The organism is Lentzea fradiae (genome assembly GCF_900100955.1).
Taxonomy (GTDB): domain Bacteria; phylum Actinomycetota; class Actinomycetes; order Mycobacteriales; family Pseudonocardiaceae; genus Lentzea; species Lentzea fradiae.
Genome location: NZ_FNCC01000005.1, coordinates 115,344 through 230,686 on the forward strand (window position 1 = coordinate 115,344; position 115,343 = coordinate 230,686).

At 71.2% G+C, this 115,343-nt stretch carries 103 protein-coding genes (2 of these 103 cut by a window edge); 38 read left to right on the forward strand and 65 right to left on the reverse strand.

What is annotated here, in order from left to right; genetic code table 11:
• A protein-coding gene (locus tag BLT23_RS40680; protein ID WP_176946715.1) for an SDR family NAD(P)-dependent oxidoreductase crosses the window boundary here: on the forward strand, positions 1-466 show its 3' portion. It extends 293 nt beyond the left edge of the window; 466 of the gene's 759 nt are visible here — the last part of the coding sequence; its start codon lies beyond the left edge, outside the window; the stop codon is at positions 464-466.
• Positions 467-684: 218 nt separating this feature from the next.
• Here BLT23_RS40680 and BLT23_RS12685 read toward each other — a convergent pair whose 3' ends face one another.
• The 15 genes from BLT23_RS12685 to BLT23_RS12755 form a co-directional block, all read right to left on the reverse strand.
• Positions 685-1,698, reverse strand: coding sequence for an HtaA domain-containing protein (locus tag BLT23_RS12685; RefSeq protein ID WP_090048787.1), 1,014 nt, complete (start codon positions 1,696-1,698; stop codon positions 685-687).
• A complete protein-coding gene (locus BLT23_RS12690) occupies positions 1,695-2,759 on the reverse strand; it encodes a hypothetical protein (protein WP_245743915.1) in 1,065 nt (354 codons plus the stop codon). Before BLT23_RS12690 ends, BLT23_RS12685 begins: the two co-directional genes overlap by 4 nt.
• Before the next feature lie 2 nt (positions 2,760-2,761).
• A complete protein-coding gene (locus BLT23_RS12695) occupies positions 2,762-3,535 on the reverse strand; it encodes a heme ABC transporter ATP-binding protein (protein ID WP_090049408.1) in 774 nt (257 codons plus the stop codon).
• Positions 3,532-4,602 carry a FecCD family ABC transporter permease gene (locus tag BLT23_RS12700; protein ID WP_090048789.1) on the reverse strand — a complete coding sequence of 357 codons (1,071 nt, stop codon included), beginning with the start codon at positions 4,600-4,602 and terminating at the stop codon, positions 3,532-3,534. Before BLT23_RS12700 ends, BLT23_RS12695 begins: the two co-directional genes overlap by 4 nt.
• Positions 4,599-5,660, reverse strand: a complete 1,062-nt coding sequence (locus BLT23_RS12705) for a heme/hemin ABC transporter substrate-binding protein (RefSeq protein ID WP_176946716.1) — start codon at positions 5,658-5,660, stop codon at positions 4,599-4,601. Before BLT23_RS12705 ends, BLT23_RS12700 begins: the two co-directional genes overlap by 4 nt.
• Positions 5,660-6,643 carry a WxL protein peptidoglycan domain-containing protein gene (locus BLT23_RS12710; RefSeq protein ID WP_090049411.1) on the reverse strand — a complete coding sequence of 328 codons (984 nt, stop codon included), beginning with the start codon at positions 6,641-6,643 and terminating at the stop codon, positions 5,660-5,662. Before BLT23_RS12710 ends, BLT23_RS12705 begins: the two co-directional genes overlap by 1 nt.
• 64 nt (positions 6,644-6,707) lie before the next feature.
• Positions 6,708-8,039 (reverse strand): hypothetical protein, encoded by a 1,332-nt coding sequence (locus BLT23_RS12715; RefSeq protein ID WP_090048793.1) that lies wholly within the window; start codon positions 8,037-8,039, stop codon positions 6,708-6,710.
• 163 nt (positions 8,040-8,202) lie between these two features.
• Positions 8,203-8,847, reverse strand: coding sequence for a biliverdin-producing heme oxygenase (locus BLT23_RS12720; protein ID WP_090048795.1), 645 nt, complete (start codon positions 8,845-8,847; stop codon positions 8,203-8,205).
• Between the two features lie 221 nt (positions 8,848-9,068).
• Entirely contained in the window at positions 9,069-9,359 is a 291-nt protein-coding gene (locus BLT23_RS12725; protein ID WP_090048797.1) for a DUF202 domain-containing protein, read from the reverse strand.
• Entirely contained in the window at positions 9,356-9,700 is a 345-nt protein-coding gene (locus BLT23_RS12730; RefSeq protein ID WP_090048799.1) for a YidH family protein, read from the reverse strand. The genes BLT23_RS12725 and BLT23_RS12730 overlap by 4 nt, the downstream gene beginning before the upstream one ends.
• Positions 9,701-9,771: 71 nt before the next feature.
• Positions 9,772-10,254 carry a MarR family winged helix-turn-helix transcriptional regulator gene (locus BLT23_RS12735; RefSeq protein WP_090048801.1) on the reverse strand — a complete coding sequence of 161 codons (483 nt, stop codon included), beginning with the start codon at positions 10,252-10,254 and terminating at the stop codon, positions 9,772-9,774.
• Between the two features lie 28 nt (positions 10,255-10,282).
• Positions 10,283-10,705, reverse strand: coding sequence for an SRPBCC family protein (locus tag BLT23_RS12740; protein WP_176946717.1), 423 nt, complete (start codon positions 10,703-10,705; stop codon positions 10,283-10,285).
• Positions 10,706-10,773: 68 nt separating this feature from the next.
• Positions 10,774-10,980 carry a hypothetical protein gene (locus BLT23_RS12745; protein WP_090048805.1) on the reverse strand — a complete coding sequence of 69 codons (207 nt, stop codon included), beginning with the start codon at positions 10,978-10,980 and terminating at the stop codon, positions 10,774-10,776.
• Positions 10,977-12,350 (reverse strand): sensor histidine kinase, encoded by a 1,374-nt coding sequence (locus BLT23_RS12750; protein ID WP_245743916.1) that lies wholly within the window; start codon positions 12,348-12,350, stop codon positions 10,977-10,979. The genes BLT23_RS12745 and BLT23_RS12750 overlap by 4 nt, the downstream gene beginning before the upstream one ends.
• The gene (locus BLT23_RS12755; protein ID WP_090048807.1) at positions 12,347-13,030 is read right to left on the reverse strand and encodes a response regulator transcription factor; all 684 of its coding nucleotides are present in this window, start codon (positions 13,028-13,030) and stop codon (positions 12,347-12,349) included. The genes BLT23_RS12750 and BLT23_RS12755 overlap by 4 nt, the downstream gene beginning before the upstream one ends.
• A gap of 269 nt (positions 13,031-13,299) precedes the next feature.
• Here BLT23_RS12755 and BLT23_RS39995 point away from each other — a divergent pair, with 269 nt between their 5' ends.
• The gene (locus BLT23_RS39995; protein WP_143035917.1) at positions 13,300-13,491 is read left to right on the forward strand and encodes a hypothetical protein; all 192 of its coding nucleotides are present in this window, start codon (positions 13,300-13,302) and stop codon (positions 13,489-13,491) included.
• 155 nt (positions 13,492-13,646) lie between these two features.
• On the opposite strand, the gene BLT23_RS12765 is transcribed toward BLT23_RS39995, so the two are convergent.
• The gene (locus BLT23_RS12765; protein ID WP_090048811.1) at positions 13,647-14,372 is read right to left on the reverse strand and encodes a TetR/AcrR family transcriptional regulator; all 726 of its coding nucleotides are present in this window, start codon (positions 14,370-14,372) and stop codon (positions 13,647-13,649) included.
• 87 nt (positions 14,373-14,459) lie between these two features.
• Between BLT23_RS12765 and BLT23_RS12770 the strand changes: the two genes are divergently transcribed.
• A complete protein-coding gene (locus tag BLT23_RS12770) occupies positions 14,460-15,323 on the forward strand; it encodes an SDR family oxidoreductase (protein ID WP_090048813.1) in 864 nt (287 codons plus the stop codon).
• 2 nt (positions 15,324-15,325) lie between these two features.
• Here the strand turns inward: BLT23_RS12770 and BLT23_RS12775 are convergent, their stop codons facing one another.
• On the reverse strand, positions 15,326-15,991 hold the full coding sequence (locus BLT23_RS12775; RefSeq protein ID WP_090048815.1) for a hypothetical protein: 666 nt from the start codon (positions 15,989-15,991) through the stop codon (positions 15,326-15,328).
• 160 nt (positions 15,992-16,151) lie between these two features.
• Between BLT23_RS12775 and BLT23_RS12780 the strand changes: the two genes are divergently transcribed.
• Positions 16,152-17,510: an alpha/beta hydrolase gene (locus BLT23_RS12780; protein ID WP_090049415.1), complete on the forward strand. Its 1,359-nt coding sequence runs from the start codon at positions 16,152-16,154 to the stop codon at positions 17,508-17,510.
• On the opposite strand, the gene BLT23_RS12785 is transcribed toward BLT23_RS12780, so the two are convergent.
• From BLT23_RS12785 to BLT23_RS12800, 4 genes are read right to left on the reverse strand one after another with little or no spacing between them, the layout of a single operon-like run.
• Positions 17,511-18,860, reverse strand: coding sequence for a GH1 family beta-glucosidase (locus tag BLT23_RS12785; protein WP_090048818.1), 1,350 nt, complete (start codon positions 18,858-18,860; stop codon positions 17,511-17,513). It lies immediately after the preceding gene.
• Between the two features lie 20 nt (positions 18,861-18,880).
• The gene (locus BLT23_RS12790; RefSeq protein ID WP_090048820.1) at positions 18,881-19,771 is read right to left on the reverse strand and encodes a carbohydrate ABC transporter permease; all 891 of its coding nucleotides are present in this window, start codon (positions 19,769-19,771) and stop codon (positions 18,881-18,883) included.
• Positions 19,772-19,778: 7 nt separating this feature from the next.
• Positions 19,779-20,690 (reverse strand): carbohydrate ABC transporter permease, encoded by a 912-nt coding sequence (locus tag BLT23_RS12795; RefSeq protein ID WP_245743917.1) that lies wholly within the window; start codon positions 20,688-20,690, stop codon positions 19,779-19,781.
• Positions 20,691-20,712: 22 nt separating this feature from the next.
• A complete protein-coding gene (locus tag BLT23_RS12800; protein ID WP_090048824.1) occupies positions 20,713-21,969 on the reverse strand; it encodes an ABC transporter substrate-binding protein in 1,257 nt (418 codons plus the stop codon).
• Between the two features lie 233 nt (positions 21,970-22,202).
• Between BLT23_RS12800 and BLT23_RS12805 the strand changes: the two genes are divergently transcribed.
• Positions 22,203-23,237: a LacI family DNA-binding transcriptional regulator gene (locus BLT23_RS12805; protein WP_090048826.1), complete on the forward strand. Its 1,035-nt coding sequence runs from the start codon at positions 22,203-22,205 to the stop codon at positions 23,235-23,237.
• A gap of 209 nt (positions 23,238-23,446) precedes the next feature.
• Here BLT23_RS12805 and BLT23_RS12810 read toward each other — a convergent pair whose 3' ends face one another.
• Positions 23,447-24,811 carry an alpha-amylase gene (locus BLT23_RS12810; protein WP_176946718.1) on the reverse strand — a complete coding sequence of 455 codons (1,365 nt, stop codon included), beginning with the start codon at positions 24,809-24,811 and terminating at the stop codon, positions 23,447-23,449.
• Between the two features lie 240 nt (positions 24,812-25,051).
• Here BLT23_RS12810 and BLT23_RS12815 point away from each other — a divergent pair, with 240 nt between their 5' ends.
• Complete coding sequence (locus tag BLT23_RS12815) at positions 25,052-26,254, forward strand: extracellular catalytic domain type 2 short-chain-length polyhydroxyalkanoate depolymerase (protein ID WP_090048828.1); 1,203 nt, start codon at positions 25,052-25,054, stop codon at positions 26,252-26,254.
• A 297-nt stretch (positions 26,255-26,551) separates the two neighbouring features.
• Here BLT23_RS12815 and BLT23_RS12820 read toward each other — a convergent pair whose 3' ends face one another.
• Complete coding sequence (locus tag BLT23_RS12820; RefSeq protein ID WP_176946719.1) at positions 26,552-27,277, reverse strand: hypothetical protein; 726 nt, start codon at positions 27,275-27,277, stop codon at positions 26,552-26,554.
• A 328-nt stretch (positions 27,278-27,605) separates the two neighbouring features.
• Here BLT23_RS12820 and BLT23_RS12825 point away from each other — a divergent pair, with 328 nt between their 5' ends.
• The 6 genes from BLT23_RS12825 (at position 27,606) to BLT23_RS12850 (ending at position 33,676) form a co-directional block, all read left to right on the forward strand.
• On the forward strand, positions 27,606-28,478 hold the full coding sequence (locus BLT23_RS12825; RefSeq protein ID WP_090048830.1) for a helix-turn-helix domain-containing protein: 873 nt from the start codon (positions 27,606-27,608) through the stop codon (positions 28,476-28,478).
• A gap of 37 nt (positions 28,479-28,515) precedes the next feature.
• Complete coding sequence (locus tag BLT23_RS12830) at positions 28,516-29,211, forward strand: 2OG-Fe dioxygenase family protein (protein ID WP_090048831.1); 696 nt, start codon at positions 28,516-28,518, stop codon at positions 29,209-29,211.
• A gap of 662 nt (positions 29,212-29,873) precedes the next feature.
• The gene (locus tag BLT23_RS12835; RefSeq protein WP_342713655.1) at positions 29,874-32,237 is read left to right on the forward strand and encodes a sensor histidine kinase; all 2,364 of its coding nucleotides are present in this window, start codon (positions 29,874-29,876) and stop codon (positions 32,235-32,237) included.
• A 41-nt stretch (positions 32,238-32,278) separates the two neighbouring features.
• Positions 32,279-32,716: a roadblock/LC7 domain-containing protein gene (locus BLT23_RS12840; protein WP_090048835.1), complete on the forward strand. Its 438-nt coding sequence runs from the start codon at positions 32,279-32,281 to the stop codon at positions 32,714-32,716.
• Positions 32,713-33,093, forward strand: coding sequence for a DUF742 domain-containing protein (locus BLT23_RS12845; RefSeq protein ID WP_090048836.1), 381 nt, complete (start codon positions 32,713-32,715; stop codon positions 33,091-33,093). Before BLT23_RS12840 ends, BLT23_RS12845 begins: the two co-directional genes overlap by 4 nt.
• Entirely contained in the window at positions 33,074-33,676 is a 603-nt protein-coding gene (locus BLT23_RS12850) for a GTP-binding protein (protein WP_090048838.1), read from the forward strand. The genes BLT23_RS12845 and BLT23_RS12850 overlap by 20 nt, the downstream gene beginning before the upstream one ends.
• 55 nt (positions 33,677-33,731) lie before the next feature.
• Here BLT23_RS12850 and BLT23_RS12855 read toward each other — a convergent pair whose 3' ends face one another.
• The 5 genes from BLT23_RS12855 to BLT23_RS12875 all read right to left on the reverse strand — a co-directional run bounded on the left by BLT23_RS12855 (position 33,732) and on the right by BLT23_RS12875 (position 39,696).
• On the reverse strand, positions 33,732-35,090 hold the full coding sequence (locus BLT23_RS12855) for a tryptophanase (protein WP_090048839.1): 1,359 nt from the start codon (positions 35,088-35,090) through the stop codon (positions 33,732-33,734).
• A 49-nt stretch (positions 35,091-35,139) separates the two neighbouring features.
• Entirely contained in the window at positions 35,140-36,162 is a 1,023-nt protein-coding gene (locus BLT23_RS12860; RefSeq protein ID WP_090048841.1) for a tryptophan dimethylallyltransferase family protein, read from the reverse strand.
• A gap of 446 nt (positions 36,163-36,608) precedes the next feature.
• Positions 36,609-37,562, reverse strand: a complete 954-nt coding sequence (locus tag BLT23_RS12865) for a lysyl oxidase family protein (RefSeq protein WP_090048843.1) — start codon at positions 37,560-37,562, stop codon at positions 36,609-36,611.
• Complete coding sequence (locus BLT23_RS12870; protein WP_090048844.1) at positions 37,538-38,872, reverse strand: FAD-dependent oxidoreductase; 1,335 nt, start codon at positions 38,870-38,872, stop codon at positions 37,538-37,540. The genes BLT23_RS12865 and BLT23_RS12870 overlap by 25 nt, the downstream gene beginning before the upstream one ends.
• Positions 38,872-39,696 carry a glycosyltransferase gene (locus BLT23_RS12875; protein ID WP_090048846.1) on the reverse strand — a complete coding sequence of 275 codons (825 nt, stop codon included), beginning with the start codon at positions 39,694-39,696 and terminating at the stop codon, positions 38,872-38,874. The genes BLT23_RS12870 and BLT23_RS12875 overlap by 1 nt, the downstream gene beginning before the upstream one ends.
• A 369-nt stretch (positions 39,697-40,065) precedes the next feature.
• On the opposite strand from BLT23_RS12875, the gene BLT23_RS12880 reads away from it, so the two are divergent.
• Both BLT23_RS12880 and BLT23_RS12885 read left to right on the forward strand, forming a co-directional pair.
• On the forward strand, positions 40,066-41,376 hold the full coding sequence (locus tag BLT23_RS12880; RefSeq protein WP_245743918.1) for a sugar transferase: 1,311 nt from the start codon (positions 40,066-40,068) through the stop codon (positions 41,374-41,376).
• 56 nt (positions 41,377-41,432) lie between these two features.
• Positions 41,433-42,590, forward strand: coding sequence for a putative glycoside hydrolase family 15 protein (locus tag BLT23_RS12885; protein WP_090049419.1), 1,158 nt, complete (start codon positions 41,433-41,435; stop codon positions 42,588-42,590).
• Here BLT23_RS12885 and BLT23_RS12890 read toward each other — a convergent pair.
• From BLT23_RS12890 to BLT23_RS12930, 9 genes are read right to left on the reverse strand one after another with little or no spacing between them, the layout of a single operon-like run.
• On the reverse strand, positions 42,571-43,668 hold the full coding sequence (locus BLT23_RS12890) for a glycosyltransferase family 4 protein (RefSeq protein ID WP_090048849.1): 1,098 nt from the start codon (positions 43,666-43,668) through the stop codon (positions 42,571-42,573). The two genes, BLT23_RS12885 and BLT23_RS12890, sit on opposite strands and share 20 nt — an antisense overlap.
• A complete protein-coding gene (locus BLT23_RS12895; protein ID WP_090048851.1) occupies positions 43,665-44,723 on the reverse strand; it encodes a glycosyltransferase in 1,059 nt (352 codons plus the stop codon). Before BLT23_RS12895 ends, BLT23_RS12890 begins: the two co-directional genes overlap by 4 nt.
• Positions 44,720-46,120: an oligosaccharide flippase family protein gene (locus BLT23_RS12900; protein WP_090048852.1), complete on the reverse strand. Its 1,401-nt coding sequence runs from the start codon at positions 46,118-46,120 to the stop codon at positions 44,720-44,722. Before BLT23_RS12900 ends, BLT23_RS12895 begins: the two co-directional genes overlap by 4 nt.
• Positions 46,117-47,367 carry a glycosyltransferase 87 family protein gene (locus BLT23_RS12905; RefSeq protein ID WP_245743919.1) on the reverse strand — a complete coding sequence of 417 codons (1,251 nt, stop codon included), beginning with the start codon at positions 47,365-47,367 and terminating at the stop codon, positions 46,117-46,119. The genes BLT23_RS12900 and BLT23_RS12905 overlap by 4 nt, the downstream gene beginning before the upstream one ends.
• Positions 47,364-48,203, reverse strand: coding sequence for a YveK family protein (locus tag BLT23_RS12910; RefSeq protein WP_090048854.1), 840 nt, complete (start codon positions 48,201-48,203; stop codon positions 47,364-47,366). Before BLT23_RS12910 ends, BLT23_RS12905 begins: the two co-directional genes overlap by 4 nt.
• 32 nt (positions 48,204-48,235) lie before the next feature.
• Entirely contained in the window at positions 48,236-49,279 is a 1,044-nt protein-coding gene (locus BLT23_RS12915) for a glycosyltransferase (protein WP_090048856.1), read from the reverse strand.
• Positions 49,261-50,427: an O-antigen ligase family protein gene (locus BLT23_RS12920; RefSeq protein WP_245743920.1), complete on the reverse strand. Its 1,167-nt coding sequence runs from the start codon at positions 50,425-50,427 to the stop codon at positions 49,261-49,263. Before BLT23_RS12920 ends, BLT23_RS12915 begins: the two co-directional genes overlap by 19 nt.
• Positions 50,418-51,362, reverse strand: coding sequence for a polysaccharide deacetylase family protein (locus BLT23_RS12925; RefSeq protein ID WP_090048857.1), 945 nt, complete (start codon positions 51,360-51,362; stop codon positions 50,418-50,420). Before BLT23_RS12925 ends, BLT23_RS12920 begins: the two co-directional genes overlap by 10 nt.
• Positions 51,359-52,186, reverse strand: coding sequence for a hypothetical protein (locus tag BLT23_RS12930; protein WP_090048859.1), 828 nt, complete (start codon positions 52,184-52,186; stop codon positions 51,359-51,361). Before BLT23_RS12930 ends, BLT23_RS12925 begins: the two co-directional genes overlap by 4 nt.
• A gap of 176 nt (positions 52,187-52,362) precedes the next feature.
• On the opposite strand from BLT23_RS12930, the gene wecB reads away from it, so the two are divergent.
• Positions 52,363-53,469, forward strand: a complete 1,107-nt coding sequence (wecB, locus tag BLT23_RS12935; RefSeq protein ID WP_090048860.1) for a non-hydrolyzing UDP-N-acetylglucosamine 2-epimerase — start codon at positions 52,363-52,365, stop codon at positions 53,467-53,469.
• A 73-nt stretch (positions 53,470-53,542) separates the two neighbouring features.
• Here the strand turns inward: wecB and BLT23_RS12940 are convergent, their stop codons facing one another.
• From BLT23_RS12940 to BLT23_RS12965, 6 genes are all read right to left on the reverse strand, one after another.
• A complete protein-coding gene (locus tag BLT23_RS12940) occupies positions 53,543-53,860 on the reverse strand; it encodes a hypothetical protein (protein WP_090048862.1) in 318 nt (105 codons plus the stop codon).
• Positions 53,861-53,976: 116 nt separating this feature from the next.
• On the reverse strand, positions 53,977-54,630 hold the full coding sequence (locus BLT23_RS12945) for a Crp/Fnr family transcriptional regulator (protein WP_090048863.1): 654 nt from the start codon (positions 54,628-54,630) through the stop codon (positions 53,977-53,979).
• 234 nt (positions 54,631-54,864) lie between these two features.
• Positions 54,865-55,155, reverse strand: a complete 291-nt coding sequence (locus tag BLT23_RS12950; RefSeq protein WP_090048865.1) for a helix-turn-helix domain-containing protein — start codon at positions 55,153-55,155, stop codon at positions 54,865-54,867.
• A gap of 101 nt (positions 55,156-55,256) precedes the next feature.
• The gene (locus BLT23_RS12955) at positions 55,257-55,622 is read right to left on the reverse strand and encodes a hypothetical protein (RefSeq protein ID WP_090048866.1); all 366 of its coding nucleotides are present in this window, start codon (positions 55,620-55,622) and stop codon (positions 55,257-55,259) included.
• A gap of 30 nt (positions 55,623-55,652) precedes the next feature.
• The gene (locus BLT23_RS12960; RefSeq protein ID WP_090048868.1) at positions 55,653-56,102 is read right to left on the reverse strand and encodes a hypothetical protein; all 450 of its coding nucleotides are present in this window, start codon (positions 56,100-56,102) and stop codon (positions 55,653-55,655) included.
• Complete coding sequence (locus BLT23_RS12965; RefSeq protein WP_143035918.1) at positions 56,087-56,623, reverse strand: hypothetical protein; 537 nt, start codon at positions 56,621-56,623, stop codon at positions 56,087-56,089. The genes BLT23_RS12960 and BLT23_RS12965 overlap by 16 nt, the downstream gene beginning before the upstream one ends.
• Before the next feature lie 449 nt (positions 56,624-57,072).
• Here BLT23_RS12965 and BLT23_RS12970 point away from each other — a divergent pair, with 449 nt between their 5' ends.
• From BLT23_RS12970 to BLT23_RS13040, 15 genes are all read left to right on the forward strand, one after another.
• Entirely contained in the window at positions 57,073-60,120 is a 3,048-nt protein-coding gene (locus BLT23_RS12970; RefSeq protein ID WP_090048872.1) for an AfsR/SARP family transcriptional regulator, read from the forward strand.
• Positions 60,121-60,221: 101 nt separating this feature from the next.
• A complete protein-coding gene (locus tag BLT23_RS12975; RefSeq protein ID WP_143035919.1) occupies positions 60,222-63,248 on the forward strand; it encodes an AfsR/SARP family transcriptional regulator in 3,027 nt (1,008 codons plus the stop codon).
• A gap of 136 nt (positions 63,249-63,384) precedes the next feature.
• Positions 63,385-64,119 (forward strand): thioesterase II family protein, encoded by a 735-nt coding sequence (locus tag BLT23_RS12980; RefSeq protein WP_176946720.1) that lies wholly within the window; start codon positions 63,385-63,387, stop codon positions 64,117-64,119.
• Positions 64,116-67,271 carry a non-ribosomal peptide synthetase gene (locus tag BLT23_RS12985; protein ID WP_090048876.1) on the forward strand — a complete coding sequence of 1,052 codons (3,156 nt, stop codon included), beginning with the start codon at positions 64,116-64,118 and terminating at the stop codon, positions 67,269-67,271. The genes BLT23_RS12980 and BLT23_RS12985 overlap by 4 nt, the downstream gene beginning before the upstream one ends.
• Before the next feature lie 14 nt (positions 67,272-67,285).
• On the forward strand, positions 67,286-70,495 hold the full coding sequence (locus tag BLT23_RS12990) for a non-ribosomal peptide synthetase (protein WP_176946721.1): 3,210 nt from the start codon (positions 67,286-67,288) through the stop codon (positions 70,493-70,495).
• Complete coding sequence (locus tag BLT23_RS12995) at positions 70,492-73,455, forward strand: type I polyketide synthase (RefSeq protein ID WP_090048879.1); 2,964 nt, start codon at positions 70,492-70,494, stop codon at positions 73,453-73,455. Before BLT23_RS12990 ends, BLT23_RS12995 begins: the two co-directional genes overlap by 4 nt.
• Positions 73,452-79,163 (forward strand): condensation domain-containing protein, encoded by a 5,712-nt coding sequence (locus tag BLT23_RS13000; RefSeq protein ID WP_090048881.1) that lies wholly within the window; start codon positions 73,452-73,454, stop codon positions 79,161-79,163. Before BLT23_RS12995 ends, BLT23_RS13000 begins: the two co-directional genes overlap by 4 nt.
• Positions 79,163-80,503, forward strand: a complete 1,341-nt coding sequence (locus BLT23_RS13005; protein WP_176946722.1) for an MFS transporter — start codon at positions 79,163-79,165, stop codon at positions 80,501-80,503. Before BLT23_RS13000 ends, BLT23_RS13005 begins: the two co-directional genes overlap by 1 nt.
• Positions 80,504-80,523: 20 nt before the next feature.
• A complete protein-coding gene (locus BLT23_RS13010; RefSeq protein ID WP_090049423.1) occupies positions 80,524-80,700 on the forward strand; it encodes an MbtH family protein in 177 nt (58 codons plus the stop codon).
• Positions 80,697-80,924 carry an acyl carrier protein gene (locus BLT23_RS13015; protein WP_090048885.1) on the forward strand — a complete coding sequence of 76 codons (228 nt, stop codon included), beginning with the start codon at positions 80,697-80,699 and terminating at the stop codon, positions 80,922-80,924. Before BLT23_RS13010 ends, BLT23_RS13015 begins: the two co-directional genes overlap by 4 nt.
• Positions 80,924-82,219, forward strand: coding sequence for a hypothetical protein (locus BLT23_RS13020; protein WP_090048887.1), 1,296 nt, complete (start codon positions 80,924-80,926; stop codon positions 82,217-82,219). Before BLT23_RS13015 ends, BLT23_RS13020 begins: the two co-directional genes overlap by 1 nt.
• A complete protein-coding gene (locus BLT23_RS13025) occupies positions 82,216-83,232 on the forward strand; it encodes a 3-oxoacyl-ACP synthase III family protein (RefSeq protein ID WP_090048889.1) in 1,017 nt (338 codons plus the stop codon). The genes BLT23_RS13020 and BLT23_RS13025 overlap by 4 nt, the downstream gene beginning before the upstream one ends.
• A gap of 8 nt (positions 83,233-83,240) precedes the next feature.
• Positions 83,241-85,097, forward strand: coding sequence for an HAD-IIIC family phosphatase (locus tag BLT23_RS13030; RefSeq protein WP_090048890.1), 1,857 nt, complete (start codon positions 83,241-83,243; stop codon positions 85,095-85,097).
• Positions 85,090-85,332, forward strand: a complete 243-nt coding sequence (locus BLT23_RS13035) for an acyl carrier protein (RefSeq protein ID WP_090048892.1) — start codon at positions 85,090-85,092, stop codon at positions 85,330-85,332. The genes BLT23_RS13030 and BLT23_RS13035 overlap by 8 nt, the downstream gene beginning before the upstream one ends.
• The gene (locus tag BLT23_RS13040; protein WP_090048894.1) at positions 85,329-85,739 is read left to right on the forward strand and encodes a VOC family protein; all 411 of its coding nucleotides are present in this window, start codon (positions 85,329-85,331) and stop codon (positions 85,737-85,739) included. Before BLT23_RS13035 ends, BLT23_RS13040 begins: the two co-directional genes overlap by 4 nt.
• A 3-nt stretch (positions 85,740-85,742) precedes the next feature.
• On the opposite strand, the gene BLT23_RS13045 is transcribed toward BLT23_RS13040, so the two are convergent.
• Positions 85,743-87,122 carry a 5'-methylthioadenosine/S-adenosylhomocysteine nucleosidase family protein gene (locus BLT23_RS13045; protein ID WP_176946723.1) on the reverse strand — a complete coding sequence of 460 codons (1,380 nt, stop codon included), beginning with the start codon at positions 87,120-87,122 and terminating at the stop codon, positions 85,743-85,745.
• Positions 87,123-87,196: 74 nt separating this feature from the next.
• Complete coding sequence (locus BLT23_RS13050; RefSeq protein ID WP_176946724.1) at positions 87,197-88,306, reverse strand: TIR domain-containing protein; 1,110 nt, start codon at positions 88,304-88,306, stop codon at positions 87,197-87,199.
• Between the two features lie 100 nt (positions 88,307-88,406).
• Here BLT23_RS13050 and BLT23_RS13055 point away from each other — a divergent pair, with 100 nt between their 5' ends.
• Entirely contained in the window at positions 88,407-88,892 is a 486-nt protein-coding gene (locus BLT23_RS13055) for a GNAT family N-acetyltransferase (protein ID WP_176946725.1), read from the forward strand.
• Between the two features lie 1,129 nt (positions 88,893-90,021).
• Here BLT23_RS13055 and BLT23_RS13060 read toward each other — a convergent pair.
• A complete protein-coding gene (locus tag BLT23_RS13060) occupies positions 90,022-91,092 on the reverse strand; it encodes a helix-turn-helix domain-containing protein (RefSeq protein WP_245743921.1) in 1,071 nt (356 codons plus the stop codon).
• A gap of 267 nt (positions 91,093-91,359) precedes the next feature.
• On the opposite strand from BLT23_RS13060, the gene BLT23_RS13065 reads away from it, so the two are divergent.
• Positions 91,360-91,935, forward strand: coding sequence for a hypothetical protein (locus tag BLT23_RS13065; RefSeq protein WP_090048898.1), 576 nt, complete (start codon positions 91,360-91,362; stop codon positions 91,933-91,935).
• A 12-nt stretch (positions 91,936-91,947) separates the two neighbouring features.
• On the opposite strand, the gene map is transcribed toward BLT23_RS13065, so the two are convergent.
• Positions 91,948-92,733: a type I methionyl aminopeptidase gene (map, locus tag BLT23_RS13070; RefSeq protein WP_090048900.1), complete on the reverse strand. Its 786-nt coding sequence runs from the start codon at positions 92,731-92,733 to the stop codon at positions 91,948-91,950.
• Between the two features lie 121 nt (positions 92,734-92,854).
• On the opposite strand from map, the gene BLT23_RS13075 reads away from it, so the two are divergent.
• Positions 92,855-93,412, forward strand: coding sequence for an EF-hand domain-containing protein (locus BLT23_RS13075; RefSeq protein WP_090048902.1), 558 nt, complete (start codon positions 92,855-92,857; stop codon positions 93,410-93,412).
• A gap of 53 nt (positions 93,413-93,465) precedes the next feature.
• On the forward strand, positions 93,466-95,208 hold the full coding sequence (locus BLT23_RS13080; protein ID WP_090048903.1) for a serine/threonine-protein kinase: 1,743 nt from the start codon (positions 93,466-93,468) through the stop codon (positions 95,206-95,208).
• Between the two features lie 16 nt (positions 95,209-95,224).
• On the opposite strand, the gene BLT23_RS13085 is transcribed toward BLT23_RS13080, so the two are convergent.
• Both BLT23_RS13085 and BLT23_RS13090 read right to left on the reverse strand, forming a co-directional pair.
• Positions 95,225-95,419, reverse strand: coding sequence for a ferredoxin (locus tag BLT23_RS13085; protein WP_090048904.1), 195 nt, complete (start codon positions 95,417-95,419; stop codon positions 95,225-95,227).
• Complete coding sequence (locus BLT23_RS13090) at positions 95,416-96,630, reverse strand: cytochrome P450 (protein ID WP_090048906.1); 1,215 nt, start codon at positions 96,628-96,630, stop codon at positions 95,416-95,418. Before BLT23_RS13090 ends, BLT23_RS13085 begins: the two co-directional genes overlap by 4 nt.
• Positions 96,631-96,704: 74 nt before the next feature.
• Between BLT23_RS13090 and BLT23_RS13095 the strand changes: the two genes are divergently transcribed.
• Complete coding sequence (locus BLT23_RS13095) at positions 96,705-97,361, forward strand: TetR family transcriptional regulator (protein WP_245743922.1); 657 nt, start codon at positions 96,705-96,707, stop codon at positions 97,359-97,361.
• Here BLT23_RS13095 and BLT23_RS13100 read toward each other — a convergent pair.
• From BLT23_RS13100 to cysD, 7 genes are read right to left on the reverse strand one after another with little or no spacing between them, the layout of a single operon-like run.
• On the reverse strand, positions 97,351-97,656 hold the full coding sequence (locus tag BLT23_RS13100; protein WP_090048909.1) for a hypothetical protein: 306 nt from the start codon (positions 97,654-97,656) through the stop codon (positions 97,351-97,353). The two genes, BLT23_RS13095 and BLT23_RS13100, sit on opposite strands and share 11 nt — an antisense overlap.
• A 47-nt stretch (positions 97,657-97,703) precedes the next feature.
• A complete protein-coding gene (locus BLT23_RS13105) occupies positions 97,704-98,162 on the reverse strand; it encodes an SRPBCC domain-containing protein (RefSeq protein ID WP_090048911.1) in 459 nt (152 codons plus the stop codon).
• Positions 98,159-98,938 carry an SDR family oxidoreductase gene (locus tag BLT23_RS13110; RefSeq protein WP_090049429.1) on the reverse strand — a complete coding sequence of 260 codons (780 nt, stop codon included), beginning with the start codon at positions 98,936-98,938 and terminating at the stop codon, positions 98,159-98,161. Before BLT23_RS13110 ends, BLT23_RS13105 begins: the two co-directional genes overlap by 4 nt.
• Positions 98,938-100,086, reverse strand: a complete 1,149-nt coding sequence (locus tag BLT23_RS13115; RefSeq protein WP_090048912.1) for a sulfotransferase family protein — start codon at positions 100,084-100,086, stop codon at positions 98,938-98,940. Before BLT23_RS13115 ends, BLT23_RS13110 begins: the two co-directional genes overlap by 1 nt.
• Positions 100,083-101,135, reverse strand: a complete 1,053-nt coding sequence (locus BLT23_RS13120; RefSeq protein ID WP_218133731.1) for a DUF1214 domain-containing protein — start codon at positions 101,133-101,135, stop codon at positions 100,083-100,085. Before BLT23_RS13120 ends, BLT23_RS13115 begins: the two co-directional genes overlap by 4 nt.
• Positions 101,136-101,193: 58 nt before the next feature.
• A complete protein-coding gene (cysC, locus tag BLT23_RS13125) occupies positions 101,194-102,969 on the reverse strand; it encodes an adenylyl-sulfate kinase (RefSeq protein WP_090048915.1) in 1,776 nt (591 codons plus the stop codon).
• Positions 102,969-103,856, reverse strand: coding sequence for a sulfate adenylyltransferase subunit CysD (cysD, locus tag BLT23_RS13130; RefSeq protein ID WP_218133732.1), 888 nt, complete (start codon positions 103,854-103,856; stop codon positions 102,969-102,971). The genes cysC and cysD overlap by 1 nt, the downstream gene beginning before the upstream one ends.
• A gap of 72 nt (positions 103,857-103,928) precedes the next feature.
• Between cysD and BLT23_RS13135 the strand changes: the two genes are divergently transcribed.
• Positions 103,929-104,543, forward strand: coding sequence for a TetR/AcrR family transcriptional regulator (locus tag BLT23_RS13135; protein WP_176946726.1), 615 nt, complete (start codon positions 103,929-103,931; stop codon positions 104,541-104,543).
• Here the strand turns inward: BLT23_RS13135 and BLT23_RS13140 are convergent.
• The 9 genes from BLT23_RS13140 to BLT23_RS13180 form a co-directional block, all read right to left on the reverse strand.
• Positions 104,530-105,063 (reverse strand): cysteine dioxygenase family protein, encoded by a 534-nt coding sequence (locus BLT23_RS13140; protein WP_090049433.1) that lies wholly within the window; start codon positions 105,061-105,063, stop codon positions 104,530-104,532. The genes BLT23_RS13135 and BLT23_RS13140 overlap by 14 nt on opposite strands.
• A 31-nt stretch (positions 105,064-105,094) precedes the next feature.
• Positions 105,095-106,090: a YeiH family protein gene (locus BLT23_RS13145; protein ID WP_090048919.1), complete on the reverse strand. Its 996-nt coding sequence runs from the start codon at positions 106,088-106,090 to the stop codon at positions 105,095-105,097.
• A 69-nt stretch (positions 106,091-106,159) separates the two neighbouring features.
• The gene (locus tag BLT23_RS13150) at positions 106,160-107,065 is read right to left on the reverse strand and encodes a LysR family transcriptional regulator (protein WP_090048921.1); all 906 of its coding nucleotides are present in this window, start codon (positions 107,063-107,065) and stop codon (positions 106,160-106,162) included.
• 16 nt (positions 107,066-107,081) lie between these two features.
• Positions 107,082-107,723, reverse strand: coding sequence for a hypothetical protein (locus tag BLT23_RS13155; protein WP_090048923.1), 642 nt, complete (start codon positions 107,721-107,723; stop codon positions 107,082-107,084).
• Positions 107,724-107,790: 67 nt separating this feature from the next.
• The gene (locus BLT23_RS13160; protein ID WP_090048924.1) at positions 107,791-109,509 is read right to left on the reverse strand and encodes a S8 family peptidase; all 1,719 of its coding nucleotides are present in this window, start codon (positions 109,507-109,509) and stop codon (positions 107,791-107,793) included.
• Positions 109,510-109,651: 142 nt separating this feature from the next.
• Complete coding sequence (locus BLT23_RS13165; RefSeq protein WP_090049435.1) at positions 109,652-110,725, reverse strand: alpha/beta hydrolase; 1,074 nt, start codon at positions 110,723-110,725, stop codon at positions 109,652-109,654.
• A gap of 98 nt (positions 110,726-110,823) precedes the next feature.
• Complete coding sequence (locus tag BLT23_RS13170; protein WP_245743923.1) at positions 110,824-112,140, reverse strand: cytochrome P450; 1,317 nt, start codon at positions 112,138-112,140, stop codon at positions 110,824-110,826.
• 338 nt (positions 112,141-112,478) lie between these two features.
• Positions 112,479-113,075, reverse strand: a complete 597-nt coding sequence (locus tag BLT23_RS13175; RefSeq protein ID WP_090048925.1) for a phosphoribosylanthranilate isomerase — start codon at positions 113,073-113,075, stop codon at positions 112,479-112,481.
• A 192-nt stretch (positions 113,076-113,267) separates the two neighbouring features.
• A complete protein-coding gene (locus BLT23_RS13180; RefSeq protein WP_090048926.1) occupies positions 113,268-114,092 on the reverse strand; it encodes a class II glutamine amidotransferase in 825 nt (274 codons plus the stop codon).
• Between the two features lie 100 nt (positions 114,093-114,192).
• Between BLT23_RS13180 and BLT23_RS13185 the strand changes: the two genes are divergently transcribed.
• A complete protein-coding gene (locus BLT23_RS13185; protein WP_143035923.1) occupies positions 114,193-114,690 on the forward strand; it encodes a hypothetical protein in 498 nt (165 codons plus the stop codon).
• A 120-nt stretch (positions 114,691-114,810) separates the two neighbouring features.
• Positions 114,811-115,343 carry the 5' portion of a phosphatase PAP2 family protein gene (locus BLT23_RS13190; protein WP_245743924.1) on the forward strand. The gene runs 298 nt beyond the window's last position, so only the first 533 of its 831 coding nucleotides appear in the window; the start codon lies at positions 114,811-114,813; its stop codon lies off the right edge, out of view.

Consider the following 115,343-nt stretch of genomic DNA (forward strand, 5'->3'; position numbering starts at 1 on the left):
CGTGCTCGACGCGGACGAGGACTACTGGGACCGCATGTTCGTCCTCAACGCCCGCAGCGTCTTCGACACCTGCCGCGCCTTCGTGCCGCTGATGCGGGACGGCGGCTCGGTCGTCACGATCGCCTCGGCGGGCGTGGTGGTGCACAAGACGGGGTTCGGCGTCTACGGCGCCGCCAAGGCCGCCGTCGCGCGCATGACCCAGGCCATCGCGGGCGACTACGCGAGCCGCGGTGTGCGCGCCAACGCGATCTGCCCCGGCACCATCGCCACGGCGGCCATCCAGCGGATGCTCGCCACCGCGCCGGACCGGGAGGAACGCGAGCGCGTCCAGCTCGCCGGCATCCCGCTCGGCCGCTTCGGCACACCCCGGGACGTGGGCAACCTCGCCCTGTTCCTCGCCTCCGACGAGTCGTCGTACCTGACGGGCACCGTCCAGGTGCTCGACGGAGGCGCCACACTCGGGTGACGTTCCTGTTCCCTTCCAGGAACGCCATCTGTGCCGGGGCGCGCGTTCCCCCCGGTCTTTGCCCCGACGCGCGCCCCGGCTCCCACACCGAATGTTCCTCCTGCGCCGCACGAGAAAGCCCGCCTCCCGGAGCGGAGGCGGGCTTTTCGTTCGCGTGTGGACAGGCGAAGAGCCCGCCTCCCGGAAACCGTTGGGAGGCGGGCTCTTCGCTCGTCCGGTTACGGTCGGGTGCGGGTGCGCGGGCGGTAGGCGGCCAGCACGAACGCCAGTCCCGCGAGGAGCGTGACGACACCGGCCCACAGCGTGTGCTCGACGTCGGCACCGGTCGAGGCCAGGGCGGGGGCCGACGTGCCGTCCGGGCGGAACTGGACGTCCGGGACGAGGTTCTCGGCCGGTTGCGCGGCCGGAGGCGTCACGACGGCCTCCTGCGGCGGTGCGGGAACGGCGGCGCAGTCGGCACCGAGGTGCATCGTCAGCGGGTCGAGATCCGTGCCCGCGTTGTAGAAGCCGCCGAACGCCTCGGAGCTCGCCAGCGTGGCGGGCACGTCCTTCCAGGTGAGCAGGCCGTCGGCCGGGGTGGCGGCCGGTGTCGTCAGCCGGCCGAACTCCACACCGGGCAGGTTCGCGGGAGCGGCGGGGGCGCCTTCCGACGCCTTCAGCTCGATGTCCGCGTGCACCACGCTCTTGCCGTCCGCTGTGGACACCTGAGGGTTCGACACGATCAGCGAGAACAGGTGGCCGGGGTAGGAGAACGTGACGGTGCCGCGGAACTTCGCCGTGAACCGCGTCGGCGAGGTGTAGTCGGCGGAGTCGAAGGTGAACCGGTAGGCGCCGGTGGCGACGCCCTTCGGGTTCGCGACGCCGTCGACGACGATCTCGTCCAGCGCCGTGATGGTGGCGCCGCCGGTCGCGGTGATGGAGTTGCCCACCGCCCCGCCGAGGCCGATCCCGACGTACTGACGGAAGCTCTTCTTCAAGCCCCACACCAGTTCTCCGGAACGCACGTTGTCCGGGGTCAGCTCGCAGGACTCGGCGGCGGTCCTCGCCGCCACCTCGGGCGTGGAGCTCGGAGCCGGACTGCTGGAGGTGGCCGGACTGCTCGTGCTGGAGGGAGCCGTGGTGGTGACGCTGCTCGACGGGCCAGGGGGAGGAGCACTGGTGGTGGTGGGCGTGGTGGTGACGGGGCCCTGGGCGGCCAGGAGGACCAGGCTCGCGAGCACGGGGACGCTCATGCTTCGACCTTCTTCCGCTTGCGCAGGAAAAGAACGGTGATGATCAGGAGGAGGAACGCGGCGCCGGCGGCCACCCACCACCACGGCACCGGGTCCGAGGTGGAGGACTCGGCGGCGACGGGCTGGGGTGCTGCCTGGGCCGCGGCGGCCGTCACGGTGAGGGGCACCGACCCGACCGCGCCGGAGGACGCTCCGGTGAGGTCGAGGGTGTAGGCCCCGGCGGGCACGTCGGCGGGAATGGTCGCGGTGTGCGAGACGGCTCCGGCGGCGTCGGACTTCGCCGGGGCCAGGAACATCTTCGACGGTCCCAGCGTCACGGTCAGCTGCTCGTCGGCGGCGAAGCCGGTACCGGTGACCGTGACCTCCCTGCCTGCCTCGACGACGCCGGTGGCGCTGCTGACCGTGGCGGCCCTGGCGGCGGGCTGACCGGCCTGCTGAGGGGTGCCCTGTTGCTGCTGCTGGGCGGGAGCGGGGGCCTGGGCCTGGGTGCCGGGCTGGTTCGCGGTGCCCGCGGGGGCGGCGAACCGGACCGGCGTGAAGGTCTCGTTGTTGGCGTTCACGACGCCGTGCGCGCCCATCGTGATGAAGCCGCAGCGCACCTTGGTGCAGTCGACCTCGCTGGTGTTGCCCGCGCGGTCGACGGCCCGGAACCTTGCGCCCGGGATGACCATGTTGGTGGACCACGAACCGTCCGCGCTCATGACGCCGCCGTTGGCGCTGGCCGCGGTGTCGCTGCCGGGAAACGCCACATATCGCTGGTAGCCCTTGTTGTTCTTGTCCTCGGTGTCCTGCACGTACCGGTAGGTGGCACCGGCCGAGCCGCCCCTGCTGGGCTGCCACGCGCCGTCGGCGACCCAGCCGAACGTGATGTACACGCCGCCGTGCGCCTTGGCGACGGCCTGGAAACCGGTGCCGCGCAACGTCACGTTGGTGGCGTAGTCGGGGTCCGCGGTGGTCACGGACAGGCTCACCTGGGCCGCGGCGTGCGCCGTTCCCGGCAGCAGCGCGCACAGGACCGCGCTCGCGGCCAGGACGCCGAGACCTCTTGCTGTGCGGGACATCGTCATTCCTCTCTGGTTCGCACGGGCAGCACGACGGGGACACCGGTGCTCGGGTGCGGGAAGACCTCGACCGGATGCCGGTAGACGTCGCTGAGCAGCTCGGAGGTGCACACCTGCTCCGGCGGGCCCGCCGCGACGAGCTTCCCGTCCGCGAGCACCGCCACGCGGTCGGCGTGGGCCGCCGCGAGGCTCAGGTCGTGCAGCACGATCAGGACCGCGCCGCCCTCGCGCGCGCGCCGCCGCGCCAGGGACAGCACGAGCTCCTGGTGCCGCAGGTCCAGCGCCGCGGTCGGTTCGTCGAGCAGCATCGCGGGGGTCTGCTGGGCGAGCACCCGCGCCAGCGCGACCCTCGCCTGCTCGCCGCCGGACAGCGTCGGGTAGGCGCGGTCGGCCAGGTGCGCGACCCCGGTGTGCCGCAACGCCGCCGCGATCACCTCGTCGTCGTGCTCCTCCTCTGGCGTGCCGTACCAGGGCACCCTGCCCATCTCGACGACGGAGCGGACGTCGAAGGGGAACGCCAGCGGGTTGTGCTGCGGCAGCACGGCCCGGCGGCGCGCGGCCTCGACGTCCTTCCAGCCGTTCAGCGGGATGCCGTCCAGCAGCACGGAACCCGACGCGGGCTTGACGTCGCCCGCCATCGCCGAGAGCAGCGTCGACTTGCCGGCACCGTTGGGCCCCACCAGGACGAGCACCTCGCCCGGCACCATCTCGACCGACACCCGGTCCACCAGCAGCGCCCCGCCGAGGCGGACGCTCACGTTCACCGCGCTGATCACGCCCACCCTCCCGCACTGGTCCTGGTCCTGCGCAGCAGCCAGAAGAAGAACGGCCCGCCGACCAGCGCCGTGACCATGCCGATCGGCAGGTCGGCGTAGGAGACGACGGTGCGGGCGAGCAGGTCCGCGCACGCGAGCAGGACGGCGCCGCCGACCAGGCTCGCGGGCACGAGGACCCGGTGGCCCGGCCCCATCACGATCCGCACCAGGTGCGGCACCACCAGCCCGACGAACGAGATGATCCCGGAGTACGACACGGCCGCGGACACGCCGACGGCCACGGCGCACGTGACGACCAGCCGCAGCCGTTCGACGTTCACCCCGAGGTGGCGGGCCTGCCGGTCGCCGAGCGAGAGCATGTCGAGCCGCCGGGCCGCGGCGAGCGCGACGACGGCGGTGACGGCCGCCAGCGGCAGCACGACCCAGACGTACGGCCAGCGCGCGCCCGCCACGGAACCCAGCTGCCAGAACACGATCTGCTCGCGGGCGGACTGGTCGCCGACGAACATCAGCAACGCGACGAGCGCGCCCGCGATGGCGTTGACGGCGACACCGGTGAGGATCATCGACACCGTGCCGGTCCTGCCGCCCGACCGCGACAGCGTGTAGACGGCGATGGTCGTGAGCAGCCCGGCGGCGAACGCGATGCCGGGGGTGGTGAAGGCGCCCAGGAACGTCCAGCCGAAGACGATCGAGAGGCAGGCTCCCACCGCCGCGCCGGAGGACACCCCGACGACGCCGGGCTCGGCCAGGGGGTTGCCGAACGTGCCCTGCATCAGGGCGCCGCACACGCCGAGCGTCGCACCGACGAGCAGCGACATCACCACGCGGGGGAAGCGCACGGCCCACAGCACGCCCTCGGCGTACGGGTCTTCGAGCGAGCCGCCGGTGAGGACGCGCAGCACGTCCCGCGCGGGGATGCCGTACTGCCCGGCGCCCGCGGACACGACCGACACGACGACCAGCGCCGCGGTCAGCCCGGCGAACAGCACGATCACCCTGGTGCGCTTGCGTTTGCGGGACAGGGCCAGGTCGTCCGTGATCTCACGGGTCAGTTTCCGGGTCATGGCGCGTAGAGGGCTCTCGCGAGGCCGTCGAGGACGGCGGCGGTCTTCGGTCCGAACCCGAGCACCACGGAGTCGTCCATGTCGACGAACCGCTTCTTCTGCGCCGCGGGGGTCTGTGCCACGCCGGGGACGGACATCATGTTGTCCACCCCGCCCACGGACCTCAGTCCGTCGGTCATCATCAGGATCACGTCCGGTTTCGCCTTGGCGAGCGCCTCGGGGTTGATGGGCCTCATGCCGTCCAGGCCGGACTCGGTGGCGACGTCGACCGCGCCGAGCGCCTGGATCAGCGAGTCGGCGCCGGAGCCCTTGCCGAACAGGTAGTAGACGCCCGCCTGGCCGCGCAGGTAGAGGAACACGACGCGGAGCTTGCGGGCGGGGTCGTCCGGGGCGAGCCTGCCGATCTGGCCGATGGTCTCGGCGATCTCGGACTCCATGCGCCGCACCAGCTTCTCGCCGGTGTCCGGCACACCGAGTGCCTTGGCGACCGCCCGCACGATGGGCGCGTTGGCCGACAGGTCGCGCTTGGGGTCGAGCACGACGACGGGGACGCCCGCGTCGCGCAGTTGCAACACGGCGTCCCAGGGGCCGAGGGTGGTGTCCGTCAGCACGACGGTCGGCTTCAGGCCCATCAACGCCTCGGCGTTGAGCTGGTGGCCGTTGACCGTCACGAGCGGAAGGTGCCGTGCGGACGGGAAGCCGGTCGACACGTCGCGCCCGACGACGCGGTCGCCGAGGCCGAGCCCGAAGACCGTGGCGGCCAGGGTGCCGGAGACGTCGAGGGCGAGGATCCGGTCCGCCGAGGTGACGGTGACCTCGGTGTCCTGGTTGTCGGTCACGGTCACCGGCAGCACCGGGACGGGACGTTCGACCGGCACGACGTCGGCGTCGGCGACCAGGGCGGTCGACGGCCCCTCGTGGGCACGGGGGTTCTCCAGCGGGGTCAGCTCCGACAGCGGCGGCCGTTCTCCCGCCTCCGCCGCGTCTGCGCGCTCACCGCCTGGCGGGCTGGAGCAGGCGGTGAGCAGGAGCAGCGCCACGAGCACGAGGACACGCATCACGACTTCCTCTTCAATGCGGCGGCGACGGCGTCGTCGATCCGGCGCTGTTGTTCGGCGGCCCTGGCCCGCGCCTGCGCGCGCAGCGCGAGCACCAGGCAGAGGACGAGGAGCAGGCACACGACGGTGGCCCAGGGCAGTGCGACATCGGACCCGATGCCGGTCACCGCGGCGAGCTCGGACCCGCCCGCCACGGTCGGCGTCGCGGTGACCGTGGCGGCGGCGCGGCCGGCGGGCAACAACGGTGCGGTGACGGTTCTGGTCACGCTCTCACCGGGCAGCAGCTCCGGCAGCGGTTCCACCGCCGCGTCGGTGCCGAACAGGCCGAACAGCCCTTCGATCCGCACCGAGTGCCGCGCGTTCAGCCGGACGTTGCCGGAGTTGACGACGGTGTAGGTGACGCGCGCGGTGCCCCGGCCGACCGGGTTGGGCGTGCCGTCGAACTCGACCTCGGTGCCGCGGATCTCCAGCGAGGGCGTGAGAGTGCCCGCGACGCGGAGGTGCATGCGCGCGCCCAGCCGCCGTTCGACGGTGATGCCGGACTCGGCCTCGACGCGCAACGACGTGACGACGCCACCGCTGTGGTCGCCGGGCGTCGCGTCGGCGGGCACCGTCACGGTGAACGGAACGGCCACCGTCTGTCCGGAAGGGACGGTGACGGTGGGGGAGTCGAAGCGGACCCACGAGCCAGCACCGGTCGGTGTCTCACCCGCGGGCCGGAGGTCGAGCTGCCCCGAGGAGGTGGTGAACGCGTCGGCCGCGTACACGCCGAAGGTCAGCGCGCGCTGCTCGTGGTTGGTCACCGTCAACGCGTCGCTGAGCACCGCGCCGGGCGCGACGGAGTAGGTGAAGTTCGGGCGGTCCGCGCCCAGGTCGTTGTCCGCGGGGCGCACGCCCCACGTGACGTTCTGGGCGGAGGCCGTGGGCGGGAGCGCGACCACGGCCAGCAGGACCGCGGTGAGCGCGGCGAGGAAGCGAGGCATGGCGGGGTCCAGTCGGGAGGAGCGGTGCGTGGGCGCGGTGGTGACCGCGCCCACGCGACCGGGATCAGCTCAGCGCGGTCAGGGTGAGGGTCGCGTCGTACGTCCCCGTTCCCACGCTCACCGGCACCTTGAGCTCCAGGCCGGCACCCAGCAGCACCGAACCGGACGCGTGGTCCAGGGGCGCGCTGCCGAGCGTCGCGGACTGCTTGAGGCCCTGGCCGCCGTCGAAGCCCGACGCCACGGCGGCACCGGCCACCGCGCCACCGGTGTTCTCCGAGGCGTTCGGGGTCCAGCCGAGGTACTTGCCGTCGAACGACCTGCCCTCCGCGGAGAAGTCGCTCACCTGCGCCGACACCGACCAGGCCGGTGCACCGGCGCGGGTGTCGGTGACGCGGACCGGGTTGATCGAACCCGTGGCCAGGTAGTGGTCACCGGCCTGCGTCGCGGTGCCGAGGCTGACCAGGCCGTTGCCGCCGTCGATCGTCCAGACGAACTCGCCCGGCTCGACGGTCTCCGGCACGGTCACCCGGATGTTCTGCTCGGCGTCCGAGGAGCCGCCGGGCTCACCCGGTGTGGTGCCGACGGTGTAGCCGAGGTCGATCGGCAGCGGCGCCTTGTAGTCCTGGTTGCCGCCGCAGCCCGTGGAGTAGAAGTGCGGGCGGATCGACGCCGGGACGGTGTTCACGAACTCCGGGGCCCACGAGCCCCACCAGCCGGTGCCGCCGGCGCACTCCCGGGTCTGGGCGGTGCCGCCGGCGACGTCGACCTCGACGCCCTGGTAGGCGGGCGTGACGCGGAAGCCGGACGAGGTGAGGCCGGAGACGGCACCGGGCTCGAAGCGGAACAGCGTCAGGCGGCCGAAGTCCTGCGCGGGAGTGGGGTTGCCCGCCTGGTCGGTGCCGGCGCCGAGGCTGAACTCGGCGCTGAGCGAACCGGAGCCGTCCGCGGCCACCGTCACCACCGGGTCGCGGTAGACCTCGTCGGGGGCCTTGAACTGCGCCGGGTAGCCGTTGACGGTGTAGCTGCCGGTGAAGGACAGCGTGCCGGCGCCGGTCGCCGGGTCGACGGTTCCGGTGCCACCGGTGAACTTCACCGCGTTCGGGGTCTTCTGCGGCGACGACGGCGGCATCGAGGTCGCGGGCACGGGGCTCACGGAGTACTCGGTCTGGCTGCCGCCGGACGTCGTGCCGAGCAGCACCGAGGCGTTGCCGGTGAGGTCCTTGTACGTCCACGGGCCGAAGACACCGACCTGGGCGTAACCGCTGATGCCCCAGGTGAACGTCGCGCCGGTGACGGTCGCGGGGGCGGCGGAGGCGGTGGAGGAACCGAGGGCGGAGGCCGCGAGAAGTGCCGCGGCACCCGCGGCGACCGCTCTCGCGGCTGTCGGTCTTGGCATGAGATCACTCCTGGAGTCGGGCGACCCAACACAAGTTAGGTTAGCCAACCCTAAATTACGATCCGCGAGGCGTGGACGAGACTTGCGTCTCACTGTTCGTACCAACCCGCGGGCACGTCGAAGAAGGGTTCCCGACGCTGGAAACCCTGGGGGAGAAGGAAAGTCAGCAGTACACGCCGGCGAGGTCCGCGAACACGGCGCGGTTGAGCTGGAAGGCCGTGTTGGCCTCCTCGATCAGCTCGTCCCGCTCCTGCTCGGTCCAGGGTGCGGACTCCAGCAGCGAGCGGTAGAGGTCGCGGAACGGCTTGGGTTTCCCGACCTGGTCGAACTGGTAGAAGCGCACGCCGTCGTCCCGCAGGCCGTAGATCTCCTGCGCGCGGCGGCGGATCACCTGTCCTCCGGAGACGTCACCGAGGTAGCGGGTGTAGTGGTGTGCCACCCAGGCCCGCGGATTGGTGAAGCACACCTCGTTCAGTCGGTCCACATAGGACTGCGTCGCGGGCAGCGGGTCGAGCAGCGTGTGCCACTGCGGCCCCAGCAGGTGTGCGAGGTCCTGCTGAAGGGGTTCCACCCTGGACAGTCCCCTGATCGCGAACGCGCCCACGGCGGGGTCGTCGCGCCAGTGGTCGCTCGCCTTCTCCAGGACCTCGTAGAACAGGTAGCTCTGTCCCAGAAGTCCCGCGTAGGCGCCCAGTCCGAGCTTTCCGGCGAGCAGCTCCTCGACGAACCGCGACTGCTCCGCGTGTTCGTGCTCTTGTCTCGTGCCCGCTCTCAGGCGGGCTGCGAAGCCTTCGTCAACTGCGGTCATGTCCCACCAATCTTAAGCTTGCCTAAGCTAACCTAAGTGGCGTTCACGTTTCGGGCCAGAGCGACTTTTCGGACAGTGCGACTACTCATCGTGACCGGTAGCGCTGAAGCGCCGGACCATCACCGTGGAGTGATCGAAGCTGTGGATTTCCTGTGAGAGAACGGTTCTGGGCGCTCGGCGGCGTCCTGTGCCGTGACGCGGTCCACTCCGGGGAGCGGAGCTCACCACCGGCCGTGCACTACGAGTGGCAGGGCGGACAGGCAGGCGATCGTGACGAGCGCGCCGACGAGCCCGAGGGCCAGCGGCTTGGTCGCCGCCAGGTGCCGACGCCGGCGCAGCACGACCAGCGTCACCGGCACCGCCGCCGTGCACACGGCCGGAACGGCCGCCAGGCCACCGCCCTGACGCACCGCGACGTGCAACAGCAGCAACGAACACGCGGCCGCAGACAGCGCCGTGCGGGTCCACGCCAGTGCTGTCCGTTCGGGCTGGAGGCCGGGGTCGCGGGTCATCCGGCGGCCACCAGCACCGCGCCCGCCACCGCGAGCACCAGCACCCCACCGGCGAGCAGCGGGACCATCCGGCTGCGCGGCAGCGGTCGCCCGGTCCGCATCGCGTGCTGGACGCGGCGCCACCGCGGGAAGCTCGTGGCCGCCACGACCGCGGCGAGCGCGATGCACCCGAGCGCCAGCGCCGCGGTGCCGTGCGGCAGGTCGAACGGCGGCAGCAGCTGGTGCACGCCGACCCCGGCCGCGAGCAGGCCGAGCGCCGTGCGGATCCACGCGAGGAACGTGCGTTCGTTGGCCAGCGTGAACCGGTAGTCGGGTTCGGCCTCCGGTGGTTCCGCCGGCATGGGTCCTCCTCGCGCGTGATCACGCACAGTCTGCGCGAGACCGCCCCGCGCTGCACCTTCCGGGCGGGAGGTCAGATCCAGCCGGCGTCGGCGGACGTGACGGCCGGTTCGCCGCCCGCGTCCGTGAACGCCGCGAGCGCGCTCACGAGCCCTTGCCGCTCGGCTTCCGGCATCTTCGCCACGATGCGGCCGATCGCCGCCCGGCGGCGCCGCGACACCCCGCGCACCACGCGGCGGCCTTCCTCGGTGAGCTCGACGACCACCTCGCGGCGGGTCGCCGGGTTGGACTGGCGGGCGACCATGCCCGTCGTCACCAGCCGGTCGATCATGCGCGTCGCGGTCGACGGGTTGACGTCGAGCAGCTCCGCCAGCGCGCTGATCCTCATCGACCCCCTGGAGTCCAGGATGACGAGCATCCGGAACTGCGGCAGGGTGATCGTCTCCTCGACCGCCGCGAGCGACCGCGCCGAGATCGCGACGAGCAGGCGTGACGCGGTGAGCACGGCGTCGGTGAGCGCATCGACGTCGTTGGTGCCGACCTTGGAGCGGGTCATGGGACTGTTGTACCGCACGGGAGTGTCGTCAACACCGTGCGACTTGGTGCACCATCCCACCGTTGCGCCGTTCGGTGGCAATGACGAGCTCCAGCGCTTCGAGCGACTCCTCGATCCAGGCGCTCACGGTGCTCCTGGCCGTCCCCGGTGGACCCGAGAGGGTCACGCTGACCGCACTGCGCCCCGGGGCGAGCCGGAGCACCCGCAGCGATCCCGAGCAGCTGCTGTTCGTCTCGCTGCCCCAGCGGATGCGCAACCTGTCCCAGTCGATGTCGATCCGGCGCTCGACCTCCAGGTCACCGGTGCGGCGCGGCAGCCACAGCTTGATGAGGTTCGGGCCGGACAGCTCGACCTCGACGGAGCCGGGCAGCCAGGTGGTGAGGTTGTCGAGATCGGAAACAACGTCGAAGACGGCTTCCGCGTCCGCGGGCATGGAGCGACTTCGGGTCAAAGCGTGGTCCTTCCGACAGGTTTTCCCCATCCTGTCCGTGATGTCACGCCGGTTGACCTGACGACTTGCTAACGATCCCCCGCCGTCGTCGGCATGGGCGTGCTGGAGGTGCTGGAACTCGGCACCGTGGTCGAGTGACGTCGCTGCGTCACCACCGGGGTCGGCGCCTCACCGGTCACCGACGTGGTGCCGATGGGTTCCGGTTCGTCCTGTGTGGACACACCGCAGGCGGCGACCACCAGCAGGGCCGCGACGGCCAGGACGGGTGTTCTCATCTGCCCACCTCCGGGAGCTCCACGACGAACCTCGCCCCGCCACCGGGACGGTCCTCGATCCACACGTGGCCGTGGTGCCGCCGCACGTGCTCGGCGACCAGCGCGAGCCCCAGCCCGCTGCCGGTGTCGGTGCCGCGGCTGCCGGCCCTGGTGCCGCGGGTGAACCGCTCGAACACCTGCTCCCGCATCTCCTCCGGCACGCCGGGACCCGCGTCGTCGACCTCCAGCCGCACCTTGCCGTCGCGGTGCAGCACGGCGATCCGGACCGCGCCGCCCGCGTGGCGCCCGGCGTTCTCGATCAGGTTGGCGATCACGCGGTCGAGCCTGCGCCGGTCGCCGAGCACCAGCGGGGGCGGTGGTTCGACGACGATCTCCACGTCCGGCGGCAGGAGCAGGGGAGCGGCGCCGCGCACCAGCCCGCCCACGTCGAGCGGTTCGAACTCGTCCCTGTCGACGTCCTGGTCGGCGCGGCTGATCTCCATCAGGTCCACGACCATCCGCGCGAACCTGTCCACTTCGGACGTCAGCAGCCCGAGCGCCTTGCCCGTGGTGCCGGGCAGCTCCGCCTGCCTGCGCCGGAGCACGGCGGCGGCGTTGACCATCGTCGTGAGCGGCGACCGCAGCTCGTGGCTGACGTCGCCGGCGAACCGCGCGTCGCGCAGCACGCGTTGTTGCAGCGCGTCGGCCGTGGAGTTGAAGGTGCTCGCGAGCGGCGCGAGGTCCGGGTCGTCCTGGTCGGGCAGCCGTGCCTTGAGGTCGCCGCCCGCGATGCGCGACGCGGCGACGGTGAGCTCGGTCAGCGGCCGGAGCGCGCGCCTGCTCGCCCACGAGCCGAGCGCGACGCCGATCAGTCCACTCAGGACCGTTCCGGCGACCAGCAGGCCGCTGATGAACCGGAACGTGCGGTCGAGCTGGGAGAGCTGGAACAGCTCGACGTAGATGCCCTGGCCCGCGGACAGCGGCTGGACCACCGCGACGACCGGGATGCCGTCGGCGTGCAGCCGCTGCCGGGCGGGGGTGCCGTCGCGCGCCATCGCGAGCAGGGCCGGGGGCACCGCGCCGGGGTCGACCTGCCGCCCGCTCGTCAGCACGTCGTCCCGGCGGAACAGCATGATCGTCGAGTCCGGGCTGGTGGTGAGACCGGTGAGCAGCTCGGTCAGGCCCTCGGAGCCCTTGCTCACCGCGTCCTCGACCAGCCGGAGGTTCACCTGCGCCTGCCGGGTCACCGACTGCTCCCGCTGGCGCAGCATGTAGTCCGAGGCGAGGTTCCAGGTCGCCACCGCCAGCAGGCTGGTGACGAGCAGCGACCCGAGCCCGAGCGCGGCGGCGACCCGCCACCGCAGCGACGGGCGGCGCAGCGGCCTTCTCACCGCGGCGGGCCGATCTTGTAGCCCGCGCCGCGCACCGTCAGCACGAACACCGGGTCCTCCGGGTTGTGCTCGACCTTCGTGCGCAGCCGCCGCACGTGCACGTCCAGCAGCCGCGTGTCGCCGTAGTAGTCGTAGCCCCAGACGCGCTGCAGCAGCTGCTCCCTGGTGACGATGCGCCCGCCCGCCGCGGCCAGCTCGGCGAGCAGGCGGAACTCGGTGCGGGTCAGCCGGATCTCCTCGCCGCCGCGGTGCACGACGCCCTCGTCCGGCCAGATCTCCAGGTCCTCCACTCGGTAGGAGATGTTCTGCCGAGGACCGCCGCGCCGCCGCAGCAGCGCCCGGATGCGCGCCGCCAGCTCGCTCGCGACCAGCGGCTTGGTCACGTAGTCGTCGGCGCCCGCCTCCAGCCCGGCGATCACGTCGGGCGTGTCGGTGCGGGCGGTGACGATGATGATCGGCAGGTCGCCCTGCGCGCGCAGCGTCCTGCACACCTGCAGGCCGTCCACTCCCGGCAGCATCAGGTCGAGCAGGACCACGTCGAACGAGTCCTCGTCGAGCCGGTCGAGCGCGTCCTCGCCCGACACCGCCTCGTCGACGGTGAAGCCCTCGTCGGCCAGTGCGAGCCCGAGGGCCTGGCGGATGCGCTCGTCGTCGTCGACGAGCAGCACGGAGAAGTCCATGTCCTGCTTTACCTCGGTGGTCAATTCGCTGCCTCCATCACGGTGTCATGGTGACCGCGTACGGGTGAAGGCGCTGTCTTCGGAAGGAGTTCGTAAGGTTGCACAGTGCATGTGTTGGAGGCGTGTCCGGCATGCTTACGGCCGCGGGTGCCCACCCGTCGGCGGCGCACGCCCGCGCCTGCGTTTCCGGGGAAGGTCAGGTGCCGGTCGTCTTCTCGGCGGCCGGCACCTGTCGCGGTACGAGAAGGGCTGACATCAGCGTGACGGGCATGCCGATCACCGACGACGGCAGCACGGGGACGATTCTCGTGTGCGACGGCTGCGGCCGGTCCCGCAGAACCAGCAGCACCGGCCCGATCGCGTGGGACCTCCTCTGGATGCAGGCCAACGTCGCGGGCTGGGGCGGGTCGGACCGCGCCCTCGGGCCGCACTACTGCACGGTGTGCCGGGACCGCGAGTAGGGCAATCGAAAGGGCCTCGCAAGGTTGATCCGCGCCGGTTGACGGCAGACTGTCGACTGCGGACGCGATCCGGTCGGGGCGCGCGTCCGCACCAGACCACGGGGAGACGCGGGTGCCGGTCGCAGTTGATCGGCGGACGGTACCCGCCACCGTCGTCACGGCCGCCCTGTCTCGCGGCTCTCGAGCTCCGCGGTCGTGCGGGACAGCCACTCGGACAACAGGCTCCGCTCCGCCTCGCTGAGCGCGGGGAGGCCGGGCAGCGCCGTGCGGAACGCCGTCACGAGCGCGACGGGCTCGGAGACGGGCGGCGCCGGCGCCGACGTCAGGATCGCGCCCAGCACCGCGTCCAGCAACGAGTCGGCCAGCCGCGAGTCGCGTTCACCCGCCGGTCTCGCGAGCATCGTCAGCACGGCACCGCTGCCCGCGGCGCGGATCATGTCGACCGCCCGTTCCACCGGGACGCCGAGCAGTCCCGCGGCCGCCACGCGCGCGACCCGCGCCCTCAGCACCTCGACACCGGCCGCCGCGGCGGCCGAGCCCTGTCCCGGACCGGCGAGCAGCGTGAACACGTCGGGGTTGGCGAGGCTGAAGTCGAGGTGGGCCTGCCAGGCGGCGCGCAGGTCGGCCACCGGGTCCCCGTCCTCGCCGGCGGCTCGCCCGCCCTTCTCGGCGACGTAGCCCGCCATCACGTGCTCGGCGACGGCCTCCAGCAGGCCGTCCTTGTCGCCGAACAGCCGGAAGATCGTCGGCTGCGGCACGCCCGCCGCCTGGGCCACCGCGCGCGTCGTCAGCGCGCGGGCCCCGCTCTCCCTCAGCAGACCGGCCGCGGCCTCGACGACGGCGGCGCGGGGATCGGCGCGAAGCTCGGACATCTCGGACATGAATCAACGATATCAGCCTCCTGCTGTCGTCGATCCGAATCAGTGATAGCCTCACCGCGAATCACTGATTCAACAGAGGAGAAACCCATGATCATCGTCACCGGGGCCACCGGACGGCTCGGCTCTCAGGTCGTCGCGCGGCTGCTCGACCTCGTGCCCGCGCACACCGTCGGGGTGAGCGTGCGCGACGAGAGCAAGGCCGCCGGGCTCGCCGCGCGCGGCGTGCGCGTCCGCACCGGCGACTTCACCGACCCGGCGAGCCTGGACAAGGCGTTCGAGGACGCGGACCAGGTGCTCGTCGTCTCGGCCGCCATCCGCGGGCCGCAGGCGTCCGGGGCGAACCGCGCCGCCATCGACGCGGCCGTGCGCGCGGGCGCCACCCGTGTCCTCTACACCAGCCACCAGTGCGCCTCGCCCGGCTCGCTGTTCTCACCCGGCAGGGAGCACGCGGCGACGGAAGCGCACCTGCGGGAACAGGGAGTCGACTACACGGCTCTGCGCCACGGCTTCTACACCAGCACGTTCGAGCACTACGTGCCCGCCGCCCTGCGGACCGGTGAGCTCCGGCTGCCCGAGGACGGCCCGGTCTCCTGGACCGCCCACGCCGATCTGGTCGAAGCCGACGTCGTGGCGCTCACGGAACCGGACCTGCTCAACGGCGTCACGCCCCCGCTGACCGCACCCGGCCTGCTCGACTTCGCCGACGTGGCACGGGTGGTCACCGTCCTGACCGGGCGCTCGGTGAAGCGGGTCGTCGTGGACGACGAGGAGTGGAAGGAGTCCGCGGTCGCCGCGGGCATGCCCGCCGCGTTCGCCGACTTCACGCTCGGGATGTTCCGCGCCGCGAGGGCCGGTGAGTTCGCGGTCACCGACCCCGCCCTGGAAACCCTGCTCGGCAGGCCCGCCACCCCGGCGCACACCGTGCTGGAACGCCTCGTCCAGGCCGGCTGACGTCAGGCGGGCCAGGTGCGGACGACGAAGGTCAGGGAGGCGGTGGAGTCGAAGGACGACAACGTCGAGCTCGTCACCCGCACCCAGGCGACGCGCTTGTCCGACGTGACGAGGCAGTACTGCAGCCCCGCGTCGGCCGCCAGCACCGCGGGATCGCCCATGCCACCGGACGCGGCCTCACGGCACCGTTCCTCCGCCTGCTGTTCGGGGCCGCTGTCATAGGTGATGTCGCTCCCGTTGGCGTACAGGAGGTTGAACTCGTTCAGGTAGAGGTCGATGTCGCCGGTGGCGCCGTCCGCCCGTCCGGCCTTGGGGTCGTCGCCGTCGACGTCCACGCCCGTCCCGCGTCGCAGGTGCACCTCTTTCGCCGGTGCGCCACGGGCCGGGGTGCCGGTGGTGGAGGCCGAGGCGGGCGTCTGGGCGGCAGGGGCCTGGACAGCGGGGGTTTCCCCGGCAGCGACCAGCTTCCACACCACGAGGCCGATCACCAGCGTCATCACCGCGCCGACCACCACGCCGACGGCGGAGAGGCTCACCGTTGTGTGCGTGGACGGGCCGATGTTGACGTCGCCGTGGGCCTGACCCGTCTGGACGCTCGTGCCGTGGTTGTCGCCCACCTCGTTGCGCGTCCACGTCCTGTTGTCGTCGCGCGGGTCAGGTCCGGTCACGTCCTACCCCATCGCCGCCGCCGGCCCGGACGTTTCACGCCGCCGTTCGGGCCGTTCTCGTCTCAACAGGGAGCCGGGTCGCCGATCTGCAGCATGATGGCGGGCGCAAGCGCACCCAACCAGAGCGAACACGGCGAGGTCGGAGGCACCGGTGCGGTCGATGACGCGGGCATTGCTGGCTGTGGTGGTCCTCCTGCTCGGCACCGCCACGGCGGCAGCGGAGCCGGTGCGACCGGTGTCGATCGCCTGGGGGCCGTGCCCCGAGGACGCCGAAGGGGAGTGCGGGGCGTTCAGCGTGCCGCTCGACTGGGACGAGCCGCGAGGGCCGCGCATCGACCTCGCCGTGACCCGGCACCGCGCCACCGATCCCGCGCGGCGGGCCGGGGTGCTGCTGGTGGACCCCGGCGGTCCGGGAGGGTCGGCGGCGCAGTTCGCGCTGTCGCGGTACTTCAGCGAGGACCTCCGGGCCCGGTTCGACATCGTGGGCGTCGACTCGCGGGGGACCGGCGGCAGCCTCGCGATCCGGTGCGCGGACCTGCTCAGCGGCGCGCCGTCGAGCCACCCGGCCGACGAGGCGGGGTTCGAGGCGTTGCTGCGGTTCAACCGGACGGCGAACTCCCGGTGCCGTGAACGCAGCGGGCCGATCTTCGACAACGCCCACAGCGACCTCGTCGCGCGGGACGTGGACGCGCTGCGGCAGGCGCTGGGAGAGCGGAAGATCAGCTACTACGGCATCTCCTACGGCACCATGTTCGGGCAGCTCTACGCCGAGCGGTACGGGCACCGGGTGCGGGCGATGGTCCTCGACAGCGTGGTGGACCACAGCGCGGACCTCACGCGGTTCGTGGGAGACCGGGCGGCCGCGGCGGATGACTCGTTCGTCGAGTTCGCGCGCTGGTGTGACCGCACCGCCTCGTGCCCGTTGCACGGACAGGACGTCTTCGCCGCGTGGGAGGCCGCGCTCGACCGGGCGGGGGAAGGCAGGCAGGAGCTGCTCGACCTCATGTACCTGGCGTTGCGCGACCCGGCCTGGCCGTGGGCGGCCGAGCTGGTGGCCGCAACGCCGGCGGCGAGGGCTCTGGCCTTCGAACCGAACTACGAGTCGGTGATGCGCGCGACGGTGTGCCAGGACTTCTCGTTGCGCGTCAAGAACTTCCAGCAGTACTCACGGCTGCGTGCCGAGGAGCTGCGACGGTCGCCGCTCATGCGGGGGAACTTCGTCGGGCACAACGAGGTCATGGCGTGCACCGGTATCCCCGGTCCTCCGGCCAACCCGCCGCACCGGCTGGACATCAGCGGTGCGCCGACGGTTCTGGTGCTCAGCGCAAGACACGACCCCACCACCCCGTACGCCTGGGCGGTGAACATCAAGCGGCAATCGCCGCACAACACCGCTTTGCTGACGTACGAGGGGTGGGGTCATGGCGCCTATCTGCGTTCCGCGTGCACCCGTGGTGGCGTGGACAGCTACCTGCTGGACCTCACGGTTCCGGCGAGCAGCTGTCCGGCCGTTGAATGACTAACCCCGCGCCGCGGCGATGAAGTCGCGGTACCAGTGGTAGCTGGCACGCGGGGTGCGTTGCTGTGTCCGGTAGTCGATGTGGATCAGCCCGAAGCGGTGCTTGTAGCCGTGCGCCCACTCGAAGTTGTCGAGCAGCGACCAGCAGAAGTAGCCGCGGAGGTCCACATCGGTGGCCGCCTGCGCCGCCGCGATGTGGTCGCGGAGGAACGCGATGCGGTCCGTGTCCTCGAAGTTCTCCGTGTCGGGGAAGACACAGCCGTTCTCCGTGACGTAGACGGGAGGCAGGTGCGGGTGGCGTGCCTTGAGGTCCGTCAACGCCTCGGTCAAACCGACCGGTTCCACCGGCCAGCCCATGCCCGTCCGCTGCACGTCCGGCAGCTGCGTCGTGTCCACGCCGATGTCGTGGGCGGTGCGCTTGGCCGGGTCGGGCTCGCGGTGCGGTGCGTCGGCCACGTGCAGCCGGTAGTAGTAGTTCAGGCCCACGTAGTCCAGCGGCTGGCCGATGATCGAGAGGTCCTCGTCGTGCCGGAACGAGAAGTCGGTGATGGCGCCGTACATCGACGTCATCTCCTCCGGGTACTCGCCACCGAACAGCGGGTCGGTGAACTGCCTGCGCAGCAGCACGTCCTGGCGGACGGCCGCGGCGACGTCGGCGGGCGAGTCCGTTACCGGCACGGTGGGGGACTGGTTCAGCACGATGCCGAACTCCTGGCCCTCGCCGCCGTTGGCCCGCATGGACTGCACGGCGAGACCGTGGCCCAGCAGCAGGTGGTGCGACGCGGCCAGTGCCCCGTGCCCTTCCCTGGCACCGGGGGCGTGGCGGCCCTCGGCGTAGCCGACCATCGACGAGCAGTAGGGCTCGTTCAGCGTCGTCCACTTGGAGACGACGTCCTTGAGAGCCTCGTGCACGGTCGCCGAGTAGTCGGCGAACCAGCCGGACGTGTCGCGGTTGCGCCAGCCGCCCTGGTCCTCCAGGGCCTGCGGCAGGTCCCAGTGGTAGAGCGTGACGAACGGCTCGACGTCCTTGCTCCGCAACGCCTCCACGAGCCGCCGGTAGAAGTCGAGGCCGCGCTGCTCGACCTTGCCCCTGCCCTCGGGGAAGATCCGCGACCACGAGATGGAGAAGCGGTACGCGTCGACCCCGAGGTCGGTCATCAGGCGCAGGTCCTCAGGCCACCGGTGGTAGTGGTCGGCCGCGACCTCCCCGGTGTCGCCGGAAGCGACGGCGCCGGGAACGGTCGAGAAGGTGTCCCAGATGGACGGACCGCGGCCGTCGGTACCGGCCGCTCCCTCGATCTGGTAGGCCGAGGTGGCCACGCCCCAGCGGAAGCCGGCGGGAAAGCTCACAACAGTCTCCTCTGGCAGGGTCAGCCCTTGACGGCGCCCGACATGATGCCGCCGACGATCTGGCGGCCGAACAACAGGAACACGAGCAGCACGGGGACCGTGCCGATCGTCGCGGCGGTCAGGACCAGGGTGTAGTCCGTGGTGTAGCCGCTCGCCAGAGTGGACAGGGCGGTCTGCACCGTCGGGTTCTCCGGCACCAGCACGACGAGCGGCCAGAAGAAGTCGTTCCACGCCTGCATGAACGTGAACAACCCGAGCACCGCCGCCGCCGGCCTGGCCGCGGGCAGGGCCACGTGCCAGAACAGCCGCAGGGAGTGGCACCCGTCCATCCGGCCCGCTTCGAGCAGCTCGTCCGGGATGGCCCGCTCGAAGTACTGCCGCATGAAGAACACGCCGAACGCGGTCACCAGGCCGGGCACGATCACGGCGTGGATCTCACCGGCCCAGCCGAACTCGGCCATCATCATGTAGAGCGGGATGATGCCGAGCTCGGTCGGGATGGCCTGCGTGCCGATGACGAGCAGCAGCAGCACGTTGCGGCCGCGGAACTTCATCTTGGCGAACGCGAACCCGGCGAGGGTGGAGAACAGCACCACCGACACGGTCACCGTGCCCGAGACGATGACGGAGTTCATCAGCGCCAGGGCGAAGTCCGTGGTGTCGAAGACCCGCGCGATGTTGGCGAACAGGTGGCCGCCCGGCACGAGGACCGGGGGCACCGAGTCGACCGCGTCGGGCGTCTGCGACGACACCACGAACGACCAGTACACGGGGAAGGCGGAGCCGGCCAGGACGGCGATCAGCGCCGCGTACGTCCAGGGACCGGCCACGCGCCTGGCGATCCGGCGAGCCCTCACCACGGGACCGGTGGGACGTGCCGGCGGCGCGGGAGGATCCATCACAGCGGTCATGGGTTCCTCAATCCGTCTGGATCCGTTTGGTCACCAGGTAACCGAAGCCGGCGACGATGATCGTGGCGATCGCGAGCACGACGGCGATCGCCGAGCTGTAGCCGAAGTCGTACTTGGTGAAACCCTGTTCGTACAGGTACAGCGCGGCCGTCTGGAACTGCCGGTCCGAACCACCGGTCGCGGCGGCCGCGCCGGGGTTGAACAGCAGCGGTTCGGCGAGCAGCCGCATGTTGCCGGTGGTCGCGATGATCGTCGTGAAGATGATCTGCGGGCGCAGCAGCGGGACGGTGATCCGCCAGAACTGCTGCCAGCCGCTCGCGCCGTCCAGCGTGGCCGCCTCGTAGAGGCTGGGCGAGATGGCCTGCATGGACGCCAGGAAGATCAGCGCGTGGTAGCCGGTCCAGCGCCACACCACCATCACCGCGATGGCGATGTGGGACGTGGCGGTGCCCGCCTGCCAGTCGATCTGCCCGGCGCCGAACAGGTCCAGCACCCAGTTGACGAGGCCGAAGTCCCGTCCGAACAGCTGCGCGAAGATGATCGTCACGGCCGCCACGGACGTGATGTTCGGGAGGATCACGCCCATCCGGAACAGCGTGCGGGTCCTGACCTTGCGGTTCAGCAGTGCCGCGATGCCGAGGGCGAACAGGATCTGCGGAACCGTGGTCAGCATCCACAGGCTGAGCGTGTTGCCCATGGAGTTCCAGAAGTACGGGTCCGCGAAGAGCGTCGCGTAGTTGTCGAACCAGACCAGGTACGCGCCGCCCTCGTCGAGCAGGTTGCGGTGCTGCAGCGACACCCAGATGGTGTAGAGCAGGGGGAACAACCCGAAGACACCGAAGATCAGGAAGTACGGCGTGACGTAGGCGTACGGCGAGAACTTCGTGTCCCAGCGGTGCCTGCGGGTCGTCTTGTCCATCAGAACCATGTCAGGACGTCACTTACTTCTGGACGTCGCCGACGAACTGCTGCCAGGATTCCTCGCCGTTCTGCTTGCCCTGCTCGACGCGCTGCATGGCGTTGCCGATCGCGGTCTGGATGTCGCCCGCCTTCGGGCCCTGGTACTGCGGGTTCAGCGCCTTCGCGGCGTCGGTGAACAGCTTGCCGATCGGCGCGTTGTTGAAGTACTCGTTCTTGTAGTCCACGATGGACGGGTCCTCGTACAGCTTCGGCGTCGAGGGCAGGAGACCGGCGTTCTTGAAGACCTTCGCCTGCTGCTCGGGGGCGGTCAGCCAGGCGGCCAGCTCGACGGCCTTGTCCACGTTCTTGCCGGACTTCGGCACCGTCAGGTACGAGCCGCCCCAGTTGCCGCCACCGCCGGGAACCGACGTGACGTCCCACTTGCCGGCGGCCTCGGGACCGGACTGGTCCTTGATCTTCGCCATCTGCCACGCGGGGCAGGTCACGGTCGCGAACTGGCCCTGCTTGAAGCCGGTGTTCCAGACGGGGGTGGAGTAGAGCAGCTTCGCGGAGAGGCCGTCCTGCACGCCCTTGACGACCATGTCCCAGGCGTCCTTGATCTCCTTGTTCTCGCCCACGACGATCTTGTCGGTCTTGTCGTAGTAGCCGACGGACGCCTGGCCGACGATCGCGTTGAGGACGGTCGGGCCGCCGTCGAACCACTTGACGCCCTCGGGCGCCTTCTCCTGGAACTTCTTGCCCGTGTCCATGAACTCCTGCCACGTCGGCCACAGCGCGGCGACCGCGTCGCGGTCGGCGGGCAGGCCGGCGGCCTCCAGCATGTCGCGGCGGTAGCAGATCGCGAGGCCGCCGATGTCGGTGCCGTAGCCGATCTGCTTGCCGTCCTTGCTGAGCGAGCCCTCCCACTTCCAGGAGAGCCAGCGGTCCTTCAGCTGGTCCCCGCCCTTGGTGTTGAGGTCGACGAACTTGTCCGGCGTCGCCTTGAACTGGTTGATGTAGCCGGTGTCGACCGCCTCGATGTCCGCGGTGCCACTGCTGGTGGCGAGGTGGGCCGCGAGGTTCTTGTGGTGGTCGGAGTACGACGCGGTGCGGTCGCTGATCTCGATGTCCGGGTGCAGGCTCTCGTACTCCTTCAGCAGCTCGGCGTAGCCGAAGTTGCCGAACAGGCCGATGGTCAGCTTGGTCTTGCCGCCGGACGCGGTGTCACTTCCGCAACCGCTGAGCACCACGGCTGTCGCCAGGGCGAAACAGCCGATGGCGAGTGCTTTGGGGCGCATTCAGGGCCTCCGTACGAAATTAGGGCGCGGTGAAGCACAAAAGGGTGGTTTTTCGAGCGCGTGGACCGGCGTCGCTGAGAATCGCCGGACGAGATGTGTGGCGACTATGACAACCGGGTTAACGGCGCAGGTCAAGTAACAAGACGGTAACAAGATCAACTTTGGCGACCGTTTGACTAGGCAAAGTGCAGCTCGTACCGTGATGTAACCGCTTACGGTGAAACGGAGGCCCCATGGCGACCGGGCGTGAGATCGCCCAGCTCTGCGGCGTGTCCGTCGCTACCGTGTCACGTGTCTTCAACCAGCCGGAAACGGTCGGGGCGGAAACGCGAGAACGCGTCCTGCGGGTCGCCAAAGAGCTGGACTACCGGCCGAACGAGGCCGCGCGGGCGTTGTCGACGAAGCAGTCGACGATGATCGGACTGGTGTGGGACACCGACCACCGCAGACCCGGCTGGCGCCACCCGTACCTGCAGGACCTGCTGATCGGCCTGAAGTCGGCGCTCAGCGCCCACGGCTACCACCTGCTGATGCTCGCGACCAGCGGCGACGCCCGCGAGGTCGGCGCGTCGCTCGCGGACCCGGTCGGCTACGTGAACATGACCCGCCGCCACCACCTCGGCGGCCTCGTCCTGATCGACAGCGGCTCCGACGCCGAGGCGTTCGGGACCTTCGCGCAGTCCGGAGTCCCGTGCGTCGCACTGGACGTGGCCGTGGAAGGCCCCAGAGCCACCTACGTCACCTCGGACAACGCGGGCGGCGCCCGCGACGCCGTCGCCCACCTGGTCGCGCTGGGACACGAGCGGATCGCGATGATCACCGGCCCGCAGGACAACCAGCCCTCCCAGGCCCGCGTCTCGGGCTACCGCATGGGCCTGCGCGACGCGGGCATCCCCCAGCGCGCCGAGTACGTCGAGTCCGGCGACTTCTACCGAGCGAGCGGAACCGCTGCCGCACAACGACTTCTGGCGCTGGACGAACCCCCGACCGCGATCTTCGCGGCCAGCGACGAGATGGCGGTGGGCGCCCTGCTCGCCGCCCGTGCCGCCGGGTTGAAGGTGCCGGACGACCTGGCGCTCATCGGCTTCGACGACATCGAGATCGCGTCCGTCGTGGAGCCGGCGCTGACCACGGTGTCGCAGGACAAGCCTGGGTTCGGCGTGGCCGCTGCCAAGGCGATCATGGCGATGATCACCGGGGCCGGGCCGGAGGCGCCGCTGGTGCTGCCGACCCGGTTGGTGGTCAGGGAGTCCTGCGGCGGAGCCTGATCGGGCCCGCCCGCCCTCGCGCGGGCCCGATCGGCCTTGCCGTTCAGTGCCTGGGGGTTCGTGTCAGGCTGCTGGTCGAGAAGCTTTCTGGCGGTGTGTGGCCGGGCCCCGCCCTCCCGCGGGCCCGGTCACCTTCTCGCAGAGGGCCTTCCGGCAGGCCCGGTCACCGGACCGTCTCGTAGGCCCGGTGACCTTGCGGGCAAAGGCTTTCAGCCCCGCGCGTTCACGTGCAGCGCGAGCGCGACACCTCCCCCGAGCGTGGCCGTGAACCGCCCGGAGGAGTCGACGGTGACGCGCGCGCACCCGTTCTCCTGGACGTTGCAGTAGGTCCCGGTCGGCAGAGACGTCTGGAACGTGTGCGTGACGGGGAACGTCTCACGGTTGATCGCCACGAAACCCTTGGAGCCGCGGCCGAAGGCGATCGCGTCGTAACCGTTGTCCCACCAGTTGTTCACGCCGGTGCCGGCGACGGTGTTGCGGAACGCCACCATGTTCGCGATCTGCGTCCACGCGTGCTGGCACTTCCAGCCGCTGTAGCAGACCGAGTTGCCGGGCGGGCCCGCGTCCTTGTCGGTGAACTCGTAGCCCGAGTAGACCTGCGGTGAGCCGTAGTTCCAGGCGAGCATGAACACGTTGGCGAGCGTGTAGGTCGACCCGTCCTTGTAGGTCAGCGTCGAGCCGTTGCGCTCGGTGTCCCAGTTGTCCACGAACGGCCTGGCCTGGCCGCTGGGCAGGAAACCCCACGACTGGCCGAACGTGCGCAGGTACGCGAGGTTCTCGTTGTTGAAGATCCGCTTGATGTCGTAGGCGTAGCGGAACTCGTCGACGTCACCGGACCCGGTGTACTCGCCGGGCTGCACCGCCTCGCCCGCGCCGTAGATGACCTCGTGCACCCAGAACACGTTCGGGTTGGTCAGCCGCGACTTGATGGCGGCGAGGTCGGCCGCCGCCATGTGCTTGGCCGCGTCGACGCGGAAGCCGTCGACGCCCATGCCGATCAGCCGGTTGAGGTACCCGGCGATCGCGCCGCGCACGTAGTCGCTGCCGGTGTCCAGGTCGGACAGTCCGACGAGCTCGCAGTTCTGGACGTTGTAGCGGTCCTGGTAGTTGTTGATCGGCGAGCGGCAGGAGTGGAAGTCCCAGTCACTGTAGACGCCGGGGTAGTTGTACTTCGAGTAGTTCGTGCCGCCGGTGCCGGTGCCCGATCCCGCGCTCATGTGGTTGATCACCGCGTCGGCGATCACCTTCACGCCGGCGCTGTGGCAGGCGGAGATCATGTTCCGGAACGCGTTCTCGTCGCCGAGGCGCCCGGCGATCCGGTAGCTGACGGGCTGGTAGGAGGTCCACCACTGTGGACCCTGGATGTGTTCGGTCGCCGGGGAGACCTCCACGTACCCGTAGCCCTTGGGCCCGAGGACGTTGGTGCACTCCGTCGCCACACGGGCGAACGGCCATTGGAACAGGGTGACGGTGACGTCCTTGTTGCCGGGTGGCGCCGCAAAACTTTGCACAGGTGTGCACAGCGCGACGGCCAGCACGGCCGTGACGAGGACGCGAAAAGCCGAGGAAACCACGTTGTCTCCTTGCTGCAGGGGTTCACTCCACGTCGTACCAGCCCGCGGACGGGGCCGGGAAGAGTTGCAACAAGTTTCGCGGCGAATTGGTCCGCGCGCACTATAAGTTCCGTGGTGGGCCCGAACAATGGTGCCGTCCGACGTTCGGCGGCCTCGCGGGGTGGTGGTCGCCCACGTGGTGCGCGTGCCTGCCCGGGTCCTAGCCTCGGTGTCCCTGCCTGCAACGACGGAGGCGACCACATGCGAGTGAGGACCGTGTTCCTGGCGCTCGGCGCGGCCATCGGCCTGGCCGCGTCATCCCTGCCGATGTCGGTCGCGGCGGTTCCCCCGCCGCAGCCCGGCTCCCTGACCAAGCACGAGATCACCGCCACCTACGTCAGCGGGCTGTCGTCCGGTGGCTTCATGGCGAACCAGCTGCACGTCGCCTACTCCGGCCTGTTCCAGGGCGCCGGCATCTTCTCCGCGGGCCCGTACGACTGCGCCCAGAACAACCTCAGCACCGCCCTCTCCGCGTGCATGGACACGGTCCTGCCGCGCAAGACCCCCGCCGAGCTGGAAGCCCTGACCCGCACCCGCGCGTCGGCCGGCACGGTCGACCCGCCGCAGAACCTCTCCGGCGACCCGGTGTGGCTCTTCCACGGCACCGCCGACCAGACCGTCAAGACCGCCGTGAACAACGACCTCGCCACCTACTACCGCGACTTCGGCGCACGAGTCGCCTACGACAACAGCAGCCCGGCGGGGCACGCGTGGGTGAGTCCGATCGGGCCGAACAGCTGCGGCACCTCATCTTCGCCGTACATCAACAAATGCGGTACCACCGACCCCGTGCGCGACATGCTCACCCACCTGTTCGGCTCGGTGAACCCGGCCGCGTCCTCGTTGTCCGGCAAGCTCGTGCAGTTCGACCAGAACACCTACGTGCCAGGCGGCAACGCGGCGTCCGTCAGCATGGGACGCGAAGGCTTCGCTTACGTGCCAAGGAGTTGCGAGACCGGCCCGTGCAAGCTGATGGTGACCCTGCACGGGTGCTACCAGTACTACGGACTGGTCGGCAACGCGTTGATGGACAAGGCTTTCCTCAACGAGTACGCCGACACCAACAACATGATCGTGCTCTACCCGCAGGCCACCACCCTGGCGGGCAACCCGCGCGGGTGCTGGGACTGGTGGGGCTACCAGTCGGCGCAGTACCCGCTGAAGAGCGGTCCGCAGATGACCGCCGTCGTGAACATGGTCCAAGCACTGCGCGACGGGTCCACGCCCACTCCCGTGCCGGAGTGCGTCACGGCGTCGAACTACGCGCACACCCTCGCCGGGCGGGCGTACGCCAGCTTCGGACTGACCTACGCTTTGGGCTCGAACCAAGCCCTGGGGCTGTGGAACACGCTGACGTCGAGCAGCCTCCGCCAGACGTCACCCGGCTACTGGGTGAAGTGCTAGTGGTGCGTCTCGCGACGTAGGGGCGGCACCGCGATCCGCCCGTCTGGCCGCGAGTCCCATCGGCAACGTCGCGAGCTGCCAAGCACTCCGCCAGAGTTTCTGTCCCTTTCCCGCCACACACCCGCCCGCGCGTCACCCACCCAGGCGGTCCCGCCTGCGCTGCGTGACGTGGCTTGGGAACGCGGGGGCCCTACGTTTCCGTACATGGGACGTAGGGCCCCCGCGTCCTACACGGGAAACACGAAAGAGAGTCGGGAACGGGGCGGGGCGTTACGGACAGCAGTGCTGGAAGCGTGCTTAGGCCGACCACTCGTTGGCGTCCGTCAGGACCGGCGGCCTCAGCGGGAACGGCCGCGGCTCCTCCACCGGGCAGAACGCGGCCTGACTGTGCACGCGGACCAACGGCCACGCGTTCCGGTGCAGCTCGTCGTCTCCCGACGGGACGTGGACCCAGCCGCGGCAGCGGTGCGGACCCACCCTGACGAGCGGCCCCGGCAGGTAGCTGTCCTCGTCGATGCCCTGGTAACCGTGCCGCACCACGGACCGGTGGATGTGGTCGGACACGATCAGGATCAGCGGTTCCGCGATCTCGCGGAACCGCTGCTTGAGGTCGGGGGCGTCGAGCAGCCGGCACGCGACGTCGATGGACTCGCCGAAGAAGCCGTAGCCGTCGTGGTGGACCTCGCCCGCGTGCAGCACGGCCCGCAGCCGCAGGCACTCGTCGGGGAAGCTCCGGGTGTGCTCGGTCAGCAACGTCGCGAGCAGGGGGACGACGCTGGTCAGCAGCAACGTCTTGGGCACCTCGTCGACCGGGTGGACGAGCAGGAGGACGCCGTCACCCCTGTCCACGAACGGGTCTCTGTAGGCGTCGTGCACGCCGCTGATCCGCAGGCTCTGTTCGAACATCGTGTACATCGCGCGCCGCAGAACCCCCTTCGCGGCGTTGGTCCTCGTGGTGGAGCCTTCCATGTCGATCGCGAAGATGACTCGGCTTCGCGGCGGTGTGAGAGGTGTGCCGTCCATGCCAATCCCCCCGCTGGGATCGCGGCCGCAGAGGCGCGCTGTTCGAGCGCACCTGACTTGCGCCTCAAGTCTGATCGGTGGGCCTCCCGCGCTGCAATTCCCACGGTGCATATCCCAAAGACGCCACCTGCTTGGCCTAGGGACTGGTGCCAGCGGGTGCGCACTCGTGTGGCGGTGCGTCTGTTCGGGTTCATCCGGCTGGTCTGAGCGCAGCGAGGCGTTGGGCATGTGCCACCCTGGTGGAATCGCGAGTGGTGTTGGCTCTACGATCCGCATCTTGGGAATCCCATCCGAGGAATCCCGGGAAGACCTTTGCGAGGGCGGGATCATGACCTCGGTCCAGGGACCAGTCAGGCCGCGCAAGCTGCTCGGCGCTGAGCTCCGGCGGCTGCGGGAAGAGGCGGGGCTGACGCTCGAGGACCTGGCGGAGGCCCTCATGATCTCCAAGTCGAAGCTGTCCCGGCTCGAGACCGCGCAGGGCAGCCCCGCGCTGCGCGACGTCCGCGACCTCATCCGCCACTTCGGGCTCGAGGGCTCGGTGAAGGCGGAGCAGTTCATGCGCTGGACGCGCGCCGCCAGCAAGAAGGAGTGGTGGCACAGCTACCTGCCCACCATCAAGGGCGGTCTCGACCTCCACGTCGCGATGGAGGCCGAGGCGGCTGTGATCCGGGTGTACACCATCCCGGTGCTTCCGGTCCTGCTCCAGGTCACGGCCTACACCCGTGCCCTGTACGAACGGATGGAGCCGTGGCACAGCCCGGCGGAGCTGGAGAAGCTGCTCGAGGTGCGCCACAAGCGGCGCCTCGCGCTCGACTACCGCGACGGCATGCCCCGCCTGAAGCTGGTCGCGGTGACCCACGAGTCGAGCATCCGGCAGCTGGTGGGCAGCCCGGCGATCATGCGAGAGCAGCTCAGTCACCTGATCGAGCGCTCCACCTTGCCGAACGTGGAGCTGAGGGTGTTGCCTTTCGCGCAGACCCCGCCGTTCACGAGCACGTGCATGTGGGCCTACTTCGAGTTCGACGACTCCGAGGGAGACGTCGTCCATGTGGAGACACATGCGGGCTTCGGCTCGATCGAGACGGCCGGCCAAGTCGCCAACTACCGCGAGCACCACGACGAGCTGATGCGCAGCTCGCTCGGTCCCGACGAGACGCGGCGCCTCATCGAGTCCGTGCGGGACACGGCTTTCGCGGACTGACCACCACACCTACCCGCCACATGATCTGGACGCCCGCATGACTCAACAGAATACCGTCGTGCCCGCCATCGACGCGGTGCGCGAGAAGCTCTCGGCCGAGGGCTTCGTCGTGACCAACGACGGACAGCTGGGAATCCCCAGGACCTTCCGCGAGGAGTTCCACCGCGGCTACTTCACCGAAGAACACCTTCGCCGCTACCCCGACGACGTCCCCGAAGACCGGCTTCGCGCGCGTGACGTGCTGCGCTACGACCGCGAGGAGGACGGGCGGATCTCCATCCGCAGCCACCACGACATCGGTATCGAGGGACGCGGTGAGCACGCGGGCCGGCGCGAGTTCGTGCGCACCGACCTCGCCCGCGACGAGCATTTCGTGCGGTGGGTGCGAGCCGTCCTCTCCGTCATCCCGGTGCGGGAGCGGCAGACGCGCGGCACCTTCGGGGTGAACCTCTTCCGCACCAGCTCCAAGGTCGTGACCAGGCCGCATCGCGACGGCGAGCAGTTCATCGTCGTCTACGTCGTCGACAAGGCGTGCGGCGGCGGGGTGACGACGCTGCTCGACGACTCCGGCGCCATCATCCACAAGGACGCCCTCGAGCCGGGTGACCTGATCATCTTCCGGGACTCGGACTTCCTCCACAGTGCGACCGAGCTGGAGGCCGCCGACGGCCGGCCCCGTCGTGACGCCCTGGTGTGCACCGTGAACTACCCCGGCACCTATCCCTTGGACTGACGCCGGTCGCGATTCATCGGTTCGCGATTCAACGGGTGCGGAAAACCCGGCGAGTGCGAAACCGAGTTCACCTGAAGTTCACGAGGGCGGTCCGGCAGCGGGCCGCCCTCGTCGTGTTCGCGCGGAGCCGTGCGTGAGCGCTGCCCGGGAGACGTGATAGAACATTCCCGGGTCATCGCGCAAGATCGTGCCGGCAGTTCCGCGGCGTGGTGTCGATGATCACCAAACGAGGAATTGCCCGCTTCGCACGTTCGCTCTGCGGCCGCGACTTCGCGGTCTTTGTCAAACTGCCGGTGACGCAAAGCTACGGCCGGTCGCCGTCCGTCCCGCGCGGGTGCCCTCGCGCACCCTGCGCAGGGGGTCGGTGCAATAGTTGCGACGTTTCCGGCCGTCGTTCGAAAAAACCGCGTGCGGCGCCGCTACCTGGGAAAGCGTGTTCCTGGGGTGCCGTGGTGGACCGCGAAGTGGGAACGGGGGTGTTGCAGAGTGCATCTGACTGAGTACTCTGCACACACCCCCTCAAGATCATCGCTGTTGATCATGCTCATGTAGCGGTGCTATCTTTCCGTCGCCAATTCGGGTGGTCGTGGAGCGTTGTGAAGCAGAAGAACGTGCCGGACACGAATTACAAGACAATTCGTTCCCGGCTCACTGGTGTCGTGGTGGTTCCCAGCATCGTCCTGTTGGTGATGTGGGCGCTGTTCTCCTCCTACACGGTCTTCGAGGGCCTGTACCTCCAGCTGGTGGCCGCCGGCGCGCGTGACGCGTCGATCCCCGCCGTCAAGTCGCTCGCGTCGTTGCAGAAGGAACGCGAGCTGACCATGACGAGCCTGAGCAAGCAGGAGACGGGCAGCTCCGCGCTCCTGAAGCAGTACCAGGAGAGCGACGAGGACGTCTCGGCGATGAAGTCGGCGTTCGCCGAGCTTGCGTCCCAGGCGCCGCAGGAGGTCGTCGACGGGATCAACAAGCTCAACGCCCTGCTCGACCAGCTGCCGGAGCAGCGCGAGCGGATCGAGTCCGGCAACGCGCTCAAGTCCGAGGTCTACCGGTTCTACAACAGCGTCCTCGACGCGGGCGCCTCGCTGTTCAGCACGCAGGCCCGCATCGTCCCGGACTCCGAGACGACGCAGGCCGCGCTCACCGGCTTCCAGTACTTCCTCGCCAACGACGCGATGTCGCGGTCCAGCTCCCTCGCCTCCGGCGCGATCGCGGCCGGGCGGTTCACGCCGGAGGAGCACCGCGAGTACGTCACGCTCGTCGGCGGCTACCGGTCCTACCTCTCCTCCAGCGAGCCGAACTCGCTGCAGAACGTGCGCGACCACTACAAGGAGCTCGTCAGCAGCCCCGACTGGCAGCAGCTGGTCAACTTCGAGAACCGCCTGATCCAGAACGCGGAGCGGCCCATCGGCAACGCCGTGGCCCTCGCGGACTGGGAGGCGGCCAGCCGGGGCGTGTCGGTCGAGCTGACCACGCTGGTGCAGGAGCAGACCACCGGCGCGGTCAACATCGCGATGGCCAACGGCGAGAGCAAGTTCACCCAGGTGCTGATCGGCAGCCTGATCGCCCTCGTCGCGGTGATCATCGGGATCTTCCTGGCGGTGCGCATCTCGAGCCGCCTGGTCAACAAGGCGTTGATCGTCCGCCTGACCAACCTGAAGAGCGACTCCCTCAAGCTCGCCCACGAGCGGCTGCCGAACATCGTCGAGCGGCTGCGCGACGGCAAGCACGTCGACGTGGCGACCGAGGTCCCGGCGCTCGACTACGGCAACGACGAGATCGGGCAGGTGGCCGACGCGTTCAACGCCGCGCAGTACACCGCCGTCGCCGCGGCCGTGAAGGAGAGCCAGACCCGTGAGGGCGTCAACCGCGTCTTCCTCGACATCGCGCGCCGCAACCAGGGCCTGGTGCACCGCCAGCTGAAGATCCTGGACAAGCTGGAGCGCGAGGAGGAGAACCCCGACCACCTCGACGCGTTCTTCCAGCTCGACCACCTCGCGACCCGTGCGCGCCGCAACGCCGAGAACCTGATCATCCTCACCGGCGAGCAGCCGGGCAGGCAGTGGCGCAAGCCGGTCCGCATGCTCGACGTGGTGCGCGCGGCGGTCGCCGAGACCGAGCAGTACGCCCGCGTGAAGGTGAACCCGGTGCCCGAGGTGGCGCTCGTCGGCGCCGCCGTCGCCGACACGATCCACCTGATCGCCGAGCTGGTCGACAACGCGACGTCGTTCTCCTCGCCGCGCTCGCAGGTCGAGGTGCACAGCAGCGAGGTGCCGCAGGGCCTCGTCATCGAGATCGAGGACCACGGCCTCGGCATCAAGGCCGAGGACCGCGAGCAGCACAACGAGATGCTGGCCGCGCCGCCCGACTTCGAGGCGATGAGGCTGCGCGGCGAGTCCCGCCTGGGCCTGTTCGTCGTCGCCAGGCTGGCCGCCCGCCGCGGCGTCCACGTCGAGCTGCGGGACTGCCCGTCCGGCGGCACGATCGCGCTCGTCCTGATCCCGTCGGAGCTCATCGTCGGCGGAGCCGGCACCGTGGACCAGGTCGAGGCGGCGCAGATGCCGAAGCCGACGTTCCGTCAGCAGACGCTGCAGCAGGCATCCCACCCGACGCTGCAGGGCGACCTGGCGCACGAGGACCCGTCGCGGCAGCCCACCGAGACCTTCCAGCTCGACGAGTTCTGGGCAGGCGCGGGTGTGGGAAAAGGCAACGGCGCCGTCCACCCGCGGGAACCGGAGATCAGCGGCCGTCTCGAGCTGTCGCCGGGGGACGGCCGCCCGGCAGGGGACTGGCCGGCCGACGACCCCGCGGACGGCGCTGACACGCGGCAGGACGCCAGGCCGGAGCTGCCGCGCAGGAGGCGGCAGCAGCACCTGGTGCCGCAGCTCGCGAACGACGAGCTCCGGCCGATGCCCGACCTCGGCGAGTTCGACGCCGAGGAACGGGCGGAACGCACACGCGACGGCATGTCCGCCTTCCAGCGGGGCACGCGCAGTGCCCGCCAGGCGGACGACGTCGTGGAACCGTGATACCGATCGTGGGACGACTGAACACCGAAAGGGCTATTTCAGTGGACGACAAGACCGGCGGGCACCCCGAGCTCAACTGGCTGCTGGACGACCTCGTCTCCAGAGTGATCGGCGCCCGCCACGCCGTGGTGCTCTCCGCGGACGGCCTGCTGCTCGCCCGCTCGCCCGAACTGTCGAAGGACGACTCGGACCACCTCTCGGCGATGGCGTCCGCGTTCCAGAGCCTCGCCAGGGGCACCGGGCGGCACTTCGGCGGCGGCCAGGTCCGGCAGACGATCGTGGAGATGGAACGCGCCCACCTGTTCGTCACGGCGGCGGGCCAGGGCGCCTGCCTCGCGGTGGTCGGCGACGAGGACGCGGACATGGGCATGATCGCCTACGAGATGAACATGCTCGTGAAGCGGGTGGGCAGCTACCTGTCGTCCGCGCCGAGGACGGCGGCGTCGCCGAGGCTCCCGAACGCGCTCGGCCTGTCATGAGCCCGCACTCCGGGGACTGGTGGTACGACGAGGCGGCGGGCCCCCTGGTCCGCCCCTACGCGATGACCAGCGGTCGCACCAGGCCCAAGCCGGCGGGCGACGAGCTGACTCTCACGACCCAGGTCCGGGCGCTCCGCACGACCTCCGACCAGGGTTCGCTCTCCGTGGAGCACCTCGAGATCGTCAAGCTGTGCCGGAAACCGCTGTCCGTGGCGGAGGTCGCCGCCTACCTCAACGCACCGCTGGTCGTGGTGAAGGTGCTGCTGAGCGACCTCATCCAGCGCGGTGACGTGATCACCCGCGACCCGTCGCGGACCGCGGTCCCGATGGACCTCAACCTACTCCAGAAGGTGCTCGATGGTGTCCGTGCAATCTGAGGGACGGCGCGAGGAGCCGCTCGTCCCCACGTCGGTCAAGATCGTCATCGCCGGCGGCTTCGGCGTGGGCAAGACGACGATGGTCGGCGCGGTCAGCGAGATCACCCCGCTGCGGACCGAGGAGCTGCTCACCGAGGCGGGCGAGGAGATCGACGACCTCGCCGGTGTCGAGGGCAAGAACACGACGACGGTGGCCCTGGACTTCGGCCGCATCACGATCAACCCGGAGCTGGTGCTCTACCTGTTCGGCACACCGGGACAGGACCGCTTCTGGTTCATGTGGGACGAGCTGTCCCTCGGCTCCATCGGCGCCGTCGTGCTGGTGGACACCCGCAGGCTCGACGCGGGCTTCGGCGCCATCGACTTCTTCGAGCGCAGGGGAATCCCGTTCGTCGTGGCCGTGAACTGCTTCGAGGGCAGCCACTCCTACACGGCGGAGGAGATGCGCCAGGCGCTCGACGTCTCCGAGACGGTGCCGCTGGTGCTGTGCGACGCCCGCGACCGCGAGTCGTGCAAGACCGTGCTGGCGTGCGTGATCGAGCACGCGATGCACCGGCTCGACACCGTGGCAGCCCAAGCCTGACGTCTTGCGAGAAGAGGCCGGCCCGTCACCCGACGGGCCGGCCTCTTCCGTTGTGTCAGCGCACCTGCTCCAGGCGGCACCGGAACGGCCGCAGCATCGCCGGTGCCTCCACGAGCCGGTAGCCGGGCACGTCCTCGGGTGCCTTGGCGATCCCGGCGAGCGTCTCCGCCACGTACTCGAGGTGGCTGCGCGTGTAGACGCGGCGCGGAATGGCGAGCCGCACCAGCTCGAACGGCGCGGGCGTCACCAGGTCGCCGTTCCCGTCGATCTCGCCCAGGTAGAGCGAACCGACCTCGGCGCACCGGATGCCGCCCGCCAGGAACAGCTCCGACGCGAGCGCGTGCCCGGTGAACCGGCTCGGCGGGATGTGCGGCAGCAGCCTGGCCGCGTTGAGGTAGACGGCGTGCACCCCGGCGGGCCGCACACTGTCCACACCGGCCTGTCGCGCGCACTCGGCCAGGTACGCGGTGGACTCGGCCCGCTCCCGCAGGTACAGCGGGTCGGTCACCTCGATCAGGCCCTGCGCGCACATGTCGAGGTCACGGCCGGAAAGCCCGCCGTAGGTGCGGAACCCCTCGGTGGCGATCAGCAGGAGCTCGCACTGCTTGGCCAGCTCCGTGTCGTTGAGGGCGAGCATCCCTCCGATGTGGACGATGCCGTCCTTCTTCAGGCTGAGCACGCAGCCGTCGGCGAGCCGGAACGCGAGCTTCGCCACGTCACGTGGACTGTGCCCGGCGTACTTCGCCTCCCGCTGCGTCACGAGCCACGCGTTCTCCGCGAACCGCGCCGCGTCGAGGATGAACGGCACGCCGTGCTTGCGGCACAACGCGCTCGCCGCCTCCAGGTTCGCCATCGACACCGGCTGCCCGCCACCGCCGTTGTTGGTGATCGTCATGAGCACCAGGCCGACGTCCTCGGGACCCGACAGCACCTCCTCCAGCGCGACGAGGTCGATGTCGCCCTTGAACGGCGCGTCGCTGTCGAGGTCGGAGAAGGCGGGCGACGGGAGGTCGCGGGCGATGGCGCCGACGATCTCCACGTTGGCCCGCGTCGTGTCGAAGTGCGTGTTGCTGACCGAGAGCTGCCCGGGCTTGAGCAGCGCGCCGAACAGGATGCGTTCGGCGGCACGGCCCTGGTGCACCGGGAAGATGTGCCGGTACCCGGTCAGCTCCTCGGCCACGTCGCGGAACCGGAACCACGACCGCGCGCCCGCGTAGGTCTCGTCACCGCGCATCCCGGCCGCCTGCTGGTCGGCGGACAGCGCGCCGGTGCCGGAGTCGCTCAGCAGGTCGATCGTGACGTCGTCGGCCGTCAGGTTGAACTGGTTGTACCCAGCGGCCGCGTACACGCGCTCCCTGTGGTCGCGGGTGGTGATGGGGATGGGCTCGACGACCTTGATGCGGTACGGCTCCAAGACAACGTTGCCTTTCTGAGTGCCGGCGCGAGACCTGTGGGCCTCGCCATTAGCCGGACAGTGCGGTGGTGCGCGGGGGCGTCACGTCGTACGCCTCCGAGGACAGGTAGACGGTGACTCCCGGTCGCGGTCTGCCCAGCCGCAGCGACACGTGGGCGATCAGCCCCACGCCGTCGGCGAGCGGTCGCTGGATGATGCTCGTCAGCGCCAGCACGAACGGTTTCGTGTCCAGCCCGCACCGGTTCATGATCGCGAGCACGCGCTCGCACGCCTCCAGGTCGTCCGGCACGTAGTCCCGCACGGGGATGTAGAGCGAGTAGCCGCTCGGCCGGTCGTGGTCGCCCGGCAGGAAGGTGTAGCTCGACATCATCGGCCTGCGGGTGAACGGGCCGGTGCCGCCGCAGGCGAGCTCGACGACCTCCGCCAGCAGGCCGGTGTCGGTGCCGGGGGTCGCGGAGGCGGCCATGACGACGTCGTCGACGACCGAGTCCTCGTGGGACACGTAGGTCTTGACGCGGGCGTGGGCCTCGTCCACGAGGTCGAGCGCGAAGAACGAGAAGCGGTCCAGGCCCTCGCGGCGCAACGCGTGCGCGGCCACCGCGGGGTAGGCCGCGCCGAGACCGAACCGGGTCAGCGCCTCCCGGACGAGCGGGGTCGCGTTGTCCCGCCCGCGCACGTCGGGGTTGAGGTAGACCTTGATGCCCGGCGCGGCGTCCGCGTTGACGATCAGCGAGTACCAGAACGCGAACTCGCCCTGCGGGTCGGAGGGCAGGAACAGGTCGCGCACCTGCTCCAGCCGGGCGAGGTGCAGCGGGTGCTCCGCGCCGATGCGGTCGAGGGCGTCGAGCGCCGCCGTGAGGTTGGCACGGGTGCCCGGCCGTTCGGCGAGCGACTCCACGATCATCCGGACCGCCGGGGGCTCGTTCTTGGCCAAAGCGACCGAGAACTCGACGGGGGAGTGGTCGTCGGCGACCTGGGAAGGCCACTGCGGAACGCGGGAGAGAGGGCGTGCCGAGCCGGGACCCAATGCGTCGGCCAGCAGCTTTCTCGCGCTTTCCGCGGACCTGGTCAATCCGACCGCGCGCAGCAGGTTGTTGAGTTGACCCAGGGCGAAATCACGTAATGAGACGACAGACGCGCTCAAGATGGGGCTCCTGATCGGGGGGAATCAGGCGGGGATCACAATCGAGACGGGGTGGAATCGAAGTGAATTCTCTCAAGCCACCACATGGGCAGGTCAAGGGCCAGAGGGGTTGTGCGGCCCACTCTCCGCTGTGATCAATGTTGCACCACAAGGGCTATTGACATCGCCACTGTTCCCTGATCATCGGCGGGATTGTGTGTTTGAGTGCGTCTGTGCTATGCGGCCGCATTTGGTTTCAAAGAGTGAACACCGGGACGTTAATGACAATCGCCGACTTCGCCCCGAATGGCGGCCGTTTGTCTCGGTACAAAAGAAACGAGGTACGTCCGGGGAGTCCCGGACGTACCTCGTTTTGTGTCAGGTAGCGGTACCGCTCAGTTCAGCGCGTCCGCGCACCGGTCCACGCCGGGGCAGCTGCGCAGCAGCCGCACCTCGGGCGCCGCCTCGATCCTGGACGGCGCCTTGGCCGCTCCTCCCGGCCACCGCACGGAGATCGCGATCGACGACGCGTTGTTGTCGTAGCTCTTCTCCAGCAGCGTGCGGTCGGAGTTGACGACGTTGACGACGTCGTACACGCCGGACGGAACGCGGGTGAGGTCGAGCCACTGGAAGTCGACCTCCTTGCGGTAGTCGTCCCCGGAGCCCACGGAGATCCCGAACGTCGTGTCCTTCGCGGACGGGTGGTGGTGCCCGCACATGTGACCGTCGAGCTGACGCGCCACCTGCCCGGCGGGGGAGTCGTGATCGGCGGGGCGGTGCGGGAGGTCGTCCGCGACCCGGTAGCGGTCGCCGATGCAGAAGCCGTTCTTGCGGTCGGTCACCACCACGTCGCCGCCGGGCGTGCGCAGCTGGAAGTACTCGAAGTGCAGGAGGTGCCAGTGCTCGTGCGTCGGCGCGGGCTCGTAGTAGGCGCTGGCCCTGGTCGCCCGCCGGGCCTCCTCGTACGTGCGGGCGATCGAACCGTCCACACCGGACTGGATCGCCTGCCGCACCTTCATCGACGAGACGAGGGTGGTGCCGCGGTGGGCGTGCAGGAGCAACGGGCCGTCGCCGACGTTGTCGATCGCGGTGGTGAACCTCAGGCGCACGGCGCCGATCTTGCCGTCCTGCACGCACCTGCCGCGCGGCTCGGACGCGTCGCGCACCAGGCACACGTCCCAGTCCCGGCACGTGGACGGGTCGCCGGTGAAGCCACCGGGACAGCCGATGGGCGCCTGCCTGAGGTCCGGCAGCAGCGGCGCCGGGTCTGCCTGGCCCTGCTGCGACGAGACGAGGGTGCTCGCGGTGATCGTGAGTGCCGCGATCACCGCGCCGATTCTGCTGACCATGCGGTGTTCTCCTGGTTCGGGGATCTCCTGGCGTCGCGCAGGAGGAGGCCGGCCACGGTGCCGGCCAGCTCGACGCTCGAGTTCCAGCTGGTGACGTTCGGGTAGACGTGGGCCGTGGTGGCGAGCAGCAGCGGCGTGCCGGGCACCTCCACGGACGGCTTGTCCGCCAGGTAGCCCAGCGGGTGCACGGGTTCGACGAACGGGGCCTTGAAGACGCGGACCTCGTCCACGTCCTCGGCCGTCAGTCCTGTGTGGATGCTCAGCAGCTGGTCGGTCCACCGCCGCGCGATGACGCTCTCGTCCTCGCGGTACAGCTCGGACTCGCGGCTGGTGTACCGCATGGCGTACACCAGGTGCCGGTCGCCGTACCGCGCCGAACCGGTCAGCGGGGTCATCTCGACCAGGCCGTCGAAGTCGGTGCCGGACCGCAGCACCGGCGCCCAGTAGTGGCCGGACAACGGCTTGCGGAGGAAGAACAGCGTGTTGACCACGCCCTGGTACGGCAGCCGCACGTCGGGCAGCCTGGCCGCCAGGGCCTCGTCCGCGATGCCGCGCAGCGCGGGCAGCGGCACGGTGGACACCGCGTGGCGCGCCCGCACGGTCTCGCCGTCGCCGAGCGTCACGACGACGCTGTCCGGCGTGGCCTCCAGCCGCCGCACCGGCACCGAGGTGCGCACCTCGCCACCGCCCGCCTCGATGGACGCGCGCAGGGCGTCGATGACGCTCTTGTAGCCGCCCTCCGGGTAGCCGCGCACCGACGAGTTGCTCTCCCGGCCGAGCCGCTGCCACAGGTACAGGGCGGGCACGTCACCGAAGGCGGAGCCGAACTTGGCCCCGAACATCGGCGCGAGCAGCAGGTGCCAGACCCGGTCGCCGTACAGGCCGCGCAGCCAGTCCTCGGTGCGCATCCGGTCGAGGTCCTTGCCCTCGCCGAGCCGGCGCAGCAGCAGCGAGACGACGCCGAACCGGACCCGGTCGGTGAGGCGCAGCGGCGTGAACCGCAGCAGGTCGAGCGCGGAGTTGAACGGCCGGTGGACGCCGTCCACGACCATGCCCATGCCCGTGGGCCGCCACCGCACGCGGTCCTCCAGCCCGAGCTCGCCGAGCAGCGCGAGCAGGGCCGAGTCGGACGGCATCACGCAGTGGTAGAAGCGCTCCACCCACTGGTCGCGCGAGGAGAAGAACGTGCCGAGGCCACCGAGCTGGTCGCTCGCCTCGAGCAGCGTCACGGGCAGGCCCTCGCGGACGAGCCGGTGCGCGGTGGCGAGACCGCAGATCCCCCCGCCGACCACGACGACGCGGCCGGGCATCAGAGCTTCCCGACCGGGACGGGCGTGAGCCGGTCACGCGTGAGCAGGAGCAGGTACTGGCGCAGCGTGCGGCCGAGCCGGAGCTTGCTGGCGCCGGGCTTGCGGTCGTAGCGCAGCTTCAGCGGGACCTCGCTGACGACCGGCTCGCAGTGCCGCAGCTTCATCAGCAGCTCCACCATGCACGCGAACCCGCGCTCCTCGACCAGGCGGTCGCCCCAGTGCGCGGCGGCGCGGCGCAGCAGGCTCACCCGGTAGGCGCGGAAACCGCTCGTGAAGTCGCGCACGCCCTCGATCTTCAGCGCTCTGCCGAGCACCACGGCGGCGCCGCGGGAGAGCAGCCGGCGCGAGCGCGGTGCCGTCGAGTCGTCGCCGCCCTCGGTGAACCGGGAGCAGATCACGATGTCCGAACCGGCGCCGATCTCCTCCAGCAGCACGGGGATCACGCCGGGGTCGTGCGTGTCGTCGGCGTCCATGACGACGACGACGTGCTCCGGCGCGGCCACCGCCAGCGCGGCCTTCAGTCCTGACTGGACGGCCTGACCGAGCCCGAGGTTCACCGGGTGGCGCACCAGCCGGACGTCGAGGCCGCGCGCGTCCGTGACGCAGTCGGCGGTGCCGTCGGACGACCCGTCGTCGACCACCCAGACCGTGACCCGGCCGGCGACGGCCGACTCGGCGACGCGGCGCAGCAACCGCGGCAGCGCGGCCGCCTCGTTGTAGGCGGGGAGGACGAGGTGCACGTCGCCGCCCGTGCGGACCTCGTCCGGCACGGTCACGGCGGCACCCTCGGCTGAATGCCGGGCGCCGTGTTCGTCGACTCTCACTCAATGCCCCCTCTTCGGTGGCTCGCGGTTGGTGGCGTGAATTATTGACACGGCGTGCTAAAGCTTTTGAGGCGACCCTGGTCGTGTTCAGGGCAAGTGGCACGTCGAAATCTCACCAACTGCGTTCAGCGAGACACTGAAGAGGGAATATTGACACCCGAAGAGATGATTTTTCGCAGCGCCCTCACTCTTTCGCGCAGTGCCGCGGTCAATACTCATTCGATCGGATGATCTTCCATGAGGCGATTTTCGGCGGTTGCCGTTCCGGCCGCACCCGTTCCCTCGCGTGACACCCACCCGAGACGACCGGCGCGGGCCGGTGCTCGCCCGGCCAGGGCACGCCGGGACCTGCTCAGCCGGGTGAACGCGGTGGCCGTCCTGCTCGTCCTGGCCGACTGCGCGACGCTCGTGGCGGTGTGCCTCGACCACGGCGTGGGCTGGCTGTGGGGCGGTGCCGTCGCCGGCGCGGTCCTCACGATCAGGGGCGCGTGGCGGCTCTACCGCAGGCGGCTGTGGCTGTCGTGGCTGCAGGACCTGCCGCGCTCCGCCGCCAGCACCGCGCTCGCGTTCGCGCTGCTCACCGGGGTCGGCCTGGTGGCGGGCGCCCCGGCGGACGGCCTCGCCGCCGCGCAGTGGGCGATGATCGCGTTCGCGCTGGTCATCGAGCCCGTCAGGTGGTGCGTGTTCTGGTTCGGCCGGTGGTGCCGCAAGCGGTTCGACCGCTGCGACCGCACGATCGTGGTGGGCGCGGGCCGGGTCGGCGTGACCCTCGCCAGGACCATGCTCGAACACCCCGAGTTCGGCCTGCGGCCCGTCGCGTTCGCCGACTCCGGCCCCCACCCCGACCGCGAGCCGCCGGAGCTCGAGATCGTGGACGGCGACCTGGCCGACGCCATCGTGCGGCTGCGCGCGGGCACCGTCGTGCTGGCGTTCTCGCACACCCGCGAGTCACCGCTGGTCGACGCCGCCATCACCGCCCACCGGATGGGCTGCTCGACGCTGGTCGTGCCGCGCATGTACGAGCTGCACCCCGACGGCCCCGGTATCGAACGGCTGCGCAGCTACCCCCTGATGCGCCTGGGCACGTCCCCGACCAGCAGGCCCACCTGGTGGGTCAAGCGGGCCGCCGACCTGGTGCTCGCCGCCGTCGCGCTGGTCGTGCTGTCGCCGGTCATCGGCCTGTGCGCGCTCGCGGTGCTGCTGGAGAGCGGCCGCCCGCTGTTCTTCCGGCAGGTCCGTGTCGGCATGGACGACCGCACGTTCGTCCTCTACAAGATCCGCAGCGTCCGGCAGTCCGGCGAGGACGACTCCCAGGTCAAGTGGTCGGTCGTGGGCGACTCCAGGGTCGGCCCGGTGGGCCGGTTCCTGCGCCGCACGTCGCTCGACGAGCTGCCCCAGCTGTGGAACGTCCTGCGCGGCGACATGTGCATTGTCGGGCCGCGCCCGGAACGGCCGGGTTTCGTTCGCGAGTTCTCCGCCATTCACGAGCTATATTGGGCTCGCCATCGCGTTCCGACCGGCCTGACGGGGCTCGCTCAGGTGCACGGGCTGCGGGGTGACACCTCGATCGCCGACAGGTCCCGGTACGACAACTACTACATCGCGAATTGGTCGTTGTGGCTCGACCTGAGGATTCTACTGATGACAGCGGGTGAGTTGTGTTGTCGGAGAAATCGCTGATTCGTCGATTCGCCGCCGTCGCTCTCGTGCTCCTTTCGAGCGCGTGCACGGCCAGCATGGCCACCGAGCCCTTCGGCACCGCGCGGGCGCCGCGACCGCTGGCGCCCTGCGCCTGGTGGTACGCCATCGGCGACTCGCCGACGGCGTGGGAGATCAAGTCCGCCGCCAAGCGCTACGACGTGGTCGTGCTCAACGCGTGGGAGACGGCGCACATGCGCAAGCTCCACGAGCTCAACCCGAAGCTGAAGGTCCTCGTGTACAAGGACTTCTCCAGCGTGCGGAACTACCCCGGCGCCGTCGAGGGCAGCCGTGACGCCCGCTACCTGCCCACCGGTGTCGGTTACTTCGCGGCCGAACGGGACCACCCCGAGTGGTTCGCCCTCGACACCGGTGGGCGGCGCATCGAGTGGAACGGGTACCCGCTGCACTGGCAGACGGCCGTGTGGGACCCCGCCTACCAGCAGGCGTGGGTGGACGCGGTCGTCGGCGAGGTGCTCCGCGAGGGCTGGGACGGGGTGCTGGCGGACAACGACTTCAGCTCGCTGCGGCACTACTCGTCCGCGGTGGTCGCCGGCACCGCCGACGCCGGGGAGACCGACCGGGTGCTGCGCGAGGGCCTCGACGACCTGCTGGCGCTCGCCGGGGAAGCCCTGGAGAAGGCCGGGAAGATGCTGGTCCCCAACGTCTCGGAGTCCCAGCTCACCCCCGGCCGCTGGGCGGCGCACTCGCGCTACGCGGGCGCGATGGAGGAGAACTTCGGCCTGCGCGGCGACGACGGCACCGGCGAGCTGGTCACGTTCAAGGGCAACCAGTTCAAGGAGCAGCGCGCCCAGGCGGCGCTCGGCGAGTCCTGGTTGCTGCTCATCACGCACACGAAGACCGAGCAGGAGGAACGTGTCGGGTACGCCTCGGCCGCTCTTCTCGCGAGCCCCCACACCTGCTGGACCCGTGCGAACCCCGACTACCGGAGCCCGTACTGGTCGCTGTACCAGGACACCCGGCTCGGCGAGGCGGTCGAGGCGGCCACCCGCCTCACGAGCGGGGTGTGGACGCGCCGGTTCAGCGGCGGCTGGGTCGCCGTGAACCCGACGAAGACCTCCGCGCTGATCCAGCCGCCCGAGGGTCTGGTGACCCTGGCGGGCGAGCCGGTCACCGACCCGGTGGACCTGCCGCCCGCCGACGCCGTGGTGCTGGTCAACGCTCCTGGCCCGTGAGCTTGCGGTAGAGGTCGAGGTGGCGGCGCGCGCACACCTCGGCGGTGAACCGCTCGCGCGCCCGTGCCGCCAGCCTGGCCCCCGTCGCACCGGGGTCGGGGTCGGCGAAGAGGTCGCGCAACCGAGCCGCGAGCGAGGTCACGTCCCCCGGCCGCGCCAGGTCGTCGCCGGAGACGCCCAGCATGTCCGCCACGCCGCCGGTGTCCGTCGCGACCACGGGCTTGCCCGCCATCATCGCCTCCGCGACCACGAGCGGCTGCTGCTCCATGGTGGACGGCAGCACCAGCGCGTCGTGCTCCGGCAGCAGCTCGGGCACGTCGGACCGGAACCCGAGGAACTGCACGCGGTCAGCGAGGCCGCGCCGGGTGACCCTGCCCTCCGCCTGCGTCCTCTGTGGACCGTCGCCGATGACCGTGAGCGTCGCGTCGTCCGGCATCGAGGTCTCCAGCGCGTCCAGCAGGGTCAGCACACCCTTGCGCTCGACGAGCAGGCCCACGAAGACCAGGTGCCGGACGGGCCCGGTGGGCGGGTCGGGGGTGACCTCGTCGACGCAGTTGTCGATGTGGGTCATCCGGTGCGGGGGCACGTACAGCCGGTCGCGCAGGAACCGCGCCATCTCCCTGGCGGGCACCACGGTCCGGTGCACGACCCTCGCCACGGCGGCGTCGGCGGCGAGCACCGCGCGGGTGTAGCCCGACGGCGCCGTCGCGCCCCGCACGCCGCGGAACCACGGCTCCTCCACGTCGTCGGGCACGCCGTGGTAGGTGTGCACGATCTTGGGTCCGGTGGTGGAGAGCCCCGCGCTCACCAGGCCGGAACGCCGGTCCTGGGCGTGCACGACGTCCGGCCGCCACGACCGGAGCGCCGCGCGGGCCAGGCGCGCCGCCCGCACGTCCCCCTTGCGGGGCACGAGGATCTCCTCGAAGAACGGGTCGAGCAGCTCCGCGCCCCGGCGGGGACGCGGCCCGAAGACGCGCACCTCGGCGTCGCCGGACTTGGCCAGCGCGGCAGCCAGCCGCACGGTGACGTCCACCGGGCCACCGCTGTCCTGGGTGAGCAGGTAGGCGATCCGTGTCATGGTCGTCCTTCCACCAGCTTCTCGGTGAGGGTCGCGATCCGGTCGGTCATGCGGTCGCGGTCGAACAACGCCTCGGCGCGGGCCCTGCCGCGTTTGCCCTCGGCCGCAGCCAGCTCCGGGTCCGCGAGCCGGAGGGCGATCGCCTGCGCCAGTGCCTCCGTGTCCTGCGGCGGCACGACCTCGCCCGCGTCGCCGATGCTGTGGCGCACGCCCTCCACGTCGAACGCCACCACCGGACGTCCGCACGCCAGGGCTTCCAGCGGAACCAGCGCCATGCCTTCGGCCCGTGACGGCAGGACCACGACGTCGGCTCGCGCGTAGAACTCGGCGGTCGCGTCGCTGTGGCCGTGCCACCGCACGCCGGGCTGCTCCTCGGCCAGCAGGACGTTCCGCAGCGGTCCGTCGCCGACGAGCAGGAGCCGGGCGTCCGGCACCTTCGCCCGCACCGACGGCCAGGCGCGCAGCAGCAGGTCCTGCCCCTTCTGCCGGGCCAGGCGGCCGACGCAGACCGCGGTCGGGGTGTCGTCGCCCTTGGGCCTCGGGAACAGCCGGCGCGTGTCGACCCCGTTGCACACCACCTCGGCCGGCGCGGTCACCCCCGCGGCCCGGCCGAGGCGGAGCTCGTCGTCGCTCACGCACAGGAGCAGGCCCGTCCACCGCGACGCGCGCGCCTCCCACCACCGGCAGGCGCGGCTCAGCAGCCCCTCGGCGACGCGGAACGACCAGAGGTGGGGCTGGAACACCGTGGGCGTGCGGCCGCGCAGCACGAGCCGGGCGAGCCCGGCCTTCGAGCTGTGCAGGTGCACCACGTCCGGGCCGATCTCGCGCAGCGTCCGGCGCAGCGAGAGCAGCTCACCGACGGTGCGGGGGCCGGGGGAGCGAGTCGCGTGCCACGGGTGGACCGGGATCCCCGCCCGCCGCGCCTGGTCGGCGAGACGGCCGGGCGGGCAGGCGACGCGGGCGTCCCACCCGCGCCGCCGCTGGGCCGTGACGAGGTCCAGCACCACGACCGCGACCCCGGCCTCCACCGGCTGGGTCACGTGGACGATCCTCACGCGCGCTCCTTCAGTCCGATGAGGACGGTGCGGTTCACCGGCAGGACGACGGCGCAGTAGGCGGCGGCGAGCGCGAGCCCGGTGCCGGCCAGGCCGAGGACACCGGACGGCTCGGGCAGCGCGAGGCGCACGCCGAGGCTGAGCAGGGCGCCCGCGACGACCCCGGCGACCGGCCGGGCGACCCGGCGCGGCGCGAGTCCGGCGCGGGCGAGCACCAGCCACGTCACCGGGACCAGCAGCCACACGACGGCCACCTGCGTGACGGCGACCGCCTCCGGTCCCCGCCTCGTCGTGAGCACCAGCGCCGTCAGCAACGCGACGAGGTGCGCGGTTTCCAGGGCGAGGTACTGGCGGGCGTGCCCGGCGGCCCTCAGCGCCTGGTACCAGACGTGCAGCAGGCTCAGCCCCAGGCCGTACCCGCAGAGCAGCACCAGGATCCGGGCGGCGCCCGCCCACTGCTCGCCCAGCACGACGATCCCGTCCGCCAGCAGCGCCACCACCACGTACAGGCCGCCGGTGACGACCAGGGCGGCGGTGGTGAACCGGTGCACGGTCTCCGGCAGCCGTTCCCCGAGTCCGCTCCGGACCAGGTCCGCGCAGATCGGGAACAGCACACCGCCCAGCACGACGGCCACCATGATGTACGGCACCCAGGCGATCCGGAACGCGAGCGAGTACCCGCCGACCGCCTCGGGACCGAGCACGTGCCCGATCGCGAGGTAGTCGACGTTGACCAGCAGCACGGCGATCAGGGCGCCGGGTCCGACGACCGCGATCCACCGCACCGCCTCCGCCGCGCTGCCGCGGTCCCACGTGAAGCGCAGGCGCGCTCCCGTGACGGCCGCGAGCACCGGTTGCGCGACCGCCGTGCACACCAGGCCGAGCACGAACGCCGTCGGCCCGGCCCCGGTCGCGGCCAGCGTCACGGTGACCGCGGCGCCGAGGAACATCCCACCGGCGTCCGGCAGCATCCGGCGGCGGAAGTCCAGGTCGCGGTGCATCAACGCCATCTGCACCCCGCCCGCCGCGGTGAACGGCAGGGTCAGGGCGGCGAGCCGGAGCAGCCCGGTGGCGTCCGGCGTGCCGAGGGCGGCGGCGATCGGCCCGGCCGCGGCCACGACGGCGGCGGCGAGGACCGCTCCCGTGCCGACGCTCAGGGTGAGCACGGTGCCGGCGAGCCGCAGCGGGTCCCGCGCGGTGCGGCTGACCACGTCGTAGACCCCCATCGCCTGGACGACCTGGCCGATGTTGACCACCGAGACGACCAGGGCGACGACGCCCAGCTCGGTCTCGGTGAACAGCACCGCGAGCGCCAGCGTCACGGCGATCTGGCCGCCCTTGCTCAGCAGGTTCACCGCGAACAGCCAGAGCGAGCCCCGCACCGCGACGTCGGTCATGCCGTGCGCCGGCCGTGCCGCACGGCGAAGACGACGAGCACGGCCCAGGCGGCCACGACGGCCAGCCCGTCGAGCGTCACGCTCGCCCTCGCCCCGAACACCGACCGCACCGCCGTGTCCACGAAGTACAGGTGCGCGAACGGGACCGCGAGCAGCAGTGCCGCGCACCCCGCCCACCGCCAGGCCGTCTCCGCCCGCCGCCGCCAGCACAGGACCGCCAGCGCGACGAGGGCGGGCACCGCGATCAGCACGTCACCGGGCTGGTGCACCAGCGCGACCACGATGCCGAGGCACGTCAGCACGTCCGCGACCGCGGAGCCGTCCGGCGTCCGGTCGAGGCGGCGGGCGAGCAGCGCGGTCGCCGCGAGGACACCGCACAGCGCGAGCAGCTCGGCTCCCGGCGGCAGCCACCCGGTGGTGCGGAAGAACACCGCGGGCAGGTCGACGCGTTGCGCGGCCATCGAGTCGACGGCGCCGTAGCCGGTCTGGCTGGCCCACGCGAGGTTGCGGGAGATCACGTCGAGGAACTCACCGGCCCCGCCGCCGCGCACGACGAGCAGCGCGGCCACCGGCAGGCTCGCCACGGCGGCGGCCGCCGTGCCCAGCAGCGCGACCTTCCGGTCTCCCCGCACGAACAGCACCACCGCCAGCGGCAGCCCGAACTGGGGCTTGAGCCACGCCAGCGCCAGCGCGGCCGAGGCCCAGCCGGGGTGTGTCGCGCGCAGCAGCAACGCGCCCGCGACGCTCACCGCGATCAGCGGGTTGACCTGGCCGATGTACAGCTGCGCCTTGCCGACCTGGCTCGTCACCAGCAGCGTGGCGACCACGACGGTCCCGGCGACCAGCGGCAGCCGCGCCCCGCGTGCCGCCAGCACCGCGAGACCCACCAGCAGCACCAGGCAGGCCAGCGTGAACGCGACGGCGCCGACCCGGTACTCCGGCAGCGCGAACGGCAGGTGCAGCACCAGGTGGTAGGGCTGGTAGAGGTTGAAGTTCTGGCGCACCGGCCAGTGCTCGAACATCACGGCGGGGTCGTACGGGTTGCCGCCGCCCAGGAACTCCCTGATCGGGAAGTACAGCGCGTCCCGGAAGTCCTGCATGCGCTCTTCCGGCAGGTTCGCCTCGGTCGGCAGCGGCACCTCCCACGACGGCCGCAGCGCGCGGAAAGCACTGGCGGCGCCCAGGAGGGCGACCAGGCCGACGAGGATCGACCTGGCGAGACCGGACCGGTTCGTCGTCGTGATCACGCCAGCACCACCGCCACCAGGACGGAGGACGCGGGCAGCACCGCGAGGGCGGGAGCGAGGTCCCTGCCGCGCCGGTCGGCCACCGCGACCACCGCCGTGCCGTCCCCAGGCTCGGACGCCTTGTCCGGCAACGCCCGCGCGAGCTCCTCGGCCCGGTCGGCGAGCTCGGGGCTCACCGCCAGCACCCGCACCGGGCGGGCGGCGGCCACGCACAGCGCCGTGAGCCGCTCGGTGAGCGCGGGGTCGTCGTCCCGCGTCACGACGACGGGGTGGCCGACACCGGCCTTCGCGAGGGCCGAGCGCGCGGTGGTCCCGCGCCGCAGCACGCCGGTGGCGACACCGGCGATGACCGCCACGACCAGCGCGAGCCCGGTGGCGAGCCGCCAGTCCGGGCTCACGACCGCCGTCTCCGGCCGCGGGTCGACCAGCCGGAAGCGGGCGGCGGGGGCGAGCAGGTCGGCGTCGATCACGGCCTTCGCGACCGCGGACACGGCCTTCGCGGCGTGCTCGGCGGAGTCGGCGCGCACGGAGATCCGCGCGACACCGGACGCGGGCACCAGCTCGACCGAGATGGCCTTGGCCAGCCGCTGCGGCGACGTGCCCGCCTGCTCCGCCGCCACCTCCAGCACCGACGGGCTGCGCACCAGCTGCACCACCGCGGGCGCCGCGAGCGAGGTGACCTCGCCGAACCGCGCGCTGTCCGGTGTGGACGGAGTGGCCAGCAGGGCGAGCCTGCCCTCGCTGACGGCGTCGCGCGACGCCACGGCCAGCAGCACGAGGACACCGGCCAGGACCGCGGCCAGCACCCCCTCGACCACAGCTCTGGGAGCCTTCATCGTCCCTCCAGGACGGTCGGATCGTGGGACTTTCATCGCCGTCGCTCCAGCACGGTGCGAAGCAGCTCGTCGTAGGTCTTCAGCAACGCCCGCGCGTCCGCGGAACCGTCGCGCGGGGCGGCGGCCGCCCGCGCGTTCTCGTCGTAGAGCAGCGCACGCAACGCCTTCGCGGTCTGGCCGGGGCTGCGGCGCGGCACCAGCACGCCACCGCCGTCCGCCAGCACCTCCCGCACACCGTCCACATCGGACGCGACCACCGGGCGGCCCGCCGCGAGCGACTCGAGCAGCGCGATCGGCATGCCCTCCCAGTCGCTGGTGAGCACCGTGACGTCCGCCGCCTCCAGCAGGTCCCGCACGTCCGTGCGGGTGCCGAGGAACCGGACGCCGTGCAGCCGCCTGGCCCGTTCCTCCAGCCCGGGGCGCAGGCTGCCGTCCCCGGCCAGCCACAGCTCGGCGTCGCCGGGGACGAGCCCCCACGCGTCGAGCAGCACGTCGTGCCGCTTCTGGCGTTCCATCCGGGCGGGGCACAGGGCGACCGGCGCGCCGGCAGGGGTGCCGATCGCCGCGCGCACGGCCGCGCGGCTGGTCAGGGCGGGTTCCGGGAAGACCGCGTTGGGGATGACCCGAACGGCGGTGAGCCCGGCCTTCCGCAGCCGCGCGGCGGTGGCGTCGGAGACGGTGACGACCGTGTCGGAGACGCGTCGCAGCACCTTCACGGCACCGGCCACGTCCGCTTCCGCCACACCGTGGAACACCGTCACGAGCGGACGCCGTGGCGCCGCGATCCTGGCCGTGAGGCTCGCGGACACGTTGTGCGCCAGCAGGACGTCGGGCCGGAACCGGCGGACCGCGGCACGCGTCGCCCACGCCGCCCGCAGGACACCGGGCGCGGAACGGCGGGCCACCGGCACGTCGAACACGGCAACACCGTTGTCCCGCACCACGTCGGCGCGGAACCCGCCACCGCTCGCCACCGCGGACTCCCAGCCGGCCTCAGCGCCCGCCACCGCCATCCCGGCCACCAGAGCCTCGGCGCCACCGGCACCCATCTCGCTGATCACGTGGAGAACGCGCATCGGCTCCCCTTCCTCGCTCGCTGCTCGACGGCGACCGCGATGGCGACGAGCGACCACAGCGGCAGGTAGTACTGCTCGGACAGGAAGACCGAGGCGACCAGCACGGCGATCAGCGCGGCCTGCACGGCCACCGCCTCGCGCCGGTACGCCCGCACGGCCCGTTCGCTCGCCACGAACCCGAGAGCGGCCAGGCCGGTGAACGCCGCGAACCCCGGCACGCCCAGCTCCGCCGCCACCTCGACGAACATGTTGTGCGCCACGGGACTCTGCTCGTCGATCTCCGCGTTGCGCGACGCCGCCACGTACTCTTGGCGGAACCCGCCGGGCCCGACGCCGAGCAGCGGGCCGTCGGCCAGCATCCGCGCGGCGGCCTGCCAGCGCAGCACCCTGGTGTCGGCGTTGGTGCCCGCGATGTGGCTCTTCTCCCGCACCGCCCGTTCCAGCTCGGCCTGGGCGGTCTGCGCGAACACCAGCGCCGCCAGCCCGGTCACGGCGGCGGTGACGAGCACCGCGCGGACCGGGATCGCCCCGCGCAGCACCAGCCAGGTGAGCGCGCAGGCCAGGGCGAGGCCGCCGCCGCGCGAGAACGTCGCCGCCGCACCGGCCACCAGCACGGCGCCCAGCAGCAGCAACGCGATCCGGGACCGGCCCCTCGCCGGCAGCGCGACCAGCAGCGGCAGCGCGGCCACCAGGAAGAACGCCAGGTCGTTGGGGTCCTCCACCGGCCCGGTGGCCCGCAGCTCGCCGGTGGCGAGGCTGAACAGCCCACCGGCCGCCGCCACGACCGCTCCCGCGACCGCCGCCGCGAGCAGCGCCCTGACCGGCACCTCCCGGGCGGCGACGTCCGCCAGCACCACCACGACGACCAGGAACGGCACCCAGCGGACCAGGTACTCCAGCGTGAACGGCTCGGCCGAGTGCACCGCCGACGTCGTCAGCAGCACGACCGCCAGCAGCGCCACGAGCAGGTGCAGCGGATGCGGGGCGGGCAGCCTGCGGTGCTTGGCCAGCGACACCAGCCACACGCCCACCAACGCGGCGGGCACGACCTTGGCCAGCTGGCCGTGCAGCTGGAGCAGGTAGCCCTCCAGCGGGGCCAGGGCGACCGTCCCGCAGGCCAGGACGCGCAGGAGCGTCGTCAGCCACATGCGACCGGGTCCCGTTCGCGCAACGCCGTGCCGTCGAGCCGGGCCACGTGCTCGCCGGTGCCCACCACGTCGAAGTGGCGGCGCAGCGACGACAGCACCCAGCCGAGCAGTGCGACCTTCTCGCCGCCGGGCACGGCCATGCCGGGGAAGAACTCCATGCCGGGTGCCTCGGCGGCGGCCAGCACGTCCGTCGGGTGCAGCAGCAGCGACTGCCCGGCTCCGGTGGCACGGCACAACCTCAGCGCCGTGCGGAAGTACCCGCGGGCCAGCCGGGGCGAGATCTGGTGCAGCTGCAACAGGTACGCGCCGTGGATCGGCACCCGCAGCAGCGGCATCGTGGTGACCGGCAGCTCGACGAGCCCGCCCGCACGCCACCGGTACGCCTGGTTCGGCGCCCTGACCTTGCCGAACCCGCCGAACAGGTCCGTCGCGCCGCTGTCCGGTCCGGCGGTGCGGTTGTGGTAGGCGCGGGCCAGCGGCCCGATCCACGTCGGCAGGACGCTCGCGTCGTAGCGGTACCCGCGGCGGGTGAGGACGTCGAGCAGCTGCGGCGTGACGCTGTAGCCGGGGCCGCGGAACCCGGTGGGCTTCGGCGCCCCGGCGGCGACGATCGCCCGTTCCGCGCGGGCCACCTCGTCGTCCAGCTCGGCGGGGGAGTACCGGTGCAGCCACGGCTCGTGGCCGAACGAGTGGTTCGCGACCTCGTGCCCGGCCGCGGTGATGGCGGCGACGGCCCCGGCGCCGTCGTCGCGTTCGGCGTCCGCGCCCACGACGAACACCGTGGTGGTCAGGCCGTGCTCGCCGAACACGTCCAGCAGCCTCGGCACCGCGGACGGCAGGAAGCTCGGCCTGCGCTCCCACGCCGGGTCGCCGTGCGTCTTCAGGTACGCCCAGAGGTTGTCGAGGTCCAGCGACACGCTGGCGACGGGCCTCACCGCTCACCCCCGGCGCCGACGAGCTCACGGGCGGGCGCCGCGACGGACCCGAGCACCAGCACGCCGGAGACGACCAGCAGCACGCCGAGGCCGACCCACCACTCCCGCCCCGGCGCGATCCCGTCGCCCATCAGCAGCAGGCCCGCGGCCGAGCTGACCACCACCGTCGTCGCGTCCATCGACGCCACCGCCGACGTGGCCGACCCGCGTTGCAGCGCCGTGGCGAGGCAGGCTTGCCCGGCGAACGCGGCCAGCACCATCACCCACGTCAGCGGGTGCGCCAGCAGCTCCGCCACCGGCTTCCCGGCGACGTTGCGCGCCGCCACGGCCACGACCGCGAACGCGAGACCCGCCAGCAGGGGTGTGGCGGAGCGGAACGCGCGGGCCAGCGGGAGCACCGCGAGCGTCACCACGCCGAGCACCACCAACGCGGGCACCAGCGGCAGCTCCCGCGCGGCCGACGGCGCCGCCGCCCCGGTGAGCAGCAGCAGGCCGCACGCCATCACCACCAGGACCGCGACCTCGACCCGCCGGATGCGCCAGCCGAGCAGCAGCACGCCGATCACCGTCGCGAGCCCGACCGCGCTGCTCGACCCCGCCTGCACCAGGTACAGCGGCAGCTCCTCGCGGGCGAGGAAGGCGAACGCGAAACCGCCCGCCTGGCCGGTGAACCCGAGCAGGTACAGGCGGTCGGCCGCGAGCCGTGCGAGCAGCCCCACGCCGGCGCCGGGACGGTCCTCCGCCCTGCGCGCGGCGACGGTCTGCGCGACTATCCCCAGCCCGTACAGCACGGTGGACACGGCAAGCGCCAGATGACCGGACACGCGGAACTCTCCGTTGGTTTCGGCGAAACACGCTTCGGCGCGCGCCTCAGACTGAGCGCGCACCCTACGACACGCCTGTGCCCCAACACTTTCGAGCGATGTCCCGGTGAACGCTTTCGAGTGAACGTGGGCGGAGAACGCCGGGGAACGCCAAGATCGGTGAGTACTTTGCCGCAGTGCTGGAAACGACCACCGTGACGATCGTCTGCGGAACCAGGCCCGAGCTGATCAAGCTGGCGCCGCTCGTCGACCACTTCGGCAGCGCGTGCACGATGATCTACACCGGTCAGCACTACGACCGCTCGATGTACTCGCTCATCCGCAGGGACGTGCCGGAGCCGGGCGGCTTCCACGAGCTGCGGCTGGGCGGTCTGCGCAGGGGCGACCAGCTCGGCCGCGCCGTCGCGGCCGTCGACGAGGTGCTGGCACAGGAGCGCCCGGCGGCGGTGATCGTCCAGGGCGACACGACGTCCGCGCTCGCGGGGGCGCTGGCGGCCAACGCCTGCGACGTGCCGCTGGTGCACGTCGAGGCCGGCCTGCGCAGCTACGACCGCGCGATGCCGGAGGAGCACAACCGGGTGGTCATCGACCACCTCGCGGACCTGTGCTGCGCGCCGACGGCGCTGAACCGCCACAACCTCCTCGCCGAGGGCGTCGCGGACAGCAGGGTCGTCGTCACCGGCAACACCGTCGTCGAGGCGCTGGCGCAGGCGCAGCCGGGGCCCGGCGAGGAGGAGGCGGTGCTCGCGGGCCTCGGCCTGCGCCGCGACAGGTACGTCCTCGCGACGATCCACCGCCCGGAGAACGTCGACGACGAGGGCAACCTGAGGACGATCCTGCGCGAGCTGGCCGCGCTGCCGCTGCCCGTCGTGCTGCCGCTGCACCCGCGCACCGCCGCACGCGTGCGGGCGTTCGGGCTGGACGGGCTGCTGCACGGCCTCCGGGTCGTCGAGCCGCAGCCGTACCGGGCGTTCCTGGCGCTGGCGCACGGCTCCGCGGTGGTCGTGTCGGACTCCGGCGGCATCCAGGAGGAGGTGAGCGTGCTCAAGCGGCCCGTGGTGGTCGTGCGGCGCAGCACCGAACGCCCGGAGATCGAGGGCACGTTCGGCACCCTCGTGCCGCCGGGCCCGCTGGTGGGCGGGGCGGTCCGGGTGTGGCTGGACGACGTCGCCGGGCACCGGGAGGCGCTGCGGGAGATCGCCTCCCCCTACGGCAGCGGCTCGCCGTCCGAGCAGATCGCCCACGCCGTGCGGCAGCTGGTGGGGCAGCCCGTGCCGGTGTGAGCCCCCGGGCGGCGCCGTCCGAGAAGAGGGGAAGGGTGTGGCCGCGCCCCCCTACGCCGCGGCCACACCGGGATCAGAGCCGCACGAGGTTCGTGCGGTCCGGCTCGATCCCCTCGGTGGGACCTGTGTCCGGCATCGACCCGCGCAACGCCCGACCGTTGGCGAGGATCGACTGCCAGGTGTCCCACACGGCGATGAGCGCGGCCGAGAGCACGACGGCGACAGCCACGGCGAGCACGCCGCTGTCGTCGAGCAGCACCACGGCGGCGACGACGGCCCACAGTTCGACAGCGGTGAAGACGACGGCGTAGACCACCCGTTCCGTGTGCTTGCGCCGCGCACGCTGCATCTGCTTGCGGGAGTCGGTTTCCGGCAGAGTGTGACGCTTCATGACGGCTCCTGGGTGAGTGGTCTTCTTCCTGCTGTTGTGGTTCCAGGAAAGACCTGACGGACGGGTCCGTCTGCGTCAGATGTCACACAACACCGAAACCGGTCTTCGCGGCGGGGTCAGATCCCGCACAGGGACCGCAATTCGTCTTCGCGCAGAATCTCGATGCTGGTGCGGCTGGTGACGATGATCCCCTTCTGCCGCAGCTTCTTCAACGCCCTGGTCAGGGTCTCCCGCGAGATGCCGGCGATCCCGGCCAGCTCGCGCTGGCTCAGCGGCACGGTGGCGATCAGGTCGTCGGCCCCGCGGTGGGCGAGGTCGAGCAGGACCGCGCCGACGCGGACGAGCGACGGGCCGGTCCTGAGGTCCTGCTGCTCGCCCGTGGCCCGGTGCCGGGACACGACGACCCGCAGCATCGCCCACGAGATGCCGGGGTGGTTGCGGCACAACCTCTTCAGCGCCAGCGCGTGGATGAGCAGACCGTGCACCGGGTCGAGCGCCGTGAGGGTGGCGGACCGGCGGCGGCCGTCGATCGCGGACAGCTCGCCGATGATCTCGCCGGGACCGCGCACGGCGAGCACGGTCTCCTCGCCGGTGAGGGCGAACCGGCTGACCTTCACTCGGCCGTGTGACACCAGGAGCACGTTGCGCGAGTTGTCCCCCTGATGGCAGATCACCGACCCCGGCTGGAACAGCACGCGCGTCGCGGCGGCTTCGAGCGCCGAGCGGTCGGGTTGTTCGAGCATCCCCCAGAAGGACTGGTCGCTCCCCATCCTCCCATGATTCACGGACCGCACCCCGGGTCACTGACCCGATCGAGCTAAATCCGGGGTTCTGGTGCGAACGCGCGGTGAGTGCCTCGGAGCACGCGATGTGGTGCCAGAAGTGGGCCGCTGCCACGGCTGCTGCTCGTCGAAGAGCAGCAGCCGCAAGTGAAGCGAGGGGGTGCGGGTGGCGCACCCCGCGTCCCCGCCGGGTTCGTCGCGGTGGTGGGGGACAACCCGCGGTCACACGACTCCCGTGAGTTGGGTCTGATCGACGTCGTCGCGGCCGTGCGCGGCGCCTGACCGCCTGCACGCGGCGACCCAGCGCAGCCGCCAGCGGGTGATGTCGCCGCCGCAGGCCCGCGCGATCGCGAGAACCGTGTCGAGCCTGGGGAAGCGACGCCCGGTCAGGGCGTCGTGCAACGTGCTGCGGGCGCACCCGGTGCGGCGCGCCAGCTCGCGGTAGGACAAGCCGGCCAGCAGACGCAGCTCGTCCAGGTCGGTGCCGAGCTGGTTCCTGCCCCCTGTGGACATCCGGACTCCTGTGGTGTTCGGTTCCTCCGTTGCCCTCTCCGCGATCAGCCCACCCGCATGGATACCCGGCGGGCGGGAAAAACGCCACAAGTCGATCTTGGTCACCGTTGACGGTGCCGGCCGCTCGCCGCCGCGGCCACGAACCCGAGCATCACCAGCCCGAAGCTCACGAGACCGAGCACGACGGCGATGCCGCCGTGCAGCACCACGGCGCACGCGAGACCGGCCCGGCGCAGCGGGGAGTTTCCGAGCACGCAGACCACGATGGCCGTTTCCAGGACGACCGTTCCCCAGGTGGCCACCCCGATCACGAAACCTGATTGCAGCAGTGGTGCGAGTTCGGAAGTCGTTCCGAAATACGCGTCCTGCATCACATAGTGCAGTGCGGTCCCGTTACGCCATTCCGGTTCCACGAGTTTCGTCCAGACCGCTTGTCCGTACACCACGACCACCTGCGACCGGATCATCCAGTGGGCCACCAGGGCCGAGCCCTTCCGTCATTCGGGTAACGGTGTGTCCGGGCGTCTCCAATGCCAGATCCGGTCGTCGGTCAGACAGAGCGGGATGAGCAGCAGGGTGACGATTCTCGCCACGTTCTCGCCGCCGTTCGGGATGTGGATCGCGGCGGCGAGGCTGAATGTCGCGTACCAGTGCGGAACGCACGTCCAGCGCGGACGGTAGCCGGACGCGGCGAGAACCAGGGCGGCGATCGTCACGACCCGGAAAACCGTCTGGGCGGCGGGAGACGAGCTCGCGCACCACAGCGAAAGCCCTCGCAGCCCGTCGCACCGCGGCCCCGCCGGACCGCCCGGCACGGCGGGGAAGAGGTCGGAGTCCGAGGTGAACACGAGCACGGTCAGCTCCGCCACCGCGACCAGCGACCGGGCGGCACCGAGCAGCGCGGTCCGGTGCTCGAACGCGAGGGCGTGGTCTACCGGGGTGCGCACCGCAGGTCCACGACGGCGATGCGCACGACGTGCCGCACCGGCACCGCACGGCTGGGGCGCTCCACGGTGAACACCGCGGGCCCGCATGGTGTGCCCGGCTTGAAATGGCTGTTCAGCGCCATTCTCGGGGCAGCCGCGATGGCGGCGGCGCAGCCGGACACCTCGGCCGCCGCGCAGTCCTGCCAGTGCGCGTCCGGAACCTGGTCCACCGTCGCGAGCAGGCGGACGAGGTCGGCGTAGCCGGCCCGGTCGAGGCCCCCGAGGTGGTCCCGGTCGCCCGCGGTCCGGGTGATCGGGACGAACGCGCCGCCGCCCGCCTGGTGGTAGGCGACGACGAACTCGCGCTCCGCCGCGTTGGTGAAGAGCCGCATCCCCACCGGCCAGAAGAGCCGGAAGGTCTCCCGCGCGGCGGTGTCGCGCTGCCCGGCGGGCAGCTGGGCGGCGGTGGCGGCGAGGAACAGCAACCCGAGTGCGGCCGCGGTGCAGCTCATGCCTTTCGCGGCACGGGTTCCGGCGTTCATGTCGACGAGCTGCCGCGAATTGTCAGCACTCGGTGGTGCACGGCCCGATTATCAGGGCCGTCTTCTTCTCCGATTCAGTGGGAGCGGTGTCCGACAATGCTCCGGAAATGGTGATGATCGCGATTGCGGCAGCTGCCAGGAGCATGCCGAAGAAGCTGGAACTTCTCATTTTCTTGATCCCCTCGTCGTCGCGCCGGAAACCTCCCCGTCCCCGCCGCTGCGGCAAGGAATATGGCACCCGTTGTCCGGGTCGTCAACTCATGACGGGGTGTGGTCGGTTGATTCCTCTCAGTGATTCCACCTGATGCTGAATCGGTGCAGGGCAACTGGCGTATCTATGGCTCGCGGCGCGCCTCTGAGGAGATAACTGTCGAACTCGCGGCGGTACCCGCTGGTGTCCAACGTCGGGCCCCACTCGTCGTACTCCGAGATGGAAAGCGTGCGGCTGAATGGAATATCGCATCTTGGGCCCGCTGGAGCTGCGGGCCGCCGGACGGCCCGTCGCCCTCGGCGGCGAGCGGCAGCGGAAGCTGCTGGCGCTCCTGCTGCTCGGCACCGGCGCCGTCGTGACCTTCGACAGGCTGGTCGACGAGCTGTGGGACGACCCGCCGCAGACCGCGCGCCGGCAGGTCTGCAACGCGGCCGCCGCGGTGCGCAGGGCCGTGACGCGGGCTGGTGGCCGGCTGACCACCAGCACCCACGGCTACCGCCTCGACCTGCCGGAGGGAGGGCTCGACGCCGACGTGTTCCGGTCACGGGTCCGGGAGGCGGAGGCGCTGGCCGGGCGGGGAGAGCGGGCGCGGGCGGTCGAGCTGTTGCAGAGCGCGCTGGAGCTGTGGCGGGGCCCGGTGCTCGCGGGCCTCGACTCGCCGTCGATCACCGCGGCGGCGCACGGCCTGGCCGAACAGCGGCTGCAGACCGTGGAACGCCTCGCCGGGCTGCGGCTCGAGCTGGGCGAGGTCACCTCGCTGCTGGGACAGCTCACCGGCCTGGTCGCCGAGCACCCGCTGCGGGAGTCGTTGCGCGCCACCCTGATGCGGGCGCTCGACAGGGCCGGTCGCCGCGGCGACGCGCTGGCCGTGTTCGAGCAGGGCCGCCGGGTGCTCGCCGAGGAGCTCGGCACCGACCCCGGCCAGGAGCTGCGGCAGCTGCACGCCGCCCTGCTCGACGACCGGCCGGTCGCCGTGCCCGTTCCCGGGCCGCAGCCGGTAGCCGTCGCACGCCCGCGGTCACCGCTGCCGTTCGACGTCCCGGACTTCACCGGTCGCGAGTCCGAAGTGGACCGTCTGGTCGAGGCCGTTGCCACGAGCCCGGTCGTCACCGTCGAGGGCATGGGCGGCATCGGCAAGACGGCCCTGGCCGTGCACGTGGCGCACCGGTTGCAGGACAGGTTCCCCGACGGGCGCTGCTACGTCGACCTGCGCGGTTTCACGGCGGGCACCGCGCCGATGACCACCGGTGCCGCGCTGGAGGTGCTGCTGCGCCAGGTCGGCGTGCCCGCGCGGGACGTCCCGGTCGACCCCGGCGCGCGCCGCGAGCTGTGGCTCACCGAGGTGGCGCACCGCCGCGTCCTCGTCGTGCTCGACAACGCGGCCGACGCGAGCCAGGTCCGGCCGTTGCTGCCCGGCGGTTCCGGCGCGGCCGTGATCGTGGTGAGCCGCTGCCACCTGATGTCGATCGAGGGTGCCGTCCCGGTGTCGCTCGGTGTCCTGCCCGCCGCCGAGGCGGTGGCGTTGTTCCGCCGCATCGCGGGCGAGGAGCGCACGAACGACGAGCTGGACGCCGTCGGAGAGGTCGTCGAGCTGTGCGGGAGGCTGCCGCTCGCGATCAGGATCGCCGCGTCCCGGTTCCGGCGCAGACCCTGGACGGTCGCGCAGCTCGCCGGCCGGTTGCGCGACCCGCGGCACCGCACCCGCGCGTTCACCGTGGACGACCTCAGCGTCACCGGCGTCCTCGCGCTGTCCTACCACCACCTCGACGATGACCGGCAGGAGCTGTTCCGGCTGCTGTCGCTGGTCCCCGGCGCCGACTTCGACGCGTACGCGGCAGCGGCGCTCGGAGGCGTGGACGTGGCCGGTGCGCAGGACGTGCTGGAGGAGCTGGTCGAGTGCAACCTGCTGATGCAGCGCACGGCCGACCGGTACTGCCTGCACGACCTCGTCCGCGACTGCGCCCGCGACCTCGCGGGCCAGGCGCACTCACCGTCCGAACTGGACGGTGCGCGGCAGCGGCTGTTCGACTACTACCTGCACTTCGCCGACGTACGAGTCCGGAGGTTCCAGCCGGGCCAGCGCGGGTTCGAGCCGGAGCTGAGCCGGACGCCGGAGCTGCCGCCGTCGCGGTCGGAGGAGGAAGACGTCCGCCAGATCCGCGCCGAGTACAAGAACCTGGTGGCGGTGGCGGACTACGCGAGCGAACACGGCTGGCACGCGCACGCGTGGCAGCTGCCGTGCCTGCTCATGCCGTACCTGTCCCGTGCCGGGCAGCGGGCGGGCGTGCTCGAACTGTCCCGCAACGCGTTGGAGGCGGCCAGGACCCTGCGGGACCGGCGCGGGGAGGCCCTGGCGCTCAAGGCGACCGCGTTCGCGTTGCGGGAGGCGGGAAAGCACGGCGAGGTCCGCGAGTTCCTCGACCAGGCCATCGCGATCGGCCGCGAGCTCGGCGACCTGACCGGCGTCATCGGAGGGCTCCGCGAGCTCGGCGCGGTCCAGGGGCAGGCCGGTCTGCTGGAGGAGGCGGCCGCCGCGTTCGCCGAGGCTGCGGCGCTGGCCCGGTCGTCGGGGGACCGCGTGGCCACGACGAACACGATCATCGACCTCGGTGTCATCGACTGCAACCTCGGCCGGTACGCCGAGGCCGACGCGCGGTTCCGGGACGCGCTCGCGATGCACCGCCGCGACGGCCACGTGGGCGGCGAGGTCATCGTGCTGATCAACATCGGCTGGCTGGCGCAGGCGCGCGGCAGGGACGCCGAGGCGGTCGAGGCGCTGGAGAGCGCGGTGCGGCTCAGCCGGGGGATCGGGATGCGGCGGGGCGAGGGGATCGCGCTGGCGTGGCTGGGAGTCGCGTACCGCAGGCTCGGCCGCATCGCGGAGGCGACCGAGATCGGCCGGGAGGCACTGGCGGTGACGCGGCGGATGGACCTGCGCGAACCCAGGGGTGACGCGCTCAACGGGCTGGCCGAGACCTACCTGGCCGGGGGCCGGCTGTCCGAAGCCGAGGACCTGCTCGGGGAGGCCGAGCAGCTCGGGGCGGCGGGGGCGTTGCCGTTGGTGCGGGCCAGAGCGCACGAGGGACTGGCGCACGTCGCGGCACGGCGCGGCGACCACGACTGGGCGCGCACGCACTGGGAACGCGCCGTCGCGCTGTACCCGGCCGGCGTGGTGGACACCGAGAACCCGCTCGCGCACCTGGCCGACCCCGGCGCTCCGTGCCTGCGCTGCTTCTGCGCCCAAGAGGGCCAGCGGGCGCTCGCCGTCGTCGCACCAGCGGTCTGACCTGCGCCGACATCCGTGCATCCGGCGCCGATGCGGCACGGATGCACGGGCCGGGTGCACTGGAGGGGTCAGGTCGTCCGGTGAGGAAGTGGTGCTCGAACATGCGGCAGCCCGCGGTACCCGCAAGGCTGGTGGACCGGCCCGCGCTGAGCGCGGCGCTCGACGCGGCGGCCACCCACGAGGTGGTCGTGGTGAAGGCGGGGGCCGGGTGGGGGAAGACGACGGCGGTCGCGGCCTGGGCGAAGACGCGCCGCGCGTGCTGGTTGACGGTGCCCGGTGCGGACATCTCGCTCGAACGGTTCTCACGGGAGCTGTTGCGCGCCTTGCGGCACCGGCTGCCGCGCCTGCCCGCCGAGCTGGTCACCACCACCGCCGGTGACGCCACGACGGTCGCGGAGCTGGTCCGCGGGCTGCTGGGCGTCCACCTCGACGAGCCCGTCGTGCTCGTGGTCGACGACGCGGGCGTGCTGACGGGCGAAGCGGCGCGACTGGTCGAGGAGCTGTGCCTGGACGGTCCCGCCCTGCTCACCCTCGTGCTGCTCACCCGCGTCGAGCTGGGGTTCGCGGTGCCGGGGGCCGCTGAGATCGACTCGCGGCAGCTCGCGTTCACCGAACGGGAGGTGGCGGCGCTGGCCGGACCCGACGCCGCGATGATCTTGGCGCGCACCGGTGGCCGGCCCGCCGCCGTCGCGCTGTACCGGGAGGCGTTGAGCGGCGGCTGCGCGTTGCCGGGGGAGAGCGGCGACGTGCTGGCACAGCTCTCCGGGAGCGTCCTCGCCGACCAGCCGGAACCGGTGCGGGAGCTGGTGCGCGCCATCGCCGTGCTCGGGTCGGCCCGCACGGAACTGTGCGTCGCGCTCGGGTTCCCCGACGCGCGCGAGACGCTGCCGGAGCTCGCCCGGCGCGGCCTCGTCACGGGTCCTGAGTGGACGGTCGTCGAACCGCTGCGCGAGGCGCTGCTCAGGGAACACGCCGATGACGGTGTGCGGGTCAAGGCCGCGGTGTTCTGCGAACGGACCGGCGCGCACGCGGAGGCGTTGCGGCACCTGGTCGAAGCCGAGAGGTGGGACCTGGTCACCCAGCTGTTGCTGCGGAGGGACGAGCAGATCGTCGCGGGAGGTGACGCGGAAGCGGTTCTCACCGCGCTGGACCGGATGGAGATCGAAGACCCCCGGCTGCACCTCGTCCGCGGTTTCGCGTTGCAGCACAGGGGTGACTGGCTCGCGGCGGTGCACTGCTACGAGCAGGCCACCGGTGAGCTGAGACCGTGCACGTCCTGGCGGATGGGCCAGCTGTACGCGCTCACCGGGCAGACCGGCCGCGCGGTCGAGGTGTTCGAGCGCACGGTGTTCGACGACGTCGTGTCACTGGACGTGGTGCGGCTGCTGTCGCTCGCCACGCACTGGTTCCGCGAGACCGGCCAATGCGAGACCGCGCGGGAACTGGCCGTTCGGTGCGCCGAGGCCGCCCGGCGCTGCGGCGGGCACGCGGCGTTCGCCTGGAGCGACAAGGCGTTCGGGCTGCTTGCCGGGTACGACGGCGACCGGGCCGCCTTCGAACGCCACTACGGCCAGGCGGTCGAGCGGGCGAGACGGGCGGGCAACCGGTTGCTGGAGCTGACGATCCGCACCGAACAGGCGTGGTTCCGCACCGAGACGGGACCGGAGGAGGCACTCGCCGAGGTGGACGAGGTCCTGGTGCTCGGCAGGCAGGCCGGTCTGATCGGGCACGAGCGGGACTGCCGCGGCATCAGGGCGCTGGCGAACGTGCGGCTGGGCCGGTTCGACGCCGCGCTGCGGGACGCCGGGCAGGACCCGCGCACCCTCGTGACGCGGGCCGAGGTGCACCGCCGCCGGGGCGAACCCGGTCAGGCGCAGGCGTTCCTGGACGAGGCGCTGGCCGCGGGTTCCGACCCGCTCGCCGTGGCGACGCTCGCCAGGGTCGTGGCCGGCACCGACCTGGCCACCGCCGGCAAGCTCGCGGACCAGGCCGTCGCCACCAGCGCGGTGCTGCGGTCGCGGGAGGTGCCCGCGCTGCTCGCCCGCGGCTGGGTCGCCGCGCTCGCGGGAGATCGCGAGACGGCACGGGCGGACGCCGCCACCGCGCGGGCGCTCGCCGGACGCCGGGGTGACCGGGCGGGCCTCGCCGACGCGTTGCAGCTCGCGGCGGTCGTCTCGGCCGACCGCGGGGCTCTGCTCGCCGAGGCCGCGGTGGTGTGGCGCGCGGCGGGCGACCCGGTCGGCGCGGCGGCGGCGCAGCTGGCGTCGGCCCGGCTGGACGACACGGACCCGGCGGAACCCGAGAACGTGCTACGGCGTCACGGAGTCCGGACCGATGTACGGATGGCCGACGTGCTCGGCGCGAGCCTGCCGCGCACGGCGCGGATCGTGGTGCGGACCCTCGGCTGGTTCCAGGTCCTGCGGGACGGCATCGCCGTGCCGACGGCGTCGTGGCAGTCGCGGAAGGCGAGGGACCTGCTGAAGGTCCTCGCGGCCCATCGCGGCCGTCCGGTGCCGCGCCCCCGGTTGGTGGACCTGCTGTGGCCGGACGACACCTCGGACCGCACGGCGAACCGGCTGTCCGTGCTGCTGTCGACGTTGAGGACGGTGCTTTCCGTTCCGGGACTGCCCGAGGACGCCGAGCCGCTCGTCGCCGACCGGGACACCGTGTCGCTCGACCTGTCCCTGATTCACCTGGATGTGGCAGTGTTCCTGGACTCGGCGCACCTCGCCCTCGTCGCACATCGCCGTGGCGACCAGGCGGCGGCGTCGTTGCTGACCGCCGCCGACGAGCTGTACGTCGGCGAGTTCCTGGCTGAGCAACCCTATGAGCAGTGGGCGGTGCAGGCACGGGAAGAAGTGCAGGGCCGCTACACGGCAGTGCTGCGCGCACTCGTCCAGCTGGTGCGCGATCCCGACCAGCAGGTGGGGTACCTGATCCGGATGCTGGAGCTCGACCCGTACGACGAAAGCGCGCACGTACGTCTGGTGAAGGCGCTCAGAGCCGCGGGCAGGCACGGTGAAGCTCGCCGGAGGTACCAGGTGTACCTGGAGCAGATGCGTGAGATCGGTGTCCGTCCCGTGGAACCGGACCTCTTCGCCCCCACGGCTGTCCTCAGGGCCGGCTGAGCTTCCGGCACGCAATCAGGGCCACCTCTGTCCACAGAGGTGGCCCTGATTGCGTTGGCGCAGTTGAGGACGGGTGTAAGAGCACGCTCAGGATTCCGGAAGGGTGCGCTCAGGGCCGGTCCCTAACTTGGCTCCCGTGAAGGAAAATGGGGGAAGCGACTGGCTGGTCTGCCCCAGGCCCCGGCCGGACGCGGCGCTGAGGGTGGTGTGCGTGCCGTACGCCGGCGGCGGGCCGTCGGCGTTCTGGGACTGGCCCGGCCTGCTGGGCGACGACGTCGAGCTGTGGTGCGCGGTCCTGCCGGGACGGGAACGGCGGTTCGCCGAACCGGCCCTCACCGACCCGGCGCTCATCGGCGCACCGCTCGCCGCGGCGGTCAGGGCCGAGGTCCGCGCACCGCTGGCGCTGTTCGGCCACAGCATGGGCGGGCTCATCGCGTTCGACGTGACGCGCAGGCTCGGTGACGCGGCCGGGCACCTGTTCGTCTCCGCGGCCAAGGCGCCGCGCCTGCCGTTCGGCGACCAGCCGCACCTGCTCGACGACGCGGGCCTGCTGGCCTGGATGACGCGGCTCGGCGGCGTGCCCGAGGACCTGCTGGCGCACGAGGAGATGCTCGCCCTGCTCCTGCCGACGCTGCGCGCCGACCTCGCCGTGTGCGCCGCGTTCCACGGCACGGACGCCGTCGTCGACGTGCCCATCACCGCGTTCTCCGGCACCGACGACCCGCTCGCGTCCGTCGCGGACGTCGCGGCCTGGCAGCACCACACCACCGCCGGCTTCGACCTCGTGGTCCGGCCGGGCGGGCACTTCTACCTCCAAGACGATCCGGCTGCGGTGACCTCGGTCGTCGCCGCCAGGGAAGGTGTGCAGTGACCGAGCACCGCGCCGCGGCCACCCGCGGTCAGCAGCAGATCTGGCTCTCCGACCAGCTCGCGCCGGACGCCACGTTCAACACCGTGCCGGTGCACGTGGACATCACCGGCGACCTCGACACCGACGCACTTGCCGCCGCGCTCACCGCGGTGGTCGACCGGCACGAGCCGTTGCGCACGAGCTACCACCTCGACGGTACGCAGCTTGTCGCGGAAATCCTTCCGGAGGCGCAGGTTTCCGTTTCCGCACGCGACCTGCGCGACCTCCCGCCCGCCGAACGGTCGGCGCGTGCCGCGGCGCTGGTCGCCGCCGAGCTGGCCCGCCCGATCGACCTCTCGACCGGCCTGCCGGTGCGGGTCCTCCTGCTGCGCCTGGAGGACGACCGCCACCAGCTCGTCCTGCTGGTGCACCACATCGCGATCGACGGCGCGTCGGTCGCGGTGCTCCAGGACGAGCTGCCGCGCTGCTACCGGATGGCGGTGGACGGTGAGGTCGTCGCACTGCCGCGACCGCCGGTCGCCTACCGCGACATCGCCGAGCCGTCCGGGAACGCCGAGCACTGGCGCGAGGCGCTGGCCGACCTGCCCGCACCGCTGGAGCTGCCCACCATCCGCACGCGCCCCGCCCCACCGGACTTCAGCGCCGAGGCCCTGCCCCTGGTCGTGCCGGAAGAGCTCGCCGACGCCGTGCGCCGGGTCGCGAGCACCCACCGGTCGTCGTCGTTCATGGTGCTGCTGACGGCGTTCTCCGTGCTGCTGCACCGGTTGACGGGCTCACCGGACGTCGTGGTCGGTTCGCCCTCCGCCGGTCGTGAGCACGCCGACACGCACGACCTGGTCGGCTACTTCGTGACCATGCTGGCGTTGCGGGTGAAGCTCGGCTGGGACCCGACGTTCAGCGAGGCGATGACCGCCGTGCGCGACACCGTGCTGGACGCGCTGGACCACCGGGACGTGCCGTTCCACGAGGTCTGCGCGGCGCTCGGGCAGACCGGTGACGGCGACCGGCACCCGGTCTTCCAGGTCGTGTTCGCCTCCCCGCCGCCGCTGGCCGGTCCGCTGGCCGCGGGCGGGTGCGTCTTCACGTTCACCCAGGGCACCAGCGACCAGGGGCTCTACGACTTGGAGCTGCAGCTGCCCGACTCCGGATCCGGGGAGATGCGTGGCTGGGTCAAGTTCCGCACCGCGCTGTACGACCGGGCGGACGTCCTCGACCTGACCGAACGGTTCGCCACCGTGCTCGGCCAGCTCACGACGACCCCGGACGCGCGCCTGTCGAACCTGTCGCTGCTCTCCGCCGACGAACGCCGCCGGATCGTCCACGACCTCAACGACAACGCGACGGACTACCCCGTGCGCACGCTGGTCGAGCTGTTCGAGGAGACCGCCGACCGGCACTCCGATGACGTCGCCGTCGAGTTCGGCGCGCAGCGGCTCACCTACGCCGAGCTGGACCAGCGCGCCAACCGGCTCGCCGCCCACCTCGGCACCCTCGGCGTCACGACCGGAACCCCGGTGGGAATCCTGCTGGACCGCGGCGTGCACTGGGTCGTCACCGCGCTGGCCGTGCTCAAGGCCGGAGGCGCCTACCTGCCGCTCGACCCCGGCTACCCGGTCGAGCGCCTGCGGGCGCTGTGCGCCGACGCCTCGGCCGCCGTCGTGGTCACCGACCGTCAGGAGGACCTGGGCGTCGAGCTGGTCGACCTGTCCGCGATGGTCCTCACCTGCCCGGCTGACCGTCCACAACGGACAATCACGGCCGACGACCTCGCGTACGTCATGTACACCTCCGGCTCGACGGGCATGCCGAAGGGCGTGGGCGTCAGCCACCGCAACGTCGTCCGGCTCGTCCGCGACACCGAGTACGTCGAGTTCCGGCCCGGCGACCGGGTCGCGCAGGCGTCCACGACCACGTTCGACGCCGCGACGTTCGAGGTCTGGGGCGCGCTGCTCAACGGCGGCCGGCTCGTCGGCCTGCCCAAGGACGTCGCCCTCGACCCGGTCGCGCTCGGGGAGTGGCTGCGCGCCAACGAGATCGCCACGCTGTTCCTGACCACCTCGGTCGCGATGCACGTGGCCCGCGAGCTGCCCGCCGCGCTGTCCGGGTTGCGGTACTTCGTCTTCGGCGGCGAGCAGCCGGACGCCCACGCCGTCGCCGCCCTGGTCGCCCACCCCGGCGGCCCAGAGCACGTCGTCAACGGCTACGGCCCGACCGAGGCCACGACGTTCGCCTCCAGCCACGAGTGCGAACGCGCGGAAGGCCGGGTTCCGCTCGGCCGCGCGCTGAACAACACCCAGCTGTACGTGCTGGACCAGTACCTGGAGCCGGTCCCGCCGATGGCCGTCGGCGAGCTGTGCATCGGAGGTGACGGCGTCGGCCGCGGGTACGTCGGCAACCCCGCGCTGACGGCGGAGAAGTTCGTGCCGGACCACCTGGGCGGCAAGGAGGGCGCGCGGCTCTACCGGACCGGTGACCTCGCGCGGCTCCTGCCCGACGGCACGTTCGAGTACCTCGGGCGGGCGGACCGGCAGGTCAAGATCCGCGGGTTCCGCATCGAACCGGGCGAGGTCGAGGCGTGCCTGCACGGCTCGGGCCTCGTCCGCCAGGCCGTGGTCGTGCCGCGCGAGGACGCCGCCGGGGACGTGAGCCTGGTCGGGTACGTCGTGCTGGAACGGGCCGGTGCCGGCCAGGTCGAGGAGCTGCTGCGGCACGTGCGCGACGCGCTGCCCGCCTACCTCGTGCCGTCCGCGCTGGTGCCGCTGGAGGCGTTGCCGTTGACGCGCAACGGCAAGCTCGACCTGCGGGCGTTGCCGGACCCGGAGGTCGAGGCCGCGGCACCGGAGGAGCCGCGGACGCCGACCGAGGCCGCCGTGGCGGACCTCTGGCGGCAGGTCCTCGGCGCCGAGCCGGTCGGGCGGGACGCCAACTTCTTCGACCTGGGCGGGCACTCGCTCAAGGCCGCCCGGATCCTCTCGCGCATCGAGAACGACCTCGGCGTCCGGCTGCCGATGCGGTCGCTCTTCGACCACCCGACCGTGGCCGGCATCGCGACCGAGGTCGACCGGCTGCGTGACGCCACACCCGTGTCCGCGGGCGCGATCCGGGCAGGGGCCAGGTCCTCGCTCTCCGTCGCCGACCTGCTCGACCTGTGAGAAGGGGAAAAATCGTGCAGGACGTGTTGCGGCGCTTGCGAGCGCTGGACCAGGAGAAGCGCGCGGCCGTGTTCGCGCGGATCGCCGAACACGGCGAGGACTTCAACGTGCACCCGGTGTCGCCGGGCCAGCGGCGGCTGTGGCTGCTGGACCAGCTGCACCCCGGCAGCCCCGTCTACAACGTGCCGTACGCCTTCCGGCTGCGCGGCCCCGTGGACGCGGGGGCGTTGTCGGCCGCGCTGGTGGAGCTCGGCCTGCGGCACGAGGTGCTGCGGACGGTGTTCCTGGACCTCGATGGCGACCCGCGTCAGGTGATCCTGCCGGAGCCGCAGTTCTCACTGGTGGTGACGCACGCCGACGTCACTGATCGGGACGCTTACGCGGTTTCCCGGGCCGCCGAGGCGGCGCGGGAGCCGTTCGATCTCGCCGATGGACCGTTGCTGCGCGCGGAACTCGTCGTCTTCGACCCCACGGACTCGTTGCTGCTGATCTCGATGCACCACATCGTGTGCGACGGGTGGAGCACGCAGCTGCTGTTCTCGGAGCTGAGCACCGTCTACTCCGGACAGCACCTCGGCCCGGCACCCGCGCAGTACCTCGACTTCAGCCGCTGGCAGGCGGAGTGGCTCGACGGGCAGGAGAGCGCCGAACAGCTCGGCTACTGGACCCGGCAGCTCGCCGGGATCCCGCCCGTGCTCGGACTGCCGACGGACCGCCCGCGTCCGGCCGTGATGCGGATGTGCGGCGGCGCCGTCGAGTTCGCCTGGCCCGCGTCGCTCAAGGAGCGGCTCGACGAGTTCTGCCTGGCCGAGCGCGTCACGCCGTTCATGGTTCTCGTGACCGCGTGGAACGTCCTGCTGCACCGCTACTCCGGCGCGGACGACGTCGTCGTCGGCACGAACGTCGGCGCCCGCAGGGTCGAGATCGAGGACGCGGCAGGCTTCTTCGTCAACACCGTCGCCCTCCGCACGAAGATCGACCCGGCGGTGAGCTTCCGGGAGCTGCTGCACCAAGTCCGCGACACGACCCTGGCCGCCCAGCAGCACCAGGACCTGCCGTTCGAACGGGTCGTCGAGGCGCTCGCACCGCCGCGCAGCACCGCGCACCAGCCGGTCGTGCAGACCGTCGTCGGCATGGAGGACGGCCAGCACTCGCTGCTCTCGCTCCCCGGCGTGGACGTGCGGCGCGTCCCCGCGCACTCGGGCACCGCCAAGTGGGACCTGGAACTGGGCGTCACCTCCACCGAGGGCGGCATCACCGGGCTGCTGGAGTACGACAGCGACCTGTACGACCGGGAGACCGCCAGCCGCCTGCTCGGCCACCTGGAGGTGCTGCTGACCGCAGGGCTCGCTGACCCGTCGTGCTCGGTGGGCCGGCTGCCGCTGCTCACCTCGGCCGAGCGGGTGCGGCTGCTGGACGAGTGGAACCCGCACGCCGAGGCACGGCTGGACGGCGTGCTGGTGCACGAGCTGACCGAGGCGTCCGCCGACCGCACACCCGACGCCGTGGCACTCGTGTTCGAGGACCAGGAGCTGACCTACCGGGAGCTGGACGAGCGGGCGAACCGGCTCGCGCACCTGCTCCGCTCGCGTGGCATCGGGCGCGGTGACCTCGTCGGCATCAGCCTGCCGCGCTCGCTCGACCTCGTGGTGGCACAACAGGCCGTGCTCAAGTCGGGCGCCGCGTACGTGCCGCTGGACCCTGAGTACCCGGCAGACCGGCTCGCGTACATGGTGTCCGACTCGGGGCTGCGGCTGGTCGTGACGCTGGACCGGTTCGCGGCACGGTTCCCCGGCGCCGACGCGTTGCCGCTGGACGAGACCGACCTGTCCGGCCTGCCCGCCGACCGTCCACACCGGACGATCGAGCCGGACGACCTGGCGTACGTCATCTACACGTCCGGCTCCACCGGCAAGCCGAAAGGCGCCATGCTGCCGCACCGGGGCGTGGCGAACCTCGCGGACGAGCTCGCGCGGATGCTCGGCATCGGGCCGGGCAACCGGATGCTGCAGTTCGCGTCGTTCAGCTTCGACGTGTCGGTGGCCGACATCATGGTCACGCTGAGCGCGGGCGCGACCGTCGTCCTGGCGGCGCAGCACGACCTGCAACCCGGCCCCGACCTCGCCCGCACGATCAACTCCCAGCGCGTCGACGTGGCGTGCCTGCCGCCGACCGTGCTGCGGCTGACCGACCCCGCGCTGGTGCCCGGCCTGCGCACGCTGATGGCGGGCGGCGAGGCGTGCCCGGACGAGGTCGCGGCGGCGTGGGCACCCGGTCGCCGGTTCATCAACATCTACGGCCCGACCGAGGCGAGCATCTGGATCACGTCGACGGAGTGCGACGGGACCGAGAGCCCGCTGCCGATCGGCCGGCCGATCAGGGGCAACACCGCGTACGTCCTCGACGAGCACCGCGAGCCGCTGCCCGCCGGCATCCCCGGTGAGCTGCACCTCGGCGGAGTGCAGGTCGCCCGCGGCTACCTCGACCGGCCGGAGCTGACCGCGGAACGGTTCGTGCCGAACCCGTTCGGTGCGGGGCGTCTGTACCGCACCGGTGACCTCGCGCGGTTCCTGCCGGACGGGCGGATCGAGTTCCTGCGCCGCCTGGACGACCAGATCAAGCTGCGCGGGTACCGGATCGAGCTCGGCGAGATCCAGACCGCGGTGGCCCAGCACCCGTCGGTGCGGGCGGCCGTCGTCATCGCCCGCGAGGACGTGCCCGGCGACGTGCGGCTGGTCGCCTACGCGGTGGCCGGGCAGGGGCACCGGATCGACCCGGCCGAGCTGCGCGCACACGTGCGGCGCGGGTTGCCGGAGTACATGGTGCCGTCGGCGTTTGTCGAGGTGCCGACGATCCCGCGCAACCCCAACGGCAAGCTCGACCGCCGCGCGCTGCCCGCGCCGGAGTCGGTGCGCACCGAACGGGTCGTGGTGCCGATCGGCAACCGGACCGAGCGCGCGATCTCGGACGTCTGGCGCGAGGTCCTGCGGACGGACCGGGTCGGCGCCGACGACAACTTCTTCGACCTGGGCGGCAACTCCGTGCTCCTGGTCAAGGCCCGCAGCCGGCTCGCGGAGGTGTTCGAGCGGGAGGTGCCGACGGTCATGTTGTTCACCTACCCGACCGTCCGCGCGCTGGCTGCCCACTTCGACGGGACCGGCACGACCGCGTCCCGCGCGTCCGGCGGCAGGGGAGCCCTGCTCGCCAGGGGGAGGAAGGCATGACCGGGTACACCGGGTTCGAGATCGCCGTCGTCGGACTGGCGGGCCGGTTCCCCGGAGCGTCCGATGTGGACGCTTTCTGGGCGAACGTGCTCGCAGGCGAGGTGGGCGTCCGCCGGTTCACCGACGAGGAGCTGGACGCCGCCGGCGTACCGGAGCATCGCCGTGCCGAACCGGGTTTCGTGCCGATGGGCGGGGCGCTGGACGGCATCGAGCACTTCGACGCCAAGCTGTTCGGCTACAGCCCGCGTGACGCGGCGGTGCTCGACCCGCAGCACCGGGTGTTCCTGGAGTGCGCCTGGCACGCGCTGGAACACGCCGGGCGCCTCGGCGACGGGGAAGGCGTCGGCGTCTACGCATCGGCGAGCATCAACACCTACCTGCTGCGGCACCTGCTGGGCAACCCGGCCGTGCCGGGCGGGTTGCAGCCGCTCGACCTCATGCTGGCCAACGACAAGGACACGCTCGCCAGCCGCGTCTCCTACCACCTCGACCTCACCGGACCCGCGATCACCGTGCAGACGGCCTGTTCGTCGTCGCTGGTGACGATCCACGTGGCGTGCCAGGCGCTGCTCGGCCGCGACTGCGACACCGCGCTCGCCGGTGGTGTGTCGATCAGGCCGCCGGTCCACGAGGGCTACGAGCACACCGAGGGCGGAATCCTCGCCGCGGACGGCCGCTGCCTGCCGTTCGACGCCGACGCGCACGGAGTGGTGGCGGGCAACGGTGTCGCCGCCGTGGTGCTGCGCCGCTTGGAGGACGCACTGGCCGACGGTGACACGATCCACGCCGTCATCAAGGGCACGGCCGTCAACAACGACGGCGCGGGCAAGGTCGGCTTCACCGCGCCCAGCGTCACCGGTCAGGCACGGGTGATCAGGGCGGCGCACGAACTGTCCGAAGTGGACCCGTCGACCATCGGGTACGTCGAGGCGCACGGCACCGCCACCCCGCTCGGCGACCCGATCGAGGTGGCCGCGCTGACCCGGGCGTTCGATCCCGCACCCGCGTCGTGCGCGCTGGGGTCGGTCAAGGCGCTGATCGGGCACCTGGACGCGGCGGCCGGTGTCGCCGGGTTCGTGAAGGCCGCGTTCGCCGTCCGCGACGGCGTGGTGCCGCCGAGCCCGTACTTCACCACGCCCAACCCGGAGACGGGGCTGGAGCACAGCCCGTTCTTCGTCAACCGCGAGGCGCTGCCGTGGCCGTCGCCGCGCAGGGCCGGGGTGAGCGGGTTCGGCATGGGCGGTACGAACGCCCACGCGGTGCTGGAGGAGCCACCCTCACCCGAGCCGATGGGACCGGCGCGCTCCCGGCAGCTGCTGGTGCTGTCGGCCGCGACCGAGCAGGCGCTGGAGGAAAGCCGACGCCTGCTCGCCGAGCACCTCGCCGGGGACGGCCCGGAGCTCGCGGACGTCGCGCACACGCTCCGGGTCGGCCGCCGCGCGTTGCGGCACCGGCTGGCCGTCGTGGCGGGCGACCGTTCCTCGGCCGGTGAGGCACTGGCCGGGGCGTGGACCGGGGCTGGGGAACGCGGTGACGTCGTGTTCCTGTTCCCCGGCCAGGGTTCCCAGTACGCCGGCATGGCCGCACAGCTCGCCGAGGAGGAACCGGTGTTCCGCGCGGTGCTGGACGAGTGCGACGCGCTGCTGCCGTTCGACCTGCACGAGGTCCTCGGTGACGAGGAGCGGCTGGCGCGCACCAGGTTCACCCAGCCCGCGCTGTTCGCCGTCGAGTACGCGCTCGCGAAGCTGTGGGAGCACTGGGGTGTCCGCCCGTCCGCCATGCTCGGGCACAGCGTCGGCGAGTACGTGGCCGCCTGCCTGGCCGGGGTGTTCTCGCTGCGGGACGCCCTGACCCTGGTGACGGCACGCGGTGAGCTGATGGACGCGCTGCCCGCCGGGGCGATGCTGTCGGTGCCGCTGGGCGCCGACGAGCTGGAGCTGCCCGGCGACGTGTGCCTGGCCGCAGCCAACGCACCGAAGCTGAGCACGGTCGCCGGCACGTTCGAGGCGATCGACCGGTTCGCCGCGACGCTCAGCGTCACGAGCCGCCGCCTGCGCACCTCGCACGCCTTCCACTCGTCGATGATCGACCCGATGCTGGCCGAGTTCGCCGCACGAGTGCGGGCGGTCGAGCTGCGGGAGCCGGTGCTCCCGTTCGTCTCCAACGTGTCCGGCACGTGGATCACGGCGCCGGAGGCGACCGACCCCGGCTACTGGGTCCGGCACGCGCGGGAAGCCGTGCGGTTCAGCGAAGGTCTTCGCACGGCACTGGCCGGTGGACCGGTCACCCTGCTGGAGGCCGGTCCCGGAAACGTGCTGACCACCTTGGCGCGTCAGCACGACCTCGCGAGCGGGGGACACGCGGCGCTCGGGTCGTTGCGCCACCCGCGGGAGGACAAGCACGACCTCGACACCGTGCTCGCCGCGCTGGGCAGGCTGTGGATCGCCGGTGCGCCGGTCGACCTCGCCGCCGTCACCTCGGACGAACGGCGCCGCCGCGTCCCGTTGCCCCGGTACCCGTTCGAGAAGGCCCGGCACTGGATCGACCTGCCCGGCACCAAGGCCGTGGCACAGGTCGAGGCCCAGCCCGTCGCCGTCAAGGCCGAAGCCGTGGCCGAGGGCGACCTGGCCGTGGTCACGGGAATCTGGCAGGAGCTGCTCGGCGTCGCGCGCATCGGCCCGCACGACGACTACTTCGAGCTGGGCGGGCATTCGTTGCTGGCCACCCAGATCCTCGCGCGGATCACCGCCGACCTCGGGGTCGCGCTGCCCGCCGGAGCGATCTTCGAAGCGCCGACCCCGGCGAAGCTCGTCGCGCTGCTCGACCGCACGCGTGCCCAGCGGCCGGACGAGGACGACGAGTTCGCCCGGCTGCTCGCCGAGATCCGCGACATGTCACCGGAACAGCTGCGGGCCGAACTGGACCGCGAGCGGGACGCCCAGGAGATCTCCCAGTCATGACGGACAACCTGACCAGCTCACTCACCGAGGAACAGCGGCAGCTGCTCGCGTTGCGGCTGCGCAACGCCGACCGCTCGCAGCCCGTGTCGTTCACCCAGGAACAGCTCTGGTTCCTCGACCGCCTCGACCCCGGCAACCCCGCCTACGCGATCCCGTTCGGCCTGCGGCTGACCGGGCCGCTCGACCGCACCGCCCTCGAACTGGCCGTCGGCCGGGTCGTGGACCGCCATTCCGCCTTGCGCACCACGTTCTTCGAACGCGACGGCGAGCTGCGGCAACGGGTCCACGACACGGTGCCGATCGCGATCGGCGTCACCGACCTGTCGGGGAACCCGGACAGGGCGGACGAGGTCGCACTGGAGCACGCGCGGCACGTGTTCGACCTGAGCAACGGCCCGCTGGTGGCGTTCCGGCTCGTCGTCCTCGGCGAGGAAGAGCACCTGCTCCTCGTGACCGCGCACCACATCGTGTTCGACGCGGCGTCGGCCGACGTGTTCAGCGCCGACCTCGCCGCGTTCTACGGCGGCGAGGCGCTGCCCGAGCTGACGACGACGTTCGGCCGGCACGCGGCGGCGGAACGGCGCAGGCTCACCCCCGAGGTGATGGACGGGCACCTGGCCTACTGGCGGGACAAGCTCGCCGGCAGCCCGGCCCGTTCGACCGTGCCGTCCGACCTGCCCCGCCCCGCCGTGCAGACGCACACCGGCGGACGTCGTCACTTCGTCGTCCCGGCCGGCCTGACCGAGCGGCTCGCGGCGAAGGCCCGTGCCCTCGGCGTGTCGCTGAACGCCGTGGTGCTCAGCGGGTTCGCCGCCCTGATCGGCCAGGAACGCGTGCTGCTCGGCATGCCGGTGAGCGGCAGGGGCCGTCCCGAGCTGGAGCGCATGGTCGGCTCGCTGGCGAACATGCTGGTGCTGCGGGTCGACCTGGACGGCGACGTGAACGACGTCGTCCGCGGCACCCACCGCGCGATCAGCGAGGCGTACAGCCACCAGGACGCGCCCTACGCACGGGTCGTGGAGGCGGTCGACCCGCCGCGCGACCCGAGCCGGAACCCGCTGTTCCAGGCCATGCTCAGCCTCACCGAGGCCCCCGCGGCACGGGTGGCGCGCGGCGTCGAGTTCAGCCCGTTCGAGGTCGACAACGGCCTGACGGACTTCGACCTGTTCGTGGTGCTGTCCCGAGTGGACGGTGAGCTGCGCGGGGTGCTCGGCTACAACGCCGACCTGTACCTGGAGGAGACGGTCGCCGAGCTGGGTGAGCGGTTCCTCGCCGTTCTCACCGACCTGGTGGCGGACCGGCCGTTGCGGCGCAGGGACCGGATCTCCGTCGCGGCCACCTTCACCGCCGACCCGCTGCGCGAGCCGCTGGACGTGCTCCACGGCGTGCTGCGCCTGCCGGTCGACGTCGAGCTGGCACCGTACGGGCAGACCGTCCAGCACCTGCTGCGCGGCGACGACGGTCGGCTCGCCGACGTCGTGCTGCTGCGCTGGGAAGACTGGCTGCGGCACGGTGACGCCGTCGAGGCGTCCTGGCGGGAGCTGGAGACCGCGGTCGAGGCGTACCGGCAGCAGTCCTCGGCGCCGCTGTACCTGGTCGTGTGCCCGTCCGAGAAGCCGTTCGGGCACCTGGACGACCGGCTCGCGGTGCTCGCGGACCAGACCGAGGGCGTGCACGCCGTGTGGTTCGCGGACTGGGCACAGACGCTGCCGGTCGGCACCGCGTTCGACCCGCAGGCCGACAAGCTCGGGCACGTCCCGTACACGCCCGAGATGTTCGCCGCGCTGGCGATCCTGCTGACCCGCGCCCTGCACCCGTCCACCGGGCGCCTGCACCTGCTGGACACCGCGCTGGGTGACCCGGCGTCGCTGGCCTCCCGTGCCGCGCCTTCCGTCAGGGCCGTCGCGGTGGACACCCCGCCCGTCGCGCCGCGCACCCCGACCGAAGAGCGGCTCGCCGCCGTGTGGCGCGAGGTGCTGAAGGTCGAGGAGGTCGGTGTCACGCACGACTTCTTCGCGCTCGGCGGCCACTCGCTGCTGGCGACGCAGCTGTTGTCCAAGGTGTTCGCGGAGTTCGGCGTCGACGTGTCGTTGCACGCCCTGTTCACCCACCCGACCGTCGAAGCGCTGGCCGAGCTCGTCGAGGAGCCCCGGGAGACCGGGCGTCCGCTGTCGCCGGTGTCGCGCTCCCAGGCCCTCGAACTCTCGGCGATCCAGCAGCGCATGTGGGCCGCGACGCAGCTCGATCCCGCCACGACCCGGATGAACACGACGTTCGCGGTGGCGTTGCGCGGCGCACTGGACGTCCCGGCGCTTCGGTCTGCGGTGGCGGAAGTGGTGCGCAGGCACGAGATTCTGCGCACGACGTTCACCGAGCAGGACGGACGGCCGGTCATGGTCGTGCACCCGTCGCTCGGCTGCTGGCTGCCCGAAGCCGAGGGCACGCCGGAGGAGTTCCTGCGAGAGCACACCAACCACGTCTACGACCTGGAGAACGGCCCGCTGCTGCGTGTCCGGCTCGTTCGTACAGGTGTGGACGAGCACCACTTGCTGCTCGGCATGCACCACATCGTCTGCGACAACACGTCCTGGGGCGTGCTGCTCGCGGAGCTGTCCGCCTGTTACAGCGGGGGCGAGCTGCCCGAGTTGGAGGTGCAGTACGCGGACTACGCGGCGTGGCAACAAGACCTGCTCACGGACGACGCACTCGCGCCCCACCTCGACCACTGGCGTACGTACCTCGCCGGTGCGCCCTCACAGCTCGAACTGCCGGCGGAACGCCCCGAGCGCAACGAGACCAGACGCATCTCGTCCGCGGTGCCGGACCGGGTCGCGGACGCGGTGAAGGACCTGGCCCGTGCCGAGGGCAGCACGCCGTTCGCCACACTGCTCGCCGCGTACGCGGTGGTGTTGTACCGGCGCAGCGCCCAACCGGACGTGGTGCTGAGCGTGCCGCAGCAAGGCAGGCCGCGCCCGGAGGTCGAGCACCTGGTCGGCTGCTTCACCGACCTGTTGCCGATCCGTGTCGACCTGGGCGGGCGGATCACGTTCCGGCAGGCGCTGCAACGGGTGCACCGCGCGATGGTGGACGGCTACCGGCACGCCGACGTGCCGTTCTCCAGCGTCGCGCACGTGCTGCCACGGCAGAAGGGGCGGCACCCGGTCTACCAGTGCGCGTTCAACTACGCGGACCTGCCGGAGGAGGCCCTGTCGTGGCCCGGCCTCGCGGTGGAACCGCTGGAGGTGCCGGTCACCAGCCTCGACTTCGACCTGTTCCTCACCCTGACCACCGAGCACGGCGAGCTGGCTACGACGCTGGAGTACAGCGCCGACCTGCTGACCCCGGGCGGCGCCACCGAGCTGCTGGACGGCTTCGTCGCGCAGCTTGGCGAGCTGGTGGGGGAACCGGACGCCCAGATCGTCGTCGCGCAGTCCGTTGTGGACGGACAGTCGCTGAGTGTCATCTCGTCCCGCCCCGCCGACGCCGTGCTGGACGTGGTGTCGGACTGGTCGGCGAAGCTCGGCCACCCGCTCACCCTGCGCACCACACCGCCCGGCCAGGTCCTGCGCCCGTTGCTGGACCCGGCAGCCGGCCTGGACGGGGAGACGACCGCGCTGGTGCTGCGCTGGGAGGACCTGTTCGAGGGCGGCGTCGCCGGGTTCGAGCTCGCGTTCGCCCGGCTGTGCACCGCGATCGAACGGTGGACGGACCGCACGGGTGCGGCGCTGACGGTACTGGCGACGTCGGAGCGTTCGGACGTGCCGTGGCCCGGCGTGTTCGGCCACGCCGCCGACCGCCTGGCCAGCCGGTTCCCCTCGGTGTCCGTCGTCGACCTGCTGACGGCCACCGGTGAGCAGGACGTCGTGCTGGGCACCGCACTGGCCCGGCTGGCGCTCGGCGAACTGCCCGAAGAGCCACAGCACCGGACGGAAGCTCCGCGCACCGAGGAAGAACGCGCGCTCGCGGCCGTGTGGCAGGACGTGCTGAAGGTCTCGGAGGTTGGCGTCCACGACGACTTCTTCGAGCTGGGTGGCGACTCGATGACCGCGATCCAGGTGGTGTGGCTCGCGAACCAGGCGGGGATCAAGTTCACGCCCGCGCAGCTCACGGCCAAGCGCACGGTCGCGGAGCTGCTGCGGGTGCCGATGACCGAGGAACAGCAAGCGCTTGCGGCCGTGTGGTGCGAGGTGCTGAAGCTGGACGAGGTCGGCCCGCACGACGACTTCTTCGAGCTGGGTGGCGACTCCATGACCGCGATCCAGGTGGTGTGGCTCGCGAACCAGGCGGGCATCAAGTTCACCCCGGCCCAGCTCACCGCCAAGCGCACGATCGCCGAACTGTGCGCGGCGACCGCGCCGCAGCAGGTCGCCGACCAGGGGCCGGTCGAGGGCGACTTCCCGGCCACCGGCGCCCAGCGCTGGTTCTTCGAGGCACTGGCCACGTCGATGGCCTCGCCCTCGCACTTCAACCACCCCTACTACCTCGAACTGCGCGTCCCGGCCACCCCCGAGCAGCTGGAGCAGGCCACGAACGCGCTCGTCGCCCACCACGACGGGCTGCGGCTCCGGTTCCGCCGGGAGGGCATCGACTGGTACGCCACGCACGGCCCGGTCGAGGGTGCGATGCCGTTCGTCTCGTTCGACGTCTCCGGTGCCGCCGACCGCGAGCAGGCCATCGAGAACCACCTCGGCGAGGTGCACCCCACGCTCGACCTCGAACGCGGCCCGCTGGCCAAGGTCGTCCACTTCGGACTCGGCGGGCACGGCCCCGACCGCGTGATGGTCATCTGCCACCACCTGGTCACCGACGGCGTCTCGCGCAGCCTGGTTCTGGAGGACTTCCAGAACGCGCTGCGCCAGGTGCTCGCCGGGCAGCCGGTCGACCTGGGCGCGAAGACCACGTCGTTCAAGGACTGGGCGCTCGTGGTCGACGAGTACGCCCGCAGCCCGCGACCGCTGGCGGAGCTGGAGTACTGGGAACGCCAGGCCCCCGGAGCCGAGGAGATCACCCCGGACCTCCCCGGCGTCAACACGTTCGGCGTCATGAAGGACATCCACACCACGATCGACGCCGAGACGACGTCACGGCTGCGCGAGCTGGCCAAGGCGCACCAGGTCGGGGTGAGCGACCTGTTGGTCTGGGCGTCCGTCCGGATGGCGGCCGAACGGCATGGCAGTCGCGAGTGGACGATCGCCACCACCGGCCACGGCCGGGAGGCGCTGGCGGACGGGCTCGACCTGTCCAGGACCGTCGGCTGGTTCCAGGTCATGTACCCGGTCCGGCTCACCCTGCCCGAGGGCGCCGACACCGACGCGGTCGTGTCGCTCGCGCGGCAGCTGGGGCAGGTGCCGGTCAACGGTCTCGGCTACGGCCTGCTCCGCTACAACCACCCGGACCCGGCCGTGCGGCAGCGGCTGGAGACGCCGAACCCGCAGCTGACCGTCAACTACGCGGGCGCGTTCGGGTTCACCGACCTCTCCAGCGCCGACGAGCTGTTCGGCCTCTGCCAGGAGGAGCTGGGCGTGCTCCAGGACCCCGGCACCGTCTGGCCCGGCCGGATCGACGTCGTCGGGTCGCTCGTCGGCGGCCGGATCCGCGTCGAGATGAACTACGGCACCGAGATGTACCTGCCCGAGACCGCGCACCGGATGCTCGGCCGGATCGAAGAGCTGCTCCGCCGGCTCGTGGACAAGAACAGGACGGCATGATGGCCAAGCCTTCGGGATTCGGCGCTTTCACGATCATGTGGGCGGGACAGCTGCTGTCCGCCCTCGGCACCCGTATGACGAACTTCGCGCTCAGCATCTGGGTGTGGCAGCACACCGGTTCGGCCACGGCGATGGCGCTGATGATGTTCTGCGGCTTCGGCTCGACCGTGCTGTTCAGCCCGCTGGCCGGCAGCCTGGTCGACCGGCTCAGCCGCAAGGTCTCGATCATCATCAGCGAGATCGGCTCGATCGCCGTCACGTTCATCCTGCTGGCGCTGTTCCTCGCGGACTCGACCCAGCTCTGGCACCTCTACCTGGTCAACGTGCTGACCGGCGCGCTGCTCGCGATCCAGGGGCCGGCGATCGGCGCGACCATCGCGCTGATGATGGAGCGCGGGAAGTTCCTGCGGGCCAACGCGATGATGTGGTCCGTCAAGAGCCTCCCGGTGATCTTCGCTCCGGCACTGGCCGCCACGTTGCTCAGCCTGACCGGCATCGAGGCGATCCTGCTGCTCGACGGCCTCACCTACGTGGCCGCCATCGTCACCGTGCTCGTCGTGCACATCCCGCGAGTGCCCGGTGGAGACCGGGAGAAGAGCAGCTTCTGGCAGGACTGCGTCTTCGGCTTCCGCTACATCGTCGAGCGGCCACCGCTGCTCGCCGTGCAGGTCGTGCTGTTCTCCATCAGTCTCCTGGCCGCGTTCGCGTGGGCGTTGATCGTGCCGCTGGTGCTCGCCCGCACGATGGGCGACGAGGGAACGCTCGGCCTGGTGCAGAGCATCGGCGCGGTCGGCGGTGTCCTGGGTGGCACGATGCTGGCCTTCATGCGGCCGCCGCGGCGCAAGATGCTGGTGGTCCTCGGCGCGATCCTGGTGTTCAGCATCGTCGGCCGCATCCTCTACGGCGTCGGTGACGGCCTGATCGCGTGGGCCGCGGCGATGTTCTTCGTGGAGCTGACCATCCCGTTCATCGACGGCCTGGCGCAGACGATTTGGCAGGAGAAGGTCGACCCGGCCGTGCAGGGCCGCGTCTTCGCCGCCCGCAACTTCTTCGAGAACCTCTCGGTCCCGATCGGCTTCGCCGCCGCCGGCCCGCTGGTGGACAAGGTGCTGGAACCCGCCATGCGTGGCGACACGGCGCTCGCGGACGCGTTCGGCTGGCTCGTCGGCACGGGACCGGGATCGGGCATCGGCCTGCTGTTCGTGGCCGTCGGTGTGCTCGGCGCGGGTGTCGGCGTCGCGGGTCTGCTGAGCCGCAACGTCCGCGAGGTCGAGACCCTCGTGCCCGACCATGAGCCGGAGCCCGGACCGCTTGACCGCCAGCCCGCGCTGGCCGACTGACAGTGAAGGGGGAGATCTTCATGACGCACCGAGTCGTGGTGAACGACGAGGAGCAGTACGCGCTCTGGCCCGCCCGCAAGAACAACGCGCCCGGCTGGCGCGACACCGGGTTCGGCGGCACCAAGGAGGAGTGCCTCGCGCACATTGGTCGCGTGTGGACGGACATGCGCCCGCTCAGCCTGAGAGGACGGTCATGACCTTCACGGAGGTGGTGGCGGGCGCGCTGGACGTCGATCCGGCGCACGTCACCGACGAGGCGGGGCAGGACACGCTGCCGAGCTGGACGAGCATGCGGCACATCCAGCTGATCGTGATGCTGGAGGAGACCTACGGCCTGTCCTTCGACTACGAGGAGATCGCCGGAGCGCGGACCGTCCGCGACGTTCGCGGCGTGTTGCGGGCCAAGGGGGTCGACGTCTGATGGACGCACGCATCCGCTGGCAGGAGATCGCCAGGGAAAGCGCCGAGCCCGTGGTGCGAGTGGGGCTGCTGGCGAGCTACACGATCGACCCGCTGATCCCGTACGTGGGCGTGGCGTTGCACGAAGCCGGGTTGCCGGTCTCCTTCACCGCGGGGCCGTTCAACCAGATCGTGCAGCAGTGCCTGGACGACACGTCGGTGATGGCGGCCGCGCGGCCGGACGTGCTGGTGGTGGCGCCCCGGTTCGAGGAGCTGGGCGAGGAGTTGGACACCGCGGTCGACGCGGCCTGCGCAGCGGCCCGGCGCTGGGGCTCGTTCCTGGTCGTCGTGCTGCCCGCCGTGCCGGAGGACCGGCCGTTCGGGCACCTCGACGACGGCCGCGCCGCCGGGGTGGCCGCCACGGCGCACGAGGTGCGGGAGCCGATCCGGGCGGAGCTGGCCGGACGGCCGGACGCCTGGGTGGTCGACGCCGAACAGGCTGTCCGCGCGGTCGGCACGGACAAGGCCCACCACGCCGTCATGTTCAAGTTCGCCAAGATCCCGTACACCGAGGCCGTGTTCGCCGAGCTGGGCGCGCGGGTGGCCGGTGTGCTGCGGGCGGTCTACGGCGTGACGCCCCGCGTTGTCGTGGTGGATCGGGACGGGTCGGACGAACCGGTGAGGTGGCTGCGTGAGTCCGGTGCCCGGCTGGAGTTCCGGGACGGGCAGGAGGACGTCGCTGCGGTGGCGGAACGCGCCGGGGTGCCGGCGGGGGCCGCCGTGCTGCTGCGGCTGGGCACCAAGCCGGAGGCGTGGCGGGACGAACTGGTGCGGTCAGGGCTGCTGGACCGCCTGCCGCCCCCGCAGGCCGCACCACGGCGCGCCGGGCGCACCACCACCCGGCCCGCGCTGTCGCTCGTCGACTTCATCGGCGGGCTGGACGTCGAGGTCGCCGTCGCGCCGGTGACGCCCGACTCGGCCGCCAAGGTGGCCGAGGTCGTGGCCAGGGCCAAGGACTTCACGCTCGGCACCGGAGAGCTCGACCTGACCGGGGACCGCGAGGTGTTCGCGGTCAGCGTGCGCGACAAGTTCGGCGACTACGGCATCAGCGGCGCCGTCGGGATCAGCGCGGAGGGCGTCGTGGACGTCTTCTCGCTGTCCTGCGTCGTGCTCGGCAAGGGCGTGGAGGACTCCGTCCTCCAGTGGGTGCGCGACGAGCACGGCGACATCGCCTTCCGGCACCGCCGCACCCCGCACAACCAGATCACCGCCGGGTTCCTCGCGGACGCCGGAGCGAGAGTCGAGGAGATCGCATGACCGTCCACTTCGGAGTGGTGTCGCTCGGGCACGTGCTCGGCGACCCCGTCGACGTCGCCACCGCGGCCCCCGACTACACCGCCGACGTCGACCGCGTGCTGGGCTGGGGCTACCGCACGTTCCACCGGGCCCCCGACGGCGTCGGCCTGACCGACCTCGCCGCCGAGGCCGGTGCCAAGGCGCTCGGCGACGCGGGCGTGCAGCCGCACGAGGTCGACCTGCTCGTGCTGGCCATGTCCGACCTGTCCGAGCACCTCTACTGGGACGCGGCGGGCGCCACCCAGGCCAAGATCGGCGCCCGCGGCTCGGAGAACGTGCTGCTGACCCAGGCGTGCGGCGGGGGAGTGGCCGCGTTCGACGTCGTCGCGGGCAAGTTCGCCACCCACCCGGACTACCGCACCGCGCTCGTCATCGGCGCCAACCGGGTGTGCGAGCCTTACTGGAACCGCATGGAGATCAACACCAGCATCTTCTCCGACGGCGCCGCGGCGGCCGTGGTGCGGCGCGACCACCCGCGCAACCGGTGGCTGACCACCGAGATCATCAGCGACGGCCGGTACGCCGACTTCATGATGATGGACGCCGGAGCCGCGGCCCGCCCGTTCACCGGGCAGGAGGTCGTCGGGGTGAAGAGCCCGCAGAAGCGGCTGGAGGAGTTCTTCGCGGGCGACATCCGCAAGATGTTCGAGTTCGTCTCGACCATCCGCACCAACAACCACGAGGTCGTGCGCAGGGCGTGCCGGCGCGCCGGGATCGAGCCGGGCGACCTGCGCAAGCTCCTGCACCTGCACGACAGCGTCCCGGCGATGACGTTGCTGGCCAAGGACCTCGGCATGGGTCCGGAGTGGACGAACACCGAGATCGCGCAGGCGCACGGGCACGTCGGCTGCGCCGACCAGCTGATCTCGCTGGAGCACTGCCTCACCACCGACCAGCTCACCGACGGCGACGTCGTCGCATTGACCAGCACGGCCAGCGGCATGCACTGGCTCTGCACGCTCCTGGCGATCTGAGGGGAATCATGGAGACCAAAGAACTTCTGGCGCGCATCCGCGGCCTCGGCCAGCCGGACGCCACCGCCGACCCGGCCCTGCTGCGTGACCTCGGCACGCTGACCGACGTCCCGGCGCTCGTCGAGGCCGGACGCCTGCTCGCGAAGGTACCGGCCGAGCTGCTCGGCAAGCTCAAGCCGTTGCGCGTGGCCGTCACCGGCACGTTCACCGCCGCCGCGGTCGCACCACTGCTGCGCGTCGCCCTGCTGCGCAAGGGAATCGCGCCGGAGATCCACGTGTCCGGCTTCGACCAGCTGGCCACCGACCTGAGCGACCCGGACTCGCCGCTGGCCTCGTTCGCGCCGCAGATCACCCTTTGCCTGCTGCACGACGACTGGTTCGTGCCCTCGGCCTGGGACGACGCCGAGGCGTTCAGCACCGCCGTCCGCGGCCGTTACGCCATGTTCGACAACCTCGTCGGAGCGTTCACCGAACGGTCCGGCAGCGCGGTGCTCGTGCACACCGTGCCGCTGTCGCCCGTCGAGATGCGCGGCGTCGTCGCGTTCGACGGACGCGCGGCGCTCGGTCGCACGTGGCGCGAGCTCAACAGCGACCTGCTCGGCATGGCCCTGCGCCGTCCCGGGGTGCACGCGCTGGACCTGGAGGCGTACCTGGTCGACACCCCGGCCCGGCTGCGCGACGAACGCCTGTACCGGTTCGCCAGCTCCGCCTGGACGCCCGAGGTCGAAGCGGTCTACGCGGCGGAGGCGGCGAACTTCTGCGGCGCGTTCCTCGGCCTGGCCAAGAAGGTGCTGGTCCTCGACCTGGACAACACGCTGTGGGGCGGCGTCGTCGGCGACGACGGCCCGAGCGGCATCCAGATCGGCCCGCTCTACCCCGGCAACGCGTTCCGCGAGATGCAGCGCCGAGCCGTCCAGCTGCGCAAGCAGGGCGTGGTCCTCGCCCTGTGCAGCAAGAACGAGGCCACGATCGTCGACGAGGTCCTCAACCACCACCCCGACCTCGTGATCCGTCCGGACGACATCGCCGCCAGAGCGGTGAACTGGGACCCGAAGGACCACAACATCCGGGGCCTCGCCGCCCAGCTCAACCTCGGCCTCGACAGCTTCGTCTTCGCCGACGACAGCACGTTCGAGACCCAGCTGGTCCGCGGCTCGATCCCCGAGGTCACCGTCGTGCACCTGGACGGCGACCCGGCCGACCACGTGACGGCGTTGCAGCGCAACGGTTCCTTCGACGTGCTGACCACCACCGCGACCGACCGCGACCGCACCAAGCTCTACAAGGCCCGCGCCGAACGCACCGAGTTCGCCGGCTCGTTCAGCTCGGTGCGGGACTACCTGCGCAGCCTGGAGATCCAGGTCTCCGTGCGGGAGGCCGACGAGTTCAGCCTGCCGCGCCTGGTCCAGCTCGGCCAGCGCACCAACCAGTTCACCATGACCGGCGCCTCCCACCCCGAGTCCCGCACCCGCGAGATGGCCGCGTCCGACGACCACCTCGTGCTGGTTTTCGAGGTGGCCGACCGCTTCGGCGCCGAGGGCATCGTCGGCGGGGTCTGGGTCTCGAAGCACGAAGACCACTGGCTCATCGAGAACTTCGTGATGAGCTGCCGCGTCTTCACCCGAGGCGTCGAGCACACCGTCACCCAGCACATCGCCGACCGTGCCGCCGAGGCGGGCGCCCTCCGGCTGGAGGCGGACTTCACCGCCACCGGCCGCAACAAGGCGGCCGCCGCCTTCTACCCGGACGCCGGCTTCACCCGCGTCACCGAGAACCGCTTCACCCTGCCACTCGTCCCGAGACCGCAGATCGGTCCGGATTGGACGAACCTCGTCGCGTTCGAAAGGGAGTCAGCCGATGTCTGAGGTCTTCACCGGGGTGGCCGACCTGGTCGGCCAGGTCACCGACCTGCCGCCCGAGGACATCTCGGCCGAAGCGCGTTTCGACGCGCTGGCCAACTGGACCAGCTACGACGCTTTGCGCCTGCTCACCGGCATCGAGCAGCACTTCGCCGTCCGCCTGGACCTCCAGGAGTACTTCGCCATCAAGGACGTCGGCGGCCTGGTCACCGCCATCGCGGCAGCACAGGGGAAGCCGTGATCCTGCGCATCGACCACGTCGGGCTGGTCACCGCTGACCTCGCGGCAGCGGCGTCGAGCCTGGCCCTGCTGGACCTGAAGCACACCTACGCCGACGACGTACCCGCCTACGGCGTGGCGACCTCGTTCTGGCAGTGCCCCGGCGACACCACCTCGATCGAGCTGGTCGCTCCTGCCCGCCCGGACGCCGCCGTCCACGGCCACCTGGCACGCCTCGGCCCCGGCCTGAACCACGTGGCGTTCGAGGTCGACGACATCGACGCGGACCTGGCCGCCCTGCAGGACCGCGGCGCGATCCTGGTGGACGAGACACCGTGCCAGGGCGGCCGTCCGGGCCTGCGGGTGGCGTTCGCGCACCTCGGCCCGGCGACCGGACTGCTGGTGGAGCTCGTCGACTACGGCCGGTAGGACTCAGCAGGCCCGCCGGAAGGCGTGGTGCAACCGGGCGGTGAGGTCCTCCGCGGCCTCTCCCGCCCGGTCCAGCAGCACGGGGAGGGGCACCGCCTCCTCCGACAGCACTCGGAGGTGCGCAGCGGTGCAGAAGCCACCGGCGCGGCTCTCGGCGAGTCCCGCCGCCGGTTCCAGCCCCGCCGCCAGCACGACGGCCGCGGGCGTGGGCAGCCCGGCCAGCTCGGCGAGCCAGCGCAGGGACCGCTCGATCCGGGCGTGCAGCTCGTCGCGGTCCAGCACCGGCCCGCGGGCGTCACCGGGCAGCGGCAGCCACGCCGACCGCTGCCCGGTGCGGTGCACGGCCAGCCCCCTGTGCCCGTCCGGGCTCGGCGGCGACCGCACCCACGCCGCCTCGCCGACCACGTCGGAGGTGAGCCTCTCCGTGCCGGTGAACAGCCCGCGCGCCCTGCCGTGGTCGGACAGCACGCCCGGCACCTGGTCCAGCCGCGGGGCCGCCAGCCTGCCGTAGTCGTCCAACGGCACGAGGTGCACCTCGACGGCACAACGCTCGACGGCCGACCGCGTGCCGGTCAGGTCCGCCCGCCAGCTCACGTTCACGGGCCCGCTCACCCGGCGAGCCGCGACCGCCCGAGGTGCCGTGCCGAGCAGCTCGGCGGCCACCGCCATGCTGAAGGCCGCCGCGTTGCGGGCGGCGACCGGCTGCCATCCCGCACCGTCGGTCTCGTACTTGAGCCCGTCGGCCTTGTCGCTGATCCCGCGCACCGCCAGGAACGGCGCCCGGTTCAGCTGCGCGGCCTTCGCTGTGCCCGCGCTCTCCTGTTCGATAGCCGCGGCGTCCTCGTAGTTGCGCCGGAGCTGGTCCGCCAGCGGTGTCTCACGTGAGTTCAGCACCACCTCGCCCGCGGCGATCGGCCGGAACCGCACGGCCGAGACGGGGGAGAGCCCGCGGTGCCAGGAGCTCCCGCGGCTGACGTGCCGCGCTATCTGCTCCAACTCGTGGTCCGCGTCCCACGCCTGAGGACGGGCGCGGAACCCCGCGTGGTCCTCGAACCCGCTGTGGTAGCCGTAGATCTTGGTCGCGACCACCACGCTGCCCAGCTCCAGGTCGTCGTGCAGCGCCCCGGCGATCCCGGTGAACAGCACCGCCCGTGGCCGGAACTCGGCGATCGCCCGCTCGGCCAGCACCGCGGCGGGCGCGTTGCCGGCACCCGCCACCGCCAGCACGACCCGTCCACCACCACCGGGAACCCGCCCGACCTCGAACCGCGTGCCGGCGGCGTGACGGTGCACCGCGGGCGCCTCGACGAGGTCCCGGACCGCGGCGTACTCGCTCTCCAAAGCCGTCAGCACGACGACGGTGTCAGTCGGTTCGATGGTCACCCTGGTCCCGTTCCGGCAACGCACTACTGCGGGCAAGCTACCTCCTCGGCCCGCCTTCGCCTTGCGGTGGCGAGTTATTGTCCAGAAACAGGCACCAGAGCCAGCCGCTGGAACACCACCGCGAGCGCCTCCTGCTCACGGCGCGTGTAGCCGAGGAAGAAGATCCGGCGCAGCCGCGACTCCGGGTGGTCGACGACGTGGTCGACCGCCGCCGGGATCATGGCTTCGACGGTCCGCATGACATCCGCCCCCGCCGCTCCCGTACCCAGCAACGGAAACAAAACGCTGCGCGCCTCCGCCATCCCCTCCACAGCAGCGAGCACATTCCGAACGCACGCCCCGACATCACCCACCTGCCGATAACCGGCACCAGGCTCCCCGTGCACCGCCGCAACGTGCACCACATGCCGAACACCGTGGCTGCGCGCAAGTTCGCCGCTGCCGGTGACGAAAACACTGCCAGGCGCGACCGGCCGCCGCTCGACCTGCCCCTTCAGCTCGACCGCCACGACGTCGTCGACCACCTGACCGCCCTGGTCCCTTCTGGCCCCCCAGAACCGGATGATGCCCGACACGCTGAAGTCGGTCGTGCGAGCCATCCTCATGTCGGTGTTCTCGCTGTTGACCCAGACGTCCGCCGAGGTGCACCGGAGGATGTCGCCAGGCACGATCCCGAACTCGCACCTGCTCCCACCCACCCGGTAGACCTCCGCCGCCCCCGACGCCCGCGCGTCATCGGCGAGGTGCGGCAACAGGTTGCGCAGCTCGCGCACGAGATGAGCCAGGTCGTCCTCGATGGTGTAGTGCCGCAACCGGAGGTGCTGGCACCGTGCGAGCGCCTTGATCCCGCCGGGCAGCTCGGCCTCCGCGGGCACCTCGGCGTCCTCGACGAGAACCGGGATCACCCGCATTCCAAGGGAGAAGGCAACACCGATCTCCCGCTGCACCCAGTCCGTCCCCGGCTCACCCAGCAGCTCCCCCCACTGACGGCCGATGACGGCGATCAGCACCCGGCACCGCCCGAGCGTGTCGAAGACCCGGTCGACGAAGTCGTCGCCCAGACGGATCGAACGGGCGGCGAGGAACACCTGGCCGGAACCCAGGTGCTGGGCCAGCGCCTGGTGGACCAGCGTCGCGTATCCGGGCTGGTCCTGGACGCGGTAGTTCACGAACACCGAGGCCATGCCCTCAGGGTACGGTGATCGCGAACCCGTCCGTCCACAATGGACCTCACCGCTCGTGTCACCCGGTTCGGTAACCTGGTGCAGGGGTGGCATGCGCGACTTGACCATCAGACCAGCCCGGCCCGACGACCTCGCGTCGCTGACCTCGCGACTGAGGCAGAACGGGTACTTCGCCGATCGCCTCGCCCGCCAGGCCAGGGGTGACGGGGTACTGCTGACGGCCTGGCAGGCGGGACTGCTGGTCGGCGTCGTCTACCTGTGGCTGGAGGTCGCGGAGGAACCGGAGATCCGCGAGCACCTGCCGGGGACGCCGCTGATCACCCACCTGGAGGTGCACCGCGACCACCGGGGCAAGGGCATCGGGACCCGGCTCATCGGCGCCGCCGAGCACCTCCTGACCCGGTGCGGCTTCACGAAGGTCGCCCTAGCCGTGGAGCTGCGCAACCGCGCTGCTGCCAGGCTGTACACCAGGCTTGGGTATCACGTATGGCCCCATCCCACCGTCAAGTGCCACTCGCCCGCCGACGTCGACAGCCCCGAACGCTTCGAGATCTGCAACGTCATGGTCAAGAGGCTGACCGAGTAGGTACGTGCTCTTGTGCTTGAGGCCGAGTTCGGCCCTGACCTTGTCGAGGTCACCGTCGCAGCAGTTGTGGCCGTAGCGCTCGAGGTGCTCACGCCAGACCTGTCGATCTTCACGCCAGGCACGCACGTAATCGCTGCACCACTGGGGCCGGATGTACTGCGAACGTCCCCAGGCCGCCGTGAGGGAGCCGAGCATCTTGGACCTCCGTCCGGGATCCACCTCGGCCTCCCGCACCATGTTCATCGTCTGGACGATGAACTTCCTCCGCTTGTCCAGGTAGCGGCTCCAGTACGTCGCGTTCGCGTCGGTGAGCGGCCTTCCCTCGTCGAGCAGCCAGAAGAGCCCTTCGGCGATCGTGTCCCCGAACTCCTCCATCCGTGCCCGCTCGTCGAGGTTGAACGGGTCGTACGGCTGCTGGAGCGCGAGCCCGGTGACCGCTGTCGGGCGGAGCTTCTCGCCGCCGAGCAGGAAGAACCAGTCCTCGTTGTAGATCTTGGGGAAGAACGACGACGTCGAACCTGTGCGCACCACGAGTGCGCCGCCGCCGACGAACGTGTCCTGCGGGCCGCCGGCCTCCCGATAGGCGTGGCACACGACGGAGTTGTCCGGGTACCCGCCGATCCGCAGGCCGACTCCGGCGTAGTCACCGGTGAGCGCCGCGGCCCTTTCGAGGTCGAACGCGTCGGGAACGTGGATGTCGTCATCCAAAAAGGCGATCCTCTCCCAGCCTGCCAGCCGGGCGATGAGCAACCCGAGATTGCGTTTGAGGCTGAGGTCGCTGTGGTGCCTGAGTCTCGTCCTCTCCAGCCCGGTGGTCGTCTTGAACTCGGGCAGCAGCCGCGCCGAAGTGCAGCCCACGTCGAGGGCTAGCACTTCCGCGCCGGTAGTAGCTGCCAACGCGGCCACTGCCGGCGCGGAAGTGTCACTGCCGCTGCACAGCACGACGAGCACGCTCTTGAGACGGCTGGCCAAGCTCATGGCGTGCCTCAAAACGCGCGCCCCGCGGATGGTCGGCACGATGATCGCGTCCACGTGCGCCCGGGACGCGGTCTCGGGTGCGCTGTCGAGCAGATCGCGGTGTGAACCGTGGTGGTGCTCGGAGTGGAACGGTGAGGTGGTGGTCAAGGGGTCACATAGCCCATTCGTGCAAGATGTTGTGGGGGTTTGTCCAGTCCGGCGTCACGACCGAACCCTGCACGACCGGTACGCGGCTGAGGATGCTGAAACTCTGCTTGCCCGCGAACCGGTCCAGCGCGTGCGTGGTGTTGCGGCCACGGAATCGGCGGTCGGTCAGGGCGAGGACCGCGCCGAGAACTCCCCGCGAGAAGATCCCGTTGCAGATCGTGACAGTCCGCTCCAGGTTGAAGGGATTCCGTGAGCGGTAGAAGTGTGCGATGTCCTCCTCGAGCACCTGCCTTCCCTCGCTCGTGCGCAACAGAGGGCGGAACGTCTTGAGCGCTCCGTCCTCGACGACCTGGAAACCGCCGACGTCCGAGTCGTCCGGGCGTTCCTGCTGGCGGATCGGCAGGTCGATGCGGTGCAGCATCTCCGCGGTGACCTGGTTCCAGTCGACGCCGCCCAGCAGGACCAGATGACTCGTGTAGGCGACGGCTTCCAACGACAACGACCCGGGGCGCACGTACACGTCGTTGTCGGGGTTCGTCGCGCGGATGTGCCCGTGCAGCTCGAGCAGGGAGTCGAGGTCCGAGTAGCGGTAGAGCGCCACGAAGTCCGGATCTTCCGGATCCGTGGACGGGCGGTCCTGCAACACCCGCTCGGGCAGCTCGGAGCAGACGATCGTGACGTCCTCGTTGAGGGGGAAGCGCCACAGGTCGTCTCTGGACGAGTGCCTGTTGTCGGCCCCGGCTTCGTCCAGAGCCCGGTTCCGCAGGTCGTTGAGCTCGCTCAGCAGTGAGTCCTTGGCGGTCTGCTCTTCGTCGCCGAGCTGAGTGAGCAGCCGGAACGGCCTTCTTTCGACCGAACGGCCGGTGGCGAAGAACGTGGCGTACGCCTCCAGCCGATGAGGAGGTGGCAGTGTCGGGTCGGCCGAACGTTCCCACGACGAGATCAGCGGAACGCTGACGCCGAACGCCTCGGCCAGTTGCTCCTGCGTGATGCGCTTGCCCCGCATGCCTTGCTTGCGCAACGAGCGCAGCCGCCTCGCCAGTTGCAGTGCCGGGTCCTGTGATGCGGAGGCCACGCCATCACATCCTTCAGCTGAACTTCAGTGCAAGGACTTGGCAATACTGGTGCATCGCGGAAGCCGGCGCGACAGTTACAGCGGGTTTCAGTCACTCGATGGTGGATATGCACGCGCTGCATAGGCTATTGCTTGTACTTCAGGCTAGCCTTTACCCTGAACTATAGCTAGAAAGCTAGATCAACTGAAATTAACTGAAGTTCACCGCTCGTCTGGGTGAATCAGTGCCCGTTCCTCCACGCTCGAGATGGTCAGGAGGCGGGAGCCATGAGTGCCCTGTCGATTCAACCGTGTGAGCGCATCATCGTCGCCGTGGGGATGGCGGCGACGACCCGCGGCAACTGGATGATGGCCTACTTCCGCGACGCCATGGTCACGCTGGTCGAGCAGGCGTTCGTGGACAGCGAGGTCGTGCCCGAGTTCCGGCACCCGTACGTCGACCGCGGCGGTCACCTGATGGTCCTGATCCGTCCCACCGACCGGATTCCGAAGACGTTGCTGCTGACCAGGTTCGTGCCCAGGTTGCGCGAACTGCTCGAGGAGCACAACGCCGTGCGGCCTCATCCGTTGCGGCTCAAGGTCGTGATCCACCCCGGTGACGTGACGTGTGACTACCTGGGGTGGTTCGGTGAGGACATCGACATCGCCACCGGTCTGCTCACGGCTCTCATCCTCGAAGATCGCGGAGAGCACCTCGTGCTCGTGGTGTCGGACCAGATCCACCGGTCCGTGATCAGGCACGGCTACGACGGGATCGACGAACGGGCGTTCGTGCCGCTGCCTCGGGTCGAGGTCGCGGGGGAGGAGTGCAAGGGCTGGGTGCACGTGCCTGGCGAGCCGTAGCGGCTTGCCGCGTCAGGACTCCTTGTTCTCGGAACGGCGGCGGGTCAGCACCAGCGGGCCGTCCTCGGTGATCGCCACCGTGTGCTCGGAGTGGGCCGTGCGCGACCCGTCGGCCGAGCGCAGCGTCCAGCCGTCGTCGTCGAAGAGGATCTTGTCGGTGGTCGCGGCGAGCCACGGTTCGATCGCGATCGTCAGGCCCGGCTTGAGCTTCATGCCGTGCTTGCGGCGGCCGTTGTTGGGCACGTGCGGGGCCTCGTGCATGGTGCGGCCGAGGCCGTGGCCGCCGAACTCCAGGTTGCAGCGGTAGCCGCGCTGGGCGGCGATCTCGCCGATGGACGCGGAGATGTCGCCCAGGCGGTTGCCCGGCTGGGCGGCCTCGATCGCGGCCTCCAGGGCGACCTCGGTGGTCTCGATGAGGTGCAGGTCCTGCTCGCTGGGGGTGCCGACGACGAGTGACACGGCCGAGTCGGCCACCCAGCCGTCGATGCTCACGGCGATGTCCATGCTCAGCAGGTCGCCGTCCTGCAGCACGTAGCTCTTCGGCAGGCCGTGCAGGACGGCGTCGTTGACGGAGAGGCAGATGACGTTGCGGAACGGGCCCCTGCCGAAGGACGGCGAGTAGTCCCAGTAGCAGGACTCGGCGCCGCGCTCGGCCAGCATGTGGCGGGCGTGGTGTTCGAGGTCGAGCAGGTTCACGCCCACCGCGGCCTTGGCGGAGAGCTCGTCGAGCACCTCCGCGATGAACTGGCCGGTGACGTGCATGCGCGCGATCTCCGCGGGCGACTTGAGCTCGATCAACGTGTTTCCTCCATCAGGGTGCCGGTATAACAATAACGGCATCGCGGAGACGGCTGAACAACACCACCCAGGAGTGGGATGCCTGTTGCGCCCGACACATGGTGTCACCACAGTGCCGGTCATGAAGCAGGTGCTGCAGCACAGGATCGACTCGACCTTCGCCCACTACGACGTCAACCGCGACGGCGTCATCGAGCTCGCGGACGTCTACGCGCTCGCCAACCGGCTGCTGCGCGCGTTCGGGGAGCCCGCGTCGTCGGAGCGGGGACGCGAGCTGGTCGAGGCGTACGACCGCTTCTGGGAGATGCTGGCCGAGCACTGCGACACCGACCGGGACGGGCGGATCGGGCCCGACGAGTACCGGGGCGCGATGATCGAGGCGTTCGTCGAGGGCGGGCCGATCAACGTCGACCTGCTGGAGGTCGTGCAGTCCCTGCTCGACATCGCCGACACCAACGGCGACGGGCGGGTCGACGCGGACGAGTTCCGGGTGCTGCTGAAGGCGCGCGGGCTGACCGACGAGCAGTGCGTCACGGCGTTCGAGCACCTCGACATGGACGGCGACGGGGCTATCAGCGTGGAGGAGTACGTGGCGGCCGTGCGCGACTACTACACCAACCCCGCCGAGAACACGCCCGGCAGCTGGCTCTACCCGGCCGCGTTCACCCGCGTGCCCTGACGTCACCGGACCGGGTGACATCGCCGGGATGATCGGCTGCGACACTTCCGCGCATGCGCGAGGTGGGCAACAGACGCTACCGGCTGGTCCGCGAGCTCGGCAGGGGCGGCATGGGGGCCGTGTGGCTGGGCCAGGACACCGTCCTCGGCCGCGAGGTGGCCGTGAAGGAATTGCTGCTGCCTCACAACGTCCCCGCCACCGAACGCGCCGTCTACCAGGAACGGGTGCTGCGGGAGGCGCGGATCGCGAGCCAGCTGCGCGACCCGGCCGTGGTCACCGTCTACGACCTCATCTCCGAGGACGACCAGACGTTCATCGTGATGGAGCTGATCAGCGCTCCCACGCTGGACGACCTGGTCGAGCGCTCCGGCCCGCTCACCCCGCGCGCCGCGGCCGTGCTGGCCGGGCAGCTGCTGGCGGCGCTGGAGGCCGCGCACTCGTCCGGCGTCGTGCACCGCGACGTCAAGCCCGGCAACGTGATGGTGCCCGCCAAGGGGACCGCGAAGCTCACCGACTTCGGCATCGCGCAGTCGCTCGACGCCCCCCGCTTGACGGCGACCGGCACGCTGATCGGCTCGCCTGCCTACATGTCGCCGGACCGCCTCGCCGGTGGGGACGCCTCGCCCGCCTGGGACCTGTGGGCACTGGGGGCGACGCTGTTCTACGCCGTGGAGGGCCGCGCGGCGTTCGAGCGGTCCACGACCTCGGCGACCATCATCGCGGTCATGAACGAACGGCCGTTGCCGCAGGTCACCGGCCCGCTGGGGGAGCTGATCACCGGGCTGATGGAGCCGGACCCGGCGCGGCGGATGGACGCGCACCGGGCGCAGCGGCTGGTCGAGCGGGCACTGGCGGGGACCGCCCCCGAGCTGACCACGCCCCTGGGCGGCTCCCAGCCGACCGCACGGCTGAGCGACGCCCGCCCGCGTCCCAAGCCCACCGCGGTCGCCTCCGGCCCGGTCACCCGCAACCCCGTCACGTCCAGCCCTGTGACGCCGAACCGGGGCAACTCCGGCCCGGTCACGCCGCACCGCGTCTCGGGCCCCGTCCCGTCGCCACCGGTCCAGCCAGGCCCGAACACGCCGCCCACCGGCTGGGGCCCCCACCCGGTCCCCGCGCCACCGGTGCCCGAGCCGTCACCCCGCAAGAGCAAGACGGGCGTCATCCTGTCCGCGACGGTGCTCCCGCTGGTCCTCAGCGGCGCCCTGGTGCTGCTGTTCGTCACGGTGGTCAGGCCGTGGCTCGCGAGCACGGACCTCACCACCGGCCTCGGCACCGGCCAGACCAACGGCCAGCAGGTCAACGGTCAGACCGACGGCCGGCAGGGCGACGGCCCGGTCAGCTCGGCGGCGATGCAGCCGGTGCTCACCCTCGGCCCGGACGGCGACATCCAGGGCGACTCGCTGCTGTCGATCCCCAAGGCGTGCTTCACCTGGGTGCCCGCCAAGGGCGCGCCGAAGATGGAGCTCAAGCACAAGGTCGGCTGCTACGCCCCGCACGACGTGGAGCTGCTGGCCGTCGTCCCCGCCACCACGAAGATCAACGAGGACGTGCCGTACCCCGGTGCCGAGGAGCTGACGCGGGTCGGCGGCGCCGGGTGCACGCGGAAGTTCCTGTCCGGCGAGGTGAAGGGCGAGGACAAGGAGAAGTCCCTGCGGTACTGGGTGGTCATCCCGACCGCCGAGTCCTGGAAGGTCAAGACGCTGAGCGGCTACCGCGTGTCGAACCGCATGGTGTACTGCTTCGTCGGCAAGGCGGACGGCTCTCAGGTGGCGGAGCCGATCATGAAGGAGTAGCCGTCCGCCCCTGGTCTCACTCCTCGACGGTGATCGCCGACGCCGGGCACATCTCGGCGGCCAGCCGCACGTCCGCCAGCCGCTCACCGGGCGGGCTCGGGTCCAGCAGCTTCACCAGACCGTCCTCGTCGCGCTGGTCGAACACGTCGTCGGCCGTCAGGACGCACTGCCCGGCCCCGACGCACTTGTCCAGGTCCACCGAGACCTTCACATCGACCTCCAGGTGACGGGCAGCTCGGTCACGCCGCCGGTGAGGGTGGCGCGGACCTCCAGCTCGTCGACGCCCTTGGCGAGCCGCATCTCCGGCAGGCGCTTGGCCAGTGCCGCGAACACCACGCGCAGCTCCGTGCGGGCCAGCGAGGCGCCGATGCAGAAGTGCGCGCCGTGGCCGAAGCCCAGGTGCGTGCGCTCCGGGCGGCCGGGCCGGAACGACTCGGCGTCGCTGTAGACGCCGGCGTCGCGGTTGGCGGCGTTGATCGACAGCACCAGCGCGTCGCCCGCGCGGATCGTCACGCCCGCCATCTCCACGTCCTCCTTGGCGTAGCGCAGGAGACCGAGGTCGCCGGGCGCGCCGAGGCGCATGACCTCCTCGACCACCGCGTCCACGCGGCCCTCCGGGTCGGCGACCAGGTCCTCCCACCGCGACCGCTCGGTGAGCAGGAACAGCACGCCGAGGCCGATGCGGTTGACCGTGGTCTCGTGGCCCGCGAACAGCAGGCCGACGCACAGCCTGACCATCTCCGCGTAGTCGAACGACGGGTCCTCGCTCTGCGCGCGGACGAGATCGGAGATGACGTCCTCGCCGAGCGCGCCGCGCTTGTTCTCGACGAGCCCGATCATGTAGCGGAAGAACTCCTCGCGGGCCTTCTGCGCCTCGTCGCCGATCGCGGTGCCCGCCATCCGCTCGGACAGCGACGCGAACAGCTCGGTGTCCTCCTCGGGAACCCCCAGCAGGCGGCAGATCATGGCGACGGGCAACGGGAACGCGAGGCCGCGGTTGAGGTCGACGACGCCGGTCGTCTCGTGCCGGGCGACCAGCGCGTCGAGGTAGCCGTCGACCAGCTCCTCCATGTTCTCGCCCAGCATCCGCATCCGCTTGGCGGAGAACGCCGGGGTCAGCAGCCTGCGCATGCGCGCGTGGTCGGCCTCCTCGGTCTCGAAGTCGCCGGTCGGGCCGTCCTGGACGGCGGCGGTCGAGATGCGGGACGCCTTCTCCGGTTCCGGGTGCGACCGGCCGAAGCGCTTGTCCCCGAGGAGCTGGCGCACCTCGTCGTAGCGGGTGACGAGCCACGCGGGATCCCCCGCCGGCGTGGTGACGGGAGCGATGGGCGCCTCGCGTCGCAGCACCTCGTAGAGGGGAGCGAGTTCGAGGACGTTCGGCCTGGGCAGCGGCAGCTGCAGGCGCTCTGCGTCAATGCTCATGCACTGACCGTAGCGCTTTCTGGCAGATGCTGCCAATAAATCTCGTCCGGCTGGGGGCGTGGTTGAATCGCCCGATGAAGGACGTTGTGCCGGAAAAGCCGCGTAGGGGCAGGCCGCCCGTGAGCGACGAGCAGCGCGAACGCCAACGCCTCGACATCTCGCGTCACGCGGTGAGACTGTTCGCCTCCCAGGGCGTCGCCGCCACGTCCGGCGAGCAGATCGCCCAGGCCGCGGGCGTCTCCGAACGCACGTTCTGGCGCTACTTCCCGCACAAGGAGAGCTGCGTCGAACCGCTGCTCACGCAGAGCGTCGACGCCTTCTGCGCCGTGCTGCGCACCTGGCCGGCCGACCTGGAGCTGTTCGACCACCTGCGCGCCGCCTACACCCCGGTCACCGGCCCGTCGCCCGACGACGTGGAGGCCGTGCTCGCCGTCGTGCGCCTGACCCACGACGAACCGGCCCTGCGCGCTGTCTACCTGATGCTGCACGAACGGGCGGAGAACGCGCTGGCCGAGGTGCTCGGCCGCCGGCTCGGCCAGTCCGCGGCGACGATCGACGTGCGGGTCCTGGCCTCCGCCATGACCGGCGTGCTGCGGGTGGCGACGGACGACTTCGCGCGGGCCGCCGTCGGTGGCGCCACCGACGGCGTCCTCGAATGCCACCGCGAGGAGCTGGCCAGGGCGCTGGGCCTGGTGCAGCGCGGTCTCACGCAGGCCGCAGCTACGGCGTGAAGGTCGAGATCGCCCAGAGGAAGGCCGCGACCAGCACGACGAAGAACGCGACACCGGTGGCGCCCGCGAGCGCCATCCCGGAACCGGCGGACCGCCACGGACCGGGCGCCACGGCCCTGACCAGGCCACCGGCGAGGGCGGAGCCGAGCGCGACCCAGAAGAACGCGACGACGTAGGCACCGCCCTGCCAGCCGAAGGTGTTGTCCACCAGGGCGACGACGGTGAGGACGAGCAGGACGGCGGGGGTGGCGAAGCCGGCCAGCGAGGCGAGCTTGCCACGGTCGATTTCGGTCACCGTTCGAGAGTGCCGGTGCCGGGAGCGGCCGTCATCGGTACAACTACTCACCGCGCCGCGACGAGTTCCACCACCCGGTCCCGCAACGCCCGCGCCACCGAGTCGAAGCCGTTCCGCACGTACTCCCGCTGCGTCGCGAACACCGCCTCGGCGTACTTCCCGGTGAACGTCTCGAACGTGCGGTAGGAGCACCGCGCGGGCCCGAGCGGCGTGATCACCTGGTCCCGCACGCCCAGCAGCCCGGGGAACGTGTCCCCGGTGTCGTACCGCAACAGCCGGGGTGGCTCCACGACCCGGATGTACTCCCGGCTCACCCACGTCCCCGCCGAACCGTCGGGCTTCGGCAGCGTCAGGTCGATCGGTGAACCGATGGCCAACGTCGTGGAAACCGCGGTGGTGTAAGGGTTCCACTGCGGGTAGCGGGCGTAGTCGAGCAGCACGTCCCACACGAAGGGCGCGGGCGCCTCGATCTCCACCGTCACCGACTCGACCAGGAGTGCGCTCATGCCGGCATGTGCTCCCCTCCGTTGACGTCCAGCACCGCGCCCGTCACCTCGGAGGCGTAGCGGGACAACAGGAACAGCACCGCTCCGGCGCACGCCTCGTCGGCCGGGATGCGGCCCAGCGGGTTGCGGGCGGCGATCTCGTCGTAGACGTCCTGTTCGGACACTCCGCGCGCGTCCGCGGTCAGCTTCAGGTAGTAGCGGACGCCCGGCCCGTCCAACCAGCCGAGCACGGCCTGGTTCGCGCGGATGCCGTGCTCGCCCAGCTCCAAGGCCAGGAACTTGGTCGCGGTCGCCATCGCCGCCTTCGCCACCGCGTAGCCCGCCTCACCGCGCAACGGTTTCCGGGTGGTCATCGTGCCGATGTTGACGATCGAACCGCGTCCTGCCGCCTTCATGTGCGGCACGACCGCGCGGGTCACGTTCAGTGCCCCGAACAGGATGATGTCCATCGACCGCCGCACCGCCTTCTCCGGCGTGTCCAGCAGGTCGAAGAAGCCGGGGTGCCCGAACGCCGAGTTCACCAGTCCGGTGATCGTGCCGAACCGGTCGACGGCGGTCTCGACGAGTGCCGCGACGTCCTCGGTGCGCCGGACGTCGCACCGCACGCCCACGGCCTCACCACCCGCGGCGGCGACGTCCTTCTCCACCTGCCGCATCACGTCGCCGGACCGGGCGGCCATCACGACCTTCGCGCCCTCGGCCGCGGCGCGGACCGCCAGCTTCGACCCCAGGCCGGGGCCGACGCCCGTGACCACCACGACCTCGTCCCGAAGCATCACAGGTAGACCTCCGTGTAGAAGGCGAAGTCGCGCCGCAGCTGTTCCTCGGAGAGCCCGAAGTCCTCCGGCGCGTAGGAATGCGTGCCGTGCCGTTCGGCGCGGTTCCGCTCCAGGTAGGTCTCGAACGCCGCGTCGTCGGCCGGTCCGGCGGTCAGGCCGAGCGCGCCGAGCACCTGGCGTGCGACCTCCAGCGGTGTGGCGACGGTGTCGGTGAAGCGCACGTCCACGAACCGGCCGGGCCGGGCCGCACGGGCGGAGGCGAAGTCCCGCAACGTCGTGGCGAACCGCCGCGACCAGTACCGTCCGATGTGGACGGGATCGACCCGGGAGCTGTACTGGGACGACATCGCGCGCACCATCGAGGCGTACGACGGCACGGCGCTGACGGGCGAGCGGTGCGTCATCACGATCTTGCACGACGGGAACTCGTCCAGAACCGTGTCGACGGCGGTCAGGTGGTGCGGCGACTTGAGCACCCAGGGCAGTGAGCGGGCGGGGTTCTGCCACTGCAACACCTGCAACCACTCGCGCAGTTCGCGGTACGCGGGCCGCTGGTCGGCCGAACGCAGCCAGTCGCCGTAGGACGGCACCCGGTAGAACGAGTCGAAGCTCATCGACACGAACGTCCGGTCCAGCAGCAGCACGTCCTCCTCCGGCCCGTCCCACACGACGGTGTGCAGGTCGCCGAAATCGGGGGAGAGCTGCGAGAACATCCGCATCCGTTCCCGCGCGCGGCGTTTGCGCGGCTCCGCGTCAGGACCTTCGCCGGGGAACGGCAGCGGGTAGGCGACCTCCCACGACAGCGTGGACGTGACCTGGGGCGAGGCGGCCAGCAGCCGGTGCAGCAACGTCGACCCGGTGCGCGGCAGGCCGCAGATCTCGGCGGCCACTTGCACCTCGACGCCGAGCACGGACGGGGTGGCGCGCTGGAACTCCCACAGCCGCAACCGATCGGCCAGCAACGCGGTCAGCCGGTGCTTGGTCAGCTCCAGGCCCGTCGACGACAGCGCGGCCTCGGTGTTGAGGCTGCGCACGAGGGCGCCGAGCGGTTCGCGGAACCAGTCGTCGCCGAAGTCGGTGAGACCGGTCTTCGCGCACGCCATGTCCAGCAGTTCGGACACGTCCAGCTCGGTGGTGACCGTCACCGGACCTCCTCCAGGGGCACCACGCGGCACTTCGGGATCGGGTGCTCGGTGGCGCCGAGCCAGCGCAGCAACGCCGTTCCGGAGCTGTGGCCGCAGGTGTCGACCCAGTTGCCGGCACCGGGATCGCGCTCGGCCACCACGATCGTCAGGCGACCGTCCGGCGACAGCGTGGCGGTGTGCTTGTTGACCGAGGTCCGGCGGCGGTGGTCGAGCGACTCCATCCACCAGTTGTCCAGCTGGAAGTTCCAGTACGGGCAGTCCGGCACGTCGGTCTCGACCACCCACGCCTCACCGGGCCGCAGCGTCCAGTACCCGTGCAGGTAGAAGATCTCCGGGTCGCCTCCGGCGCGCTGGAACATCTCCTGGCCGAAGTCGGGCAGCTCGTTGGGGCGGGCCATGAACGTGCGGGTCCACTGCGCGAACGTCGCCGCGGTGCCGTGCACGGACATCGCGGCGCGGTGCAGCGCCTTCGCCAGGAACTCGGGCGTGAGGTCCGCCGGTGCGTCCGGGCCGCCGACCTGCTCGATGTGCCACGAGCCGGGCTCCTCGGACGTGCGGTCGAGGTAGGTCTGGCGCACCACGAGCCCGGTCGAGTCGGGGGCCAGCGGCAGCCAGTTGCCGGGGTGCTCGGTGGCGCTCGCGATGATCTCCACGGTGCCGTCCGGCCCGATGGTGAGGTCGGCGTCGGACAGCTCGCCGGTCGACGCCGACGTGCCGTCTTTGGCGTACCGGTTGGCCTTCGAGCCGATGCTGAAGTACGCGATGGTGCCGCGCCTGCCGGTGATCCGGTACGTGCGGTCGCCGCGCACGTTCGCGGACAGGTAGACGTTGTCCGGGTTGTCCGCGCCGATCTTGACCAGGTCCAGCTCGTGGAAGCGCGGGAAGTCGGGGTCGGCGTTGTCCAGGCAGGAGTACAGCATCTCGCGGGTGAGCCGGGCGAGGTAGCGGTGGCCCTCGGCGCGGTCCAGCGGTGTGTCCGGCCCGGAGAGCACCACGTCACCGGCCTGCTCCAGCGCCCGGCAGAACCGCGACCACGTCTCGTCCGGCACGGGTTCCTCCCGAATCTAGAACGTGTTCTAGCTGAAGCTACACCATTCCGGACAACGTTCAACAGACGCCGAGCGTGCGCAGCCTCGCCACCACGGCCTCGGCGGCCGCCTCCGGGCTCACCACCGTGGTGTCGAGCCGGAGCTCCGGGTGTTCCGGTGGTTCGTAGGGGGAGTCGATGCCGGTGAAGTTCGGCAGCTCGCCACGCCTGGCCTTGCGGTACAGGCCCTTCGGGTCGCGCTGTTCCGCGACCTCCATGGGCGTGTCGACGAACACCTCGCAGAACTCGTTCTCGTCGACCAGGCCGCGCGCGAACGCCCGTTCCGCCCGGAACGGCGAGATGAACGAGACGAGCACGATCAGCCCGGCGTCCACCATCAGCGCGGCGACCTCGGCGATGCGGCGGATGTTCTCGACCCGGTCGGCGTCGCTGAACCCCAGGTCGGAGCTCAGGCCGTGCCGGACGTTGTCGCCGTCGAGCAGGAACGTGCGCCTGCCTTCGGCGTGCAGCGCCTTTTCCACCAGGTCGGCGATCGTGGACTTGCCGGCGCCGGACAACCCGGTCAGCCACACCACGCACGGCCGGTGGCCGTTGAGCGCGACGCGCGCCCGCTTGTCGACCGTGAGGGTCTGCCGGTGGACGTCCGTGCGGCTCACCGCGAAGTCGATCATCCCGGCGCCGACCGTGGCGTTGGAGAGCCGGTCGAGCACGACGAACGAGCCCAGGTCGCGGTTCACCCGGTAGCTCTCGTACGGCACGGGCGCGTCGAAGTGCACGGTGCCCACGCCGATCTCGTTGAGCCGCAGCTCCTTGGCGGCGGTGAACCCGACCGTGCGGGCGCCGATCTTCGCGAGGTACTGCCTGCCGGGCAGCAGGCCGGACTCGTGCAGCCACACGAGCCGTGCCTGGAACGACGAGGCGACGCCGGGAGGGTCGTCCGCGGCTGCCACCACGTCACCGCGGCTCGCGTCCACATCATCGGCCAGCACGACGGTCACCGACGACCCCGCCGGAGCCTCGGCCAGGTCGCCGTCCATCGTGACGACGCGCTCCACAGTGGACTTCCGGCCGCCAACGCACACCTCGTCACCGGCTTCCAGCGTGCCGCGCAGGACCCGGCCGGACAGGCCGCGGAACGTCGAGTCCGGCCGGTTGACCCACTGCACGAGGAACCGCGACGGTCCGTCCGAAGTCTTGCCGGTGTCGACGGTTTCCAGCCACCGCAACAACGTCGGCCCGTCGTACCACGGGGTCTGCTCGCTGAGTCCGACCACGTTCACGCCTTCGGCCGCGGACATCGGCACGCAGGTGATCTCGTGGAAGTCGAGCTCGCGGGCGAACTCCGCGAACTCTTCGCGGACGCTCTCGAAGACCTCCTGCGAATAGCCCAGCAGGTCCAGCTTGTTGACCGCCAGCAAGACGTGCCGGATGCCCAGCAGTGACACGATCCTGGCATGCCGCCGGGTCTGGTCGAGCACGCCCTTGCGCGCGTCGAGCAGGATGACCGCGGCTTGGGCCGTGGACGCGCCGGTGACCATGTTGCGCGTGTACTGCTCGTGGCCGGGGGTGTCGGCGACGATGAACCGCCGGGCCTCGGTGGCGAAGAACCGGTACGCGACGTCGATCGTGATGCCCTGTTCGCGTTCGGCGGCCAGTCCGTCCACGAGCAGGGCGAAGTCCAGGTCTCCGCCTCGGGTGCCGACGCGTCGCGAGTCCGCTTCGAGCGCGGCGAGGTGGTCGGCGTACAGCAGCTTCGACTCGTACAGCAGGCGGCCGATCAGGGTGCTCTTGCCGTCGTCGACGCTGCCGCAGGTGATGAACCGCAGAAGCTCCATCAGAAGTAGCCCTCCTGCTTCTTGCGCTCCATCGACCCGGACCGGTCGTGGTCGATCAGCCGTCCCTGGCGTTCGGACGTCGTCGCGGTCCGCATCTCCTCCACGATCTCCGCGACCGTGCGGGCCTCGCTGCGCACCGCGCCCGTCAGCGGGTAGCAACCGAGCGTGCGGAACCTGACCAGTTCCAGGCGCGGCTTCTCCGGCAACGGCATCCGGTCGTCGTCCACCATGATCAGCAGGCCGTCGCGGTCCACCACGGGCCGTGGGGCCGCGAAGTACAGCGGCACCACCGGAATCCGTTCACGCTCGACGTACCGCCACACGTCCAGCTCGGTCCAGTTCGACAGCGGGAACACCCGGATGCTCTCGCCGGGAGAGACCCGCGTGTTGTAGAGCCGCCACAGCTCCGGCCGCTGGTTCTTCGGGTCCCAGCGGTGCTGCGCGGTGCGGAACGAGAACACCCTCTCCTTGGCCCGCGAGGCTTCCTCGTCCCGGCGCGCGCCGCCGAACGCCACGTCGAACCGGTGCTCGTCGAGCGCCTGCCGCAGGCCCTGGGTCTTCCACAGGTCGGTGTGCAGGGCGGAGCCGTGGTCGAACGGGTTGATGCCCGCCGCCACGCAGTCCGGGTTGCGGTGCACGATCAGCTCCAGCCCGAGCTCCGCGGCCGTGGCGTCGCGGAACGCGATCATCTCGCGGAACTTCCACGTGGTGTCCACGTGCAGCAACGACAACGGCGGCTTCGAGGGGTGGAACGCCTTGCGCGCCAGGTGCAGCAGCACCGAGCTGTCCTTGCCGATCGAGTACAGCAGGACCGGCCGTCCGGACTCCGCGACCGCCTCGCGGAAGATGTCGATGCTCTCGGCTTCCAGGACGTCGAGGTGGTCCACGCCATCGAGGGTAGGGCCAAACCGAACAACGTTCAATATGCTTCTGAACGTTGTTCAACCTATGCTGCCCCGGTGAGCACCGAGCAGACGGCGTGGGGTGATGCGGAGGGCAGGCGGCGGGACATCCTGTCGTCGGCCGAGCTGATCCTGGAGGAGCAGGGGTACGCGGGACTGACCATGCGCGCGGTCGCGGTCGGCGCCGGCGTCAGCTCCGGCACGGTCTACCAGTACTTCTCCGGCAAGGAGGACGTCTTCGCGGCGTTGATGGAACGGCGTCACGAGGAGCTGCGGCGCGCGCTCGCGACGGTCGACAGGAGCCTGGGTGTCGTCGGCGTGCTGCTGGAGGTCCAGCCGCTGGTCACCGAGTTCTGGCGGCGGTTCGGCCGGTCCGCGGCGCAGTGGGAGGCCAAGGTGCTCTCCGGTGGCCGCCGGGGCAAGGAGGTCACCGGGCCTGCGCAGGACTACCGCAAGACGCTCAAGGCGCTCGCGAAGGCGTTGACCGAGGCCGCCGCCCACACGGGGCAGGAGCTCACCGACGACCCGGCCATGCCGCACTGGGTGTGGGACACGCTGATCGGCCTCGCGGACGACCTGCTGTTGCAGGGCGCCCGCATCAACCGGGTCAAGCCCGACCGCCTGGTCGGCTTCGCCTGCCGGGCGATCGAGCGCGGGATCACCGTTGCCTGACGGGCAGGTCGTACCGCCGCCGGATGCTGGTGCCCAGCACGCCGATGTCCGCCCCGTAGACGTGGATCGAGATCGCCAGCGAGTCGGAGTTGTTGCACACCTTGTGGATGTCGCCGGGTGGCACGAGGTAGGACGCCACGCCCTCCGGGGTCTTGTTGACGCGCAACGGGACCAGCCGGTCGTCCTGCACCCGGTAGGTGGTCTCCTCCTCTTCGCCGACGTACGTGCCGACGACGCACCACGACACGTGGTCGTGGATGCAGGTTTCCTGACCTGGCAGCCAGATCAGCGCGACGACCGAGAAGCTGCCGTCCGGTTCGACGTGCAGGACGTGCTGGCGGTAGGCGTCGGGGTCGGGTTCCCGCTGCGCGGCGCTCAGCAGGAACGGGTCGGTCAGGTGCCCGGCGAGCGTGCGCGACACCCGTGCGGCGACGGTCTCGTCGTCACCGCCGCGTGTCGTCGCCTCGCGGAGAGAGCCCACCAGAAGCGTGGCCGTGGGGGAGAGCAGGCTGTGCGTCATGAGCGGGTCCTCCTTCATGAGGAACGTCAGGTCAGCCGATCAGCACCGTGCCCGTCAGCACCAGGACCACGATGAGAGCGGTGGAGAGCAGGCCCAGCAGCAGCACGGCCGGGCCGGAGCGGAGCAGGGAACGCAGGCGCACCGCGGTGCCGAGCGCGAACATGCCCGCCGCCAGCAGCACGTTGTCCACGAACGTCGCCGCGGTCAGCACGGCGTCGGGCAGCAGGCCGGTCGCGCGCACCGCCGCCATCGCGAGGAAGCCGAGCACGAACATCGGCACGAGCGGCGGCCGTTGTCCCGTCGCCGGGTACTTCAGCCGCTCGGCGAAGCTCACCGCGGCGAGCATCGGCGCGAGCAGCACCACCCGCGTCAGCTTCACCGCGACCGCGATGGCGAGCGCGCCGCTGACCGGCCCGGCGGCGGCCACCACCTGGGCGACCTCGTGCACGCTGCCGCCCGCCCACACCCCGTACTGGGTGGGCGAGAGGCCGGTGACCGGGAACAGCGCGGGCAACGTGAACATCGCGACCGTGCCGAAGAGCGTGACCAGGCCGAGCGCCTTGGCCACGTCCTGCTCGTCCTGTTCGCGCACGCTGTTCATCGCGGCGACCGCGGAGGCGCCGCAGATCGAGAACCCGGTCGCGATCAGCAGCGACAGGCCCTCACCGACCCCGAGCACCCGGCCGAGCCACCGCGTCACGACGAACGTGACGACCACGGCCACGACCGCGAGCAGCAGGATCTCGTAACCGAGCTTCAGCACGTCGTGGAAGACGAGCTTGAGCCCGAGCAGCACCACGCCGAGCCGCAGCAGCCGCCGACCGGCGACCCGGAGGCCGGGCCCCACCGAGGCGGGCAGCGTCACGGCGTTGGCGACGACCGCGCCGAGCAGCACCGCGACCGTCAGCGCGCTGATCGAGGGCTGGAGCAGGGAGACGACCATCGCGATCGCGACACCCGCCGCCACCAGGGCGAGTCCGGGCAGCACCGAGTCGGTCGTGCGCGGAGTGGTCCTGGTGATCCCCATGACCGTAACGGTGGCGGGGGCGGCCTATCAGCAGTAGATGGCCATTCCTTGGAGCCCCATAAGGCGCGCTTATGCCTTGGCGGCGGAGGCGGAGATGAGCGCGTCCACGGTGGCCCGCATGATCGGCAGCCGGATCAGGTCGGGCCAGGTGTAGAGGGCGGTGATGCGTTCCGCCGCCGACTCCACGTCCACCGCCGTCAGGCCGGGGTGCTGCAGGAACGACAGCAGCAGCCGCGGCACGAGCGCCACGCCCAGACCGGCCGTGACGAGGCTCTGGATGGCCAGGTTGTCGTCGGTGGAGCAGGTGACGTCGGGGGTGAACCCGGCCGCGCCGCACGCCTGGTGCAGCGCCCGCTGGCACCGCACGCACCCGGCGATCCAGCGTTCCTCCGCCGTCTCCTCCAGCGCGACCCGGCCCCGTCCGGCCAGCCGGTGACCGGTCGGGACGAGCAACGCGAGCGGCTCGCGCAGCAGCGGCACCCGCAGCATCCCGTTGACGGCCGCGTCGTCCAGCGGCTCGCCCGCGTAGCTGAAGCTGATCACCAGGTCGACCTCACCGGCGCGCAGCAGCGAGAACGAGTCCGGCGGCTCCTCCTCGACCAGCTCGAGCCGCAGGTTCGGGCGTTCCTGGGCGAGGATCGCCGCCGCCGCGGGCACCAGCGCGACGTTGGCGCTCGGGAACGCGCAGATCCGGATCGTGCCGATGTCGTGCGTGGCGATCGCGCTCACCTGCTGGTGGGTCGCGGACAGCAGGTCGAGCAGGCTCGACCCCCGTTCCGCGAGGATCCGCCCCGCCTCGGTGAGGTGCAGGCCGCGGCCCGTGCGCACGAACAGCGGCCCGCCCACCTGCCGCTCCAGCGCCCGCATCTGCTGGCTCACGGCGGGCTGGCTGCAGTGCAACGCCCGCGCGGCCGCGCTGAACGAGCCGGTCCTGGCGACCGTCGCGAAGACCTCGAGCTGGCGGGTGTCGAACATGCCAGCACTGTAGGTGTCATTTGCCCGTGAGGAGCGACCCGAGCGTGGACGACCCGTGCTCGCCGCAGTGACGGCGCGACGCGTCGAGCGTGATCGGTTTCTCCGCCTCGTCCGGCCTGCCCACCTGGCCGAACAGCTGCCGCAGCAGGTCGACCTGCTCATCGCCGTCCGCGCGGAGGAAGTCGCTGCAGCTCGACCGGACCGTGAGCCGGTCGTCCTCCGGCATCAGGTCGAGCGGCCCGGAGACGAACAGCAGCGCCAGCAGGACCGCCAGCCCGAACGCGACGATCGCCCCGCCCGACGACGACTTCTTCGGCGACAGCCACGTGCGGGCCTGCTCGATGAACGGCTCGGCGGGGGAGAGCTCGGTGTCGATCCAGAACTCGACGCTGTCGCCGCCGGTCACGTCGAACTGGACGTGACCGGCGGCGAGCATGATGCGCATGATCCGCTCGCGCTCGTAGGACCCCGACCAGAACGGGTCGGGCCGCACGAGGACGAGCCGGTCGGGCAGCAGGAACACGACGTCGCGCTCACCCCTGGCCAGGCGCGCGGTCTGGCCGGGCTGCACGACCGCCCCCGCCAGCCGGGCGAGGACCAGGTCGTGCTCGTGCTCGTCGAGGGCCTGCTCGGCCATCGACCACAGGTCGGGTTCCACGTCACTGCTATCGCTGGTGGTGGGGACCTGAGTTAGCCGCCCGGCCGGATTTTCGTCCGAATGCCGGTCAGAAAGTCATCCTCCAGGAATTCACGTAGCCGGTGTCGAGCCGCGCGACGTCCCGGACCTGCAGTTTCCACGTGCCGTTGGAGACTTCCCCCGACGCGTCGACCGTGTAGGTCTCGATCACGTTGTCGGTTGAGTCACTTCCGCTGTTCTTCAGCCGGAACGTGGTGCCATCGGGTGCCACCAGGTCGATGACGAGGTCGCCGCGGTAGGTGTGCACGATGTTCACGTCGACCTTGAGCATCGCGGGGGCGTTGCCCGGGATGCCCGAGACCGTGATCGGGCTGGTCACCGCCGCACCGGCGTCCGGGATCGCGACGTCGGCCGTGTTCTCGAACGACGTGCCGCCGCCGGGCGTGCCGGTGTCCACGGCGGCGAACGCGTCGACCCGGCCCTCACCGAAGAAGTTGTTCTTCGCCGTGGTGCCGCTGCACCGGCTGTCCGTGCAGCTCAGGTCGTCCGCCTGGGCCGCGAGCAGGGCCCGCAGGTCGGCGGGCGTCGCAGCCGGGTTCACCGACTTGAGCAGCGCCGCCACCCCCGCGACGTGCGGCGAGGCCATCGACGTCCCCGACTTCGACCCGTACCGCCCACCCGGCACCGTCGAGTAGACGCTGTCACCGGGCGCCGCGACGTGGACCTTGTCGGTGCCGTAGTTGGAGAACGACGACTTGCCGTTGGACGAGGTGATCGACGACACGCTGACCACACCCGGAGCCTCGGTGGGCATGCTCAGGCACGAGTTGGTGACGTTGCGCTGCACCGGCGTCGAGTCGTTCGGGCTCGTGGTGTCCCGCGTCTTGCTCGCGAGGTTGTAGTTCTCGTTGCCCGCCGCGGCGACGTGCAGCACACCCTTGCCCTCGGCGTAGGCGACGGCCCGCTTCACACCCTCCAGGATCGCGTCCTGGTCGGCGTTGTCCGGGCAGTTGAACAGCCACGGGTCGGTGTAGTAGCTGTTGTTGGTCACCTCGAAGCCGCGGTCACCGGAGAAGACCATCGCGCAGATCGTGTTCTCGGGGAAGAACAGCCCGCTCGGGTTCTCCGCGATCCGCACCGACGCGATCTTCACGCCCGGAGCCACCCCGACGACACCACGCCCGTTCTTCGCCGCCGCGACCGTGCCCGCGACGTGCGTGCCGTGCGTGCCCGTGTCCCGCCACGATCCGACGCGCGTGTCGAGCTTGCCGTAAGCACACGACGCGGAGTTGGCGGCGTCGAAGTTGTCCTTGAGGTCGTCGTGCAGGTCGTCGACCCCCGTGTCCAGCACCCCGACTGTGACGCTGGACGACCCCTTGTTGACCGCCCACGCCCGGTCGGCGCCGATCTGCGCCATGTCCGTCCGCACCGGCTCACTGGTGGCCGGCGAAGCCTGCGAAGGCGCGGACGGCACCGGCGGGTTGGCCGCCTCGGCGGGAACGTCCGACGTGCGCGTGGCCCCGACCTTCTGCACCCCGCTGACCGCACGCATCCTGGTCGCGAAGTCCGACGCACCCGAGTGCGCCACGACGACGCCGATCGCGTCGTAAGTGGTCCACACCGTGCCACTGTTGCTCGCGACCGCCTGCACGGCGCCGGCCGTAGCCCCCGGCGCCGTGATCACCAGGTACGCGCGTGTGCCCGCAAGAGGTGCCGCGGCGGCGGGAGATGCCGCCGTCAGGACACCAGCGCCCACGGCCGCGGCGATGACCGCGGTGCGCAGGCGTGAACGTGAACGCAGAAACACTGTTCCTCCACACTTCTAGCGGGCGATGCCCACGCGTGATGCGCGGGTGCAGGGGCCCGTCACGCCTTTAGAGGAGCCCGGAGGGGTTTCAGGACGCGGCGCCGCAAAGATGCCCCGTTCAGCTCACGCCGAACGTCGCACGTCAGAAGCCCTGCGCGAGCAACTGGACGAAGTGGTTCATGTCCGCCTGAACACACGGCTCCTCGGCGTGCTTGCCCGTGCAGCCAGGCGCCCAGCCGCTCCCGTCGCCGTAGTCGGCGAAGTGGAACGGGATGCCGTTCGCCGTGAGGTTGGCGGCGGTCACGAGCGCCGTCTCCCGCGCCCGGTTCTCCAGCACCGCCTGGATCGGGTTGACCGTGAGATCACCGCCGTTGCCGGTGTAGAGCGCGACCTTCATGCCCCGCAACGACCCGACGTGGTGGGCGGGACTCTGCGCGTTCCACACCCCGTCGAACGGCCACACCGGCGGCCCGAACACCGCGTCCACGTTGACCGTGGGCGTGCCGGACGCCGGGTTGACCAGCGTGGCGGTGATGGCCGCCCGGATCTCGGAGTTCCGCAGGTCGAGCCCACCCGAGAAGCTGCCCACCGCGTGGAACAGGTCAGGCTGGTGCTCCGCGTAGTGCATGGCGCCGAACCCGCCCATCGAATGCCCGACGATCGCCCTGCCCTCCCTGGACGCGATCGTGTTCAGGTTCGCGTCGACGAACGGCACGAGCTGGTCCAGGTGGAACGTCTCCCAGTTCTGGGGCCCGGCCGCACCGGGGTTGACCCAGTTCGAGTACCACCCGCGCCCGCTCCCGTTGGGCTGCACGGTGATCAGCGGCACGCCCTCCGTCGCCTTCTCGACAACACGCCGGTTCCACGCCGAGTCCGGCCGATCCGGATGCCCGTGCAGGTAGTACTGCACCGGATAGCGCGCGCTCGGGTCGTAACTCGACGGCAGCGTCACAACCACCTTGTGCTTTCCGGGCTCCTGCCCCTCCAACAACGTCGGCGTCGGCACCTGGTCCGTGGCGACGCTGAAGACGAACGTGCGGCGCTGGTCGTCGACCCACTGCGGCTGGTCCGTGACCGTGATGCCGAAACCGTCCGTCAGCAGGGGCGGCGCGGGCTCGTCCGCCCGCACGTACGGGCTGGACAGGACCAGGGCGACGGCCAGGGTGGTCAGCAGGATCGTTCCGCGCTCGGCGGCGGTGCGGAGTCTCGTCGGCATGCGGCCGATCGTGGAGCCGGCGGGGCGCCGGTGGCCAGGCCAGGTGACCGGCCATCGGTGGCCGGTGGCCACGACCAGCACGGACAGGGGAACGGGTATCAGCTCGCGCCGGGGCCGCCCAGCCGGGCGGGGAGGGTCTCGAAGCCGCGCAGGATGCGGGTCGGCCGCCGTCGTGCCCCGGCCAGTGGCGTCAGGTCGGGGAAGCGGTCGAAGATCGTGCGCAGGCCGATCTCCCCCTCCATGCGGGCGAGCTGCGCGCCGAGGCAGTAGTGGCGGCCCGCGCCGAACGAGACGTGGTCGCGGGCGTTGGCCCGGGTGACGTCGAACTCGTGCGGGTTCTCGAACACCTCGGGATCGCGGTTGGCGCCCGCCAGGACGGTGGTGACGAGCTGGCCGCGGCGGACCGGGACGCCCGCCAGCGTCGTGTCTCGGGCGCAGATGCGGCCGGTCAGCAGGACCGGTGCGTCGAAGCGGAGGATCTCGTCCACCGCGTTGCTCCACAGCTCCGGGCGGGCGCGGACGGTGGCGAGCTGGCCGGGGTGGCTGGTCAGCAGTGCGATGCCGTTGCCGAGGAGGTTGACGGTGGTCTCGAAGCCCGCGGCCAGCACCAGGCCCGCGGTGGCCTTCAGCTCGCGTTCGGTGAGGCCCTCGCCGTCCTCGCGGGCGGTGATCAGGCGGCTGAGCAGGTTGTCGCCGGGGTTGCGGCGCAGCGCGTCGAGGTGGCGGCTCAGCCACGCGTCGAACGTGTTCAGGCCCGACTCGACGCTGCGGAACACCCGCCACGGCAGGCCGAGGTCGAGGCTCGGTGCGGCGGCGGCGCCGAGGGCCAGGACCGTCGCGCGCTCGTTCTGCGGGACACCGAGGATCTCGCTGATCACGGTGACCGGCAGGAGGCCGCAGTAGGTCTCGATGAGGTCGACGGGGTTCGCCGGGGCGAGGTCGTCGAGCAGCTCGTCCGCGATCTGCTGGGTGCGGGCGCGCAGCTGCTCGACGGCGCGGGCGGTGAACACCCTGGTGACCAGCTTGCGGTAGCGGGTGTGCGACGGTGGTTCGACGGCCAGCAGCGACGGCGGGCGGACGGGGTGCATCACGTCCGTGTCCGACCACGCGGCGAGCTTGCCGAGGATGCCGGCGCCGAACCTCGGGCGGGCGGTCACGAAGGCGTCGTCGGCCAGGAGCGCCTTGACCACCGCGTGCCGGGTCGTGGTGTGGCCGACCCTGGTCGGGGCGAGCGGGCCGCGGGCACGGATCTCGTCGAACAGGCCGGTCAGGTCGGCGCCGGAGGACGCCTCGACGGTGATGCGGCCCTGCAGGTCGCCGCGGCGCGCGGCCAGGCGCATCACCGTGCGCGGCAGGGCGTGGCCGATGCCCCAGCGCACCGCGGGTTTGACGTGCTCCTCAGCCAGGCTCGTCACGGGTCGCAGCGTGACCGGTGGGCCGCCGCGAGTCAAGACGCGGGCCGCCGGAGTCCACTTCGGACGGTGCGGGTCACGCCAGGATGACCGGTACGTCCAGTGCCCGCACGACGTCGTTGTCCGCACACCGGCGACCTCGGCGAACGGCAGCACGGAGAACCGCGACGCCGACCTGATCTTCTCCGAGCTGGCCGCGCCGCCTGGCGACCTGCGGTGGCGGCGGGCGGACGGTGACTTGGCGGTGGTGATGTGGCGAGGCTGGCATGGCGAGGCTGGGAGGTGGCCTGGCGTGGCGGAATCGGGGTGTCGCTGTCGTGCTCGGGTGGCGAGCGCAGTGATCAGGCGCGGGCGGCGGCGACGAACTCGCGCATCCGGCCGTGGTCCTTCACGCCGCGGCTCGACTCGATGCCGCTCGACACGTCGACCCCCCACGGCCGGGCGGCGGTGACGGCGTTGGCGACCGTCTCCGGCGACAGGCCGCCCGCCAGCAGCCACCGGCCCGTCGGGCGGTTCTCGTCCAGGCGCGTGATGTCCCACTGCTCGCCGGAGCCGGCGACGGGCGAGTCGATCAGCAGCAGGTCCTCGCCGAACGCGCCCGTGCGCACGTCGGTGCCCGGCCCGAGCGCGATGGCCCTGACCAGCTGGAACGGCTGACCGGCCAGCTCGTCGAACGCTTCTTTCGGGTAGTCGCCGTGCAGCTGCAACGCGCCGACGCCGGTCTTCAGCGCCAGCTCGCCCGCCTCCTCAGCCGGGATGCCGCGCACGACGGCGACGGTCAGCACGTGGTCCGGTACGGCCGCGACGAGCGTGCGCGCCAGATCGGCGTCGATGCGGCGGGGACTGGCGGTGAGCACAAACCCGACGGCGTCGGCTCCGCTCTCGACCGCTACGGCCACGTCGGACTCGGTGCGCAGGCCACACAGCTTCACGAACACCCGACCGATCCTAGTGTCGCGAACAGACTGGACCGACTTCCGACGTTGACGACGGCCTCGGTGGCGATGTTGACGGCTATGTGGACGACGTTGATGACGTTGACAGCGACATTGACTGACATGTTGACGAGGTTGACGAACATGTTGACGACATGGACGGCATCGACACCGTCGTGTCGAGAGTGGACTCCGTCATGGCTTGAACGGGAGCAGTTCCTCTTCCACGCCTGTCCGGACGACCACGCACGTCGACTCCGGCACCTCCTGCCACGCCCCGACCAGGTCGCCGAGGGGTTCGGACACGATCAGGCGGGAGTCGTCGCCGAGGTGGTGCAGGGCCGGGTTGTCCGGGTACTGGCGGCGCAGCGTCGACACGTCGGTGCTGTGGAACAGCGACCGCGACTTGCCTCGGCTCGAGTAGCGGAACGCCCAGGTGGTCGAGCCGTCCGTGACGGCGACGGTCATCTGGATCGGGTACTCGATGCCCGCGCGCCTGCCGACGTCCTCGACGAAGCCGACCATGCGCGCCACGGCGGCGGGCGGGTCCTGCTCCAGGCCGAAGCTGATCGCCAGGTAGAACATGACCTCGGAGTCGGTCGAGCCCTCGATCAGCGGGAACAGCTCCGGGTCGACCGCCATCGCGAGGTCGCGGCGGAGAAGCGGGAACTGGGCGATGAGGCCGTTGTGCATCCACAGCCAGCTCTTGTGGCGGAACGGGTGGCAGTTCGACCGCTGCACCGCGCCGCCGGTCGACGCCCTGACGTGCGCGAACACCCGGTCCACCGTGATCTGGGCGGACAGTTCGCGCAGGTTGCGGTCGTTCCACGCCGGTTCGGTGCTCAGGAACAGGCCGGGGGTGGGGGCGTTGCCGTACCAGCCGATGCCGAACCCGTCGCCGTTGACCGCCGTCGCGCCCAGCCGGGCGTGCTTGGACTGCATGACGAGCGAGTTCGCCGGCGCGTAGAGCAGCTCCTCCAGCCGCACCGGTGAACCCGAGTACGCAAGCCACCGGCACATGACGAACCTCCCTGACCGACCCTGGCGTTACAGGGGAACACGTAGCAGACCGGATTGCGAGGTTTGCGGCGACGCGCCTGTGTCGGGCAGCATGGCTCGCGTGACGGTTCCTCCGGGCTTGCGGCCCCAGCCCCACGAACGGCACGGGGACTTCGAGACGATCGAGGTCCAGGCGCCCGTGACGCGGGTGCCCGCGGGGCAGGTGCCCCAGGGCCACGCGCCCGGTGGGCAGGTGCCCCTGGGCCAGGCAACCGCGGGTCAGGTGCCGGGGAGTCAGGCGCCGACGACGAGGGTGCCCGTGGCCCGCCCGGCCGCGATGCCGGTCGAGGTCGCCGGTGAGCAGGAGGAGCGGTCGGACATGGCCGTCATCGGCCCGATCGCCGCCATCGTGCTCGCGCTGACGATCAGCACGCTGGTCCTCGACCACCCGGCCGCCCGCGCGGTCGCGGCGGCACTCGCGACGGTCGGCCTGATCGCGGCCGTCGTCATCATGATGATGGGCAAGAAGCCGGGACGTCACGTCGCCCGGCACGCGGTCGACCCCGAGGCCACGGACCGGATCGCGCCCGGCTGGGCGGCGACCGACCCGCGGCGCTGAGAACGTCCGGCCAGTAGCCGTTCGCGGGCTTGCCGCCCGCGCACCTTCCCGAGCCCGGCGTGCCGGAGTGGATCGATCTTCGCGCTGCGCGGTAGGCCGAACGGCGGCAGAGTCGGCGCCGTGAACTATCGACGGTGGCCCGTGGTCGCGGCGGCGGGGTTCGTCTTCGCCGCGGTCGTGTACGTGCTCGCGGTGCTGACGAGGACCGGGCAGACCATCGAGAACGCGGCGCTGCGTGGTGTCGACCAGGACGACGTGTCCGAAACGGACGCTGCCTGGGCCGCGCTCGGCCAGATCACCGTCTACTCGCTGGCGGCGGCTGTGCTGGCCGTGGCGCTCGTCGGCGTGCTCAGGAAGCGTTGGGACCTCACGGTCGCGGCGGTCAGTGTGATCGTCGCGGGGCAGCTGGTCGTGCAGGTGCTCAAGCGGTTCGTCCTGCCACGACCGGCGCTGGTCGAGGTCACCGGCGACTACGCGCACAACAGCCTCCCGAGTGGACACACGACGATCGCCATGACCGTGTTGTTTGCGGCGGTCATCGTCGTGCCGTGGAAGTGGCGCGGTGTGATGCTGTTCTTCGTGCTGCCGTGGGCAACGGCGATCGGCCAGTACACGTTGACGGCGAAGTGGCACCGGCTCAGCGACACGCTCGC

What these genes read in the sequence shown, in the direction of transcription:
- BLT23_RS12685 (WP_090048787.1), bottom strand. Translation starts at nt 1,698, where the DNA reads ATGAGCGTCCCCGTGCTCGCGAGCCTGGTCCTCCTGGCCGCCCAGGGC.
- BLT23_RS12690 (WP_245743915.1), bottom strand. Translation starts at nt 2,759, where the DNA reads ATGTCCCGCACAGCAAGAGGTCTCGGCGTCCTGGCCGCGAGCGCGGTC.
- BLT23_RS12700 (WP_090048789.1), bottom strand. Translation starts at nt 4,602, where the DNA reads ATGACCCGGAAACTGACCCGTGAGATCACGGACGACCTGGCCCTGTCC.
- BLT23_RS12705 (WP_176946716.1), bottom strand. Translation starts at nt 5,660, where the DNA reads ATGCGTGTCCTCGTGCTCGTGGCGCTGCTCCTGCTCACCGCCTGCTCC.
- BLT23_RS12710 (WP_090049411.1), bottom strand. Translation starts at nt 6,643, where the DNA reads ATGCCTCGCTTCCTCGCCGCGCTCACCGCGGTCCTGCTGGCCGTGGTC.
- BLT23_RS12715 (WP_090048793.1), bottom strand. Translation starts at nt 8,039, where the DNA reads ATGCCAAGACCGACAGCCGCGAGAGCGGTCGCCGCGGGTGCCGCGGCA.
- BLT23_RS12720 (WP_090048795.1), bottom strand. Translation starts at nt 8,847, where the DNA reads ATGACCGCAGTTGACGAAGGCTTCGCAGCCCGCCTGAGAGCGGGCACG.
- BLT23_RS12725 (WP_090048797.1), bottom strand. Translation starts at nt 9,359, where the DNA reads ATGACCCGCGACCCCGGCCTCCAGCCCGAACGGACAGCACTGGCGTGG.
- BLT23_RS12730 (WP_090048799.1), bottom strand. Translation starts at nt 9,700, where the DNA reads ATGCCGGCGGAACCACCGGAGGCCGAACCCGACTACCGGTTCACGCTG.
- BLT23_RS12735 (WP_090048801.1), bottom strand. Translation starts at nt 10,254, where the DNA reads ATGACCCGCTCCAAGGTCGGCACCAACGACGTCGATGCGCTCACCGAC.
- BLT23_RS12745 (WP_090048805.1), bottom strand. Translation starts at nt 10,980, where the DNA reads ATGAGAACACCCGTCCTGGCCGTCGCGGCCCTGCTGGTGGTCGCCGCC.
- BLT23_RS12755 (WP_090048807.1), bottom strand. Translation starts at nt 13,030, where the DNA reads ATGGACTTCTCCGTGCTGCTCGTCGACGACGACGAGCGCATCCGCCAG.
- BLT23_RS39995 (WP_143035917.1), top strand. Translation starts at nt 13,300, where the DNA reads ATGCCGATCACCGACGACGGCAGCACGGGGACGATTCTCGTGTGCGAC.
- BLT23_RS12765 (WP_090048811.1), bottom strand. Translation starts at nt 14,372, where the DNA reads ATGTCCGAGATGTCCGAGCTTCGCGCCGATCCCCGCGCCGCCGTCGTC.
- BLT23_RS12770 (WP_090048813.1), top strand. Translation starts at nt 14,460, where the DNA reads ATGATCATCGTCACCGGGGCCACCGGACGGCTCGGCTCTCAGGTCGTC.
- BLT23_RS12780 (WP_090049415.1), top strand. Translation starts at nt 16,152, where the DNA reads ATGACGCGGGCATTGCTGGCTGTGGTGGTCCTCCTGCTCGGCACCGCC.
- BLT23_RS12790 (WP_090048820.1), bottom strand. Translation starts at nt 19,771, where the DNA reads ATGACCGCTGTGATGGATCCTCCCGCGCCGCCGGCACGTCCCACCGGT.
- BLT23_RS12795 (WP_245743917.1), bottom strand. Translation starts at nt 20,690, where the DNA reads ATGGACAAGACGACCCGCAGGCACCGCTGGGACACGAAGTTCTCGCCG.
- BLT23_RS12800 (WP_090048824.1), bottom strand. Translation starts at nt 21,969, where the DNA reads ATGCGCCCCAAAGCACTCGCCATCGGCTGTTTCGCCCTGGCGACAGCC.
- BLT23_RS12805 (WP_090048826.1), top strand. Translation starts at nt 22,203, where the DNA reads ATGGCGACCGGGCGTGAGATCGCCCAGCTCTGCGGCGTGTCCGTCGCT.
- BLT23_RS12815 (WP_090048828.1), top strand. Translation starts at nt 25,052, where the DNA reads ATGCGAGTGAGGACCGTGTTCCTGGCGCTCGGCGCGGCCATCGGCCTG.
- BLT23_RS12820 (WP_176946719.1), bottom strand. Translation starts at nt 27,277, where the DNA reads ATGGACGGCACACCTCTCACACCGCCGCGAAGCCGAGTCATCTTCGCG.
- BLT23_RS12825 (WP_090048830.1), top strand. Translation starts at nt 27,606, where the DNA reads ATGACCTCGGTCCAGGGACCAGTCAGGCCGCGCAAGCTGCTCGGCGCT.
- BLT23_RS12830 (WP_090048831.1), top strand. Translation starts at nt 28,516, where the DNA reads ATGACTCAACAGAATACCGTCGTGCCCGCCATCGACGCGGTGCGCGAG.
- BLT23_RS12845 (WP_090048836.1), top strand. Translation starts at nt 32,713, where the DNA reads ATGAGCCCGCACTCCGGGGACTGGTGGTACGACGAGGCGGCGGGCCCC.
- BLT23_RS12850 (WP_090048838.1), top strand. Translation starts at nt 33,074, where the DNA reads ATGGTGTCCGTGCAATCTGAGGGACGGCGCGAGGAGCCGCTCGTCCCC.
- BLT23_RS12865 (WP_090048843.1), bottom strand. Translation starts at nt 37,562, where the DNA reads ATGGTCAGCAGAATCGGCGCGGTGATCGCGGCACTCACGATCACCGCG.
- BLT23_RS12870 (WP_090048844.1), bottom strand. Translation starts at nt 38,872, where the DNA reads ATGCCCGGCCGCGTCGTCGTGGTCGGCGGGGGGATCTGCGGTCTCGCC.
- BLT23_RS12885 (WP_090049419.1), top strand. Translation starts at nt 41,433, where the DNA reads ATGGCCACCGAGCCCTTCGGCACCGCGCGGGCGCCGCGACCGCTGGCG.
- BLT23_RS12890 (WP_090048849.1), bottom strand. Translation starts at nt 43,668, where the DNA reads ATGACACGGATCGCCTACCTGCTCACCCAGGACAGCGGTGGCCCGGTG.
- BLT23_RS12900 (WP_090048852.1), bottom strand. Translation starts at nt 46,120, where the DNA reads ATGACCGACGTCGCGGTGCGGGGCTCGCTCTGGCTGTTCGCGGTGAAC.
- BLT23_RS12910 (WP_090048854.1), bottom strand. Translation starts at nt 48,203, where the DNA reads ATGAAGGCTCCCAGAGCTGTGGTCGAGGGGGTGCTGGCCGCGGTCCTG.
- BLT23_RS12915 (WP_090048856.1), bottom strand. Translation starts at nt 49,279, where the DNA reads ATGCGCGTTCTCCACGTGATCAGCGAGATGGGTGCCGGTGGCGCCGAG.
- BLT23_RS12920 (WP_245743920.1), bottom strand. Translation starts at nt 50,427, where the DNA reads ATGTGGCTGACGACGCTCCTGCGCGTCCTGGCCTGCGGGACGGTCGCC.
- BLT23_RS12940 (WP_090048862.1), bottom strand. Translation starts at nt 53,860, where the DNA reads ATGAAGCGTCACACTCTGCCGGAAACCGACTCCCGCAAGCAGATGCAG.
- BLT23_RS12945 (WP_090048863.1), bottom strand. Translation starts at nt 54,630, where the DNA reads ATGGGGAGCGACCAGTCCTTCTGGGGGATGCTCGAACAACCCGACCGC.
- BLT23_RS12950 (WP_090048865.1), bottom strand. Translation starts at nt 55,155, where the DNA reads ATGTCCACAGGGGGCAGGAACCAGCTCGGCACCGACCTGGACGAGCTG.
- BLT23_RS12955 (WP_090048866.1), bottom strand. Translation starts at nt 55,622, where the DNA reads ATGATCCGGTCGCAGGTGGTCGTGGTGTACGGACAAGCGGTCTGGACG.
- BLT23_RS12965 (WP_143035918.1), bottom strand. Translation starts at nt 56,623, where the DNA reads ATGAACGCCGGAACCCGTGCCGCGAAAGGCATGAGCTGCACCGCGGCC.
- BLT23_RS12970 (WP_090048872.1), top strand. Translation starts at nt 57,073, where the DNA reads ATGGAATATCGCATCTTGGGCCCGCTGGAGCTGCGGGCCGCCGGACGG.
- BLT23_RS12975 (WP_143035919.1), top strand. Translation starts at nt 60,222, where the DNA reads ATGCGGCAGCCCGCGGTACCCGCAAGGCTGGTGGACCGGCCCGCGCTG.
- BLT23_RS12995 (WP_090048879.1), top strand. Translation starts at nt 70,492, where the DNA reads ATGACCGGGTACACCGGGTTCGAGATCGCCGTCGTCGGACTGGCGGGC.
- BLT23_RS13000 (WP_090048881.1), top strand. Translation starts at nt 73,452, where the DNA reads ATGACGGACAACCTGACCAGCTCACTCACCGAGGAACAGCGGCAGCTG.
- BLT23_RS13005 (WP_176946722.1), top strand. Translation starts at nt 79,163, where the DNA reads ATGGCCAAGCCTTCGGGATTCGGCGCTTTCACGATCATGTGGGCGGGA.
- BLT23_RS13010 (WP_090049423.1), top strand. Translation starts at nt 80,524, where the DNA reads ATGACGCACCGAGTCGTGGTGAACGACGAGGAGCAGTACGCGCTCTGG.
- BLT23_RS13015 (WP_090048885.1), top strand. Translation starts at nt 80,697, where the DNA reads ATGACCTTCACGGAGGTGGTGGCGGGCGCGCTGGACGTCGATCCGGCG.
- BLT23_RS13020 (WP_090048887.1), top strand. Translation starts at nt 80,924, where the DNA reads ATGGACGCACGCATCCGCTGGCAGGAGATCGCCAGGGAAAGCGCCGAG.
- BLT23_RS13025 (WP_090048889.1), top strand. Translation starts at nt 82,216, where the DNA reads ATGACCGTCCACTTCGGAGTGGTGTCGCTCGGGCACGTGCTCGGCGAC.
- BLT23_RS13030 (WP_090048890.1), top strand. Translation starts at nt 83,241, where the DNA reads ATGGAGACCAAAGAACTTCTGGCGCGCATCCGCGGCCTCGGCCAGCCG.
- BLT23_RS13035 (WP_090048892.1), top strand. Translation starts at nt 85,090, where the DNA reads ATGTCTGAGGTCTTCACCGGGGTGGCCGACCTGGTCGGCCAGGTCACC.
- BLT23_RS13050 (WP_176946724.1), bottom strand. Translation starts at nt 88,306, where the DNA reads ATGGCCTCGGTGTTCGTGAACTACCGCGTCCAGGACCAGCCCGGATAC.
- BLT23_RS13065 (WP_090048898.1), top strand. Translation starts at nt 91,360, where the DNA reads ATGAGTGCCCTGTCGATTCAACCGTGTGAGCGCATCATCGTCGCCGTG.
- BLT23_RS13075 (WP_090048902.1), top strand. Translation starts at nt 92,855, where the DNA reads ATGAAGCAGGTGCTGCAGCACAGGATCGACTCGACCTTCGCCCACTAC.
- BLT23_RS13080 (WP_090048903.1), top strand. Translation starts at nt 93,466, where the DNA reads ATGCGCGAGGTGGGCAACAGACGCTACCGGCTGGTCCGCGAGCTCGGC.
- BLT23_RS13090 (WP_090048906.1), bottom strand. Translation starts at nt 96,630, where the DNA reads ATGAGCATTGACGCAGAGCGCCTGCAGCTGCCGCTGCCCAGGCCGAAC.
- BLT23_RS13095 (WP_245743922.1), top strand. Translation starts at nt 96,705, where the DNA reads ATGAAGGACGTTGTGCCGGAAAAGCCGCGTAGGGGCAGGCCGCCCGTG.
- BLT23_RS13105 (WP_090048911.1), bottom strand. Translation starts at nt 98,162, where the DNA reads ATGAGCGCACTCCTGGTCGAGTCGGTGACGGTGGAGATCGAGGCGCCC.
- BLT23_RS13110 (WP_090049429.1), bottom strand. Translation starts at nt 98,938, where the DNA reads ATGCTTCGGGACGAGGTCGTGGTGGTCACGGGCGTCGGCCCCGGCCTG.
- cysC (WP_090048915.1), bottom strand. Translation starts at nt 102,969, where the DNA reads ATGGAGCTTCTGCGGTTCATCACCTGCGGCAGCGTCGACGACGGCAAG.
- BLT23_RS13140 (WP_090049433.1), bottom strand. Translation starts at nt 105,063, where the DNA reads ATGACGCACAGCCTGCTCTCCCCCACGGCCACGCTTCTGGTGGGCTCT.
- BLT23_RS13145 (WP_090048919.1), bottom strand. Translation starts at nt 106,090, where the DNA reads ATGGGGATCACCAGGACCACTCCGCGCACGACCGACTCGGTGCTGCCC.
- BLT23_RS13150 (WP_090048921.1), bottom strand. Translation starts at nt 107,065, where the DNA reads ATGTTCGACACCCGCCAGCTCGAGGTCTTCGCGACGGTCGCCAGGACC.
- BLT23_RS13165 (WP_090049435.1), bottom strand. Translation starts at nt 110,725, where the DNA reads ATGCCGACGAGACTCCGCACCGCCGCCGAGCGCGGAACGATCCTGCTG.
- BLT23_RS13180 (WP_090048926.1), bottom strand. Translation starts at nt 114,092, where the DNA reads ATGTGCCGGTGGCTTGCGTACTCGGGTTCACCGGTGCGGCTGGAGGAG.